The following is a 113226-nucleotide window of genomic DNA, read 5'->3' on the forward strand; positions in this document are numbered from 1 at the left end:
CAGGCGGCCCCGACGTAATCGTCGTCTCCGGAGCCGTCGTATCACCACCACCCCCACCGCCGCCGCCGAGGGTGAGGACGAGTTTGGGTGCGGCCGTGCTGCCGGCGTCCCTGGAGTTCAGGTCCAGGCCGTCATTGCTGCTGGTGTCCATACCCAGGGAAAGCAGCTGGCCCAGCTCACCGTTCACTGCGGCGGCGTTCAGCGACACGCTGTAGTTGGTGTTGGTCGCCGTCGGTCCGACGAGCGTGCCGATGGTGGTGCCGAGCGGCGGTTTGTTGTTGTACGTGATCCCGGTCTCACTCCAGCTGTCATTGCCGACCAGCTTGACGTTCTGCGAACCCGTTGACCCGTTCCCGGCACTGCGCAGCTGCAGCGTCGCACTCTCCAGCGTCCTGCCCGCATACGCCGACAGGTCAAACTTCAGGTACGTGACCTCCGCCGGGCTGTTGTCCACACCCAATATCGCGCTCGTGCCAAAGTTCGTATCCAGCAACCCCGTCCCGTTGGTGACGTAACTGTCAGCGATGGCCGTCAGCGTGACCGTCTCCGACGCGCCCCCGCCGGAGACGACGCTCCAGGAATGCGTCGCTGCTGTCCCGTCGGTGTTGCCGGCTGCATCGGTGGCCCAGACATCGAAAGTATGGGATCCGATCGACAACCCGGCATAGGTCTGCGGCGAGGTGCACGCCACGCGCGGTCCACCATCCAGGCTGCACTGGAACGTCGAATTCGCCTCACTCGAAGTGAAGGCAAAGGAGGCACTGGTCGACGTCGAAGACGCAGGCGGCCCCGACGTAATCGTCGTCTCCGGAGCCGTCGTGTCGCCGGGCGGGGCGGTACCCGGCTCCCTCGATCCGCTGTCTGTCTGCATCCCGCCATGGACAGGGCGGAACTCCCACGAGTAGGAGCCATCAGCTTTAAGGCTCATCCTCAGATGGCCCCACGTGTCGCTGAATTTCTTCTGCACATAGGCCGGGTCGCTGAGGAAGGGCCGCAAATCGATACCGCCGGTGGACACCTGGAACTGCTGCATCCCGTCCGTGACGCACTGGTCCGCGTTGTCCACCGGGCAGGTCCGCTCATAGTTGTGCTGTGAACCTGACAGGAGCAGCTTGACCCGGTTCGCCCAGAACATGTCGATCCAGGGCTTGGCCTGAGTGAAGCGGGTATGGATCGAGGTGTCCGATGTGAAGTACGGGTCGTGGTATACAACAGCCAGATGCTTCCCGGCCGCTTTCGCCGCCTTCATATCAGCGTCCATCTCCGCGGTCATGGCCTGTGCCCTCGTGGGGTTGTACAGCCACGTGGCCGTAGGAGCTGCCACAATGTGCCAGTTGCCCTTGTCAAACGAGTACCATTCAAGGGCGTCCTGGAACCGGCCAAGAGTGGTGTTCGCTGCGCTTTTCGTCGTGGACACACATTCACCATTCATGAACCTGTCCACGTCATCATTCACACCGGGATCCACGTCATGCCCCGGCCCGGCCGTCCAGAACGTCTTCGCTTTCACCCCACCCCATAGGGTGTCCCAAGCAACGAGGGCCGAACAGGTGCCCTGGTTGTACTGGAAGTCACCGATACCGATGAAGTTGTCCAGTGACCCGTCGTTCAGGCTCGCGGTGATGCTGGCAGCGTTCTGGCCCGATGCGGACGAGGTGGACGTGTTCCCTTCCGGGTTCATGTCACCTACAGCGGCGAACTCCCACGAGTCACCGGAGGGTGGAGGCGGGGAAACGACCGTGCCGGCCGCGGCGTATACCCGGACCCAGTCCACCCGCATTTCCCCAGCGCCGTCAGGGGTGGAGTCGGGGAACCAGTCCAGCTGGAGGGTCTGATGCATGGAACCCGGAGGCTGGTGCGACGCGGTGTTGTCCTGGAACCACTGGACTCCATCCACGTACCCAGTGATACCGGCCGGTGACCAGTCAACGGCGTAGTTGTGGAACTGGCTCACGTCGAGTGCCTTCGATGCGAACGTCTGCAAGTTGGAGCAGGAGTAGTGATGGAAGAACTGGATGACGTTCCAGTCACCCGTGGTTTCGGCGTAGTCAATTTCGCCGTCGCAGGGCCAGTTCTCCGAATCGGGCCACAGGATGGAGACCATGTGGTATTCGTTGTCGCCCGAGCCCGCGGCACGGACCTCCCAGCGGCCGTACTTCTGGTTGGCGAACTTGGCGCCCATGCCCGCGGTTGTGCCGTTGGGCGTCCCGTTCATGACCATCTTGGTGCCGTCCACGGTGACCTGGGCGGGTGAACGAAGGCCGTTGCCTGCATGCCCGGCGCTGTTGTAGACGTTCCATTTCAGCGGGTCGGGTGCACCCACATAGTTGAACTCGTCCCCGGCAACGACGGACCCCCAGTTATGGGCTTCTGCCGCGGTAGTCCCGTCAGTTGAGAGTGCGGCAACCGCCCTAGGGTCACCACTGGCCCCGGAACCCAACAAAACAAAGGCGCCAACCGTTACCGCCGCGAGAAGTGACGCCACAAACGTTCGGGATTCAGTGATCACCGGGCACTCCCTGAGCGGCCCCTGATTCGACTCGAGTGGTCCCTGGTTCCCGAGGCGATGGCGGCTTCATTCTTCTCCCTAGTGTTTCGTCAGGCGTCGCGGCAAGCGTCTGACTTTAGGTGGATCGTGCGCCGTGCCCTTCGAACACGGCGCGAAGCCTTCTATCGGGCCGTAAACGGAAACGTTGGTTCGCCGGAATTCCAGAGCTCGGAGGAACCGACGAGGAAGTTTGCGGGGTCAGCAGGCTGCGCCTCGGTCGCCTTCGGGCCGTTCATTCCGCCCGGGGCATGTGCGTTAATCCGGGGCGCGTGGAAGTGAGACTGCCGGCCCATGCGCAGCATGATGATGGCGGGGTTCATTGGGGCGTCTTCCGGATTCCACGCGCGCACCCGGACCCTCGGAGTATGACAATTCGGGAGACTGCGCACAGACATGGCGTCCTACGTTCTGCCAGTCGCGGGCGTCCCCAGCACCGAACCGTGAGATGTACCGATTGTTATCAAGCCAATGAGACTTGGCCAGTGTATGTCCGGAACAAGAAACCATCCAGCGTGCCGAGAGGCTTCCAGGTACTTGTTTTTTCCGCTGGCACTACCCGTCTCTTAGCCCGGACTACTCGCTACCCGGCTGTCTCCCATCCTTGGCCCTCCCTTCCGCAGCCAAGGCGAGCGCGCGAGCGGTCAAGGTTCGGGCAGGCCGCAACTGACAGTTTCACCCGCCCAGGCGGCTTCAAAAGCGGGTATCAAGCGGCGTGCATTCTCAGGGACCGCAACAGGTAGCTGGTTTCGACCAGCGCCTCGTACTCATCGTCAGACATCAGCGCTGCCGGATGAATTGGCCGGGCTCCTGTTCACGACTCTCGTCGTCGTGGCATCTGCGGCTTCGGCCGCTCCCATCGCCTGTCCCGGCGGGCAGACCGTCACCAAGGTCGATGGGGGCTGGCAGTGCATCAATAACGGCGGGAACGGCAGCAATAGGGAGAACCCGAAGAACCCCAACGCGGGTAAGGACAAGTTCTAGGGTTGCGCTCAATCGGGCCGCCTCCAGCGTGGAGGCGGCCCCCTTCATGCACCCGGGCGGCAGCCGGCCGGAAGGGCCGTCCCGTCACCGCGTCACCTCTTCCAGCAGCTCCAGCACGTGCCGGTAATCGGCACCTGTGGCCCGGGTCATGCCCAGTTCGCAGGTCCGGTTGCACGACGCATGGGCCGCGGCGCCCAGCTGCGCAACTTCCTCCCCCTGCTTCCGGGTGGCGGACGCCGTAAGTTCGGGGTGGAGCATGCCCCGGTCCCCCGCGAACGCACAGCAGCCCCAGTTCACCGGAACATCCACCTTGTCCGCCACTGCAGCCGCCACCGCATCCAGGGAACCGTTGATCCCCATGCGCGTGGAGGAGCAGGTGGGGTGCAGGGCCAGCGACTCGAGCTTCGAATGCTCCGGCAGCTTGGGCAGGATGTGCTCGGCGGCGAAGTCCACGGCGTCCACGATCCGCAGCGGCCGCTGGCCCGCCAGCGGGACGTCCGATTCCACGGCCTGGCGCAAGCCCTCGGTGCAGGACGACGCATCGCAGATGATGGCAAGCTCGCCGTCCCGGGTGGCCTCCCGCAGCGCGGCCACCGTCTTCTCCTGCATGGTCGCCTGGCCGGCCACCATGCCCTTGGAGGACCAGGGAGTGCCGCAGCAGAGCCCGTCGATGCCCGCCGGCACCATCAGCGTAATGCCCGCACGTCCGCACAGCTGCTCGAAGCTGTACTGGACGCCGCGGCCTGGAGACGCACCGGCAGGACCGGCCTGGCCGGAACCAGCCTGTCCCGCCGGCCCGAACATCGTCCCCACGCACGCAGGGAAGTAGACGGCGTCCGGCGGCCCGTCCGGCGTCGGACGTTTCCGCACGGAACCTCCGCCCGGCAGCTCCGGCGAGTACAGCGGCACCGTGTCCGTCCCCAGGACCGCCCGGGCAGCCTTGTTGGGTGCGCCCACGGCCGCGGCCGGGAGCTTGTCCACCACGGTGAGGGCCAGCGACGCTCCGCGGGTGACGCCTTCCCAGTGCTTCGCGGCGGCGTTCCAGGCGCCGTTGGCCACGGGCCCGGCATCGGAGCGCCGGATCCGCTTGACCAGCTGGCCGGTGTTGATGTCCACGGGACAGGCCGTCTGGCACATGCCGTCCACGGCGCAGGTCTGCACGGACTCGTAGTCGTAGTCCTTTTCCAGCTGCTTCACCAGCGCCGTGTCTCCGGCCAGGCGCGCGGATTCGATGGCGCGCAGGGTGACGATCCGCTGCCGCGGCGTCAGCGTCAGGTCCTTGCTGGGGCACACCGGCTCGCAGTAGCCGCAGGAGACGCAGCGGTCCACCTCCTCGGCCACCGGCGGCGCCGTCTTGATGTGGCGCAGGTGCGCCTGCGGATCGTCGTCCATGAGGACGCCGGGGTTCAGCATCCCGGCGGGATCGAACAGCTGCTTGATCCTGCGCATCACGCCGTACAGCTCGTCCCCGTACTGCCGCCGCACGTAGGGCGCCATCACCCGGCCGGTGCCGTGCTCGGCCTTGAGCGAGCCGCCCTCGGCCAGGACCAGGTCCACCATGTCCTCCGTGAACGAGCTGTACCTGTCCAGTTCCTCGGCCGTGGTGAACCCGTCCGTGAGCATGAAGTGGACGTTGCCGTCCTTGGCGTGGCCGAAGATCACGCTGTTGCTGTAGCTGTACTTGTCGAACAGCCCGATCAGTTCCCGGCACGTCCGGCCCAGCGCCGGCACGGGCACCACAATGTCCTCCAGCAGGGCCGTGGTTCCCTGCGGGCGGGCGCCGGCCACCGAGGCGTACAAGCCCTTGCGGAGGTGCCATAGCCCGGCCCGCGCCGAGGCATCCCCGGTGAACCGGGCCTCGGCCGAGAGGTTCAGCCCCGGCAGGATGCCCTCGCCGCCCTGCCGCAGGGCGTCCAGCTGGTCCGGCCCTTCGGCCGAATATTCAACCAGCAGCGCGGCATGGTCCCGCACCACAAGATCGCGCACGACGGCGGGAGTCCCCTTCAGCGCCTGGCCCACCTTCAGGGACAGGGCGTCCATGAGTTCCACCGTGGCCGCGCCGGTCCCCACCAGCTCCGGCAGCGCAGCGTTCGCTGCCTGCAGGTCCGGGAAGACCAGCAGCCCCGTGGCGGCATGCTGCAGCCGCGGGATGGTGCGGAACACCGCCTCCGCCACGAAGCCCAGCGTGCCTTCGCTGCCCACGATCAGGTGGGCCATGATGTCCACCGGGGTGCTGTGGTCCAGCAGCGAGTTCAGGCCGTAGCCCATGGTGTTCTTCATGGAAAACTGCTGCCGGATCCGGCGGACGGACTCGCTGTTGCCGCGCACCCGGGCGGCAAGCTGCGCCAGGCCTTCGTACAGTTCCGGTTCCAGCGTCCGCAGCTTGCGGTCCGCATCCGGCGCCCCTGTGTCGATGACCGTGCCCGAGGGCAGCACCACCGTGAGGGATTCCAGCGTCCGGTAGGCGTTGTCCACCGTGCCGCAGTTCATTCCGGACGAGTTGTTGGCCACCACGCCGCCGATGGTGCAGGCCGCCTCGCTGGCCGGATCCGGGCCGAACTTGCGGCCGTACGGTGCCAGCCTCGCATTCAGTGCCCGCACGGTGACACCGGGCTGCACCCGGACCCGTGCGCCGCCGTCGAGCACTTCAACGTCCCTGAAGTTGCGCCGCACGTCCACCAGCACGCCGTCGGTGACCGCCTGGCCACTGAGGCTGGTGCCGCCCGAGCGGAAGGTCAGCGGGACGCCCTGTTCGGCGCTCGCCCGCAGGAGCCCGCCCACGTCCGCCGCGTTTTTGGCCGTCACCACGGCCTGCGGGATGAGCAGGAAGTGCGAGGCGTCGTGGGCATTGGCGTGGAGGTCGATGGCCCGGGTCTTGACCTGGGCGGGATCGCTGACGGCCGCGCGGAGGCCGGCGAGGTCCAGGGACGGCATCAGGGAACCATCCAGCCCAGGACAGGGGTGGACTGCAGGTAGATCAGCACTGTGATGAGGGCCAGGAGGCCCAGGCTCCAGCCGATGAGCTTGCGGAAGAGGGTGCCCTCGGCGCCGTCCAGGCCCACCGCTGCCGAGGCGACCGCCAGGTTCTGCAGCGACAGCATCTTGCCCATCACGCCGGCTGAGGAGTTGGAGGCTGCCATCAGCACCGGCGACAGTCCGGTCTGCTGGGCGGCGGTGGCCTGCATCTGCCCGAACAGCGAGTTGGAGGAGGTGTCCGAGCCGGTCAGGGCAACACCGATCCAGCCGATCAGCGGCGAAAGGAGGGCGAAGAAGCCGCCGGCCGAGGCCAGGGCGAACCCCAGCGTGGTGGTCTGGCCGGACAGGTTCATGACGAAGGACAGTCCCAGGACGGCGGTCACTGTGACGATGGTCCAGCGCAGCTGCACCAGGGTGTCCCGGTAGATGCGCAGGCCCTGCGATGCGGTGATCTTGTAGAGCGCCATGGTGATGATGCCGGAGAGCAGGAGCAGGGTGCCGGTGGCCTTGAAGTGGTCCAGCTTGAACTTTGTTGCCGCCACGGGCTTGCCGGCGGAATCGGTGATGTCCAGACCCGGCCAGGCGAATGTCACGCTGCCAACCTGGCCCAGCCATGCCTTCACGAACGGGATCTGGGCCACCGAGAACACCGCGATGATGATCAGGTAGGGGGCGATCGCCATCCAGATCTGGCGCGGCCCGGGCCGGGAGTTGTCAGTGGGAATGCTGGCGCCGGCTGCGGCGGCGGTTCCAGCGGCTGGCGCAGTAGAATCTGTTCCGTTTGCCGGCCCGGCGGAGCGGGCACCCGCGCGGGCGCCGGCTCCTGCATGCGCGGTTTCCGGCGCAACCTCCACGGCGCCTTCGATGCCAACGTTTTCCGCCGGCTGCCAGACCTTGAGCATCAGCAGGACCGCGGCCACGGTGACGACGGCGGCCACCACGTCCGTCAGTTCGACGGCGAGGTAGTTGGAGGTGACGAACTGGGCGGCCCCGAAGGCGGTGCCGGCCACCAGGGCCACGGGCCAGGTCTGCTTGAGGCCGCGCTTGCCGTCCACGATGAAGACGAGCAGCAGGGGCACGATCAGGGCGATGAAGGGCGTCTGGCGGCCGGCCATCGAGGACAGGTCATGGAGCGGCAGGCCGGTGACCCCGTTGAGGGCGATGATCGGCGCGGCCATGGCGCCGAACGCCACCGGCGCGGTGTTGGCCAGCAGCGAGACCACGGCCGACTTCAGCGGCTTCATGCCGGCCGCCATCAGCATTGCCGCCGAAATGGCCACCGGCGCGCCGAAACCGGCCAGCGACTCCAGCAGCGCGCCGAAACAGAAGGCGATCAGGATCGAGAGGATCCGCAGGTCGTTTGAAATGGACCGGATGGTGCGGCCGAGCACTTCAAACCACGGCGTGGCCACGGTAAGCCGGTAGATCCACAGCGCGTTGACCAGGATCCACAGGATGGGGAACAGTCCGTAGAACATCCCGGCGGCAGTGGCGGCCAGGGCCTGGCCGGCCGGCATCCGCCAGCCGATGACGGCCAAGACGAGGGAAAGCGCAAGGCTGGCCAGGGCCGCTATGGGTGCCTTGACCCTGAAGACGCCCAGAAGGACGAAAAGCAGGATGAGCGGAAGGGCCGCACAGAGGGCGGAAATCAGTAGGGACCCGGCAATGGGATCAAGGATCTGCTGAAACATGTGTCTCCAGATGTGTGTTAGGCGTCACAACTCCGTGGCGCCTTCAAATTGTCTAACAAGTACACATGACGGTCAAGTTCAGATGCTGACTTGTCTGGCAAAATAGGGAACCGGGGACAGTTTTGGGAGGAACGCCAGTGGCCGGACGTGTTGCAGCAGTCTCGATCGTGGATGCGATCGCCGCGGATTTACGGAGCCGCGTCTTCTCCGGTGAACTCGGCTCGGGCGTGGCGCTCACCGAGACGGACGTGGCGTCTTCCTACGAGGTGGCCCGCCCCACCGCCAAGGCCTCGATCGAGAAGCTCGTCGCCGAGGGGCTGCTGGACCGCGGCGCCCACAAGACAGCGCGGGTGGTGGACCTGGGGCCGGAATCCGTCCGCGACATCTACCTGGCCAGGGCGTACCTGGAAAGCGAAGTGCTCCGGCGGCTGGCGTCCGGCCGGACGGTGCCGGCGGGTGCCGTGCAGGCCAACAACGACATTGCCGCCCTGAAGACCGGCGCCCCGCTTGACGTTGTGGAACCGGACATGCGGTTCCACACAAGCCTGATTGACGCGGTGGGCAACCAACGCATCAGCCGGATGTACCTGTCCCTGGTGGGGGAAGTCCGCCTGTGCATGTCCCGCGTGCAGTCACTGCACCTCCTGGACACTGCCCTGATCCAGGCCGAGCACCAGAAGCTGCTGGAACTCATCGAGGCCGGCCGCGGGGACGAAGCCGCCCAGCTGCTGGACATCCACCTCGGCCGCGCCCGCGAACGGCTGGTGGCCGCGATGGGAGGCACGCCGGGGCCGGAAGCCGACCTGCCGCCGTCGGACGCTGCTGCCGGCTAGGCGCCGGGCATGATCAGGGTCGGGCCCTGGCCGTCTGCTCGTGGAGCCAGCCAATGTGGCGGCGGAGCAGGTCCGCGGCAAGGTCCGCGTTCCGTGCTTCCACGGCGTTGAAAATTGCGTGGTGGTGCGCCCTCAGCTCAGCGAGCACCACCGGCCACTGGCCCAGGGCCGCAAGGGCGTCCTTGATGTAGCCGCGGATGGAACCGCTGAGGGAATCCATGATGGTTTCGATTACCGCGTTTCCGGCCAGGGCACTGAGGGCCAGGTGGAACTGCGCGTCCAGGGCGTGGAACGTTTCCGGATCGATGTCCGGGGCATCCATCGCCAGGAGCAGCTCCCTGGCCCGCTGGATGCCCTCCGGATTGTCCCTTTCGGCCGCGGTCCGGGCCGCCCAGGTTTCCAGGAGGATGCGGGCCTCGACGATGTCTTCCACGGGAAGGCGGCTGCTGGCGACGTGCAGGCGGAGCGTGGAAGACAGTCCGGCCGACGGCTCTGAGACGATGACGGCGCCGGACTTGGGGCCGGACTTGTTCGAGCTGCGGAGGATCCCCATGGCGTCGAGGAGGCGCATGGCTTCGCGGACAGAGGCACGCGAGATGCCGTAGGTTTCCGCCAGGATGCGTTCTCCCGGAAGCTGGTCCCCTGCCTTGAAGCGTCCGGACCGCAGGCCCGCTTCGACGTCGTCCAGCAGGACATCGTAAGTCCGCTTCGGTGAGGATTCCGCTGCTGATTCGGCCATGCTTCCATCCTGCCCTACCGGACCATCCATCACTGCGTTCCCGCCGGAGTGCCGACGGCGGAAAGGGGCAACAGAACCGGCGCCGCCACCCCTTTCCACCGCCGCCGCTGCGGCGGCTCGGACTGCTAGATCGCCTTGCCGGGGTTGAGGATTCCCTGGGGGTCGAAGACATTGCGGATGGCGCGCTGGAGTTCGAGCGAGATCCCGCCGAGCTCATCCTCGAGCCAGTCGCGCTTGAGCAGGCCCACGCCGTGCTCGCCCGTAAGCGTGCCGCCCAGGCGTTGTGCCAGGTAGAACATGTCGCCAAGGGCCTTTTTGGCAGGTCCTTCGGTGATGGATTCGCCAGGTTCGACGACGATCATCGGGTGGAGGTTGCCGTCTGCTGCGTGCGCCACGTTGAAAATCCGGACGCCGGTCTTCCGGGAAATGTCCTCCAGGCCGGCGAAAACTGCCGCCAGCCGGTTCCGCGGCACGCCGATGTCGCAGATGGATACCCGGCCAAGCTTCTCAAGTGACGGGATGGCTTCCCGCCGGGTGGCCACGAGCGCATCCGCTGCCGCCGTGTCCTCCGCCTTCTCGATGTGGCTGGCGAACGGCTGGATGGCCTGGAGGAGGACGTCCTGCTCCAGGAATGCGCCGTAGCCGTCGGTCTGCGCCAGCAGGAAGGCGCCGCCCTTGGATCGGTGGCTGGTGCCGTGCGCCGCGTCAACGGCTTCCAGGGTGGGACCGTCCATAAGTTCCAGCACCGAGGGCTGCAGGCGCGCGGCGATGATGGCGGAGGCAGCCAGGGCGGCGGCATCCACATCCGGGAAATACGCGGCAACGGTGGCGGTCTGGACCGGCCGTGGCCGCAGGCGCAGGGTGGCCTCCACCACCACGCCCAGTGTTCCTTCGGAACCGATCATCAGGGCATTCAGGTCGTACCCGGTGACGCCCTTGATGGTGTTCCTTCCCGTGCGCAGTACCCTGCCATCGGGCAGGACAACACGCAGCGCCAGGACGGATTCCCGGGTGACGCCGTATTTTGCGCACCACATGCCGCCGGCGTTGGTGGCGATGTTGCCGCCGATGGAACAGATGGCCGTGCTGGCCGGATCCGGGGCATAGAAGAGTCCGTGCTCCCGGGCGGCGGCGTTCACGTCCGCGTTAAGGACGCCGGGTTCAACCACCGCCAACTGCTCCACCGGGTCGATGTGGAGGATCCGGTTCATGCGGGCCATGTCCAGGACCACTTCGCCCGCCCGGGCCGACGCTCCGGCGGCCAGGCCCGTCCCGGCCCCGCGGGGAACAACCGGCACGTTGTGGGCTGCCGCCAGTTTCATGGTGGCCACCACCTCCTCCGTGCTGGTGGCGTATACGACGCCGTCCGGGAGGCTGGGAGGCACGTAGCCGGAGCGGTCCGTGCTCACCCGGACACGTTCGTCCAGGTCCGTGGAAGCATGTGCGCTTGCAGTAAGAAGCGCCGATGATGCTGTTGCAACTGCCGATGTACTCATGGAAGGGAAACCTCTTTGTTTCTGTGGGCATGGGGGCCGGGGGCGGACGCACTCCCCCGGCCCTGTCTCATTTGTAAGGGCGGCGGGACGTTTAGGGAACCATCCAGCCAAGAACAGGTGTTGACTGCAGCAGGACCAGGACGATCATGATGGCCAGGAGCCCAAGGCTCCAGCCCAGGAGCTTCCTGAAGAGTGTGCCTTCGGATCCCTCCAGGCCCACCGCGGCTGCTGCCACCGCCAGGTTCTGCAGGGAGAGCATCTTGCCCATGACGCCGGCGGAGGAGTTGGCCGCCGCCATAAGGACCGGAGGCAGGCCGGTCTGTTCGGCTGCCGAAACCTGGAGCTGGCCGAAGAGGGAGTTGGAAGAGGTGTCGGAGCCGGTCAGGGCGACGCCCAGCCAGCCGATCACCGGTGAAAGGACAGCGAAGAATCCGCCGGCCGAGGCGAGCGCCAGGCCCAGGGAGGTGGTCTGCCCGGACAGGTTCATGACGAAGGACAGGCCCAGGACGGACATCACGGTCACGATGGTCCACCGCAGCTGCTTGAGGGTTTCCCCGTAGATGCGGAAGCCGGCGGCTGCCGGAATGCGGTACAGGGCCATGGTGATCATGCCCGAGATCAGCAGGAGCGTGCCGGTGGCCTTGAGGTGGTCGAACTTGAACTTCTGCGCCGCCACGTGCTTTCCGTCCGCGTCCACAACGTCCAGGCCCGGCCACGCAAAGCTTACGCTTCCGGCCACGCTGAGCCAGTTCTTTACCGCCGGAATCTGGGCGATGGAGAAGATGGCCATGATGATCAGGTACGGGGCTACGGCCATCCAGATTTCCCGCGGCCCGGGCCGCTGTGCGGTGCTGCCGGCAGGCGCCATGACCCGGGTGGTTGCCGCTGCGGAGACGGCCTCGGTCACGGAGGCAGAGGCCGGAACCCTTCCCGGGGAGGGGCGGCCGCCCGTGACGGGACCTGGGGTGAACCCTTCCTCGTCCTGCTCAGAGCCGCTAGCCTGCCCGGACATCTCGATGATCTCCCGGGGCTGCCACACCCGCAGCATCAGCAGCACGGCGGCTACCGTGGCTACAGCTGCCACCACGTCCGTGAGTTCAACGGCGAAGAAGTTCGACGTAATGAACTGGAAGATTCCAAACACGGCGCCGGCCACCAGGGCCACCGGCCAGGTCTGCTTCAGGCCGCGCTTGCCGTCCACGATGAAGACGAGCAGCAGGGGTACCACCAGGGCGATAAAGGGGGTCTGGCGGCCGGCCATCGAGGAGAGGTCGTGCAAGGGCAGGCCGGTGACGCCGTTGAGCGCGATGATCGGCGCGGCCATGGCGCCGAAGGCCACCGGCGCGGTGTTGGCCAGCAACGACACAACAGCGGACTTGAAGGGCTTCATGCCCGCCGCCATCAGCATTGCCGCGGTGATGGCCACCGGTGCGCCGAACCCTGCCAGGGACTCCAGCAGCGCACCGAAGCAGAAGGCGATCAAGATCGAGAGGATGCGCAGGTCATTGGAGATGGACCTGATGGTCCGGCCCAGGGCATCGAACCATGGCGTGGCGACCGTGAGTTTGTAGACCCACAGGGCGTTGATCAGGATCCAGAGGATGGGAAAGAAGCCATAGAAGGCGCCGGCGGCCGTGGCGCTGAACACCTGGTCCAGCGGCATCTGCCACACGACGGCCGCCAGGATGATGGACAGCAGCAGGCTGGCCAGGGCAGCTTTCGCGGCTTTCACGCGGAAAACGCCCAACAGGACAAACAGGAGGATCAACGGCAACGCCGCACAGAGGGCCGACAGGCCCAGCGAACCCCAGAGAGGGTCCACGACTTGCTGGTAAGTGCTCACAAAAAACTCCTTTGTGTTTGGAGCAGGGAGGTGGAGGAAACGCGGACGGGGATGAAGTTCCAGTAGTAATTCCACGATGTGAGAGAAGAATTTCTTCAAGTGGATCCGAGACTACGTATCGGTCAGACCATTAGTCAATGGTCTGACCGATTTACTTTGAGGCATTGTTTTTTCATCTGACAGAATATATTGTCCATAATGCGAAAACCGTCGAAAGGACCCCCGCAATGCCCCTGACCCGGATCACCAACCCGCCCTTTGAACGCGCCTCCGAGATCCTGACACCGGAAGCCCTGGAGTTCCTCGCTGAACTCCACAGCCGTTTTGCCGCCGAACGCGACGCCCGCCTGGAATCGCGGCATGCCCGCCGCGCAGAAGCCAGCCGGACCGGAACCCTGGACTTCCTCCCCGAGACAGCAGCGGTCCGGCAAGGTGACTGGACAGTGGCTGCCGCCCCGCCGGCCCTGCAGGACCGCCGGGTGGAGATCACCGGCCCTGCCTCTCCCGCCAAGATGGCGATCAATGCCCTGAATTCCGGCGCAAAAGTTTGGCTGGCAGACCTTGAAGATGCCAGCTGCCCCACGTGGTTCAACGTCATCGACGGCCAGCTCTCGCTCTATGACGCCGCCCGCGGAACCCTGGCCTACGCGTCGCCCGAGGGCAAGACCTATGCCCTCCGCACTGACGCGCCCACCGCCGTCGTCATTATGCGTCCCCGCGGGTGGCACATGGAGGAGCGGAACCTGGAGTTCGACGGACGGCCCGCCGTCGGAGCCCTGGTGGACTTTGGCCTGCACTTCTTCCACAACGCCAAGCAGCTCATCGACAACGGCCACGGCCCCTACTACTACCTGCCCAAGATGGAAAGCCACCTCGAAGCCCGGCTGTGGAATGACATCTTCGTTTACGCGCAGGATGCCCTCGGGCTGCCGCAGGGGACCATCCGGGCCACCGTCCTAGTGGAAACCATCCCCGCGGCCTTTGAAATGGATGAAATCCTGTACGAACTGCGCCACCACGCGTCCGGCCTCAACGCCGGCCGCTGGGACTACCTTTTCAGCATCATCAAGTACTTCCGCGATTCCGGCCCGAAGTTCACGCTTCCGGACCGCGCGGCTGTATCGATGACAGTTCCGTTCATGCGGGCGTACACCGAGCTCCTGGTCAAAACCTGCCACCAGCGCGGCGCCTTCGCCATGGGCGGCATGGCGGCCGTCATCCCGAACCGCCGCCAGCCGGAAGTCACCGAGCAGGCCTTCGCGAAGGTGCGCGCGGACAAGACCCGCGAGGCCAACGACGGATTCGACGGCTCCTGGGTGGCGCACCCGGACCTGGTGCCCGTCTGCATGGAAGTGTTCGACGGTGTCCTGGGCGACGCCCCGAACCAGGTGCAGCGGACCAGGCCTGAGGTTAATGTCACCGCCGAGCAGCTGCTCGATATTGAATCGGCGCCCGGAGAAGCCACCGAGGCCGGCCTCCGGGGCAACCTCTACGTGTCCGTTGCCTACACGGCCGTGTGGTTGTCCGGCAACGGGGCGGTGGCCATCCACAACCTGATGGAGGACGCCGCCACCGCGGAAATCTCCCGCTCCCAGGTGTGGCAGCAGATCCGCAACACAGTCGTCCTGGCGGACACGGGCAACACGGTGACGCGGGAACTGGTGGAGCGCCTGCTGGCCGAGGAAACCCGGAAACTCCGCGGTGAAGTGGGTGAAGACCTGTTCAGCCGGTACTACGAGCCCGCATCCCGGATTATTTCCGGGATCTGCCTCTCGGAGGAGTACACGGACTTCCTCACCACTCCGGCATACGACCTGCTCGAATCCGTTGTAGCTGTGCGGTAAAGGCTGCCGGACACCAACGGGACCGGACACCAAAACGCGCGGGCTGCCCTCCATGATGGAGGGCGGCCCGCGCGTCTTGAAACTAGCGCAGATCCCGAAGGCGCTGCTTCCTAGCGGCGGTTGCGGCCGTCGTCGTCGAGCTCTACGTTCTCTTTGCGGACCTCTTCGGTGACGGTGTGCTCATCGGTGACGGTGTCCTTGTCCAGGCGCACGCGCTCCACGGGGACCGTTTCCTTTTCAACCACGGGGCGCTCCTCGTGGAGGATGACCTCGTGCTCTTCCTCGCTGATGGCGGGCCCGGCCATGGCGTTGCCGCGGTTGGCGTCCGTGATGGGCTCGCGCTCCAGGCGGACTTCTTCACGCTGGACCGGGACGGTGGTGGTGACGTTCTCGGTGACCACGTGCTTGCGCAGGCGGGCACGGCCGGTCTCTTCGCGCTCAGTGCCCACGTGCAGCTGCTCTTCCGAGCGGGTCATGGCGTCGTCCGTGGTGGGGCCTGAGGTGTCGTGGCCTACGGTGCCATGGGAGTTCGTGGTCGCGTCGCGGTCCGTGCCGGCGAAGCCTGCGCCGCCAGTGACGCCGTAGTAGGCGTAGAGCCGCTCTTCCTCGGCGGGCTCCAGGTGGCCGTCGGGAGCAACGCGCGGCGCGTCCTTGACCTTGTCCTTGGTGTGGGCAATAACGATGTCGTTGCCCTCCTGGGTTGCGGAATCCAGCGGTGCGAAGGACTCGTGGTTGCCGAAGAGCCCGGTCTTGACCGTGACCCAGGTGGCCTCGGAGGTCTGGTCGTCAACGTAGATCTGGCCGACGGACCCGATCTTGCTGCCGTCGGAGCCGAGGACGTGTCCGCCGGCGGTGGTCAGTGCAGAAAGGTTCTCAGTGCTGATCATGTGTTTCTCCTTCTAATGCTGCCTGGTTGTGAGCTGATGGAGCAGTCAGTGGGTCAGCCTTTGAAGCGGTTCCGCGGCGGCCTGGCCTGCGCCGCGCGGAGCTGCCTGGCCTTGCGGGCCTTTTGCACCCTGCTGATGATGGTGGGCAGGAAGAATAGGAACAGTCTTTTCACAGTTGGCGTCCTCCCCCCGGCATGTCGAGATAGTAAGTATGGTTACTACTTAGATACTAAGCACACTTGCTATCCATCGTGCAAGGCGAAACCGCCAGACTCCCCTCCCAACCAGGCAGGAACGCACGCACAAGCCGGGCAGTCCGTCCCGCCGCCGGCTGCGAACCACAAAGTGGCACCAAGGAAATCCACCGACGGCAAGGAAGACTGATGGCTGACCTCACTGCATTCGCCCTTATCTGCTCCCTGACCCCCTCGCCCGAGCCCTCGAGCAGCGACCTCATTGCCCGCCACGTGCTGGACGAGCTTGCAGCGCACGGGGTCAGCGGGAGTTCGGTGCGGGTGGTGGACCACAATGTGATGCCCGGCGTCCAGGTGGACATGGGCGCCGGCGATGCCTGGCCGGGGATCCGCGAGAACATCCTGGCGGCGGACATCCTGGTCCTGGCGACCCCCATCTGGATGGGCCACCCGAGCAGCATCACCCAGAGGGTGCTCGAACGGCTGGATGCGGACCTCGCCGAGACGGACGACGCCGGAAGGCCTGTCATGTACGGGAAGGTGGCGGTCGTGGCGGTGGTGGGCAACGAGGACGGGGCCCACAAGACCGTAGCGGACACGCAGCAAGGGCTGAACGACGTCGGCTTCACCATTCCTGCCCAGGGCGCCACCTACTGGGTGGGCGAGGCCATGCAGACAGTGGACTACAAGGACCTGGACAGCGTCCCCGGGAAGGTCGCCGCCGCCACGGCGGGGGCCGCACGCAACGCCGCGCACCTGGCGCGGTCCCTCACCGCGGCCCCTTATCCTGCCGGATAAGGCTCCGGGCTCAGGCGGGCTTTGCGAAGATCGCGGCGCTCATGACTTCGTAGCCCACGAATGCCTCGTCACCTTCCACCCAGGCATCATGGCCGGCCGGAATGGTGTATGCGTGGCCGGGGCTGACCGTGGCCCGCGTTCCGTCCTCCAATTCCACCGTGAGCGTTCCTGCGGTGCAGATTCCCACGTGGTTCACCTGGCAGGTATCCGTGTGGACCACGGTTTTTACCGTCTCGGACCACCGCCAGCCCGGCTCGAAGGTGAACCTTCCCAACGTGGTGTCGCCCAGGGTGACCACGTCCACCTGGGTCTTCGGCGGGCGGCGCTTTTCATCGGGTTCGTCAAAGGACTTTGCCTCAAGGGCGTTTACGGTTACTCCGGCCATTTCGATTCTCCAGACAGGGAGTGCTTGGACTGTTCGTCCGGGGCGCCCAGACCGCACCCGGGGGCGTTGGCTGGCCGACGCACGCTGAGTCAACACCGCCAACATTGGCACCCAGCGGTATCAGCGTGCGCCCGCGAAGGCACAGTGTCAATACGCGCAGCAGGAGTCCCCCGCGAAGGAATCTGCCTGGCCGCGACGGAACCCCCGCGCGGACAATCCGGCTACGATTCCGGGATGGGACTCATAATCACACTGCTTGTTGCCTGGCTTGTTCTGTCCATCCTGGGCTTCGTCATCAAAGGCCTGCTGTGGCTGGCCGTCGTCGGCCTGGTGCTGTTCGTCGCCACTGCCGTCTGGGGCTGGCTGAAACGCAACGCCTGACGCCTGATGAGGTGCTTCGCCCGCGAAGGCGGGGGCAGTCGTCGTCAGCTCGCGGGGTCGAACTGGAACTCCCTGACTTCCTGCGCGCAGCGGCAGGCGACGGCGATCTTCGCGGCCCACTCCAGTGCCGCCTCCCGCGAGGGCAGCTCGAGTATGGCGTAGCCGCCGTTGGGTACGGTGTGGCCCGGATAGGTGCCCTCGGTGACGGTGCCGTCCCCGGCGACGAGCACGGGGGCAACGGCCTCGTTGATCCCGCCGCCGAAGACGTACACTCCCGCAGCTTTGGCCTCCTCAATGACGGCGTGGGAGTCTTCCACCACCGCTTCGAACTCCTCCTCGGGGACCACCATTGCCTCACCGGGGAACGAGATCAGGTACTTCGTCATTCGAGGACTCCTTTGATTCGGCGGCATGATGCGGCCCTGCCCAGCGGCCCTACTCCGGCGCCCAGCCGATTATGGCCCCGGAACCCGGCACGCAGTCAAGGAGTCACAGCACGCCGCAACGCACCAGCGACCGTGCCATAGCAGCCGAAGCGAAGTGGCGGGATCCCAGCCTCGGCACGGACATGGCCTGACCCTGCCTCCCGGCACCGAGGCGTCAGCCGTGGGCGGGTTCGCCCGTGATGCGGTGGTCAGCGTGGTTGATGGTTTCGCGGATGAGCCGCACCAGGTGGCCGTCGTGGAGTGAATAGATCACGTGGCGGCCGTCCTTGCGGGTGTCCACCAGCCCGCTCAGCCGGAGTTTGGCCAGGTGCTGGCTCACCACTGTGCGCGGCACCGCCGCCGCTGCCGTGAGCTGGGTGACGGTCTTGGGTCCCTCGGCCAGCTGCCACAGCAGGTGCAGGCGCGTTGGTTCGGCGAGCATCCGCAGCGTGGCGGAGGCCGTCTCCAGCAGTTCCGGGCCGGGGGTGACCGGGTGGACCAGCGAGGGCCGGTCAGGGCCGGGGCGTGGTTCGCCGAAGGGCTGGCTGCTCACCGTGCTGTTCCTCCCCTGCGGCTTCCGTGGCTGGCGTGTCCGCGTGCCGCGGCCAGGACAGGAACGCTCCTGCACTGGCTATTATCGCAACAATTGCCAAGGCCATCGCCGCCCGGTCCAGGCCCGCCGCAGCGCCCGCCCACCCGGCCAGCGGATAGGTGAGGATGTAGCAGGCGTGCGAGAGGGAGAACTGGGCCGTAAAAACGTACGGCCGGGTGTCCTCGGTGGATGCGTCGCGCAGGAGCCTTGGCGACGGCGTGAGGATGGCGGCACAGGCAGCGCCCAGCAGGAGCCACAGGCCCAGCAGCAGCCACCACCCGCTTCCGGCCGGGCCCAGGGAGAGCGCGGCCGCGCCGGCCAGGGCAATGGGGATGACGGCTGCGCCGGCGAGCATCACGGCCCTGTCACCGAACCGGTCAAGGACCCGCGGGGCGGACAGCGCCACGGTCATGGACCCCATGCCGAAGCAGGCCAGCGCCAGGGCCAGGTCAGTATCCGGACGCAGCAGGACCTCCCGTACGTAGACCACCGTGTTGACCAGCACCAGCGCCGTCGGGGCCGCGACCACCAGGTTGAGGGCCAGAAGCGACCGCAGCCGCCGGTTCCGCCAGAAGATCCTGGCGCCCAGGGTGGTGCGGTGCCACAGCGAGGCCTGCGGCACCGCAGCCGGTGCGCGTTTGGGCAGCGCGCTGATGGCCACCATGGCGGCGGAGGACAGGAAGCCGAAAACAGTCCCGAGGAAGAGGTTGCCGTAGTCCAACACGGTCAGCAGCAGCGCGGCTATGGCAGGGCTGGCCAGGGTTTCCAGGTCATAGGCCAGCCGGGACAGGGACAGCGCCCGGGTGTAGTCCCGCTCATCCGGCAGGACGGTGGGGATCAGCGACTGGAAGGCAGGAGTGAAGGTGGCGGAGGCGGACTGGAGCAGGAAGACCGCCACGTAGATCTGCCAGGCGTCCGTGATGAACGGCAGGGACAGCGCCATCGCCGCGCGCACCATGTCGGCACCGATCAGGACCCGCTTCGTCGGCCACCGGGCCGCCAGCGCATTGATCACCGGCGCCAGGCCCACGTAGGCAAACATCTTGACCGTCAGTGCAGTCCCCAGGACGGCCCCGGCGTTGCCGCCCGCACGGTCGTAGGCCAGCAGCCCGAGGGCAACGGTCAGAAGGCCGGTCCCGATCAGGGCAACCACCTGCGCGGCGAACAGCCGGCGATATGTGGTGTTCCCCAGCACCGACAGCAATGGGCCCAACTCCTTGAGTGCATATGTGCATGACTATGCACTCAACGCTAGCGGCAGGGGAAGGAAAAAGGAAAGGTGCGGCTCCGTTGGAGCCGCACCTTCACTTGCCGTAAGGCATTTAATCCCTCTTGAAGGCGTCCTTGACCTTTTCTCCGGCCTGCTTCAGGTCGCCCTTGGCCTGGTCGGCCTGCCCTTCGGCTTTCAGGTTCTCGTCACCGGTTGCTTCGCCGGCGGCCTCTTTACCCTTGCCGCCCAGCTTTTCGGCGGTGTTTTCGATCTTGTCATCCAAACCCATGGTGTTTCTCCCTACGGTTGGTGTCCGCCGGACCCCGCCGGCGGCTAACACTTCCATCGTAACCACACCGTCGATGGATGATGGCCTTGGCCACCGCAGCGCCCAGGGGCGCCCGCCCGCCGTCGTTCGCTGCTCCTGCCCTCGCCGGACCAGGGCGGGATCCTAGGGGATCCACACGGTACAGTCGGCGGCGTCCGCCACCACCTCCTCCAAATCCCCGGTGCGGTGCAGCACTTCCAGCTGGCGGGACGCGCCGGTGCCGGCATAGAGCAGGTCGTCCACCAGTTCCTCCACCCGCGGCAGGTCCCCGATGTCCTCCAGCGCTTCCCGGACATGGTTCAGGAGGGAATTTACGACGGCGAGCGCCGGGGTTGGGCGGGATGTGTGCGGGTCCAGCAGCTCTCCCCGCAGTCCCCAGCGGCTGGCCTTCCAGCAGGCAAGCCGCAGCAACTCGGTGGGAACAGCTGCGGGTGCGACGCCCTCCCGCCACTCGCGTGCGGCAGTCTCCACCAGTCCACGGGCGATGCCCGCCAGCAGCACGGTGTTCTGAGGCCGCAGGCAGACGTCCGCGATCCGGATCTCCACGGTGGGATAGTGCCGGGACAGCCGGGCGTCGAAGTAAATCATTCCCTCATCCAGCGCGACGCCGGTGCTCACCATGTCGTGCACCAGCTGGTGGTAGGCCTCGGGTGAGCCAAGGACCTGAAGGGGACCCGCGGACGGCCACCGGCTCCAGACCTGCGAGCGGTAGCTGGCGTAGCCGGTGTCCTCGCCGTGCCAGAAGGGGGAATTGGCACTCAATGCGATCAGTACGGGCAGCCAGATCCTGATCCGGTCCAGCACCGCCACCCCCTCTTCTGCGGAATCCACCGAGACGTGGATGTGGCAGCCGCAGGTCAGCTGCTCCCTGGCGGTGAGCCCGTACTCGTGGGCCATGGCCGCGAAGCGCCGGAGCTGCACCGGATGGGGATCGCACGGCAGGGGCGAGGTGCCCAGGGCCGCAACCCGCACCCCCACGCGGCTGGCTGCGGCATGCGCCAGGGACCGGCCCGCGATGATGTCCGCCTCCAGCGAGGCCATGGTGGGGTGCGGCGGCGTGACCACCTCGATCATTTCCTGCTGGAATTCGGCCGTGAGGACAGGGCCGGGGGCGGCAGCGGGATCTCCGGACCGGGCCGGTCGGCGCCCCTCCAGGAGCCCGGCGGCCATGGGAACAGGCTCCCCGGTGCCGGGATCCACCAGGAGGAGTTCCTCCTCGATCCCGAATGTCCTGGTGCCCCCGCCGCCGCTGCCGCTGCGATCGATGCCCGGGGTGCCCATCGCCGTCGTCCCTTGAACTTCGGTGCCCCCGCCCCTACAGGGGGGAGGAATCCTGAACGGCCGGTCCGCCCGTCCGGCCCGAGGTGCCCCACCCTTGTGCCAGGCGCTCATAAACCAGGTCCAGCAGTTCCGCGGCCCTCTGGTTCGCCCTGCGTGAGTCATCCAGGCTCCGGTCCAGCCGGGCTATCTCCGCCCGCAGCTGGGCGATGTCCGACGCGGCTATGGCCAGGCGCAGGTGGACCTCTTCGAGCGGGTCACTCAGTGGCTCGTGGTCATGCAAAGCCTCAATCAGGGGATCGTTCATGGCAGTGTCCTCGGTTGTGTCGGCGGGGCTTTGGCACGGCGGGTGACGGGCTTTGCTTACCGCCAAAAGAAGAACATGATAAGCACGCTTACCAGTGCCCGGGAAGGCTTGTCCGGGATCAAGCCCTGCCCAAGTCCCCTCCCGCCGCATCAGGTGTTGCCTCCAGGGGCCGCCACCGGGCGGGGCTCGCCTGTACTTCCCCTTCTGTGACGCGTAATCTCAGGAGTGCGACGGGAATCACTTCCCGTCCCTCCCGGCCCCCTGCACAGGCCCCCGGAGCAGCCGCTGTAGTAAACCGGCGGCACATGATGCAGCAGCCGAATGGGCCAACCATGGCAACATCGCACTTCCAGCAGTTCCTTGATGAAGCCACAGTTTTCGATCCGTCCAGCGACGCCGTCCCGGGCCCCGACGACGACGGCGGCCGCACATTTGCCCTGTTCGCCGGGGCAGCGGCGACTCTTGCGGCGGCGTGCTGATGGAACGCCATGGCATCACCCATGACCAAGCACTGCAACAGATGATCCACGATGCTCGGGCGGCCGGCGCCTCGTTGGTCAAGGTCAGTGAAAGGCTGGTCGCCAAGGTACCGCCTTCCGAAAGTTAGGAGGGGATGTGGGCTTTGATCCACGCGAACCGGAGCAGCGCAGACGCCTTAATAAGGCCCTGGCTGCTGCGGACCTCACCGCGGGCGAGCTTTGGCTCCGATACTTCGGCATGAGCGGGTCTGCCGGCGAGTATGAGGTCCAGGCATACCTTGAGGGCCTTCTTTCCCTCCCGTCCAACGAGCGCGACCTGCTGGCCTTGGCGGCGAATGAGCTGATCCGCGAGACACCGGAGCTGATCATCCGTGACGCCCCTCCGCTGCTGGCACCCCTTGGGGACCAGTTGAACGGCTCCGCGGAGGGCGGGCGGTCCAGGGGCGAGTGACAGTCCCGCCCAACCAGGAATCACGATGATGCCGAGAACGAAAATCCCGGCGATCTTGATGCCATCGGGGCGTTCGAAGACGTGTGCAACCGGCACCTGCCCCGCCTCCCCGAAGGTCACACGAAAATCACTGGATTGAAACAATTCAGCAACCTTGCCACGGCATGCTGGGCATACGGGGACACAACAGCAGGAGGCGCATCATGGAGGCACGGAAAGTTCTCACCGGCCAGCTTCGGATCGGCGACCAGATCGAGGCGTGGCACAACGGCAAGCTATTCCACCGGGGGCGGGTGACCGACGTCGTACCCGCCCTGGAACTGTTCTGGATCCTGGACGCGAGGACGGGCGCGCGGAAGCTGCTGGACCCGGAGGCGCTGGAGATCCGGCATGTCAAGGAGCAGGCCAAGCCGCTGGCTCCGGCCTGATTTAGGCCATGTTGACGGTGCCGTCGGGGGTAAATGGGCGGCACCGGGGCGTGCATAGAATGGACCCATTGCGGCACCGCTGCGGCAGTACGGGCGTCACCCGCCCGCAACCACCACGAAGGAGCACACCGTGATCGGATTCATCGTTGCAGGCCTCATCATCGGCGCACTTGCCCGCCTCATCAAGCCGGGCAAGCAGAACCTGGGCCTGCTGGCCACCCTCCTGCTGGGCCTTGCCGGCTCGGTCATCGGCGGCGTGGTGGCTTCGCTCCTGGGCACCGGTGACATTTTCGAGCTGAACTTCCTGGGCTTCATTGTGGCCGTCATCGCCTCGGTGCTCCTGGTGGGCACGGCCGAAGCGGTGGCCGGCCGCCGGAATTCAATGCGCCGCTAGGTCTGCCTCACGGCCATCCAACGCGGGGTCACTCCGTGTCCTCACCAAGCGGTTAATTGGGCGTGAAGTGACCCCGCGTTGTTGTTAGGCCCTGCCCTGGTACACGTCCGGGATGCCGTCCTTGTCGGCGTCAACCTTCTCCAGCTCTTCGGCCACCCGGTACTGCCGGTTCCGGGCCTTCAGCACGGCCGTGGCCAGCAGGGCGGCCAGCAGGGACGCGGCCAGGATGCCCACCTTGGCGTGGTCGTCCTGCAGGGTGCCCTGCCCAAAACTCAGCTCGGCCACCAGCAGGGACACGGTGAAGCCGATGCCGGCCAGGAGTGCCACGCCGAAGATGTCGATCCACTTGAACGAATTGTCCAACTCCGCCCGGGTGGCCTTGGTCAGGACCCAGGTGGTGCCCAGGATGCCGATCGGTTTGCCCAGCACAAGCGCCGCGATGATGCCCAGGGCCACCGGGTCCGCGAGCGCCGAGGCCAGTCCTTCCAGGCCGCCCACGGCCACGCCGGCGGAAAAGAACGCGAAGACGGGTACCGCGATGCCGGCAGAAATAGGCCTGAACCGGTGCTCGAAGATTTCCGCCAGGCCCGGCCCTGCCTCCGGGCCGCCGCCGGCCTGTGACCGGATCACCGGGATGGCGAAGCCCAGCAGCACCCCGGCCACCGTGGCGTGGATGCCTGAGGCGTGGACCAGCGCCCAGGTGGCCGCGCCGAGCGGCAGCAGGAAGACCCAGGATGCAAAGACCTTGCGGCCGAAGAAATGGCGGAACTTCTGGGCCAGGAACGCATAGATGGCCAGCGGAATGAGGGCCAGGAGCAGCGGCGCGGGCTGCAGGTCGCTTGTGTAGAAGAAGGCAATGATGGTGATGGCGATGAGGTCGTCCACCACGGCCAGCGTCAGCAGGAAGATCCGCAGCGCGCTGGGCAGGTGCGATCCGATGATGGCCAGCACCGCAACGGCGAAGGCGATGTCCGTGGCAGTGGGGATGGCCCAGCCGCGCAGGGTTTCAGGACTGGTGAGGTTGATTGCCACATAGATCAGCGCCGGAACCACTACGCCGCCCGCCGCTGCTGCCACGGGAACTATCGACTTGCTGATCTGGCGCAGGTCCCCGGCCACAAATTCGCGTTTGAGCTCCAGGCCCACCAGGAAGAAGAAGATGGCCAGCAGTCCGTCTGCGGCCCAGGCGCCGAGGCTGAGGTTAAGGTGCCAGGGCTCGTAGCCCACTTTGAAGTCGCGGAGGGCAAAGTAGCTGTCCGACGCCGGCGAGTTGGCCCAGAGGAGGGCGATGAGCGCAGCGGACACCAGCAGGGCCCCGCCCACTGTTTCCTTGCGGAGAATCTCCCCGATCCGGAGCGCCTCCGCGTAGCTGCCGCGGGAAAAGACCGCGGGCTTCCGTCGCGGAGAAGGGGGCGTGGTGGGCGAGGGATGGTTCACAGGGGCTCCCGGCATCTGAGGTCGACAAAGTCATGCCGACCAGACTTCCCGGCGCACCTTTGTCCATCCTAGCGGCAGGCAGGCTCGGGAAGCCCGGCCGCTGCCGCAGTGAGGGTACAGGAGCTGTGCCCTAGCCTGCCGCCCGCTGGCGCACCGGCCTCCGTTGCCCGTCCATCGCAATGGCCTTCACAGCCGTTTCCAGGTAGTTGCGCGATTCCGCGGAGTTGGCCAGCTGCACAAGCTCCGCTGCGACCACCACCAGCTTCACGTTCCGGTGGCTGCTGGTGCTGACCAGCATCTGGAAGGCATCCTCCGATCCCATCTTCAGCTGGCCCATAAGGATGCCGCGTGCCTGGTCGATCACGCTGCGGGTGGAGGTTGCCCCTTCCACCGCATCCCGCGCCGTCTGCTCGGTTTCGCGCTGAAGCGTCGCGGTGAGGTCGATCATCACCCCTTCCAGGGCGGTGACCTTGCCGCCGTCCGTGATTCCGTCGCCGGATGTCAGAACCCGCCTGGTCCGCCCCTGGGCATCGATAATCCGGTGGTACATGCAGAAGTAGCCTCCCGTGCGAGCGACCTGGGCAACAATCTCCTCGCACCGAGGCCTGTCCTCGGGATGCTTGTGGGAGAAAAGCAACTCGAGGGTGGGCACAACCTCTCCCCGCCGGTATCCGTGCAGTTGGAACATGCCTTCGGACCAGTGGATCTTCCCCGACCCAAGATCCACATGGAACGTTCCGGCACCGCAGAGGCTGTCCCCCAGCGCGCTCGAGTAGGTGTAAGGGCCACTCAGATCCGTCACGGGCCACCTCCTTGTAGCAGTCGACACGTCCGCGGGCCGTTGGCACACGCACTGCTCTAAGTATCGCCGCCCGGAGACGCGCCGGATAGTGCCCATAGCCCCTTTGCCGGGGCGGGGAGCAGCCAAAAAGCTTGACCAATATACCCCCTAGGGGTATATTCAAGGTGTTGTCAGTGAAGTGGTATGTCCCGGCCGGTGCCCGCACCGCCATCACAGCCGTTCAACCCCAGCACCCTGCTACTCCAGCAAGGACTCATCCTTCACAAGGAATGGAACTGACATGTTTGACATTGAACACAGGACCGCACTCCCCCTGGCCTCCAGCGCCGGCTGCAGCTGCTGCTCCCCCGCCGGACACGCACGCCAGGCGCCGTCCGCCGTCGTAATTTCCGACGCCGGCACAGGCTCCCGGCGGACGTTCGCCGTTGAGGGCCTCACCTGCGGGCACTGCGTCCAGACCGTCGAGAAGGCCGTCTCCGCCCTTGACGGCGTTGAGTCGGCATCCGTTGACCTGGTAGCGGGCGGCCGTTCCGGCCTCACCGTGGCGGGCACCGCTTCGGACGCGGCGGTCCGGCAGGCCGTCACCTCGGCCGGGTACTCCCTGGCTTCCAACTGACTTTGCCGCCGGGGCTGACGGCCCCTGCTGCGGCGTCCTCCAAGGAGGAACATATGGAACACCCGCAGAACCACCAGCACATGCACCATCACGACGACGGCCGGCCCTCACGCGGGACCCTCACCAAACCCGCGGCTGCCCCGGCCGCCGGCAGGCCGGGAGGGCACGCCCGCAACGACGACGACCACGCCGTCCACACCCACGGGCAGCATGCCGGACACAGCACGGCCATGTTCAAGAACAGGTTCTGGCTCACGTTGGTACTGTCCGTCCCCGTGGTCTACTTCAGCCCCATGGTGGGCCACATCCTGGGTTACATGGCCCCCATGTTTCCGGGCTCAGCCTGGATCCCGCCCGTCCTGGGCACCGTGATCTTCCTCTACGGCGGCCAGCCGTTCCTGAAGGGCGGCCTGCAGGAGCTGAAGGACCGCCGCCCGGGCATGATGCTCCTGATCGCCATGGCCATCACCGTGGCGTTCGCCGCCTCCTGGGTCACCAGCCTGGGCCTGGGCGGATTCGACCTGGATTTCTGGTGGGAGCTCGCACTGCTGGTTGCCATCATGCTGCTGGGCCACTGGATCGAGATGCGCGCCCTCGGGTCGGCGCAGGGAGCCCTGGATGCCCTCGCCGCCCTGCTGCCCGACGAAGCCGAACGCATCACGGAAACCGGCACTGAAACCGTTCCGGTCTCCGAACTCCGGCCCGACGACCTGGTCCTGGTCCGTTCCGGCGCCCGCATGCCGGCCGACGGAACGGTGGTGGACGGGCAGGCAGAGTTCGACGAGTCGATGATCACCGGCGAATCGAAGACCGTGCCGCGCGGACCGGGCGACTCCGTGGTGGCCGGAACCGTGGCCACGGACACCAGTGTCCGCGTCCGGGTCACGGCAGTTGGCGACGACACGGCCCTGGCCGGCATCCAGCGGCTGGTGGCGGAGGCGCAGTCGTCGTCCTCGCGGGCCCAGGCGCTGGCGGACCGCGCCGCAGCCTTCCTGTTCTACTTCGCCGCTGGAGCCGGCCTGGTCACCTTCATCGCATGGACCCTGATGGGCAGCATTCCGGACGCCGTGACCCGCACCGTCACCGTCCTGGTCATCGCCTGCCCGCATGCCCTGGGCCTGGCCATCCCGCTGGTGATCGCCATCTCCACTGAGCAGGCTGCCCGCGCCGGAGTCCTGATCAAGAACCGGATGGCGCTGGAGCGGATGCGGACCATCGACGTGGTCCTCTTCGACAAGACCGGCACGCTCACCACCGGCCAGCCGCAGCTGGTGGACGTTGCGGCCGCTGACGGGGTGGCTGCAGACGAGCTGCTGGCCCTGGCCGCCGCGGTCGAGTCGGACAGCGAGCACCCCGTTGCGCGGGCCATCGTCCGCGCAGCCCGGGAACGCAACCTGGCCCTGCCTGCCGCCGCCGGATTCACCTCGCTGACCGGCCGCGGGGTCCGGGCCACTGTGGACGGGCGCACCGTGCACGTGGGCGGGCCTGCGCTCCTGCGCGAGCTTGGCGCCGTCGAGCCCTCCGCCCTGGCGCAGTCCACCCGCGGGTGGATGGACCGCGGCGCCGCCGTCCTGCACGTCATTGACGACGACGGCAGCGTGCTGGGGGCGGTCAGCCTTGAGGATGCGGTGCGGACGGAGTCGCGGCAGGCTGTGGCTGCCCTGCAGAACCGCGGCGTCAAGGTCGGCATGATCACCGGCGATGCCCGGCAGGTGGCCCGGGCCGTGGCCGCGGACCTGAAGATCGACGAGGTGTTCGCGGAAGTCCTGCCCGCGGACAAGGACAAGAAGGTGGCCGAACTCCAGGCCCGCGGGCTGAAGGTGGCAATGGTGGGCGACGGCGTCAACGACTCGCCGGCGCTGGCACGCGCCGAGGTGGGCATCGCGATCGGCGCCGGCACGGACGTAGCCATGGAGTCGGCCGGAGTGGTGCTGGCCGGAAACGATCCGCGGGCCGTCCTGTCCATGGTGGACCTGTCCCGGGCCAGCTACCGCAAGATGTGGGAGAACCTGGTGTGGGCCACGGGCTATAACATCCTGTCCGTGCCGCTGGCCGCAGGCGTCCTGGCGTTCGCCGGCGTGGTGCTCTCCCCCGCCGCGGGCGCGGTCCTGATGTCCGCATCCACTATTGTGGTGGCGTTGAACGCCCAGTTGCTCCGGCGGGTGAAACTCAACCCGTCCGAGGTACGTTGAACGTGCAGGGCCGGTTTCCCCGTCCCTTTGGTAACGGCCCAGTCCTGCAGAAACCAGTCACGCAGAACCTGTCCCGCAGAAAGGAGGAAGCAGCATGACCGCACGTACCCGCGTCCTGTCGGCCGCACTCCTCCGCGCAGGGCTGCTGGCTGCGGTCCTGGCCATCGTGGCCGGGATCTTCGGAATGCACGTCATGGCCGCCCACTCGTCGCATGCGGGGCACCCCGCCGTCGCGCATTCCCACTCTGGGGATATGGCAGGGCACCCGGCCGGGCACGCCGCCGTCGCAAATTTTTCAGCAGCAGAGTCCTGCAGCTCCGGCTGCCCTGGCGCGCAGGAAGCCGGCGCACCCTGCATCCCGCTGGCCAAGACGGCTTCGCTCGCCGTTGTCCCGCCCCAGGCCGGCACGGCCGGGCCCGCGCCCACAGCCACGGCCCGGGGCGTCGTCGGTTACTCCTACATCCCGTCAAGCCCCACACCCTGCGACCTGTCCATCAGCCGGACGTAAGCGGACTGCGCCGCGCGGCTCCACGCGCACGAATTGGCCCAGTTCAAATTACTTCCCTGAAGGACACCTCAAAAAATGAACACGAACATCAAAACCCTGACCATCGCCGCTGCCCTGGCAGCCTCGCTCGGCCTTGCCGGGTGCGCCGCCGGCTCCGGAAGCTCCGGCGGAAACACCATGCCCATGAACCACGGCAGCTCCCGCCCCATGGCCAGCATGATGCCGGACGCCAGCGCGGACCATAACCAGGCGGACATCATGTTCTCCCAGATGATGATCCCGCACCACGCGCAGGCGGTGGAGATGAGCGACATGATGCTCGCCAAGCCGGACCTGCCGACGGAAGTCACGGCGCTGGCAACCACGATCAAGAACGCCCAGGCGCCCGAGATCGAAACCATGACCGGCTGGCTCAAAAAGTGGAACGTACCCGTCATGATGCCGGACCATTCGGGCCACGGCATGGGCGGCATGGTGGATTCCCAGGGCCTGGAGAAGCTCAAGGCCGCCCAGGGAACGGAAGCCGTCCGGCTTTTCCTGGACCAGATGATCGGACACCACGAGGGCGCGATCGACATGGCGAAGCAGGAGATCGCCGCCGGCAAGCACGCCGGGTCCATCCAGCTCTCGCGGGACATCGTCACGTCCCAGGAGGCTGAGATCGCCCAGATGAAGGAGATGCTGGCCCGGCTCTGACCTCCTCCCCTCCCCGACGCTCTCTCACTTAACGCGCCAAATCGGCGGACGCTCTCTCACTTAACGCGCCAAATCGGCCAACGCTCTCTCACTTAATGCGCCAAATCGGCCAACGCTCTCTCACTTAACGCGCCAAATCGGCCAACGCTCTCTCACTTTTTTTGGGAAAGTGAGAGAGCGTCCGTTGAAAAACCGCGTCAAGTGAGAGAGCGTCCGTTGAAAAACCGCATTAAGTGAGAGAGCGTCGGTTGGGGAGGGATGTGGGGGCCGCCCCCTTCGCGGTCAGGCGCGGGGCGTGACGTGCTCGGGGCGGATTCCGACGCCGACGAACCGGGCAGTCAGCCGGCGCAGCAGGGGTGAGGCAAACCGAAGGATCCCGATGAACCAACGCGGCGCGACACTGTTGCCCGCGGCGGCCCGGGCGATGGCCTTGTGCCCGTTGCGCTGAAGCAACTGCATCACCTTCACCGGTTTTTCCCTGCGCCGCTGCACCGCCGCGAGCTTTCCGACCGGCACGGTCCCGGCGGCAAGGTCCCCGGCGATGGCGTTGAACAGCGCAACGGCGTCCTGGACGGCGAAGTTCACGCCGACGCCGAACATCGGGGACATCGCATGGGCGGCGTCGCCGATCGCGATGAATCCGGGACGGTACCAGCGGTGGAGCCGGTTGATCTGGACCGAAAGGAGCTTGATCTGGTCCCAGTCCGTGAGGGTTGTGGCAACAGGGCGCAGCACAGGCGCAGCATGGATGATCCGGGCCTGGAGGGCCTCCAGCCCTGCAGCCCGAAGCTGGCCGTACCCGCCCTTGCGGATGACCATGCCCGACTGGTAGCTGTCGCCGCGGTCGATGGTCAGGACCATGCCCTGGCGGGATATGTAGCCGAGGGTTGCCGACGGCGGCTCCGGCGGTTTGGGCAGGCTGAACCAGAGAACGTCAATGGGCACGCCAAACTCGTCGGGAATCATCCCGGCCGCGGCGCGAAGTGCCGACGCTCGCCCGTCCGCAGCGACGGTAAGCGTCGCATGGACCTCAAGCTCGCCGACGTCCTCTGTAGCCGCCCGTACGCCGCGGACCTCATCCTGCTCAATGATGAGGCCAGTGGCTTCGGTGAGCATGCGCAGCTCGAAGTTGGGAAACACCGACGCCTCGCCGGCCAGGAAGTTCAGGAAATCCCACTGCGGCGCCATAACCAGGAAGTTATCCGGCTCCGGGAGGGTCCTGAAGTCCACGATGGTGAAGCGCCGGCCGTCCATGACAGCATCCATGGCGGGCAGGCGGGTGAGCGGCAGCTGCAGGAATTTATCGCGCAGCCCGAGCTCGCCGAGCAGCGTGACGGTGGACGGATGCACCGTGTCGCCGCGGAAGTCCCGAAAGAAGTCCGCATGCTTCTCGAGCACTGTGACGCGCAGCCCCTCGCGTGCCAGCAGGTAGCCGAGCACCATCCCGGCCGGTCCGCCGCCGGCAATGACGCAGTCACGCTCGATAACTTTCCCCACGGTCATATCATCGTGCCTCCTGCCCGGAAAGGTGAGAGAGCGTTCCCCAAAAACCCGCATCAAGTGAGAGAGCGTTCCCCAAAAACCCGCATCAAGTGAGAGAGCGTGCGGGTGTTGCGTGTTAAGTTGAAATCCGCGGGCTGGACGGTCCGCGCACCGGCTGGAAAGAGAAATCCCCTTGGACACGTCCGCACCAGTAAAAATCCTGACCGTCTGCACCGGCAACATCTGCCGTTCGCCGGTGGCCGAGCGACTGCTGCAGGCGGGGCTGGACCAGGTGGTGCCGGGCGGTTTCGTTGTGGCCAGCGCGGGCACCCGGGCCATGGTGGGCGACCCCATGCAGCCGCTCTCCGCGGACATCGTGCGCACTTTCGGCGGAAGCCCGGACAACTTCGCCGCCCGCCAGCTGACCCCGAAGATCCTCCGCGGCGTAGACCTGGTGCTCACCATGACCTCCGCTCACCGCGGCGAGGTGCTGCAGCTGGACGCCTCTTTCCTCAAACGGACGTTCACCATCCGCGAGTTCGCCCGCATGCTCGACGTCCTGGACCAGCGCGCAGCAGAGTCCGGGGGCAGCATGCCCGCCGCTGTACCCGCGAGGGAGAACCACGACGACGCCGGCTGGCTGGGCGCCAACACCGCCTTCTGGAAGAGCTTGCCGGCACGGGCTGCGGGGGTGCGGCACCTGTCCCTGCCCGCCGACGCTGCCGAGAACGACATCGTCGACCCCTACCGGCGCGCGCCCGAGGTGTACCGGCGGATGGAGGACGAGCTCGCGCCGGCGATCGTGTCCATCCTCCGGCACGCGCGCCTTAACGCACCGGCTCGCGGGACACGTGCGGAGTCGCTGTAGCGTTCCGGCGTTCCCCACCTCTCCCGCGACCCCGGCGCCACTCCCGGCGGCGACGTTCCCGCCTGCTGCAAGGTGACAGTTTGGACAACTTAGTAGCCAGCGGGGCACCGGCTGGCGGACACTGATCCCACCCATTCACAAAGAGGTGAGGCACAATGAGCACGCCTGACGGTTCCGATCCCTCCGGCCCCAACGCATCCGGGCCCTCCCCCGGTCCCCACAACGGCAGCTGGGTGGCGCACGGCCGCCGGCGCTGGATAGCCGCACTGCTGGCGCTGGTCCTGGCGGCCGCCGCCGTCGTCGCAGTCATCAGCCTCAACCGTTCCGGCAGCGAGGCGCAGCCCGCGGCGACGCAGAGCGAATCGCCGTCCACGCCGGTAACCCCCTCGGAGACTCCTTCCGATACGCCGCCGGCCCCTGCTCCCCCTCCGCCACCGGAGCCCATCCCGGAGCTGCCGCCCGCGCCGATGAATGTGCTCGTCATCGGCAGTGACATGCGCGGCGTTGCCAGAGACGCCGCCGCCCACACCGCAGCCACCGGCGAAGCCATGGACCACCGTTCGGACACCCTCATGGTGGTCCACGTTCCGGCCGATCGCAGAACCCTGTACATCATCTCCATCAACAGGGATACGTGGGTGGACATCCCTGGCTTCGGCGGCGGGAAGATCAATGCCGGGCTGCAGTACGGCGGTATCGACATGACCACCCAGACGGTGCAGCAGTTGCTCGGCATCACCATCGACCACACGCTGATGCTTGATTTCGGGGGCCTCAAAGTCCTGGTGGACGGGCTGGGCGGGATCGACGTCAACGTCCCGGTTCCGTTCCAGTCCACGCACGACACCGGCCACGTCTTCGGACCCGGCGTGAATCACCTGGACGGACAGGCGGCCCTGGAGTTCTCGCGTGAGCGGTACGCATTTTCCGACGGCGACTTCCAGCGGGTGCGCAACCAGCAGGTCCTGCTCAAAGCCATTCTGGCCCGCCTGACCGGTGGAGGCGCCTTGAATGACGTCAATGCCGTCCGCGGACTGGTGAACTTCGCCTCGTGCTGCCTCACGGTGAACAAGGGCTTCGACCCTGTGCAGGCTGCCATCCTTGCCTACAGCCTGCGGAACCTGGACGTGAACGCGATCGGCACCATGACCCTGCCCACGGCGGGCTCAGGATTCATCGCGGGCCAGTCGGTTCTCTTCCCGGACTACGGGGCGATCAACGCCGTTGGGGCAGCGCTGCGGGAGGGGCGGATCGGGGAGTTCGCAGTTCCGTAGCGGCTGCCCCTGGCATTGGCGGACGAGCGCCCCGCCCCGCATGAACGTGCCGGGCAACACCGTTAATGCGGTCGAGGGCCGCTCGTCCGATTAAGGCGCTCCACGCAGCTGTTCAACCGGGGCTCACCCGGGGTTCACCGGGGGGAAAACGTCCGTGCGCCCTGCACGTAAAGGCTGGACGGCATGACTGACATTTCACGCCGCACCATTGTCAAGGGATCCGTCCTCGCTGCCGCACTGGCAGCCGCACCCGCCGCCGCCCACGCCACCCCAGCCCAGTCGCCCGCCGGCGTCGCGCTGGTCCGGAACCGGCTCACCCTGCCCAGCGGCATCGCCACCGGAGACGTCACCTCCGATTCCGCCGTCCTGTGGTCACGGTCTTCAGGTGCCGGGCGGATGACGGCGGTGCTGCGGGCAGTGGACGACGGCGGCGAGGTCCTCCGCGGCCGCGGCGCCTTTGAGCGCGTCCTCCGCGGGCCCCGCGCAACCCAGGCCTCCGACTTCACCGCCAAGATCCACGCCGGGAACCTGCCGTCCAACACGCGCTTTGCGCTGGAGATCAGCTTCGAGGACGACGGCGGCGCGGCCGGCGAGACGGCCAGCGGCAGCTTCCGCACGGCTCCGGACGCGGGGACGTACAACGGCAACGGCCGCACTGGTGACACAAGCGCCGGCGGCGAGGTGCCGGCGTCGTCCGCCCAAAGCTTTGTGTGGACGGGCGACACCGCCGGCCAGGGCTGGGGCATCAACGAGGAAATCGGCGGGATGCGCGGCTACCGCGCCATGCACCAGACCCGTCCGGACTTCTTCATCCACTCCGGCGACACCGTCTACGCCGACGGCCCCATCACGGAGACCGTGGTGGAGAAGGACGGACAGGTGTGGCGGAACCTGGTCACTGAGGAGGTGTCCAAGGTGGCCGAGACGCTGACCGAGTTCCGCGGCCGGCACCGTTACAACCAGATGGACGCCAACATGCGCGCGATGTTCGCCGATGTGCCCCTGATCTCGCAATGGGACGACCACGAAACCACCAACAACTGGTACCCCGGCGAGATCCTGGACGATCCCCGCTACACCGTGCGGGACGTCAACACCCTCGCGGCCCGGGGCCGGCAGGCGTGGCAGGAGAACATGCCCATCGCGGACTCCTCGGCCCTCTGGCGGCCGGGAACGTTTGACGACGCCGGGCAGTACCAGCCGGCGCGCATCTACCGGAAAATTTCCCGCGGACCGCAACTGGACATCTTCTGCCTGGACATGCGGACCTTCAAGTCGCCCAACACCGACGGGAAGGAACCGTACGCCACGGCCATCCTGGGCCAGGAGCAGGTGGATTGGCTGATCCGCGAGGTTTCACGCTCCAAGGCCACGTGGAAGGTCATCGCAGCGGACATGCCCGTGGGCGTCATCGTGGGTGACGGCCCGGTGAACCAGGAAAGCGTTTCAAACCGCGACGACGGCGCTCCCCTGGGCCGTGAGCTCGAGATCGCCGGGGTGCTGAGCGCCTTCAAGCACAACCGGGTTAAGAACGTGGTGTGGCTGACCGCCGACGTGCATTACTGCGCGGCCCACCACTACTCCCCCGAGCGTGCGGCCTTCACTGATTTCGACCCCTTCTGGGAATTCGTGGCCGGGCCGATTGCGGCGGGTTCGTTCGGCCCGAACAAGATGGACGGCACGTTCGGGCCCGAGGTGGTGTTCTCCAAGGCCGGCCGCTTCCCGGGCGAATCGCCCCGTAACGGTGAGAACCAGTTCTTCGGGCATGTCCAGCTGGATTCCGAAGTCTTCACGGTGAGCCTGCGCAACGCCAACGGCGCTACGGTGTTCTCGAAGGTGCTGACCCCGGAGCGGTAGCTTTCGGACTTTCGCTCCGGATTCGGACATGCGCTGCGTGGGCCCGGGCAGCGCATGTCCGAACCCGCAGCGGATTTGGTTACCGGAGGTCCGGGAAAGACGCAGGGTGCTCACGCGGTTGCCCCGAAGGCCGTTTGGCCGCTTTCACCGCTCTCGGCCAGGTGGCTGCTGACCTCCTGCAGCGTGCTGCTGACCATGTCTTCGTTCTGTTTCCGCTGGCGCAGTTCGTAGGCCAGGGCCTTCAGGTATTCCTCTGACGACATTTAGTGAGCCTTCTTTTCGTCTAGCAGGTTCTTGATGAGCGCTGTGAATTGGGTCCAGTCCCTGGCCGACTCGTGCAGCCGCTGCCGCCCTTCCGAGGTGAGGGAGTAGAACTTCTTTCCGGGGCCGTTGTCCCCTTCCCGCCACACCGAACTGACGAATCCGTCCGTATCGAGCCGGTTCAGGGCGGGGTAGAGCGTCCCGCCGCTGAGCCCGTCAAAACCGGAGGACCGGAGAACTTGGATGACGCGGTAACCATAGGCACCTAGCGCCGGTTATTTTGGACTCCCGCTGGGTACGCCGCTGGTAGTGTTCCTGCATTCGGAACGGCACGCAGACGGGGTGATTCTCTTGAACGACGACGGGCTGACAGAGGCTGTACAGGAAGCCGGGGCGGTGGAACTGCTGCTGATCCGGCACGGCGAGAGCGAAGGCAACGTTGCCGCCACCGAAGCCCGGGAGGCGGGGGCGGCGGTCATCGCCGTGCCGGCCCGTGACGCCGACGTGAACCTGTCCGACATTGGGCAGGAGCAGGCCAAGGCCCTGGGTGCGGCTTTGGCCCGGATCGCCGAGGAGTTCCGGCCGGACGCCGTGGTTTCCTCGCCCTATGCCCGTGCCCGGCAAACGGCGGAAATCGCCGTGGAGGTGGCCGGCTGGCCCGTGAAGGTGCGCACCGATGAGCGGCTCCGGGACCGCGAATTGGGCATCCTGGACCGGCTCACCCGGCTGGGCGTGGAGCAGCGTTTCCCGGATGAGGTGGAACGCCGCGAATGGCTGGGCAAGCTGTACTACCGGCCGCCGGGCGGGGAATCCTGGGCGGACGTGGCCCTCCGGCTGCGCTCCGTCCTGGCGGAACTGAACAATCTTGGCACCGGGCACCGGGTAATGCTGGTGTGCCACGACGCCGTGATCATGCTCTTCCGGTACGTGCTTGAAGGGCTGAGTGAAGCAGAACTCCTGGACCTGGCGGCCACCACCTCGGTGCTGAACGCCTCCCTGACCCGCTATGTGCGGCCCTCCGGCGCCGGCCCGTGGACGCTCGAAAGCTTTAATGTGGCGGACCACCTGACCGAGCAGGGCGTTGCCGTGACCGAACATGCCGGGGACGCCAGTGTCCACCCGCGGTGAAGCGTCCGGGGCCGGAGCCAGGCAGCCAGCCCTGGTGACGCCGTCGCTCCTGCGCGATTGGCCGCTGCCCGCCGCCGGCGAGGACAAGTACTCCCGCGGATCGGTTTTGGTGATCGGCGGAGCCCGGGCGACCCCCGGTGCCGCACTGCTCTCCGGCGCCGCCGCCCTTCGGGCCGGCGCCGGGAAACTCACCCTGGCCGTCGCGGAATCGGTGGCTGTCCAGCTGGGCGTCGCGCTGCCGGAGTGCGGGGCGGTGGGGCTGCCGGAAACCCCTGGCGGGTCCGTAACGGCCGAGGGCCTGGACCGCATCGCCCCGTACCTGGACGGGGCAGATGCCGTGCTGGTGGGCCCGGGCCTCGATGACCTGGACTTGGCCGAGGAACTGCTCCGGGCCCTGCTCGGGCGGGAGGCCGCCCCAGGGAAAGGGAACGACGGCGGAGGTCCCGCCGTCGTCCTCGATGCCTACGCTTTGGGTGCTTTGGCCAACGTGGAGGACCAGTCCGGTCCGTGGAAGGGGCGCCTGATCCTGACGCCCAATCCCAAGGAGGCTGGGATCCTGCTTGGCCGTGAGCCGGGGGACCTGCCGGCTGATGTTGCCGAGATTGCCGAACGGTACCGGGCGGTGGTGAGCTGCCAGGGCCTGATCGCGAGGCCGCTAGGTGATGCGCCGGAAGAGGCGGAGCTCTGGAAAATCACCACGGGATACGGCGGGCTGGGGACCTCAGGCAGCGGAGATGTGCTGGCCGGTGCCATCGCCGGCCTTCGCGCCCGGGGAACCAGCGAAGCGCAGGCTGCGTGCTGGGGCACGCATCTCCATGCGGCTGCCGCGGACAGGCTTGCCAGCCGGCTGGGACCCCTGGGCTTCCTGGCGCGCGAACTCGCGGACGAGCTGCCCGCGCTGATGCTGGAACTCAACACCTGACCCCTCCGGGTTGAAGGCAACGCGGGGTCACTTACGGTCCATCCGACGTGGTTTTTTGGGCGGTAAGTGACCCCGCGTTGCCTTCTCCGGGCATGAGACGGCCCCCGGCCGAAGCCGGGGGCCGCCATACCGGGAAGTGCGGGTGTAGGCTGCCGGTGCGCTTTAAGCGCTGTGGCGTGCATACTGTGCAATCCGCCCTAAAGGCAGTCAGTAGATCCCCGACTTTCCGATCCTGTGTTGAAACTAGGCGGCAATCTCTTGCTTGGCCCCCTTCGTCTCGATTTCAATCTTGCGCGGCTTGGCCTTTTCGGCGACAGGAATCCGCAGCGTCAGGACACCGGCGTCGTATGAAGCCTTCACGTTGTCGGTGTCCAGGGTGTCCCCGAGGATCAGCTGGCGGCTGAACACGCCGCGCGGCCGCTCGGAGGCGATCAACTCGGTGTCCTTGCCTGCAGGGTCGGGGCGCTCGGCCCGTACCGTCAGGACATTCCGTTCCACATCCAGATCCACAGAATCCAGTGCGACGCCGGGCAGATCAAAGGCGACGACAAATTCCTGGTCCTCCCGCCACGCGTCCATCGGCATCGCTGCCGGGCGCGCCGCCGTGCCGAGGACCTGCTGGGCCAGCCTGTCCAACTCGCGGAACGGATCAGTTCGCATCAACATGGCTTCCCTCCTCGTAAGAGACGGTCCAACACTTTTCGTATCAGCCGATCTGTATTGACTGATATAGATTTTTTAGCACTGGGAGTTCAGGTCTGCAAGGGGTTCCGAGGGGGATTTTCGAAGTTTTTTGCGCCCTGGCGGGACATGGTTGAGGGGCCCTTCGCTGCACGCGAAATGGCCCCTCACATGCTCGGTTGTCAGCTCCGGGTCGGGTCCGGCCGAAGCGGTGCGGGACCTGGGTCCGGCACCGGCAGCGGGCCCGGGGGTTCCGGTGCAGGGAACGGATTGGGAGCCGGCGGACCGGGATGGGTTGGATCTGGCTGGTCCGGGCCTGGTTCCGGCGGAAACGGCTCGGGCTCGTGCACTGGCGGGATGGTCATGTGACGTTCCCCTCTCACGTTTGATGGACGTGCCTTGGCGTGAACAGGATACGCCCGCCGCCTCAAGCCCACTAGGCCGGCGGCCCGCCGGCCCCTCAGCCCGGGACGGCACCCACCGGTCGAAACCAGGCGCGCAACTGGCGCAGCGCACCAGCGACAGCGCGCCCCGCCGTCGGACGCCCTTACTCCCCCGCGGAGGCGGCGATCCCCCGGTAGCGAACGGCCGGATAATTGTCGGCGGGGATCTATATATTGAAGGAATGACCCAGACTCCGCTGCGGGACTCCGCCACCACTGCCGCTCCCACACCGCCGGTTGCCAAGAAGATCCCGTCCGAACGTGTCCACCACGGGGACGTTTTCGTGGACAACTACGAGTGGCTGCGGGACAAGGAATCCGCCGAAGTGGTGGAGCACCTGAAGGCCGAGAACGCGTACCAGGAGGCGGTCACCGCACACCAGGAACCATTGCGCGAGGCCATCTTCCAGGAGATCAAGGGCCGCACCCAGGAAACCGACCTCTCCGTGCCGCACCGCAAGGACGGGTGGTGGTACTTCAGTCGCTCCGTGGAGGGCAAGGAGTACGGCATCCAGTGCCGGGTCCGGGCCGCGGACACCGGGGACAACGTTGCCGACTGGACGCCGCCCGCGGTGCAGCCCGGCGTCGAAATCCCCGGCGAGGAAGTCCTGCTGGACGGCAACGTGGAGGCGGAGGGCAAGCCGTTCTTCTCGGTGGGCGGCTCGGCCGTGACCGTGGACGGGACCCTCTACGCCTATGCCGTGGACAACTCGGGGGATGAGCGCTTCACCCTCCGCATCAAGGACCTCCGCACCGGCGGGCTGTTGCCGGACGTCATCGAGAACGTCTTCTACGGCGTCGCTTTCTCCCCCGACGGCACCCGGATTTTCTACACCGTGGTGGATGACTCGTGGCGCCCGTACCAGGTGAAGGCGCACGTCCTGGGCACGCCTGTTGCCGATGATGTGGTCATCTACCAGGAGGACGACGCCGCCATGTGGCTGGGCTTCGAGCTCTCAGCTGACCGGCGCCACCTCGTGCTGGGCATCGGCTGCTCGGAGTACAGCGAAACCCGCCTGCTCCGCTTTGACGATCCCGCCCAGGAGCTCACCACCGTGATCTCGCGGAACGACCGCGTGCTCTATGAGGCCGAGCCGTTCCTGCTTGCCGGGCCGGACGGCGAAAAAGAGGAGCGCATCCTCCTGACGCACAACCGCGGTGCGGTCAACTCCATGGTCTCCCTGGCGGACCCGGCCGCGCTCGCCAAGCCGCTGGCAGAGCAGGCCTGGGTCACCGTCGTCGAACATTCCGACGACGTCCGCATCAACGGCGCGGGCGTCACCTCCACGCACCTGGTCGTTTCCATCCGCAAGGACACCATCGAGCGCGTGCAGTTCATCGGGCTGGCAGGGCTGGGCACGCCCGCCCAGGAAGAACCCGTGGAGCCGGCCTTCGATGAGGAGCTCTACACCGCGGGCGTGGGCGGGTCCGACTACGAGGCCCCGGTCATCCGGCTGGGCTACACGTCCTACTTCACGCCGTCACGCGTGTACGACTTCGTGCTGCCCACGCCGGAGCAGCCCGCGGGTGAGCTGCTGCTGCGCAAGGAAAGCCCGGTCCTGGGCGGCTACGACGGCAGCGACTACGTCGCCACCCGGGAATGGGCAGACGCCGCGGACGGCACCAGGATTCCGCTCTCCGTACTGCGGCACAAGGCCGTGAAGCAGGATTCGACGGCGGCTGGCCTGGTGTATGGGTACGGCTCCTATGAGCTGAGCATGGATCCTGGCTTCGGGATCGCGCGGCTGTCGCTGCTGGACCGCGGCGTGGTGTTCGTGATCGCCCACATCCGCGGCGGCGGGGAGCTGGGCCGGCACTGGTACGAGGACGGCAAGAAACTCACCAAGAAGAACACGTTCACCGACTTCATCGACGCCACAGACTGGCTGGCCGGTTCCGGCTGGGTGGATCCTGCCCGGATCGCCGCCCTGGGCGGTTCGGCCGGCGGCCTGCTGATGGGGGCCGTGGCGAACATGGCGCCGGAAAAGTATGCAGTGATCGTGGCGCAGGTGCCGTTCGTGGACCCGCTGACCAGCATCCTCGATCCCGAGCTGCCGCTGTCCGCCCTGGAGTGGGAGGAGTGGGGCAACCCCATCACCGATCCCGCGGCCTACGCCTACATGAAGTCATACTCCCCCTACGAGAACGTCAGGGAGGCGGCGTATCCCAAGATCGCCGCCGTCACGTCCTTCAACGACACCCGCGTCCTGTACGTGGAACCGGCCAAATGGGTGCAGGAACTGCGGAACAAGACCACCGGCGCCGAGCCGATTGTCATGAAGATCGAGATGGACGGCGGGCACGGCGGTGCGTCCGGCCGCTATGTGCAGTGGCGCGAACGGGCCTGGGACTATGCCTTCATCGCCGATTCCCTCGCCGCCACCGAGCTGCTGCCCGGCGCCGGGCTGAAGTAGGACGAAAGCGACGCAGCTCAGGACTGTGGATGCTCCGCCAGCCACTCGGCCAGCGTTTCGAGATTGGCGCGGACCGTCCGCCCCTGGGCCCGTTCCACCAGCGGGTCGGCCAGCTTGCCAAAGATGCCGCCCAGGCCGGACGCGGCTTCGATCCGCTCGGTAACGCGGGTGCCGCCGTCGGCTGGTTCGAGCGTGATGATAATGGTGAAGTCCAGTTTGCCCTCGACGGAACGGGACACCATGCGCCGGGGCGGATCAAACTCGGTGATTTCGGCGGTCCAGTCGAACTGCCGCCCCATGACCTTGCTGGTTCCGCGGCCACGGGAACCCACGCCCAGCGGGCCGTCACCGATCTGCTCGGAGGCGAGGACCGAGGAATCATAGACGGCGATGTTTTCGAATTTCGACAGGAAGTCAAAGACCTCCTGCGGTGGCCGGGGGATGACGACGGTTTCTTCCACAACAGGCATTGGATTCTCCTTGGACAGGGGCCTGATGCCGGCCCGGCTCGGCCGGCAGGTAGGCACAGCGCCAGCTTGGCCCGACGGCGTGGGGCTGTCAAGGCGTAGCGGAAAGCTCCCCTCATGGTCCGTCCGGCGCTCCGATAATGCCCTTTTTGAGCCCCCGGAACGGCGTTTTTGGAGCATTCAATGGGGGTTCCCGGGGAAGCATGCACGCACCCCTTTTATTTCTCCATCCGCTTTTCTTAACGCTCGATTTTAGTAAGGTAAGGCTGTACTAATAAGATCGTCGGATGACCACGCAGCTTGATTTCGCGCGGGTTTCTTTCGCTGCCGATCTTGCGCGCTACGGAAACCGGCCTGCCATCCTCGCCGACGGGCTGACGCTGACCTACCGGGAGCTCGCCGACCGCGTCGACAGTTTTTCCCGGAAGCTGGGCGCCGAACGGCGCCTTATCGCCCTTGCGGCGTCCAACGACGTCGAATCGCTGGTGGCGTACCTCGCCGCCCTCGCGTCCGGTCACCCGCTGATCCTCCTCCCGGAGGACAAGCCGGCGGCCCTCGAATCCCTCGTGGCGGCCTACGACCCCGACGTTGTGGTCCGCTCCGCGAATGGCGAGTGCGTCCTCGACGAACGCCGGCCCGGTACCCGGCACACCCTGCATCCGGACCTTGCCCTCCTCCTCAGCACGTCCGGCTCCACGGGCTCCCCCAAACTGGTCCGCCTGTCCCACGCCAACCTGCAGGCCAACGCCGAGTCCATCGCAACCTATCTTCGGATCACGCCCGGGGACCGGGCCGCCACCACCTTGCCGATGTCCTACTGCTACGGCCTCTCGGTCATCAACAGCCACCTGCTGCGCGGCGCGGGCCTGGTCCTGACCGGACTGTCAGTGGTGGATCCGTGTTTCTGGGAGCTGTTCCGGCGGGAAGCTGCCACGGCGTTCGCCGGCGTTCCCTACACCTTTGAGCTGCTGGAGCGCGTGGGCTTCGCGGACATGGACCTGCCCAGCCTGCGCTACGTCACCCAGGCCGGCGGCCGGCTCGCCCCGGAATCCGTCCGGCACTACGCGGAGCTGGGCCAACGGCAGGGCTGGGAACTCTTCGTCATGTACGGCCAGACCGAGGCCACAGCCCGGATGGCGTACCTGCCGCCGGACCTTGCCGCCGCCCATCCCGGCGCCATCGGCGTGCCAGTTCCCGGCGGCGACTTCCGGATTGAACCCGTGGCCGGCCTCGAGGACGGCGAACTGGTGTACACCGGGCCCAATGTCATGCTGGGGTATGCCGAGACCCCGGAGGACCTGGCACAGGGCCGCACCGTCACCGAGCTCCGTACCGGCGACCTCGCGGTGAAGAACGCCGCGGGCCTCTACGAGGTGCGCGGGCGGCGCAGCCGGTTCGTCAAGATCGTGGGACTGCGTGTGGACCTGGGCCAGGTGGAACGCCTTCTGGCGGACCTCGGCGTGCACGCTGCCAGCGCGGGAACGGACCAGGGGCTCGTCGTCGCCGTCGAGGGAACCCATGACACCCGGCTGCTGACCAAAGTCCTCGCCCAGGGCCTCGGCCTGCCACGCGCCGCCGTCGAAATCCATGCCGTGGCGGAACTTCCCCGCCTGGCCACCGGCAAAGTGGACTACCCGGCCGTGGCGGCGCTCTCGGAAACTGCCCCGGCCCCGGCCGAACGTGCTCCGCAAGGAGAGCGCGGCAACTCGGCCGGGCCGGACACCGTCCGGCGCATCTACGAGGACACGCTGGAGCAGACGGACATCGCGGACACGGACACGTTCGTCTCGCTCGGCGGCGACTCCCTGTCCTTCGTGGCGGCCTCGGTCCGGCTCGAGCAGGCGCTGGGCCACCTGCCCCCGGACTGGCATGTCACACCGGTCCGCGACCTTGAGCCGCGCCGGCCAGGCCGGCCCGCCCGGACCCGGCTCGCACGGCTCTTTGCCCCCACGGACACCAGCCTGGTCCTCCGGGCCGTGGGAATCTTCCTGATCGCCGGCACGCACATCGGCCTGTTCAACTGGCAGGGCATGGCCCACGTGCTGATTGCCGCGGCCGGGTTCAACTTCGCACGCTTCCAGCTCTCCGGCGAAAGGCTTCCCCGCCTGCGCCGGCAGCTCACCAGCGTGGCCCGGATCGCCGTGCCCAGCATGGTGTTCATCGCCTTCGCCTACCTGGTCACAGACCACTACGGCCTCGTCAACATCGTGCTCCTGAACTCCATGCTGGGAGACGAGCAGATCACCACGCAGTGGCATTTCTGGTTCATCGAGGTGATCGTCTACATCCTGCTGGCCATGACGGCCCTGCTCTCCATCCCGTGGCTGCACCGGGCGGAACGCCGGTTCCCGTTCATTTTCCCGCTCATCATGTTCGGCGGCGGGCTGCTGACACGCTATGAAATCGTGGAGCCGGGTGTGCCTTACACCGTTCCGGCCCTCTGGCTCTTCGCGCTCGGATGGGCGGTGGCCAGGTCCCGCAACCTCGCCCAGCGCTGCACTGTCTCCGCCCTGGCCGTCCTCACGGTTCCGGGGTTCTTCGAGGATGCCAACCGCGACGCCACGGTGATTGCCGGCATCCTGCTGCTTGCCTGGCTGCCCGCCCTCCCCATGCCGCGGGCCCTGGGCCGCGTGACGGTCCTGCTGGCCAGCGCCTCCATGCACATCTACCTCGTCCATTGGCTCGTCTACCCGCCGCTGGCCGGCCTGGGCCTTCCGCTCGCACTGGCCGCCTCCCTGGCGGCAGGCGTGGCCTACTGGGCTTTGTGCAACAGGGTTGCCGGGGCCGCCCACCGTTTGCGCGCCCGGAAGTAAGCGGACGACGGCGGCCCTCCTCCGCCGCCGTCCGTCACCTTGTGCCATCCGCACCATGAGCGGCTCTGGACACGGATGTATCCATTGACACTAATCATGCTTACTATTGTCTGGCGCTGGCTGCCCGCTGGGGGCAGGCCAACCAGCGCCGTACGTGGAGGTTTTTGTGAGCATGGAAGAAATGCGTCCCCTGACCGACGACGAATTGACGGCGGAACAGGCAACGGCCTTGCCGGACAAAGAAGTTGCCTCTGTCCTTGACCTGAATGCGGACCTTGATCTTGGCATCGATGCGGCGGCACCCATCGATCTCGCCGTGGCCGCCAACGCCAACGTGGCCGCGCCGATTGACGCCGCGGCCTCCGCCAACATCCTCTCCTTCGGCTCCGAGGCGCAGGCCCTGGCGGACCAGGGCGTCATCATCGAGCAGGGCATCGTAGCCGACGCGAACGCCGCATCCACCCAGGACAGCACCATCGACCAGTCTGACGACACCGTTGGCGATGGCACGGTGGAGGACGGCGCGGCGGGCACCGGGACCGAGCCCGGAACCACCGCGGGAACGGTCGACGGCGGCGGCCTCCTTCCCGACGGCACGCTCCCCGACGGAAGCCTGCCGGACGGAAGCCTGCCGGACGTCGGCGCGCTGCCCGTGGATCCGGCTGCCGCACTCGACGGCGACCTGCTCAACGTCAACGTGGACCTTGCGGCCGACGCGGATATCGCAGCTCCGATCAACGGTGCCGTGGCCGCCAACGCCAACGTGGCTGCCCCTATCGACGCCGCGGTGGCCGCAAACATCGGCTCCATCGACAGCCAGGCATACGCCGTGGCCGAACAGGATGCCATCATCTCCCAACACATCGAGGGCGAAGCCAACGCCACTGCCGACCAGCAGTCCGACCTCCGGCAGTAAGCACCCATGACCCACGCAAGCGGCGGGCCGGCCTCGAAGGCGGGCCCGCCGTCGTCCGCTGCCATCACCGAACACCCGCCGCAGGTGCCCGCCCGGGCTGACGGCGTGCAGCTCATCGGGCCTTCCGAGGGATCCGGTTACCGGGAGCCGCCGTCGCTGGTCCGCCGCGCCGACGGCCAGACCCTCCAACTGACGCCGCTGCTGTTCGCAGTGCTGGAGGCAGTGGACGGGACACGGACCATGGAGGAGGTGGCCCGGCACGCCAGCGAGACGTCCGGAAGGCTGATCAGCGCGGACAACGTCCGGACATTGATGGACTCACAGCTGCTGCCGCTGGGCCTGCTGCGGCTTGCGGACGGATCCCAGCCCGAGGTAAAGAAAGCAGACCCGCTCCTGGGCATGCGTTTCCGCTACACAGTGACCGATCCGGAACGCACCCGCAAAATCACGTCCCCGTTCACGGTTCTGTTCAACCCGCTGATCGTGGTGGCCGTGACGGCAGCGTTCCTGGCGGCCTGCTGGTGGGTGCTGATGGTTAAGGGACTTGGCGCGGCCACCCATGAGGCATTCGAAAAGCCTGTCCTGCTCCTGCTGATCTTTGCCGTCACCATCCTGTCCGCGGGGTTCCACGAATTCGGGCACGCCGCCGCTGCCCGGAGGGGCGGGGCCACGCCCGGCGCCATGGGTGCAGGCCTGTACCTCATCTGGCCGGCGTTCTTCACGGACGTCACGGATTCCTACCGCCTGGGCCGGGGCGGCCGCATCATCACGGACCTTGGCGGCCTCTACTTCAACGCCATCGTTGCGGTGGCGATCATGGGCCTGTGGTGGGCTACAGGCCTGGACGCACTGCTCCTGGTGGTGGTCACGCAGATCCTGCAGATGGTCCGGCAGCTGCTGCCCCTGGTGCGGTTCGACGGCTACCACATCCTGGCCGACACCACCGGCGTCCCGGACCTGTTCCAGCGCATCAAGCCCACTCTGTTGGGGCTTCTTCCGTGGCACTGGGGCCGGCCGGAGAACAAGGTCCTGAAGCCGTGGGCCCGGGCCGTGGTGACGTTGTGGGTCCTGGTGACTGTGCCGTTGCTGCTGTTCAGCCTGGCCATGATGGTGCTCGCCCTGCCCAGGCTGTTGGCCACCGCATGGGACAGCGCCGCGAAGCAACAGGAACTGCTCACCGACAGTCTCGCTGCCGGCGACCCGGCCGGCGCCGCCGTGCGCATCCTGGCGATCGTCGCCGTTGCCCTGCCAATGCTCGGCATGCTCTACATCCTGCTCCGGCTCCTGCGGCAACTGACCGTCGGCGCCTGGCAGAAAACCCGCGGCAGGCTGGTTCAGCGGTCATTGGCGATGGGTGCCGTGGCGGCCCTGCTGGCCGGGCTCGCCTGGGCATGGTGGCCCGACGGCGGGACGTACCGTCCCGTGCAGCCGTACGAACGCGGCATGCTGGCTGATGCTACGACGTCGATCCTGCCGGTTTCGGGCACCGCCCTGCAGGAAGGCGGCAGCGGACGCACCGTCGCCTTATGGCCCGAAGGCGCGGCCAGGCCCACCCGGGAGAACCCGCAGCTGAGCATGGTGCTGGTGCCCGTGGAAGGTGCGCCCGGCACCGTGCCCGCCCCGGCGGGCGGATCGTCCTCCGCCCCGGCCCCGTCCTGGGTGTTCCCGTTCGACCGGCCCGACGCCCCCGAGGAGGACGGCAACCAGGCCCTGGCCGTCAACACCACCGACGGGTCCGTGACCTACAGCGTCGCCTTCGCGCTGGTCTGGGCCGAGGACGGCGAACCCGTTGATACCCGGAACGAGGCCTATGCCTTTGCCAGCTGCAGCGGGTGCGCGGCCGTGGCCGTGGGCTTCCAGGTGGTCCTCATCGTGGGGCAGACGGACGTGATTGTTCCCGAAAACCTGTCCGCGGCAGCCAATTACAACTGCTTCGAGTGCCTTACCTACGCACTGGCCAGCCAGCTCGTCCTTACCCTGGACGGTCCGCTGAGCGAAGCGGGCATGGCCTCCCTGCAGGCTCTGTGGGCCGAGATTGCCGAGTACGGCCGGAATATCCAGAACGTGCCGCTTTCCGAAATCCAGGCCACTCTGTCCGACTACAAGGCACAGATCATGGCCATCGTCCAGGCGGATCCCAGCGCCACACAAAGTTCGGCCCACACAGGCACTTCTGCTCCCCCTTCCTCACCCGGCACGGGCGCCGGTGCAACCGCTCCGGCAGGGACAGCGCCCGCCACCGCCCCGGCGACCCAGCCGGTGCCAGGCGAGGCGCCGCCGTCGTACGCCCCCGTTGAGACACCGCTCCCAACGGCGGATACTGGGGGCACGGTTCCCGCAGCAGAGCCGCTTCCCACCGCAAACCCCACCTAGGAGAACAGATGTCATTGGGCAAGGGAACGTCCGTGGAATGGAACACCCCGCAGGGCAAGACCCACGGCATGATCGTGGAAAAGAAGACCAGTGACTTTGAACTGGACGGGAACACGCACCGTGCCAGCGAGGACGAGCCGCAGTATGTGGTGGAGTCGGCCAAGACCGGAGCCCGGGCCGCGCACAAGGCTACTGCCCTGACCGAAAAGAAGTAGCACGGTGGCCGCACAGCACGAGGTTGTCATCATCGGCGGCGGCAACGCCGGCGTGTCACTGGCCGCCCGACTGGAGCGCTACGGGGTGAAGGACGTGGCCGTCGTCGAGCCCAAGGACCACCACTTCTACCAGCCGCTGTTCTCCCACATCGCCGGCGGCCGGGCCCAGGCCACGGAGGCAGTCCGCTCGCAGGAATCCGTGACACCCCAGGGCGTGACCTGGATCCGCGACGCCGCCGCCGGTGTGGACACGGATGCGAACACCGTCACCCTGGCGTCCGGTTCCACCGTGTCCTACGGACAGCTGGTGGTGTGCCCCGGCCTGCAGTATGACTGGGATGCCGTGCCCGGCCTGGCCGAGGCCGTGCACTCGCCCTCCGGCACCTCGCACTACGAGTTCGAACTGGCGTCCAAGGCCTGGACCCTGTTGAGCGGCCTGGCGTCCGGCACGGCAGTCTTCACCATGCCCGCCGGGCCCGTCAAATGCGGCGGCGCCAGCCAGAAACCCATGTACCTGGCCTGCGACTACTGGCGGGAGCAGGGTGTCCTGGACCGGATCCGCGTGGTGATGGTCCAGCCCTACCCCACGGTGTTCGGCGTGCCGGAGGTGGACCGGGAACTTGACCGCAAGATCGCCGAGTACGGCATCGAGCTGCGGACCAACAGCGAACTCGTCGCCGTGGACGCGGCCGGCCAGACAGCAACCATCCGGGACCTGGCCGCCGGTACCGAAGAGAACCTGCACTACGACGTCCTCAACGCCGTTCCGCCGCAGTCCGCCCCGGACTGGCTCAAGGCGACCGACCTGCCTGCAGCCGGCGACACCGGCGGCTTCGTGGAGGTGGACCGGCAGACGCTCCGGCACATCCGGTTCCAGAACGTCTGGTCGCTGGGGGACGCCGCCGGAACCACCAATTCCAAGTCGGGGGGCGCCCTGCGGAAGCAGACCAAGGTCCTGGCCAAAAACCTGGTGGCCGCGCGGAAAGGCAAGGCCCTGCGGGCAAAGTACAACGGCTACTCGGTGTGCCCCTTCACGGTGTCCCGCAACACCGTGGTGTTCGCCGAGTTCGATGACCGGTACCGGCCCATGCCCACCATCCCGCGGGTGCCCACGTGGAACGAAAGCAGGCTGTCCTGGGTGGTGGACCGGGACATCTTCCCGCAGGTCTACTGGAACCTGATCCTCAAGGGCCGGGCTTAGGTGAGAGAGCGTTCGGGGAAATCCCACATCAAGTGAGAGAGCGTTCGGGGAAATCCCACATCAAGTGAGAGAGCGTCGGTTACCCGGCCGAGGAAGTCACGACGGCGGCAGTCGCCTCCGCGATGGCGCGCTCCTCGTCAGTGGGAACCACCAGGACGGGGATGGCGGATTGTGCCGTGGAAATGACGCGCGCTTCCCTGGACCGCTCGGCGTTCAGGCCGGCGTCGAGTTCTATGCCCAGCGCGCCAAGCCTGTCCGTCACCAAGGCACGGAACTGGTGCGAGTTCTCGCCGATCCCCGCCGTGAACACCAGGGCCTTGGCACCGCCCACGGCCACGTGGTACCCGCCGATGTACTTGGCCAGCCGGTAGGAGGTGATGCCGAGCGCCGTCGCAGCCTTGGCATCGCCGGACTCGGAGGCCTCCACCACCGAGCGCATGTCGTTGTTGCCGGCCAGGCCCTTCAGCCCCGACTCCCGGTTGAGCATGGTGTCCAGGTCCTCGGGTGTCCAGCCTGCCCGGCCCAGGAACACCAGGATGGACGGGTCCAGGTCGCCCGAGCGGGTCCCCATCACCAGTCCTTCCAAGGGCGTGAAGCCCATGGAGGTGTCCACCGACCGGCCGCCGCGGATGGCGGTGGCTGAGGCGCCGTTGCCCAGGTGGGCGATCACGCCGTCGAACTCTTCCATGGGCAGGTCCATAAGCGCGGCGGCGCGGCGCGCCACGTACTCGTGGGAGGTGCCGTGGAAGCCGTAGCGGCGGATGCCGTGGTTGGTGTACAGCTCGTCCGGCACGGCGTAGCGCCAGGCGTGCTCGGGGAGGGTGCGGTGGAAGGCGGTGTCGAACACGGCAACCTGCGGCATGTCCGGCCACTTCCTGGTGATGGCCCGGATTCCCAGCACGTTGGCCGGGTTGTGCAGCGGCGCCAGCGGGTTCAGGCGCTCGATGGCACGGGTGATCTCGTTGTCAATCAGCACGGGCTCGGCGAACCGCTCGCCGCCGTGCACCACCCGGTGGCCCACTGCCGCCAGCTCCAGATCGCCGAGTTCCCGGTGGATGGCGGCGTCCACCTGTTCCAGCGCCTCGGCATGGTCCCGCGGGCCCTCGATCTCGCCGTCCCCGTCGCCGCCGTTGCCCATGCCGATCTTCTCGATCAGCCCCTCGGTCAGGACGCTCCCGGCCGCGACATCGCGGACCTGGTATTTGAGCGACGACGATCCGGAGTTGATGACGAGCACGAGCATGAGGGGCCTCCTGAGCCTTGCTTCTGCGGTTCAAACCCCACTATAGGTGGGCGCGGCGGCTGTTTCCTTGCGGATGGGCGCGGCTGCGCCTAGAGTCGGGGCGGACAGGCTGGACCACGCCCGAGAGGACACTTCCATGACGAACGAACCCGCGTCGATTGACGAGAATGATCCCACCAACACGGGATCCAGCAGTACCGCTCCCCTGAACGCCCAGGCGGACTCGGATGCCCGGCCGGGCTCCGGAAAGAAGGACCCCACGGTGGTGGAGGGCGCCAACCCGGCGCTGGATGATACCGGCAACCTCAAGGCCGCCGAAACCGGAGAAGCCCCCGAGGCCCCGGAGAACGCGGAGGACCTGGACCTCACCCCGCAGGGCCTGTCCGACGAGCCTGCCAAGCAGGAGGACCAGGAGAGCCTGGCCAAGCCGGACAACAGCTGACGGGCCGCTTACAGCAACGCGGGGTCACTCCATGCCCGATGACGCGCCCAAATTGGGCGTGGAGTGACCCCGCGTTGCTGTATGAAACACCTAGGAGGCCTGCGCCTGGATGGCCGTGATGGCCACGGTGTTCACGATGTCCTCCACGGTGCAGCCGCGGGAGAGATCGTTGACCGGCTTCCGCAGGCCCTGCAGGACGGGCCCGACGGCGACCGCCCCTGAGCTCTGCTGCACCGCCTTGTACGTGTTGTTGCCGGTGTTGAGGTCCGGGAAGATGAACACGGTGGCCTGCCCGGCAACCGAGGATCCCGGCATCTTGGACTCGGCGATGGAGGCGTCCACGGCGGCGTCGTACTGGATGGGGCCCTCGACTGCGAGGTCCGGCCGGCGCTCACGGACCAGCTCCGTGGCCTGCCGCACCTCGTCCACTGCCTCGCCGGAGCCCGAGCCGCCCGTTGAGTAGGACAGCATGGCCACCCGGGGCTCCACCCCGAACTGGGCAGCGGTCTCCGCCGAAGCCAGCGCAATGTCCGCCAACTGCTCCACGTTCGGGTCCGGGTTCACCGCGCAGTCGCCGTAGACCAGCACCCGGTCCGGCATGAGCATCAGGAACACCGAGGACACGATTTTCACGCCCTCGCGCGTCTTCACGAACTCCAGGGCCGGACGGATGGTGTGGGCCGTGGTGTGCGCGGCGCCGGACACCATGCCGTCCACGACGCCCAGCTGGACCATCATGGTGCCGAAGTAGCTGACGTCCTGCATGATCTCCAGCGCCTTGGCCAGGTCCACGCCCTTGTGCGCCCTCAGCTCGGCGTACTTCTCGGCAAACTTCTGCCGCAGGTCCGAGGTGGCCGGATCCACGATGCTGATGCCGGTGAGGTCGATGCCGTTCGCTGCGGCCAGTTCGCGGACGTCAGGCTCCGGCCCGAGCACCGTAAGGTCGCAGACGTCGCGCCGGTGCAGGATCTCCGCCGCCCGCAGGATCCTCACATCGGTCCCCTCCGGCAGCACCACGTGCCGCCGCTGCGAGCGGGCACGCTCGATGAGGTCGTGCAGGAAGCGCAGCGGAGTCATCCGCTCGGCACGCGGCAGGTGCAGGCGCTCCACGAGTTCGTTTTCATCCACCCGGCGGGACCACAGCCCCAGGGCAGAAGCAACCTTGCGGCGGTGCCCGGACCAGATCTCGCTGCGGACTTCGGAGACCCGGCGGGCCGTGGTGTAGGTGTCCTCCTTCGTGGCGAACACGGGAAACGGCGCCTGCGCCAGGAGCGGGTAGATATTGGCGTCCGGCGCGAGCCCGCCTGTGAGGATGAGCGCGGACGCCACCGGGAACTCGGGCGAGAAGGACGAGGCCAGGCACGCCACCATCACGTCGGCCCGGTCCCCGGGAACAATCACCAGGGCGCCCTCATCCAGCACGTTCAGGAAGTTGCCCACGTTCATGGCCGCCACCTTGATGTCCTTCACGTCGCGCTCCATGTCCCGCCGGCCGGCGATCTGCCGGACGCCCAGCGCCGTAGCCACTTCACCGGTGGTGGGCCGGGCAATCTCCTCCAGTTCCGGCAGGACGTAGACGGGCCGCTTGGACGCGCCGGGCTTTACCGCCGCCCCGATGGCCTCGACGTCCTCCGGGTCCGCACGGTTCACCAGGATGGCCAGCAGCGCGCACCGTTCGGCGGCAAGTTCCTTCCGGGCGACCTCGACGGCGGCCACGGCCTCCGCAACGGTCCGCCCCTTGGCGCCCACCACCGCCACCACGGGCGTGGCCAGGTTGTTCGCCAGGCGGGCGTTGAGATCGAATTCGACGGCGGCATCCTGGCCCGCCAGGTCGGTTCCCTCGACGATCACCACATCGCAGTGCCGCGAAATGTCGGCGAAAATCTCCACGCAGCGGGCATCGATCTCGGCGCGGTTGCCTTCCGCCAGCAGATCACGGACTTCGGCGTGGGTCAGTCCGCCGCGGCACCGCTCATCCTCCAGCGCGAAGCGGGATTTCATCAGCGCCACCATGGGATCGGCCGTGGCATCCGGGCCGTGGACCACGGGTTTGAAGAAGCCGATCCTGTCCGCGTGCCGGTGCAGGGTATCCGCCAGGCCCAGGGCAACGAGTGACTTGCCCGAGCCGGGGGTGGTTGCGCTGACGTAAATGCCTTTGGCCATGGTCCGCCCTTTGCTGTGCTGGTGCCGGTCACTCAATCCTTGCACCTCCCCGGCGGGATGCGTGCCGCCGTCGTCCATTGCAGCCCAGTTTTCGAACGCCTCCCCGGACTGCCCCCGCAGGCTGCTGGCCTGGACCCTCCAAAACTGGGCTGATCCGGCCGGCCACCCTTGACACAGGACCCCTCCATGGGATTACCTAATGAACATTCGGTAAATAAAGCTGGAGGCAATGACGCATGGCTGAGACCGCCCTTTCCGGGCCCACACACCAGATCCTGGAGAACGACTACGCCTCCGAGTGGATGGGAATCCAGGTCCTCGCCATCAGCGACGGGCACGCCACCATCCGGATGACCCTCCGGCAGGAAATGCTCAACGGCTTCGGTATGGCCCACGGCGGAATGATCTTCGCCTTCGGCGACACCGCGTTCGCCCTCGCCTGCAACCCGGCCGTGCCGGCACCCGGCGAGGAAAACAGCATCACCGTGGCCTCCGGCGTCGACATCAACTTCCTTAAACCGGCCTTCCGCGGCCAGGTGCTCACCGCGGTGGCGGACCGCCGCTCCAGCGCCGGGCGCAGCGGCCTGTACGACATCCAGATTTTCGCCGCCGATGCCCCGCCCGCCGACGCCGGCCAGCCAGGCGAGCTCATTGCCGAGTTCCGCGGACGCAGCCGCACCATCCCCAAGAAGTAGGAAACCATGACCCTGCATGCCCCTGAATCCCCCGCAGCCACCGCAGCGACCGCCGCAGGCACTGACGCCACCCTGGACCGCGAGGAAACCATCTCCCGCGACGAGCTCGAGGCCCTCCAGCTCAGCCGGCTGCAGCACACCGTTGCCTACGCCTACGAGCGCGTGCCCCTGTACAAGCGCAAATTCGACGACGCCGGCATCCACCCCAGCGACCTCCGTGAACTGGAGGACCTGGGCAACTTCCCCTTCACCACCAAGGACGACCTGCGCGAGGAATACCCGTTCGGCATGTTCGCGGTGCCGCAGCACGAAGTAGCCCGCGTCCACGCCAGCTCGGGCACCACGGGCCGGCCCACCGTCGTCGGCTACACCAAGCAGGACCTGGCGGACTGGGCAAAGCTGGTGGCCCGCAGCTTCCGCGCCTCCGGCATCCGCCCGGGCATGAAGGTCCACAACGCCTACGGGTATGGCCTGTTCACCGGCGGCCTGGGCGCCCACGCCGGAGCCGAAGCCCTGGGCTGCACCGTCATCCCCATCTCCGGCGGCCAGACCGAACGCCAGATCCAGCTGATCCAGGACTTCAAGCCCGACGCCATCCTGGCCACGCCCACGTACCTGCTCACCATCGCCGACGCCATGGCCCACATGGGCATCGACCCCGCCTCCACGTCGCTGAAGTATGCGGTGCTGGGCGCAGAGCCGTGGACCGAGGAGATGCGGCACGAGCTTGAGGTCACCATGAACCTCAAGGCCTGCGACATCTATGGGCTGTCCGAGGTGATGGGCCCGGGCGTGGCCGGCGAGGCGGTGGAGACACAGGACGGCAGCCACATCTGGGAGGACCACTTCCGCCCCGAAATCATCGACGCCTTCAACCCGGCGGTGGGCAAGGAAAACGTGCTGGGCGACGGCGAGCACGGCGAACTGGTGTTCACCTCGCTCACCAAGGAAGCCCTGCCCATCATCCGGTACCGCACCAAGGACCTCACCCGCCTGCTCCCCGGCACGGCCCGCCCCGCGCACCGCCGCATGGGGCGCATCACCGGCCGCAGCGACGACATGATCATCCTCCGCGGCGTGAACGTGTTCCCGTCACAGATCGAGGAAATCGCCCTCCGGATCCCCGAGCTCAGCCCGCACTTCCAGCTGGAGCTCACCCGCCCCGAGGGCCAGCGGATGGACCAGATGACGGTCCGCATCGAGCGCCGGGACAACGTCACCACTGAGCAGAGCACGACGGCGGCACGCACCTTGAGGGAACAGATCAAGATCCACGTGGGTTCTTCCTGCGCGGTTGACGTTGTGGAGCCGGGCTCGCTTGAGCGGTCCAACGGCAAGCTGCGCAGGATCTACGACCTGCGCCCCAAGGGGTAACGGTCCGGCCCCACCGCAGGAGGGGCCGGACCGGGCCAGAAGGCGCAGGGTGGAGGCCGGGCTTCAGAAAACGCCACAGGGTCCAAGGACCCGCCGGTCATGGCCTGGTTTACCGAACGTTCATGAGAAAATGGCCGGTATGTCTGCAACTGATGCACCCACCAAGCGCGGCCGCCCGGGATACGACCAGCAGTCGGTGCTGCGCATCGCCGTCGACGTCTTTAACCGGCATGGCTACGATGCGACGTCCATGGGCATCCTTGCCGACAACCTGGGCATATCGAAATCTGCCATTTACCATCACGTCCCCTCCAAGGGCGACCTCCTCAAGCTTGCATTGGACCACGCACTCGGCGGGCTCGAAGCCATCCTGGATGAACCCCAGGCTGCGGCCGGCGCGGCAGACGCCCGCCTTGAGTTTGTGCTCCGGCGAACCGTGGCGGTGCTGGTGGACCGGCTGCCGTTCGTCACGCTGCTCCTGCGCCTGCGCGGCAACACCGAGATAGAGCGGGACGCCCTGGAACGCCGGCGCGCGTTCGACCACAAGGTTGCCGGGCTGATCTCCGCCGCCAGGGACGAAGGCTCCCTGCGCCAGGACATTGATCCGCGAACCGTGACCCGCCTGCTGTTCGGCATGATCAACTCCATCGTGGAATGGTACAAGCCCGGCGGCTCCCTCTCACCCGAGCGCCTGGCCGACGACGTCATCACCATGGCGTTCGACGGCCTGCACTCCACCAAGCCCCAGGAAAAATACTAAGGGTGCTTGGTATCCCTGCCGTTTCCCGGCTACGGTTGAAGGACCAGCCAGGATCTGCAGGGAGGCCGCCCATGAGCATCACCACCAGCCGGGCATTACGGCGTCCGGGCTGCCTGCGGACAGCATTTGGGACCGGCGTCCTCGCGGCCGCACTGGCACTCAGCGGCTGCACCGGTACGCCAAGTCCCCCGGCGCCCACCGACACCTCAACCGCCGGCCCCACCTCCCGCTCCACCTCCGCCGCCACGCCGGGGAGCACCTCCGCGGCTCCCGCCCCGGCCGCGGCGGGCGACATCCCGCAGCTCGTGGAGAACCTCGCACCGTCCGTGGTGACCATCTTCACCGAGGGCGGCCTGGGCAGCGGCGTTGTCTATTCCGAGGACGGCCTCATCCTCACGAACGAACACGTGGTCCGGGGCAACACCACGGTGGAAGTCGCCTTCGCCGACGGCCAGCGCGTGGAGGGAACGGTCAAGGCCACGGACCCCGTCACCGACCTCGCCCTGGTGCAGGCAAACCGCACCGGCCTGCCCAAACCCGTCTACCAGGCCAACCTGCCGCGCGTTGGTGAGGGGGCCGTGGTGCTGGGCTCCCCCTTGGGCTTCGAGAACACCGCCACGGCCGGAATCATCTCCGGGCTGCACCGCTCCATCCCCGGCTCCGCCTCCAACAGCCTGTCCCTCGTGGACCTGATCCAGACCGATGCCCCCATCAGCCCCGGCAACTCCGGCGGCGCCGTCATCAACATGCGCGGCGAAATCATCGGCATCAGCGAGGCCTACATCCCGCCGTCTGCGGGCGCCGTGGCCCTGGGATTCGCTATTCCTGCCGCCACGGCCGTGGAGGTGGCCGAGGAGCTGTTGGCGGACGGCACTGCCGAGCACGCCTACCTGGGCCTCACGCCCGGCGAACTTACGGCCCAGATTGCCGAGCAGCTGGGCATTGACGCCAGTACCGGCGTCGTGGTCCTCGCAGTGGACGACGGCGGTCCGGCGGGACGTGCGGGGATCCGGCCGGGCGACGTGCTGGAGTCGATGGAAGGAGTGGAACTGAATTCACCGGAGAAGCTCCTGGCGGAACTCCGCGGACGCAACCCCGGCGATACCGTAGGCTTCAAGGTCAAGCGGGGAGGTCAGAGCCTTGACGTCAAGGCGGACCTCATCGCCAGGCCCACAAGTAACACCCGATAGGAAGGTAAGAACATGAGCCACCCCAAGGACGAAGCAGACGCCGGATACATCATTCCGGACCCCTCAAAGGTCCGCGAAGACCTCACCGGCGACGCCGGAGACGAAGCCAACGCCATCCGCTTCAGCGAAGAGCAGGCCCTGATCGAGGAACAGTCCCACGGCATCCGCCCGGACACCTACAGCGTCCCCTCCGGCGGCCCCACCATGTCGGAGGCCCGCGGCAACATGGACCTTTCGGATCAAAGCGAGAGCGGGCACGGCACCGGCCGCGAGGATGACAGCAGCGACGACGGCCTGCACGGCGGCGCCGAGTCCTGACGCCAGACCTGCCGGAAACAAAGCAGGGACGCCCCGGAAACCCGGGGCGCCCCTGCTTTTGTATTCGAGGGCATCCGCTGCGCCGTTACAGCTCGTACTCGGCCTGGACGCCCAGTTTCTCGTGGACGCAGAGGATGTTGTGCTCGGTGTCCATGAACCAGGCACACTTTTCCGAGTCGGTGGTGCAGATGTGGTTTTCCGTCTTCAGGTTCGGCAGGTCATAATCCTGGAACCTGACGCCCCTGGCCTCCATGTCCCGGACCGTCCCCTCGATGTCCGTCACCTCAAAGCTCAGGGCGGTGTGCTCGGAGTGCTTGCCGTCCGAAACCGGCAACAACTGCAGCATCGGGCCGCCGCTACTGCCGAGCAATTCGCTTCCATCGTCTGCCTTGCCGCGGAGCGGGAGCCCGAGCTTTTCGGTGTAGAACCTACGGGCGCGGGCGGGATCATCGACTGGCAGGACGGTTGTGGCTGTGTTCATTCTTAGGCTCATAAGGGCCACCTCCTACGGGCAGAATTTTACGCTTCCGCCCGCCAAAAAGACCCGACGCTCTCTCACTTCCCGCAGGGAAAACCCACGCCCTCTCTCACTTAATGCGGTCTAAGCGCCAACGCTCTATCACCTGTCGCCGGCAGGTGATAGAGCGTCCGGGGAAAACCCGCGTTAAGTGAGAGAGCGTCCGGGGAAAACCCGCGTTAAGTGAGAGAGCGTCCGCGGGGGCGGGCTACTTCTCCACGAGGGTGAGGACGTCGTAGGTGGCCACGATCTCGTCGTTCTGGTTCGTGAGCACGGCGTCCCACGCCACCTCGCCGTATTCGTCGGTTTCGCGGGGGGTGATCTTCTTGGCCGTGAGGGTCACCCGGATCGAATCGCCTGCGGCCACCGGAGTGATGAACCGCAGGCTTTCCAGCCCATAGTTGGCCAGGACCGGCCCCGGGGCAGGCTCCACAAAGAGCCCGGCCGCCCAGCTGAGCAGCAGGTACCCGTGGGCCACGATGCCCGGGAAGAACGGGTTGGCTTCCGCGGCCTCCTGGTTGGTGTGGGCGTAGAACGTGTCGCCGGTGGAGTTGGCAAAAGCGGTGATGTCCTCCAGGGTGACCTTCCGCAGCTCCGAGCGGACGGCATCCCCGATCCGCAGCGTCTCCAGCGACTTCCGGAACGGGTGGGTCCCCTCGGTGTCCAAAGTGAAGTTGCGGTCCGCGCCGGTGTGCCACACGCCGGTGACGGCGGTGAGCATGTTCGGCGAGCCCTGGATGGCGGTGCGCTGCATGTGGTGCATCACCGAACGGATGCCGCCCAGTTCCTCGCCGCCGCCGGCGCGGCCCGGTCCGCCGTGGACCAGGTGCGGCACGGGCGAGCCGTGTCCGGTGGACGAACGGGCGTCCTCGCGGTTGAGCATCAGGACACGGCCGTGGTGCGCCGCGATTCCCGTGACAAGTCCGCGGGCCACGGAAGGATCGTTGGTGCAGACCGAGGCCACCAGGGAGCCGCCGCCGCGGGCGGCGAGGCGGACGGCGTCGGGAATGTCCTTGTACCCGATCACGGACGAAACGGGACCGAACGCCTCGAGTGAGTGCACTTCCTCGGCCTCGGGGTCCTGCCAGTTCAAGAGGACGGGCGCCATGAACGCCCCGCCGTCCACCACGCCGGTGGTTCCGTCGGCGGAGGTGACCGACGGCGAATCGAGCGTTCCGTACGCAAGCTCACCGCCGGCGTCGAGCATCGACTGGACGGCGGCGCGGACGTCCTGGAGCTGCTCCACTGAAGCGAGGGCACCCATGGTGACGCCGTCGGCCCGGGGATCGCCCAGGACAACGCGTTCGGAGATCCGCTTGCCGATGGCCGCTGAGACGGCGGCAACCAGCTCCTGCGGCACGATGGCGCGGCGGATGGCGGTGCACTTCTGCCCTGCCTTCGCCGTCATTTCCGTGACCACCGATTTTACGAAGGCATCGAATTCCGGCGTTCCTTCCACCGCGTCCGGGCCGAGGATGGCGGCGTTCAGGGAGTCCGTTTCGGAAGTGAAGCGGACCCCGCCCTGGACCACGTTGGGGTGGGCCTTCAGGGAAAGCGCGGTGGATGCGGAGCCGGTGAAGGCCACCAGGTCGCGGTAGTCCAGGACGTCCAGCAGCCCGCGGACGGAGCCGGAGATCAGCTGCAGGGAGCCCTTGGGCAGGATGTTCGATTCGACGATGGCCTTAACCACTGCGGCCGCCACGTAGCCGGTTGGAGTGGCGGGCTTGACGATGGTGGGGACGCCGGCGAGGAAGGCCGGGGCGAACTTTTCGAGCATGCCCCAGACCGGGAAGTTGAAGGCGTTGATCTGCACGGCGACACCGGGGATGCGGGTGTAGATGTGTTCGCCGGCGAAGGAGCCGTCCTTGGACAGGACCTCCATGGGTCCGTCCACCACCACCTGCGAGTTAGGCAGCTCGCGCCGGCCCTTGGAACCGAACGTGAAGAGCACGCCGATGCCGCCGTCGATATCGATCATGGAGTCCACCTTGGTGGCGCCAGTCTGGGCCGAGAAGGTGTAGAAGTGCTCACGCCGGGCATTGAGGTACTGTGCGAGCTCCTTCAGTTTGAGGGCACGCTGGTGGAACGTGAACCGGCCGAGCTCCTGCTGGCCCCTGGTGCGGCCGTAGTCCACGACCGCGGCCAGGTCCAGCCCTTCGGTGCTCACCTTGGCCAGGATCTCCCCCGTGCTCGCATCCCTGACGGGCGTCGCGGACCCGGCCGATCCGGCGTCGGGAGTCCACCAGGAATCCATGATGAAGCTGGGCACTGTCTCCACGGTGTCGACCGTGGCCTGGGGAGCTGTGGCAGTGGTGGTCATCGTTGACGGGTCCTTCCAACATGGGGGCAGACAGAAGCGGCCAATGATTACTGACCGTCCGTTCGGTAATATATTCACCATACATGAAGTGCCGTGCTGCACACTAGAAGGCCAGGACTGAATTCGGCCACCCAAAGGAGAATGTATGAGCGCCCCGTCACCCATGGATGCTGCCGAGAACCAGCCCCCTGCGCACGAGCAGTGGAAGATCACCCTCGGGGAGCTGGACGAGAAGATGGGCGTGAAGATCGTCGAGGAGTCGGTCCAGCGCGTGGTGGCCACCATGCCGGTGGAGGGCAACCGGCAGTCTTTCGGGCTGCTCCACGGCGGCGCGTCCCTGGCCGTGGGGGAAGCGGTGGGTTCCTGGGCGGCGGTGATACACGCGAGCACCCTGGGCAAGACGGCGGTGGGCGTGGACGTCTCGGCCACCCACCACCGCTCCGCGCGGGAAGGGCAGGTCACCATCACGGCCACGCCCATCCACCTGGGCGGTACGCTCACCACCCACGAGGTGCTCATCACCAACGAGGCCGGCCAGCGGCTCTGCACCCTCCGCATCACCAATCTCCTGATGCGGCGCCACAAGAAGCCCGCTGCCGAAGCCTAGTCCCGGGTGGGCTGCCTCCGGCGCCGGACCAGCAGCATGAGCACCGCGCCGGCCGCGATGGCCGCCGCGGCCGCGCCCGCCGCCGGGAGGGCATTGGTGCCAGTGCGGGCGAGGTCGCCCCTGCCCGCTCCGTCCCGTGCCTTGCCGCCGGTATCCGCCAGGCCGGCAGGAGGGGTGGGCGCCGGACCGGGTACGACGGCGGCGCCATCGCCCGCCGGGGCTGGATCCGTTGCGGAAGAGACGGGTTCCGCCGGGGCAGCAGTGGCAAACTCGAAGCCTGCGGCGCCCGAGGCGCTGAAACCGTTGACCGTCTCCGCGGTGAACCTGAGCGTCTGCCTGCTGTCCGGTGCCGTGAAACTCCAGCTTCCGTCGGCATTCACGGGGACCTCGAACGGTTCCTGCCCCTGGATGGTAATCCGGACCGTGGATCCGGCAGCAATGGCCGAGGCCGGGGCAGCGGGAATGTTTCCGCTGATGACCTGCCCGGACCCGTACGTGCCGCCGGGCGCAGGCGAGGAAACCAGTGGCCTGTTGAGGAAGAGCTCCAGCTGGTAGCCGGGCAGGACCTCCAGCGATTCGTCCAGCGTGGCCGCCACGGCGAAGTTGGCGGGTGCGGGTTCGTTGGGCCGGGGATCGTCGCCGGCGCTGTGCGTTCCTACCGCGTAGTTTCCGCTGATCCACGGACCGCCGGAGTCACCGCCGCTGGATTGCACGTCGTAGGACAGGAAACCGTTGAAGGCGCGGACATCGGTTGGGTCGGCGGGGTAGGCGGGTCCTCCCACCAGGAAGATCCCCACGGCGCTCACGGTTCCGCAGGACCATCCCGTTCTCCATCCCGAACGGCACACCTCCATGCCCACCACAGGGCTGGCAGTGCCGATGATTTTGACGTCCGGGCCCGGCTGCCGCGCGTCACCATGCGTGCTGGCAGCCGGCAACGGATCCTGGCCAGGGCTGAGCGCTCCGACTACCGCAACGTCGGTTCCCACGTTGCCGGGGTCCGTAAGTGCCGCGCCGTCCTGGTCCGTGGGAATGTTGGGGTCCAGCACCCTAGAGTTGCCGGGCCCGCCCAGCTGGCTGAACTGGAAGGTACCCAAGGGCCCGGCGGGCACGCCCTGAAGCAACAGTTCCGCCGTGCTGGCCACGCCGTCATCCGTACAGTGCCCCGCGGTGAGGACTGCGGGCAAGCCCGAGGGATCAAACGCGGAAAACCCTGTGGAGCAGATGGCGCGGTTGTCGGTTTGATAACCCACCCCGCCCGGGACGTCCGCCTCAGGCTTAAGGGGCGCGCCGCCGTCGAGCACTACGTTGGCGTACCTCGCGACGAATTCCGACGGCGAGATCTTGCCGGGGGCGGCAGTAGTCTCCAGCTCTCCCGGCGGGGTGGACGGCGTTCCGCCCGTGTCCCGCGTTGATTCGGCCGCGGCGATGCTGCCCGTCCGGATGACGAATTTGCCGCCGGAATAGACCACTGCCTGAAGGCCGGTGGTTCCGACCTCGCGCAGGTAGGCCTGGAAAAGCTGTTCGGTGCTCAGCGCAAGTTGGGACCCGGGAGCGGCCGTCAGCGAAGGAGCCGGAGCAGATGCGGGCTGCGGCCCTGCAGTGCCAGGCGCTTCAAGGGAGAGCCCGGCCACGACGCCGGACAATCGGTCGACGGCCAGCTGCAGCTCGGCCCCCGCGCCACTCACGATGATTTTGTTGTCCTGCAGCCTGATGCCTGAATAGCCGGGGACGCCGCGCAGCTGGCCGGCAGCAGCTGCTGCCCGGCTTCCCAGCTCCCCCGCCGCATTGAACTGCTCCAGGGTGAGGCCCAAGTCCCGCAGGACGGCACCGGCGAGGCCCGCTTCCGTAAGCCCGGTGCTCCCCGGCTCCGGGGCCGGCGTGGCGGCAGCAGGGCCGGACGTTGCAGCCGGGGCCGGCGGTGTTGCGTCCTCCGCCTCCGCCATGGCCCAGCCGGGAGCGTAACCCAGGGCGGACGCGGCGAGGACGCCGGCGGCGGCGCCCAGAGCAACACCGCGCTTTCCTCGGCGGAATGCTGTGCCGGTTCTCATTGTGGTTCCTATACGCAGGCTGCTTCGCAGAGGGCCAGCACGGAATCCAGCTCGGCAACACGCGTTGACCGCACCATCCCAGTCCATGGGTCCGCCGGGTTTCCTCATTGGGAAAGTTAATCACACTGGCCACAGGAGTCGCACGCCACACAGGTGGTTATACCTCTTGACGCGCTGGTCCGGACGTTGTCCAGCCCCCGGCCCCGCCGGGCCAGCCTGTACTCCAGGCCGGCCCGGACCATGGGCCATTCATGCTCCAGGATGGAGAATACCGCCGTGTCGCGCAGCAGCCCGTCGCGGGTCCGGGAGTGGCTGCGGAGCACGCCGTCCTGCTTGGCACCAAGCCGGGCGATGGCCTCCCGCGACTGGTGGTTCAGCCAGTGCGTCCGGAACTCCACGGCAGGGCAGCCAAGTACCTCAAACGCGTGCCGCAGGAGCAGCAGCTTGGACTCGGGGTTCGTGCCGGTGCCATGGACGGACGCCGCGTTCCACGTGGAGCCGATCTCCAGCCGGGGAGTACCGGCGTCGATATTCATATAGGTGGTCATGCCGATGATCCGCCCGGGGCCTCCGGTGGATGGATCGGTCAGCCTGGTGGTGAACGGCAGCATGGAGCCCAATTCCTGCAGGGCGAGCCGCCGCTCGATCTCCTCGGCCATCCCTTCGGGCGAAGGCACCGAGGTGTACCAGAGCCGCCACAGCTCACCGTCCAGGGCCGCGTCCACCAGGCCGTCGTGGTGGTCCCCGGACAAGGGTTCCAAGGTTACATATGTGCCAGTCAGGCTAAGGGGTTCCAGGAAAGTCACTGCACCAGCCTAGGTGCAACCACCAGTGCCGGTTACGCTGGGGACAGCATCAGGACGGCGAGCGAGGGAGTTTACGTGTCAGGTACCAATCCGGACCCGGAGGACGACAAGATCACAGGCCTGGAGCCCGGCGGCGGAGTGCCGCCGGGCGAAACGCCTCCCGGTGAAGGGTCGGTGGCAGGCACCCAGGAACCCCGGCAGAAGGGGTCCGGGAAGGGGCAGCAGGTCTTTTGGCTAGGAGCCATCGGGGCCGGCGTGCTGCTGTTCCTCCTGTACTTCATCGGCTACATCGTCGGGCTTTTCGACTAGCCCGCAGTTGCCTGGCCGGGCCAGTCGAAGAAGCCCTTGCCGGACTTCCGTCCCAGTTCCCCCCGGGCCACCTTGTCCTTGAGGATCCGGGGCGGAGCGAAGCGCTCCCCCAGCGTTGAGTGCAGGTACTCGGCGATGCCCAGCCGGACATCCAGGCCCACAATGTCCGTGGTCCGCAGCGGCCCGGTGGGGTGCTTGTAGCCCAGGACCATGGCGGCGTCGATATCCTCAGCGGACGCTACGCCCTCCTCCACCATGCGCATCGCCTCGAGGGCGATGGCCACGCCGAGCCGCGAGGAAGCGAATCCCGGGGCATCGTTGACGACGACGGCGGTCTTGCCGAGTGCCTCAACCCACCCTTTCGCGGCGGCGGCAAGTTCGGGGGACGTGCGCTCGCCCAGCACCACTTCGATGAGCGTGGACGCCGGGACCGGATTGAAGAAGTGAAGGCCCAGGAAGTTGGCTGGCCGCTTCAGTTCGCCGGCCAGCCCGTTCACGGAGAGCGATGACGTGTTGGAGGCGAGATAGGCGTCGTCGGCCAGCCGCTCCTCGATTCCGCGCAGCGAGGCGACTTTCAGGTCCCAGTCCTCCGGGACGGCTTCCACCACCAGCTGCCGGTCCGCGAAAGCGTCGTAGTCCACGCCGACAGTGAGCCGGGACGCCATCTCATCCAGGTTCGCGTCCGCCATGCCCCGCTCGATGCTCTTGGCAGCGGCCGATTCCACCCGCTCCCGGGCAGCCTCCGCGGACCGGTCGTCGCGCTCCACCACCAGCACGTCGGCACCTTTGACCAGGAAGGCATGGGCAATGCCGGCGCCCATGCGGCCGCCGCCCAGGACACCGACGAAGACGGGAAGGCCAGACGGCAGGCCGGGGGCAGGTTGCGGTGTGTTCATCAGTTCTTTTCTCCGGTCTCGGCGTCGGCGTTCTTGGCTGCGTTCTCGGCGTTCTTGGCTGCGTTCTTGTTCAGGAACGCCTGCATCCTGTCGAACTTGGCCTCGGATTCGAAGAGGATGCCTTGGGCCAGCTGGTCGATCAGGGGGTGTGCTTCCGCAGGGGCGTGGAACACGGACTTGGTGATGCGAACGGCCAGGGGATCCTGCCGGCCGATCCTGTCCGCCAGGTTGTGCGCGGCGTCCAGGAGGCCCGCCGGCTCGTGGACCTCGGTGATGAGGTTCACGGCCAGGGCTTCGTCGGCCCCAAGGATCTTGCCGGCCAGCAGGATCTGCTTGGCCACCGGTTCCCCCACCAGTTCCTTCAGCCGCCAGCTGGCACCCGCAGCGGCGAGGATTCCCAGCCCGGTTTCGGGGTTGCCGATGCGGACACCGGGGGTTCCGATCCTAAAGTCGGCGGCGTACGCGAGTTCCGCCCCGCCGCCCAGGCAGTAGCCGTCGAGTGCCGCGATGACCGGCATGGGCAGCTTGGCGATCCGGACGAAGATGGTTGAATTGATGCCCTGCAGGGCGTCGTCCCGGCGCCGCCCACGCAGCTGGCCGATGTCCGCGCCGGAGGCAAACACTCCGTCCACGCCGGCGATAATCAGCACCTTGGGGTTCTGTTCCAGCGCCGTGCAGACCACGTGCAGCTCGTCCACCATCTGCTGGTCGATCGCGTTGCGCACCTCGGGCCGGTTGAGCAGCACCACCACCCGGTCGCCGCGTTCCTCCACCAGGAGGGCGTGGAACTTCTCCGCGGCCAGGTCCACGGCCCCGGGCATCAGACCTTCTCCAGCAGCATCGCAGTGCCCTGGCCCACGCCGATGCACATGGTGGCCAGGCCGATCCGGGCGTCCTCGCGCTCCATGCGTCCCAGCAGGGTGATGGCGATCCGTGCCCCGCTGGAACCCAGCGGGTGCCCCAGGGCGATCGCGCCGCCGTCGTTGTTCACTATGTCCTGTTCCAGGCCAAGGCGCCGGATGCAGGCAAGGGACTGCGTGGCAAAGGCTTCGTTAAGTTCGACGGCGGCAAGGTCGCCTACGCTGAGGCCGCTGCGCTTGAGGACCTTCTGCGTGGCAGGCACCGGGCCGATGCCCATGATCTCCGGTTCACAGCCTGCCGAGGCGCCGTCGATGATCCGCGCGCGGGGTGTTAGTCCCAGCCGTTCGATGGCCGCTTCCGAGGCAACGATGATCGCGGAGGCGCCGTCGTTGAGGGAGGAGGAGTTGCCTGCAGTGACCACTGACCCGCCGTGGGTTACCGGCTTCAGTCCGGCGAGGACGTCCAGGGTGGTGCCTTCACGGGGGCCTTCATCAGTGTCCACGACATTCTCGGCCTTGCGGGTCCTGACGGTGACGGGAACGATTTCGTCCTTGAACCGCCCCGCCGCGATGGCGTCCAGGGCCCGCTGGTGGGATCGGACGGCGAAGGCGTCGGCGTCCTCACGGGAAATGTTGTCCACACGGGCCACTTCTTCGGCGGTCTCCGGCATGGAGTAGGTCATCTTGCCGTCCCGGGACAGCCCGCCCTTGTGGAACAGCGGGTTGGTGAAGCGCCAGCCGATGGAGGTGTCGAAAATCTGCCCGGGCTTCGCAAAGGCGGCGGTCGGCTTTTCCTGGACCCACGGCGCCCGGCTCATCGATTCCACGCCGCCGGCGATGACGATGTCCGCAGCTCCGGCCTTGATCATGTGGCTGGCCTGGATGATGGCGCTGAGGCCGGAGGCGCAGAGCCGGTTCACCGTGATCCCGGGGATATGGAGGGGAAGCCCGGCCAGCAGGGTTGCCATCCGGGCCACGTTGCGGTTCTCTTCGCCGGCTCCGTTGGCATTGCCCAGGATGACCTCGTCAATGCTGTCCGGGTCCAGTCCGGCCCGGTTCACCGCCTCCCGGAGCACCAGGGCTGCCAGGTCATCGGGGCGGACCGACGAGAGCGCCCCGCCGTATCTGCCCACCGGCGTTCGGACTCCGCCAACAAGGAAAGCCTGCGGACCTGCGGTTGCAGCCATGGAAACACCCTTCACGCGATAAACGGCACTGTCATCTGCGGTCCGTAGCGCCATCCCAACCAGGTAGCGCTAAGTGTCGTTTTGAGCGTCCAAAACGACACTTAGCGCTACCCAGTTGGGTCCACTTACCGACCGTTCGTTCTGTAAATAGTACACGGAGGGGTGATCCGTGGATACCGGGCGACGCACACCAGGGCCGCCCGCCCGCGGGATGCGCCCGGCCGCTACAGCGTTTCCGCCTTCGCCGCTATCTCCGTGAGGTCCTTGGCCAGGGCTTTGCGGGTGGCTGCCATGCCCATCCTGCCGAACAGCAGCATCATGATCCTGCTGGCCAGGGTGGGCTTAATGACCTCGGCGCCGAAGGTGAGGGTGAGGTCCGTTCCGCCGTCGCGCGGAGCCAGGCTGAAGCGCGTGGTGTAGTCCGCGCCGCCCTGGACGGCCTTGACGGTGGTGCTGCGGTTCCGCTCAGCTTCCGCCACCCACATCTCCACCGTTTCCGCTTTGCCCAGCATCTTCCGCGTCTCCTTCCAGCGGGTTCCCTCACCATAGGGGCCGTCCGTGAGGAGCTGGACCGAGTCCACGCCGGAGAGGGTGGCCGCGGAGCCCGGGATGTCCGTGATGACGGACCAGACTTTCTCGGGTGACGCCTGGATGTGCTGGGTGAGACTGAGGCTGTGGTCCATGGTTTCGAGCCTAGCGGCGGCTACGGAGAATCAACAGGAGCCGCCCGCGGCGGTGTCAAGGGACTTGAATTAGTAAGCATGCTTCGTGTTACTGTGAAAATGCATTGTTTGATCAACGGAAACGAAAGGAGGCCACCACCATGGGCCTCGGAGACAAGATCAGTAACGCAGCGGAAGACATGGGCGGCAAGGCCAAGGAAGCGGCCGGCAACGCCACCGATAATGACCGCCTGAAGGCCGAAGGCCAGGCGGACCAGGTCAAGGCTGACGCCAAGAAGGTCGGCGAAAGCGTCAAGGACGAGTTCAAGCGCGACTAGCTCCCGTTTGCCGCAGCCCCGGAGGACCGGGCGGCTGCAGCAGAGCGAAACGGCGGTGGATCCCACGGGATCCGCCGCCGTTCTGTTTGCCCGGCGCTTGCGGGACCAGGGGCCCGTCACCAGCCGCTGCGGGTTGGGGTGTGCCCCTGCCGGGAGTCGTCCGGCATCGTCATTTCGGCCCGCAGCCCGAGGAGCCTGACGGGGCGGCCCGGCTCGATCTTCGCCACCAGGTCCAGGACCCGGGCGAGCACTTCCGCCGGGTCCGAGGTCTCGGGGATTTTCCGGGCGTACGTCTTGGTGATGAACGGCGCGTAGCGGACCTTGAGCGTCAGCCCGACCACCGGCCGGCCCTCTGCCGCGACATCCTCCAGCACGTGCGCTGCCAGCTCCCTGACGGCGTCGTCAATCTGCCCCGGCCCGGTCAGGTCGCGCTGGAAGGTGGTTTCCCGGCTGTGCCCGCGCGCCACCCAAGGCGTGTCATCAACGGTCCGTCCGCCGTCTCCTCGTCCCAGCTGCGCATACCAGGGACCCATCTTGGGGCCGAACTCGGGGACAAGATCGTCAGGGTTGGACGCTGCCAGCTCGGCAACCGTCCGGATGCCAAGCTTGGCGAGGCGCTGGGACACTTTCGTTCCCACGCCCCACAGCTCGATGGTGGGGCGGCCTCCCATAACGTCCAGCCAATTGCCTTCCGTGAGCCGGAAGACGCCGGCCGGCTTGCCGAACGTCGTCGCCACCTTGGCGCGGACCAGGGTGTCGCCGATGCCCACGCTGCAGTGCAGGCGTGTCTCCTCGAGGACGGCCCGCTGCAGTTGCCGGGCGTAGGCCTCGGGATCCGCCGTCCGCACCCCGACAAACGCTTCGTCCCAGCCGAGCACCTGGACGGTAGCGCCCGGCTGCGAGCGCAGCACCGCCATGACCTGCTCGGACGCCTCAAGGTAGGCCTCATGGTCGACGGGCAGGATGACGGCGTCGGGCACTTTCCGCGCCGCGACGCGCAGCGGCATCCCCGAGCCGACACCGTACGCCCGGGCTTCGTAGGACGCCGTGGACACCACCGCCCGTTCGGCGGGATCGCCGCGGCCGCCAACGATCACCGCCTTGCCCGCAAGCTCGGGCCGGCGGAGCACTTCCACCGCCGCGATGAACTGGTCAAGGTCCACGTGCAGCACCCAGGGTTCGCCCACAGGCCCCAGTCTGCCCCGGCGGCGCGCTCCGCACCACCGCTCCCCACCATCCATTGCTCCGCACCTGCCGTTCTGGGACGTTATAACGGCAGGTGCGGAGCAATGGATGGGGAAACGCCGACGGCGGGACTCCCCTCCCAAGGGGCGTCCCGCCGTCGTACGTACTGCTTGGGTGAACCGTTAGCTGTACAGCTCGCTCTTCGGTTCGTTGTTCTTGACCTTCTGCCAGCCCAGCCACAGGAGCAGAGCGAAGAGCGGGATGCTGCCCAGGGTCCAGAGGCCCAGGTAGAACACTTCGCCGGTGGCCTTGTTGGTCATGGTGTCGAAACCGATCAGGACAGTGATGGCCAGCAGGCCCACCAAGCCGGCCCAGCTGGTCCACGGCGAACCGGGCATCGGCAGGCCGGACGTGACACCCTTGCGGCGGCGCAGCACGATCTGGCTGGCGAAGATGGAGCCCCAGCAGAAGATCACGCCGATGGAGGCTGTGTTCAGGACGAGGTCGAACGCGTGGGAGCCGCCCAGCCAGATGTTGAGCAGGATGCCCACCAGGTAGAACGCAGCGACGGCGAGGATGGCTGCGAACGGCACGTGGCGCTTGGACATCAGGGTGAGCCACTGCGGGGCGTGCCCGTTGTTGGCCATGGTGCGGAACACGCGGCCAATCGAGTAGAGGCCGGAGTTGCAGGAGGACAGCGCGGCGGTGATGACGATCATGTTCATGACGTCACCCACCCAGCCAAGGCCCATCTGGCCGAAAACGGTGACGAACGGGGAGGTACCGGCCTTGTACTGGTCCGACGGCAGCAGCATGGCAAGGAGCAGGACGGAACCGACGTAGAACACCACAATGCGGAGGACGACGGCGCGGATCGCCTTGGGCACTTCGCGTTCCGGATCCTTCATTTCACCGGCGGTGATGCCCACCAGTTCAATGCCGTTGTAAGCGAAGATGACGGCGTTGAGGACGAGGACCATCACCAGGGCGCCCTTGGGGAACATGCCGCCTTCCGCGGCGAACAGGTTCGCTACGGAGGCGTTGCCGTCGCCCACCTGGGCGTTGGTGAGGACCATGAACGTGCCCACGGCCAGGAAGATCAGGATGGCGCCCACCTTGAGGCAGGAAGCCCAGAATTCGAATTCACCGAATGCCTTGACGCTCAGCAGGTTCACTGCCACCAGCAGCAACAGTGCGGCGATGGCGGAGGCCTCGACCGGAACGTTGGGGAAGAAGAACTGGAAGTACAGGCCGATGGCGATCAGTTCGGCGATGCCGGTCATGCCCCAGTTGATGAAGTACATCCAGCCGGACAGGAACGCACCCTTCTTGCCGAACATTTCACCGGCGTAGCTCACGAAAGAGCCGGAGGTCTGGCGGTACATGATGAGTTCGCCCAGGGCCCGCATGAGCAGGTAGGCGATGACGCCTGCGATGGCGTAGGAGAAGATCAGGGCCGGGCCGGTGGAGGCGAGGCGGCCGCCGGCACCCATGAATAGGCCGACGCCGATTGCGCCGCCCATGGCGATCATGGTGACGTGGCGCCGGCCCAGGGTCTTGCTATAGCCCTCGGCGCTGAGAGTGGGGTCGACGGCGACGGATGGGGCCGTGCGGTTCTGAAGATCTGTCGGGGTAATTTGAGGCACAACGATTCCTTGTGGGTTGGGGGTTGGCCGCATCCGGACTACAGCATGATCCAGCTCACAAAATTCGGGCTTAAGCCGTTGGGGCGACCGTTTGTGAGCGCAATCCTCCGTAAAGCCGAAGCTTCGCGCGGCTCGTCCATCCTACAAGACGATGAGGTGTGCTACGTGACGCGCGCTACACCGCGGCCGTCCGGAGCACCAGGTTCTGCTCCCCGTCCAGGGATATCCGGTAGGTCCGCAGGGGTCCCGCGCCGGTAGTGGAGCACCCGGAGGTGAGGTCAAAAGCGTGCTGGTGCAGCGGACAGATGACCACCTGCCGGTCCACGGTGCCGTCCGCAACCGGCCCGCCCCGGTGGGGACAGACGCCGGAGACCGCCCGCAGTGAACCGTCCCGCAGCCGGAAGACGGCCACCTGCTCGCCGCCCACCCCGAAGGCCCGCCCCTCGCCCAGCGGAATCTGGTCCACCGGGCCCAGGACATGGGCGTTGGTTCCGGCGCTGCTCATCGGACCGGCACCTGCGGGAGGGCGGTCAGGGGCAGCGAAGTCCTGAACTGCCCCGGCGTTTGCGGGTCATCACGTTCCAGCCAAGGATCAACGTAGCTGTCCACCGAGGCCTGCATCGCTTCATCAAGCCGGCCGGCGATCCCTTCTGCGTCCTGCACGATGACGGCACGCAGGTGTTCGATACCCACCCGCGGGACGAAGGCGTAGGTCCGTTCCAGCCAGTTGGCCTCTTCCCGGTAGTACTGCATGAACCGGCCGGTGAGGACCTTCACCTCGTCCGGGCTGTCCACGGTGGCCAGCAGGTCTCCCTTGCGGATATGGGCACCGGCGGCTCCGCCCACGTAGATCTCCCAGCGGCCGCCCTCCACCGCCACCACGCCCACGTCCTTCACCAGCGACTCGGCGCAGTTCCGCGGACAGCCTGAGACGGCGAGCTTCAGCTTGGCCGGTGACTCGAGGCCCTGGAAGCGGGATTCGATCTCGATCCCCAGCTTGGTGGAGTCACCGGTGCCGTAGCGGCAAAAGTCCTTCCCCACGCACGTTTTCACCGTCCGGAAACTCTTGCCGTAGGCATAGCCGGAGGGCATGTCCAGGTCCGCCCAGACCTGCGGCAGGTCCTCCTTGCGGATCCCCAGCAGGTCGATGCGCTGCCCGCCGGTGAGCTTGATCAGCGGGACGTTGTGCTTCTCCGCCACGTCCGCGATCCGGCGCAGCTGCTGGACCGACGTCACGCCGCCCTTCATCTGGGGCACCACGGAGAAGGTGCCGTCCCGCTGGATGTTGGCGTGGACCCGGTCGTTGATGAAGCGGGCGTCGCGTTCGTCGATGTACCGGTCCGCCAGCATCATCTTGAGCAGCGAGGCGAGCCCCATCTTGGACTTTGCGTCCTCCGCGCCGCCGGGCGCCAGCGCCTGGAACACCGCCGAAACTGACCGCAGGCCGCGGGCCCGGACCTCTGCCATCAGCGCCTGCTTGTCCAGGGGGATGCCGGGGACGTAGTAAGCGGCAGCCGGGCCCTCCTCCACGGCCCCGTCCGCCGCCCATTCCACCACCTGCCTGACCAGGAGCTTGCAGGAGCCGCAGCCCTTGCCGGCACGGGTGGCGTCCATGGCCCCGGATACCGAGCTGCAGCCGCCCTTCACCGCGCCCACCAGGTCCTTCTTGCTGACGCCGTTGCAGTTGCAGACCTGCGCGTCATCGTCGAGTTCCGCAATCCCGGTCTCCTCCCCGGGCGTGCCAAGATCGAACATCAGCCCGATCCGCTCCTCGGGCAGCGGCAGCCCGCGGTCATACGCCTGGGTCAGGTAGGCCACCTTGCGGCTGTCCCCCAGGAGGGTGGCGCCCACCATCTTGTTGTCCCGGACCACGATGGACTTGAAGACCCCGCGGCTGGGCTCCGAGAAGACGATGTGTTCGTCCGTCTCAAGTTCCGGCCCGTGCAGGCCCATGGAAGCCACTTCGACGCCTGCCACCTTCAGTTTGGTGGCGGTGCGCGAGCCCAGGTACGCGGCGCCCGTGTCCGTCCCCGTCACGTGGTTGGCCAGCACCACCGCCTGCTCCCACAGCGGGGCCACCAGCCCGTACACCTCGCCGCGGTGCTGGACGCACTCCCCCACCGCGTAGATGTCGTCCTCGTCCTGGACCCGCAGGCTGTCGTCCACCACAATGGCCCGCTCCACCGGGAGCCCGCTGAGGACAGCGAGGTCAACGTTGGGACGGATCCCGGCCGCCACCACCACCATGTCGCACTCAATGTCCGGCCTGTCGCGGAGGCTAACGCCGGTCACCCTGTCCGTGCCAAGCACGGCCGTGGTCCGGCAGCCGGTCAGTACCCCAATGCCCAGCGCCTCAACGCTGCGCCGGAGGACGGCCCCGCCGTCGGGCCCCATCTGTGCGCTCATCAGGTGGCCGCCCGAGTGGACCACGTCCACGCCCAGCCCGAAGCTGCGCAGCCCGGCGGCGGCCTCCAGCCCCAGCAGGCCGCCGCCAATCACCACGGCGTGCCGGTGCTGCTCCTGCTGCGCGTGCGCAGCCATTTTGCGGGTGTCGTCGATGGTGCGGAAGCCGAAGACTCCCTGTTTCACGGACCCGCCGGGCGTGTAGAGGCCGTCCATCGGGGGCATGTGCGAGCGGCTGCCGGTGGCGATGACCAGGACGTCGTAGGGCGTCACCCGGCCGTCGCTGGAAAACACCTGCTTGGCGAACCGGTCGATCCTGTCCGCCCGGACCCCGGCGTGCAGCGTGATGCCGTTGTCCTGGTACCAGGACAACGGGTTGAGGAAAATGTCCTGGTCGCTTTCCGCCCCGGAAAGGACGTGGCTGAGCATGATCCGGTTGTAGTTTCCGTAAGGCTCGTCCCCGAACACGGTGATGCTGAACTGCTCCGCACCGCCCCGGGCCAGGATCTCCTCCACGGCCCGGGCCCCCGCCATCCCGTTGCCGATGACCACGAGGCGCCGACGGCTGTCGCGGCCACCGGACCGGGACCGTGGCCTGGCGAGCGGCGGGGTGTGCACCCGTGCTTGCGCCGGTGCCTGCACCCGCTCCGCCACGCTGCCCATCAGTGCTCCACCATGCCCAGGTCGATCACCACGGATCCGTGGACGCCCTCCGGAGCCGCCAGGTACAGCTCGATCACCGAGCCGCCGTCGATGTCCTCCACCACGCGCAGCGGAACGTGGACCTCGCTTTTTGCGCCGATGGGGAAGTAGCGCATGGGAACGCCGTTGCGCATGAGCACCACGGCGATCAGCTCACTGCTCGAGTTGCCGCCGCGGAAGTACAGCGCCTGGTTGATCACGCCGTCCGGGACATAGTGCGCGAGCTCGCTGTGCAGGGGGACGGGCTTCTCCATGCCCACGCCCTGGAAGTGGTAAATGCCTTGCAGGAAAAGGTTCTTGGTGATCACGGACAGATCCTTTCGGCCGGCGGAAAGACGGGCATGGGCCCCATTTTCCGCCGCCGATGTTTCCGGCCGCCGGTCCCCCGGTAAAGACTGCTTTACGCCAAACTCACCGTTCACCAGGCCTGGCCGCTGCCCCAAATGCGTGACTTATGTCCTGCCAGGCGGGAGGAGACCCTGCCATCCCGGGGCAACTGCCCCACCGGGCGGCCAAAAGTGACGCATTCCGGTCGGGATTTCCCGTTGGTTGCCCGGGCCTGCCCCTAAGCCGGCGCGAGCACGCCCTTGTCCATGGAGTACCGGAGCCAACGCCCGGCACCGGCGCTGCCGCCCGGGGTCCCTGCTGGGCCGGCGGCCGCCCCACGGCTGCGCCGCGCGCCTGCAGCGAACCATTCCCGCAGCGCCCTGTCATGGCTAACCATCACCAGGGTCCCGGCGAAGTCCGCCAGTGCCGCCTCCAGCTGTTCCACGAGCACGGGCGCCAAGTGGTTGGTCGGCTCGTCCACCAGCAGGGTGCCGTAGCCGCCCAACAGCAGCCGCGCCAGTGCGAGCCTGCGCTGCTGGCCGGCGGAGAGGCTGCCCACGGGGACGTGGAACTCGCTGGTGCGGAAAAGGCCAAGTCGGAGCAGGGCCTCGGCGTGCTCGTCGATGGTGCCGCCGAGGCCCGCCGCGAAGGCCGGCAGCAGCCGCAGGGTGGGCCGTGGCGGCAGCTCCAGCTCCTGCTGCAGGTAGCCGATCCGGTCTGGCCGCGTGACGGAGCCGGCTGCCGGTTCCAGGGTTCCCGCGAGCACGGAGAGCAGCGTGGACTTGCCCGCGCCGTTGGGCCCGGTAATGAGGATCTTCTCGCCGGCGCCTGCCTGGAAGTCTGTGGTGCCCAGCCGGCCGGGCACGCTCACGCCGCGCGCAGCCAGCACGGGGCCGCCATTCTGCGTTGCCCCGGACGGCACCGGGCCGGCAGCGGGGAGATCCAGGTCGACATTCAGCCGCAAGGGTACGGGCGGGCGGTCCACCGGGCTCGCTTCGAGCCGGCGCAGCCGCTCCTGGGCGTTCCGGACCTGGCTGGTGGCGGCCTTCTGCCAAGTGCCCGCCTTGAAGTCGAAGCCCATCTTGTCGCCATCGCGTTTGCGGCCGTAGCCCATGGTCCCTGCCACAGTGTCTGCCTGCCGTTTTTCGGACTCCATCGCGTCAAGCCAGGTGTGGTACCGCTGGACCCATCGTGCGCGTTCGGCTGCCTTCTCCCGAAGGTAGCCGTCGTACCCGTTGCCGTAGCGGGTGACCGCACGGCGCTCGGCATCCACTTCGATGATGGTGGACGCCACCTTGCGGAGGAGCACGCGGTCGTGGGACACCACCACCACCGTGCCACGGTGGGCCGCCAGCCGGTCCTCCAGCCAGGCGGTTCCGCGGGCGTCCAGATGGTTGGTGGGTTCGTCCAGGAGCAGGATGTCCGCCGGATCGGCCAGGACACAGGCCAGGGCCACGCGTTCCTGTTCCCCGCCGGACAGGGATCCCAGCACGCGGTTCCGGTCCAGGCCGCCCAGGCCCAGCCGGTCCAGGGCGGCCTCCACCCGGGGTTCCGCGGCGTAGCCTTCGCGCAGCTGATACTCCGTCTGCAGCCGGCCGTAAGTGGCCAGTTCGTCTTCCCCGGCGTCGGCGAGGTTGGTCTCCAGCCGGTCAAGCTCCGCTTCGAGGGCACGCAGCGAGGCAAGGGAAGCGTCGACGGCGGCGCCCACCGTGAAGGACTCGGGCAGGCCATGGGTTTGGGCCAGGTAGCCCACCCTGCCTTGGATCACCACGGCGCCTTCGTCGGGCGCTTCGAGGCCGGCCAGGATCCGGAGCAGGGTGGATTTGCCTGCACCGTTTTCGCCCACCACGGCAACGTGCTCGCCAGCCGAAATCACCAGGCTGATGCGGTCCAGCAGCCGACGGTCGCCATAGCCATGGGAGACGTCCGAAAGGTTAAGGTGTTCAGTCAAGGGAAGTCCTCGCAAAGTTCCGCAGTGTGGCCGCCGGAGCTGAACGGGAGTTTTCATCCAGCGCTCGACGGCGGCCTTGGTTTGGGAGAACAGCCCGGCGTAGGGCCGGGGCTGCTGGTTAGGACTTCATCGCTCCAGACTGCCCCGATTGAAGCCACCGAGTCAAGCTGCAGCGAGGGCGGCGGCCTTCCTGCGCCGGGCTTTCGCCAGGCGGGTGCCGATCAGCCCCTGCCGCGGGCTGAAGAGGTAGACGACGGCGAACACCACTCCCTGCGTCAGCACCACCATAGCGCCGGAGGCCGTGTCCAGGTAGTAACTGATGTAGATGCCGGTGATCGAACAGAGCGCCGAGACCACCGGGGCGATCACCAGCATCCGGGAGAACCGGTCGGTGAGCAGGTAGGCCGTGGCGCCGGGGATGATGAGCATGGCCACCACCAGGACAACGCCCACGGTCTGCAGCGCAACCACCGAGGTCAGGGCCAGGAGGCCCAGCAGCAGCGCCCCGAGCCTCCGGGGGGATAGCCCGATGGCGTGCGCATGCGTCGGATCGAAGGCGTAGAGCGTAAGGTCGCGGCGCTTGAGGATCAGGATGGCGAAGGCCACCACGCCCAGCACCAGCACCTGGATGAGGTCCGGAATGCTGACGCCGAGCAGGTTGCCGAAGATGATGTGGTTCAGGTCCGTCTGGCTGGGCGTCACGGAAATCAGCACCAGGCCCAGGGCGAACAGCGAGGAGAACACGATGCCGATCGCGGCGTCCTCCTTCACCCGGCTGGTATTTCGGACCACCCCGATCAGGGTCACGGCGATCAGGGCGAACACCAGCGCGCCGAGCGCGAAGGGGGCGCCCACAATGTAGGCCAGGACGACGCCGGGCAGCACCGCGTGGGAGACGGCGTCGCCCATGAGCGACCAGCCGATCAGCACCAGCCAGCAGCTGAGGACAGCGCAGACGACGGCCGCGAGCGCGGTGGTGACGATGGCCCGGACCATGAAGTCGTAGCTGAGGGGTTCGAGGAGCAGTTCCATGGGCTAGCTCCGCCCTTCCCGGTTGAGCACGTCCAGGCCGAACGCCATGGCAAGGTTTTCGGGCTGCAGCACCACGTGCGGCGGGCCGTGCATGAGGACCCGGTGCATCAGCAGCACGGCTTCGTCGCAGAGCTGCGGGAGTGCGTGCAGGTCGTGGGTGGAAACCAGGATGGTGCAGCCGTCCGCGGCGAGCTCGCGCAGGAGCCGGGTGATGGTGGCTTCGGACCTCTTGTCCACGCCGGCGAAGGGTTCGTCCAGCAGCATGGTGGTGGCACCCTGGGCAATCCCGCGGGCCACGAAGGCACGCTTCTTCTGCCCGCCGGAGAGTTGGCCGATCTGCCGCCCGGCATAGTCCCCCAGTTCCACCCGGTCCAGCGCCTCGTCCACGGCAGCCCGGTCCGCCTTCGATGCCCGGCGGGTGAAACCCTGGTGGCCGTAGCGGCCCATCATCACCACGTCGCGCACGGACAGCGGGAACTGCCAGTCCACTTCCTCGCTCTGCGGCACATAGCCGATGCCCCCTTCCCTGCGCGCCCTGGAAGGCGGCTGGCCTCCGATCCGCACCGTGCCGGCGTCGGGCTTGATCATGCCCATGATCACCTTGAAGAGCGTGGATTTCCCGGAGCCGTTCATGCCCACCAGGCCGCAGATCCGCGCCGGGTCAAGCGAGAGGGAGGCGGAGTCCAGTGCCAGGACTTCGCCGTAGTGGACGGTGACGTTGTCCACCTGGATGGCCGGGAAGGTCATGGCCCCACCCCCGCGGTGAGCGCTTTGGTGATGGTGTCGGCGTCGTGCCTGATCAGGTCCAGGTATGTAGGCACGGGCCCGTCCGCTTCGGACAGGGAGTCCACGTACAGGGTGCCGCCGAACCGGGCGCCGGTGGCTTCCACCACCTGCTGCATGGGGGCGTTGGAAACCGTGGACTCACAGAAGACCGCAGGGACTTTGTTGGCCTTCACGTACTCGATGGCGCGGGTGATCTGCTGGGGCGTGGCCTGCTGCTCGGCGTTCACGGCCCAGATGTAGACCTCCTTCAGCCCGGTGTCACGTGCCAGGTATGAGAAGGCGCCTTCGCAGGTCACCAGCGCGCGCTGGGCTTCCGGCACCGCCGCAAGGCTGGTGGTCATCTGGTCCTGCACAGCCTGGAGTTTGGCTTTGTAGGCGTCCCCGTTGGCTTTGAAGGCAGCGGCGTTGCCGGGGTCCAGGTCGCTGAAGGCCCGCACCATGTTGTCCACATAGGCCTGGACGTTCAGCGGCGACATCCAGGCGTGCGGGTTGGGTTTGCCTTGGTAGGAGTCCTCGCTGATCGGCATCGGCTCCACACCCTCGCTCACCACGGCGTGGGGCACGTCCAGCCCGTCCACGAACTGCGCGAACCAGGCTTCCAGGTTCAGGCCGTTATCCAGGATGAGGTCGGCCTTGGAGGCTTTCCGGATGTCGCCGGGAGTGGGTTCGTAGCCGTGGATCTCCGCCCCGGCTTTGGTGATGGACTCCACGGTGAGCTTGTCCCCCGCGACGTTCCGGGCGATATCCGCCAGCACCGTGAACGTTGTCAGCACTACCGGCTTGCTGTCGCCGTTCCCTGACGCCCCGCCGCCGCAGGCGGTCAGCAGAAGGGAAAGCACGACGCCGGCAGCGGCCGCCGTCCTGAAGCGCACCGTCCTGCGGGCGCGGATTGGGGCGGCTACTTTGGCGCACCGAAACATAAATTTAGGCATACCGAATATTCTAGGCGAAGCACGTTTCCTCCAGCAACGCGCCCGGCCCGCCTCCCCCCTTCCCGCCCAACTAGGTAGCGCTAAGTGTCGTTTTGGAGCCTCAGAACGACACTTAGCGCTACCTAGTTGGGGGATAGGCTGAAACCATGGCGACCGCCCACCGAATACCCCCTGCTCCGCAGCCACAGCTGTACCGCTTCTCGCCGCTGGATGGGGCCACCCTGATCGTGTACGTGGCCATTGCCGGGTTCTTCGCTGTGGCCGGGGAACTCCTGGCGCCGATCCTGCGGCAGGTTGCTCCTTCCCCGGCGGCGGCTTCCTACGCGGCGAACCTGTTTTTTTACGCCACAGTGGGCATCCTGGCGCTGCTGGCGGCCCGGAAGGTGGTGGGCCGCGACCTGAAGGTCCTCGCCACGCGCCCGTGGTTCACGCTCATGATGGTGCCCGCCGCGGTGATTGCCATGCTGATCCTTACGGCCATCGTGGTGGCGGCCAGCGGCGGGGCACAGACGTCAGAGAACCAGGCGGGGCTGCAGGCGCTGATGCAGCAGGTGCCGGCCTGGCTCATGGTTCCGCTGCTTGTGGTGGTGGGGCCGTTCGTGGAGGAGTACATCTTCCGCCACCTCCTTATAGGCAAGCTGAGCCGGCGGGTGAACATCTGGATCTGCTGCGCCGTGTCGGTGGTCCTGTTCGCCGCCATGCACATCGCGGGCCGGGAAGCCATCACCCTTGCCGCCCTGCTCCCCTACCTGGCCATGGGGGCCACTCTGGTCTTCGTGTACGTCTGGACCGGGAAGAACCTGATGTTTTCCTACTTCGTCCATGCGGCGAAGAACCTGCTGGCCGTGGTGTTCATCTACGCCATCCCGCCGGAGGTTTTCGAACAGCTCCAACGGGTGCAGCCGTAGTCCACCAGCGCGGGGTCAGATAACGCCCGCAAGTGGGGCTTTTTCGGGTCAGGAGTGACCTCGCGTTGCCGTGGGCACCTACCGCAGCACCACCGGCCACCGTACCTTGGTGGGATGGGACTGAACATCCAGATCGTCGTCGACTGCAGCCAACCGCACGAACTCGCGGACTGGTGGGCTGAGACCCTGCAGTGGTCCGTGGAGCCCCAGGACGCCACCTTCATCCGTTCCATGATCGAGCAGGGCTTCGCCACGGAGGACCACGCCATGACCCACCGGGGCAACCTGGTCTGGCGTGAGGGCTGCGCCATCCGGCCGCCGGAGGAACTGGAGTCAAGGGAGCCCGCAAGGCGTGTCCTCTTCCAGACGGCGCCCGAGGGGAAAACCGTGAAGAACCGCGTGCACTGGGACGTGAACCTGGCCGGCCGGGACAAGGACGAGGTCCGCCGCGAGCTTGAGGCCAGGGGTGCCACTTTCCTCTGGACCGCCAGCCAGGGTGCGCACTCCTGGCACACCATGGCAGATCCGGAAGGCAACGAGTTCTGCATCAGCTGAGGCCGATTACTAGACTTGGACAGTGAGCAAACAGATTCCCGCCCAAGTGTCCGACGTCTTTGACCCCATCCGCTGGCGGACCGTGGCCGGTTTCGAGGACTTCCAGGACATGACCTACCACCGGCAGGTGGAAAGGGATTCCGACGGCGGGTGGGTGCGCGACCTGCCCGCGGTGCGGATCGCGTTCAACCGGCCGGAAGTGCGGAACGCGTTCCGCCCCGGCACCGTGGATGAGCTGTACCGGGCCCTGGACCACGCACGCATGTCCCCGGACGTCGCCACCGTGCTGCTCACCGGCAACGGTCCCTCCCCCAAGGACGGCGGTCACTCGTTCTGCTCCGGTGGAGACCAGCGGATCCGGGGCAGGGACGGCTACAAATATGCCGACGGCGAGTCGCAGGAAACAATCGACCCCGCCCGTGCCGGCAGGCTGCACATCCTCGAAGTCCAGCGGCTGATGCGGACCATGCCGAAGGTGGTCATCGCCGTCGTCAACGGCTGGGCGGCCGGCGGCGGGCACTCGCTGCACGTGGTGGCGGACCTGACCATCGCCTCCCGCCAGTACGGCAAGTTCAAGCAGACGGACGCCACCGTGGGCAGCTTCGACGCCGGCTACGGCTCCGCCCTTCTCGCACGGCAGATCGGGCAGAAGGCGGCGCGCGAGATCTTCTTCCTGGCCCGCGAATATTCCGCCGAGGACATGGTGCGGATGGGCGCCGTGAACGAGGCCGTGGACCACGAACGCCTCGAAGAAGTTGCCCTGGAGTACGCCGCCGATATCGCCCGGCAGTCGCCGCAGGCCATCCGCATGCTCAAGTTCGCCTTCAACCTTGCCGACGACGGCCTGGCTGGCCAGCAGGTATTCGCCGGCGAGGCCACGCGGCTGGCATACATGACGGACGAGGCGGTGGAGGGCAAGGAAGCCTTCCTGCAAAAACGCGAACCCGACTGGTCCTCCTTCCCGCACTACTTCTAGCCAGGAGCGGCATATGAACAGCGGCCCACTCAATGTAGAGCCCGCCCTCAAGGCATTAGCGGCAGCCCTCCACGGCGAGGGCCCCGCCGTCGAACTCTCCGTCGGGAGCGACGGCGCACTGGTGGTGGGGCATGTGGAAACGCCTGGCTGCGATGACGCGGTGGCGGTGGTGCGCACTTCCGGCTCCACCGGCGCCCCCAAAGCGACGGTGTTGACGGTCGAGTCCCTTGCTGCCTCCTCCATGGCTACGGCGCTGGCGCTCAAGGGCGAAGGCCAGTGGCTCCTGGCCCTTCCGGTGGAGTACGTGGCGGGCATCCAGGTGCTGGTGCGTTCCCTGTTCGCCGGCACCCGCCCGTGGGTCATGGATATGTCCCGGGGCTTCACGCCCGAAGCATTCACCGAGGCTGCCATGGAACTGACGGACAGGATCAGGTTCACGTCCCTGGTTCCCACCCAGCTCCAGCGCCTCCTCGACGAACCGTCTCCGGAAACCCTGGCCGTGCTCCGCCGCTTCAACGCCGTCCTGCTGGGCGGCGCCCCCGCGCCGGCATCCCTGCTGGCGGCCGCCCGCGACGCCGGAGTGCGGGTCATCACCACCTACGGTTCCGCCGAATCCTGCGGCGGGTGTGTCTACGACGGCTTCCCACTGGAGGGAGTGTCCGTCCGGGTTGAGGGGGACGGCCGGATCCTGCTCGGCGGTGACACCATCGCCGCGGGGTACCTCGAGACCCCGGAAAGCACCGAAACGTTCTTCGAGGAGGACGGCGTGCGCTGGTACCGCACCAGCGACCTCGGCAGCATTGACGACGACGGCCGGCTGACCGTGCTGGGCAGGGCCGACGACGTGATCATCACCGGAGGCGTTAAGGTTTCCGCGGCGCACGTCCAGGAAGAGCTGGAAAAGTCCGACGGCGTCGCGGCGGCTTTTGTGGCGGGCGTGCCCTCCGCGGAATGGGGCCAGGCCGTGGCCGCCTATGTGGCGCTGGCGGAGTCCGCACGCGGCGCCGAAGCCGACGATGCCCTGCGCAGCCGGGACCACGCCGTCGTGCTTCAGCAGGATTGGCGCCGGACGCTGGGGATCCTGGCTCCCAAGACCGTCCTGGCCGCGTCCTCGCTGCTGATGCTGCCCAACGGCAAGCCGGACCGGCTGGCCATGACCGCCGAACTGAATACCCTCCACGAGGGAAAGTAAAGTAGACCTGCACCACCCGGCAGGGCTCCCCTCCTGCCGCCCTCCCCAACCACACGCGAGGTACTGACCGTGGCTACAGCCGCACAATGGATCCAAGGCGCCCGACTCCGGACGTTGCCCGCCGCGATTGCGCCGGTGCTGATCGGCTCCGCCGCCGCCTACGAGATGGATTCGTTCCTCCTGTTCAACGCCATCCTCGCGGCGCTCGTGGCACTCCTGCTGCAGGTGGGCGTGAACTTCGCCAACGACTACTCGGACGGCATCCGCGGCACCGACGATGACCGGGTGGGCCCGCTGCGGCTTGTGGGGTCGGGGGCGGCAAGTCCGGAGCACGTCAAGCGGGCCGCCTTTGGCGCGTTCGCCGCAGCCATGGTCTTCGGGCTGGTCCTGGTGGTGATCACCCAGAGCTGGTGGCTCATCCTGGTGGGCCTGGGCTGCGTCATGGCCGCCTGGGGCTACACCGGCGGAAAGAACCCGTACGGCTACATGGGCCTGGGCGACGTTTTCGTGTTTGTGTTCTTCGGACTGGTGGCAACCCTGGGCACCACCTACACCCAGGCCGGGCAGATCAACCTGCCCTCCATCATCGGCGCGATCGGCACCGGCCTTATCGCCACCGCCCTGCTCATGGCCAACAACGTCCGGGACATCCCCACGGACATGCAGGCCGGCAAGAAGACCCTGGCGGTCCGGCTGGGCGACAAGCACGCCCGGGAAAGCTACGTGCTGATGCTCGCAGTGGCCATCCTGCTGGTGGTGATCCTGGCTCCCGGCCGGCCCTGGATGCTGATTGTGCTGCTGCTGATTCCGGCCTGCCTGATGCCGGCGTGGCTGATGATCAACGGCCGCAAGCGCAAGAGCCTGATCCCGGTCCTGAAGCAGACCGGCCTGATCAACCTCGGCTACAGCCTGCTGTTCTCACTGGGCCTGGTCCTCAGCCACGGGTTCTAGGCTTAACCCTGTTTGCGGTCCTTGGCGTCGTTGCTGATGGCCACGTCCGGGTTGGCGTCCAGGAGGGCGTCCTCGGCGTGGGCGTCCTGGACCTCGCCGGCTGAACGCAGCGGCTTGGCCTTGCCTGAGAACCGGTGCTGCAGGGCTGCCGCTGCCGCATCGCGCTGCTTCTGGAAGAAGAGGTAGCTCACGGCGAAGGCAATCAGGGCTGCGCAGATGACGGACATCAGGGCGCCCAGGCCCAGGAGGGTGAAAAGCACGAACAGGGGCGCAAAGAGCGCCAGGCGGATCAGGGAATATTTCAAAAAGGCCACTATTCAAGTTTAGCCGCCTCCCGCCCACGGCCCCTGCGCCTCCTGACGATAGACTTAATGACATGCTCCTCCGTGTGGTTTTGGCCGTCGCAGTCCTCGCCATCTTCGTCTATGGCCTCGTCGACGTGATCCGCACCGATGCTCGCCTCACCCGCGGGATTTCCAAACCTGCCTGGATCGTGGTCATGATCGTCCTGCCGGTCATCGGCGCAATCCTCTGGCTCCTGATCGGCCGGCCCCGCGGCACTGCGGCGCAGGGCCAGAACTACCGCCACTCCACCGCTCCGGACGACGATCCGGACTTCCTCCGCAACTTGGAGGTGCGCCGCCGGCAGGAAGCCGAGGCTGCTCGCCTGAAGCGGCTGAAGGAGGAGTCGGATGCCAAGGCAAAGAACGACGACGGCGGGAAAGACAAGCACGAGTCCGACGAACACGACACCGACGGACTGAAGTAGGGGACCTGTTCCATGGCTCACGAAACTGACGGAGAAGATCGGCTGCGGACCCCTGCCGGGGCAGCTTCACCGCCAGATGGGCCACCCACTGCACAGCCCGCGCCGCCTCCGCGGCCCGGGCTGTCCTATTCTTCCCCTGCACCGATCGTGGTGGTCCCGCCGGTTCCGGGCAGCGCCAGGCTCGCCAGGAACCTCTGGCTGTTCAGCTTCGCGGCGGGGTTGGCGGTCCTGGCGGGCTCCTTCCTTACCCGGGACTCCCATCTGGAACGGCTGCGAACCGTGGTGCAGGAAATGGCTCCCGGGGGCGATGACGCTGCGGTTACCACGGCCACGGACATTGTCTTTTGGGGAAGCATTGGGGCGATGCTGCTGGTGATGCTCCTTGAGGCGGCAATGCTCGGCGTGGTGGTGGGCCGGCAGGGCTGGGCCCGGCTGGCCCTGGTCCCGCTGCTGGCGGCGCATGTGCTGGTGATGATGGTGGCGGCCACGTTCCTGGTGCCCCCGGGCGACGCCGGCAGCTACGTGGTCATCCTCTGGGGAATCGAGATCCTGCTGGCGTTCATCGGGCTGGTGCTGTTCTTCTTCCCGTCGGTTGCCGCGTGGCTCAGGTCAGGCCGATAACGGTTTGGCCTGACGCGCCGAGTGCTGGGCGAGCTGACGCTGGAACTCCCGGGCTGAGCATTCCGCCACGATGCCTTCGCAGCTCCGGATCACAACCCTGCAGGCGTCCAGGGCAGTCCGGTCCGTCAGCGGGTTCTCCGCCAGCGCACGCCAGCGGGACAGCAGACAGCGGGCGTCGTCAGCCAATTGTTCGGGGGTGGCGTCCGGGCCCAGCCCGAGCCGTACATGCGATGCCGCACCCAGGCCCCCGGTCAATGCCTCGGCTTCGGCTGCAAGCTCGGGGGTCAGGCCAACGCCGGTGGTCCGCAGTGCCGCCAGCAGCCGCAGTTCACGGAACTCGTGGGCGTTGACCTGCAGCTTCTCCAGTGCCGCGGCCAGGTGCCCGGTCCCCTCGCGTGGAGAAACCCGGAGCAGGGCTTCCACCCCCACCAGTGCCGTCCGGGCCTTCAACGCCTCTGCCCGGGCCTGGAATTGCCGGCCCACCGTCTCCAGCAGCGGGTCCAGGCCGCTGCGCCGGGCAAGCTCATGGGCCAGGGGTGTGGGCTGGTCGAATCCATTACGGAGCAGGACCACCGCCAGGCGGATGCCAAAAAGGCCATACCTCTCCAGCAGCGAGGCCCGGGCCTCCGCCGTCATGCCTTTCGGATCGGTTGCGCGGAGGAACCGGTCCGCCGAGAGCATCATCTTTTCCCTGGCCTCGCGATTCATGCCGGCCAGCAGCTCAAGCGCGTGGAAATCCGGCTGGCGCATGGTCCGGGCACTTTGGGCCAGGAGGCCTGCGACGGGTACCACGCCCAGCGCGAGCTTCCTCAGGTTGTGGTCGCGGCGGTACCTTTCGGCGATGTCGCCGGCGGACAGGAGGGAATCGATCCGTCCTGCGCCCACCTCGTCGGCCCGGGACAGGACGGCAATGGCGTTTACGGTGCCTGAGCGGCCCGCGGCGGTGTCGGCAAATGATTCCAGGAACCTTAGGTCCGAGGCGTGCATGTGCCGCATCAGGTAGATGATGGCATCAGCCTCCGACGGAGTATCCAAGGGAGTCAGGAAGCTGGTGGACCGTGCAGATACGTCCCCCGAGAGCGAGGCTATGCCGGGGGTATCGATCAGCGTCATTTCCTTCAGGCCCGGTGCGGGCCACTGGACGTCCAGGCGTTCCACGTCCTCCGCCCGCATGTCTCCCAGGACGAACACCAGCCGCCCGTCCACGCGTTTGAGCGGCAGGTTCCTGGGTTCGCCCTTCACGGGGTATAGCGTGATGCGGGGCGTGTGCCCGTGCCGGTACCATGTGATGATCCGGGTGCATTCGCCCGTGTCCGTGGGGGCTATCTCTTCCCCGATAATCGCGTTCAGCAGCGTGGATTTTCCGGCTTTCACCATTCCGGCGATGGCGATCCGCAAGGGCTCGGACAACCTGCGCCCATAGCCCCTGAGCGCGGCAGAGGCGGCAGGATCATCCCGGTACACTTCCAGGGCCGCGGCAACCAACTCCTTGGCACCGGCCATCGTAGGGTTCTTCATCCCACGGCCGCCACTGGTGGAGCCCCCGCCGGCCGGCCGGTTGAAAGCCGGGCCGTGCCCTGGCCCCCGCCCGCTTGGCGGGGCGTTGCCGCGGATACCTCTGCGGCAACGGCTGCGGCGGCGCGGGACACCGCGTCAACCTTCTTAAGCTCCGCCTTGATCTCCCGGATGCGGACGTCCTTTTCGAGGGCGTACGTGGTGGCTGCCTTTTGCGCTGCCGATACCGAGTCCGTCAGCGAACGGTGGTGCTCGTCCGCGATCTCCGTGAAGTGGTCCCGGGTGGCGCGCTGAACCAGCCGCAGCCGGTCCTTCAGCTGTTTGCCTACCTGGAACGTGACATCGTCCAGCTGGCGGCGTACCAACGCCTTGGCTTCGCCCTGACGGCGCTTGAGCCGCGCTTCCTGGTCTTCCCGGAACGCTTTGCGCCCCAGCAACAGTCCGGCCCCTACGGAGAGGGGATTAATCAGAGCCATCCCGAAGATCCCCGTCAGGAGACCGAACATCAGGACACCGCCGTAGGACCCGCGCATGCCGATCAGGACCTTCTGCACCGGGTTGATGCGTCCGTCGTCGAGCGTTGGCATCTCGTCCACGGGGTCCAGGGCGTCCCCGGTGTCGGAGACGCGGAACACCGGCAGGGTGACTTCATCCGCAGCGAAGTGTTCTGCCACCTGCGCCGCCAGCCACTGGGCCCGCTCACTGGTCCACACGAAGGTGTCCGAGATGGCGGCCGCCGCGCATTCCTCGAGCCATTTGGAGAACTGCGGCCAGGTGGGTCCCGGATCGCCTTGGTCAATGGCTGCTTCGGCTTCCCGCTGGATCCGCCGCAGCCTGTCCCGGAGGTCATACTCCATGTCCGCAATCAGGTCGCTGATGCCGTCGTTGAGGGTGATCTGCCACCGCGCGGAGCGTTTCCGCAGATCGTCCGCCTCAGCTTTGGCCAACTCCAGCCCCGCGATCATCCGGGGCGTACCCTGCGGGTTCTCGAGGGCTTCAAGCTCGGACTGCAGCGAGAGCCGCAAGTTTTCCGTAACTGAAAGCAGGTCCTGGCTCGCCGAACGCCGCTGGAGGCGCTGTGCCTTTCCCACAATCTCGTTCCGCAGGTACGTAATCAGCACCGGGAAGCCCGATTCGGCGTTGAGCTCGGCATCCTGCAGCCGGGAAGCCTCAAGCCGCAGGTCGGAGGACACGGGGTAAAGCGGGATGTCCGGTGCAACCTGGGCCAGGTGGCCCCTGTCCAGCTCCTCCACGCGACGCCATTCCGGGTAAAGGTCCGTCTTGGACAGGACTCCCACCACACTGGGAGTGATCCGCATGGCCTGCCGGAGGAAGCGCAGTTCCGGTTCGGTGTATTCCTGCGAGGCGTCGCTGACCAGCAGCATGGCATCCGCCATGGGCAGTGCGGTGAGGGTGGTCAGGGTGTGCGAGGATCCCATGCCGCCAACGCCCGGGGAGTCGATAACGGTGAGCCCGCCGGTCAGTAGCCTGCGAGGAAGGCATACCTCGGCGGCCACCAGTTTCTTGCTGTTGCCTGGGTTGCCGCGTTCTGAAACGAAGGCGGCGAGTTCGGCGATGTTGACGGGCTGCCGCTCCACGTTTCTTTCGTCGGGGGCATCCGTACCGTCTTTTGGCACCAGGATGCTCGCCGAGGCGGGATCGCCGTAGCGGACCATTGTGGGGACGGAGGTGGCGATGTCGTCATCCACCGGGCACACAGGGGCATTGACCAGGGCATTGATGAGTTTGCTCTTGCCCTGCTTGAATTCGCCGACGACGATCACCCGGATACTCGGGTCCTTCAACCTTGCCATGGTTTGGTCGAGGCGTTTGCGGAGATCCGCCCTGTCCCCCGCGCCCACCAGCTGAAGGCCTTGCTCCACCAGCTTGATGAGCTGCCCCGCGTTTGCCGGCGTTGGCTGCCCTGCCGATCCTTCTTCTGCCACAGTGTGTCCTTTGCCTCAAGTCTGGGAATTGGGACGTGGGGTGAGCCCCGAAATGCCCGGCAGGAGGGAGAAACCTCCTGCCGGGCACTCCGCCGCGCCCGGGGATGCCTAGCCGGCGACTGAATCGTCGATGGCCGTGTTGACCTCGCTGTCTTCCACGTACACGTCTGCGTTGGTGGAGTTGTCCTCGGTGTGGGTCAACTCGGTCTCGGAGTTGTCCTGGAACGAGTCTTCGATCGCAACCTCGGTGGTGTTGGTCTCCGCGGTGGAGTTGTCCTGGAACGAGTCCTCGATCGCAACCTCGGTGGTGTTGGTCTCCGCGGTGGAGTTGTCCTGGAACGAGTCCTCGATCGCAACCTCGGTGGTGTTGGTCTCCGTGATTGAGTTGTCCGTGTTGTCCACACTGTTGTCGGAGTTGTCGTTGAAGGAATCCTCGACGGCGACATCCAGCTCGGTGGAGGTCTCCGAGTTGTCGTTGTAGGAGTCGTTGACGGAGTTATCCGAGTTGTCGTTGAACGAATCAGCCACATCGACATCGAGGTCGGTGTTGAAGGAGTCGTCGATGTCCGTCTTCTCGTTGCCGATGTTGACGTCGCCGCCGGCGTGGACCGAGTTGTCCGTGGAGTTGTCGGTGGAATTGTCCGTGTTGTAGGAATCGCTGATGTTATTGGAGTCCCGGACGTATGCGTCGTCGCCCGCTGCGACGGAACGGTCCCCGGAGGCGATGACGGAGTCGTTGTCGAACCACTGCTCAACGTCGCCCTCGGCCCAGATGTTCTGGTTGACGGACTGGTCAACGATGTTGTCCCGGTCATCCACCGTTGAGGTGTAGGAGTAGTTGTTCACCACATGGTGGAGCTGCTGGACCGCGTGGGCGTGATCATCGTGGTCGTGGTGTCCGCCCCCGCCGCCACCCGCAGGAGGAGTATATCCGGCGCCGCCACCGCCGATGTGGCCGGTCCAGGACGTGTTGCCGCCGGTGTTGTACTCGCGGTCGAACCGGGAGGTGTTGGTGGTGACTGGCGCGTAGTCCAGGACTACAGGCATTGCGGCATCCACATCTGCGGAGCAGACTTCACCGAGGCCGTGGTCTTCCAGAACCTTCTCGGGATCGTCCAGGAAGTCCTGTGCGGCTTGGCGGTCGCCGAAGAGGTGCATCAGGAACTGGACGAGATCGTTTGCGAGTGTCATTTGATTGTCCTCAATCTTCTCTGAGTTGCGGAGCGCTCGGCGTCCTTTAACCGGGCTTGCATCAAACGTATGGTTCGGGCCAAGGACCGGGCATCGGGCCGCTTCCCCCTACTGGATGGCTTTCCGCCGGGGAATCGCGTCCCGTGCCGTTAGGGCATTAGGGGTTATTCCGGCGCAGCGTCTTCGGGACCCAAGGCAAGGCGGAGCCTGGTCAGCAGGTCGGAGCGGTTTTCCGCGCCCAGGCGGCGGCGCATCCTGGCGATGTGGTGTTCAGCGGTCCGCGGGGAAATGTAGATGGCCTCGCCGATCTCGCGGTACGTCTTGCCCTCGAGCACCAGGCGGGCCACTTCCTTTTCCCTTTCGCTCAGCCCGGAACCGTCCGGCTGCAGGCTGCCGGCCGCTTCAGCGGCGGGGGCAGGGGTGCTGCGGGCCGCGGGGCCGGATGAGCCGTTGACTGCCGGACTGACCTGGGGATGAAGGTCCCTGGCACAGGACAGCAGCCGCACCATGTCCTTGCGCTCCTCTGCCTTCGCCGCTGCATGCCCGGCCAGCCTGGCGCCTTCCCAGGGCATCCCCACCCTGCCGAGCCCCCGGGCAGCGACCTCCACATCAGCGGGGGTCAGCCTCCCGGCCAAGACCGACACCCAGGCCTTGCCTGCGGCGGCAAGCACCGCGGCAAGGTGGCTGTCACGGGCCGCCCGTGCCAGGGCTGCCGCATGGGGAGCGAGTCCCGCAGGGTCTTCGCTCAGCAACGCTGCCTGGACCGCCGCCCAATGGAAGGGCACGGCCCACAGCGGCGGATCGCCCAGCCGGTCAAGAAGCTGCCACGCTTCGGTGAGGTAGTGCGCCACCCGCCGGGTCTCCCTGAGCCGGGCCGCCGTGATCATCAGTTCGCCCCACGGCAGGAGGCTGTAAAGGTCCACCGACGTGTGGAGCATTGCTTCACGGGCCCGCTCCCACGCCATGATGAGTTCCGGCACGTCTCCGCTCCGCCGGGCCAGCCCGACTTCCAAGGCTGCGCGCAGGAACTCGTCCCTGGGCACGAGCGGCCAGTGGTTCGCTTTGGAGGCCTCATTGATTGCGAGCCGGGCATCCTCGAGCTTGTCCTGCTGCATGGCAGACCAGGCCTGAAGCAGGAAAAGCCTGGGCTTCGCGGCATTGCCGCCCTGGCCGGCAGCAGTGGCAGACCGGCACACGGTTTCCGCCAGCCGCGGTTCCCCGCCGTGCAGTGCCAGGAGGGCAGCGATTGCGGCCGGCGTCTCCGGAAGCGGAAGCGCCGCGTTTGCCGCGTTGAACATGTCCGAGGCATGGATCAGGACAGGCAGTGCCTGGTGCGGGTCCGCGCTGACTGACTCGTAGATCCCCTTCCCTGTTTCTGCCAACGTGGCAGCCAGGAGGGTGGGAGAAGCGGGTGGAGCGCCTGGCTGGAAAAGTGCTTCCGCGCCGGCCCGGTTGCCGCACCCGATCAGGGCCACCGCCGCGAGCGGGGCTGATGGTCCAATCCGGGTGGCCCCCAGCCAGCTGTACACGTCCGCCGCCCGCGCCAGCATACCGCGCTGGGCCCAGACTGCTGCGGCCACGTCCACTCCCCGGCGCACGTCGGGCGGATCGTCAGCCACCAGCAGCGAGTCGATGATTCGGGTGGCTGCGTCCAGGTCGCCGTTCGCTGCTGCGGCCTGGGCACGGCGGGCGGCGGTCGCTGCTTCGTCGGCCCCTGCCAGCAGGGCTTCACCATAGAGCTGGGACGCCAGCGCAGGATCATGCTCGAGCGCCTTGTCGGCCGCATGCTCGAGTTCAGCTGCCACGCGGGGATCTGCCAGGCCACCGCGTGCCAGTTCGCGGGCGAAATCGCCAAGGGGCACGCCGTCCCTGGCGTACGCCGTGACGAGCTCACGCTGGAGCGCATGGACCTTGGCGGTGGGGGCGACGGCAAGCAGGGCTTGCTGCGCCGGCCCCACCACGGTCCCGTCCGCCGTCAGGAGTCCTGCAGCTTCTGCCCGTTCCACGAGGACGGCAAGGCTTTGCACGTCACCGCTGTCGAGCCTGCGCTGGAGGTCCGCTGGCAGTGGTCCAGGCAAAACGAAACCGACGGAAAGGGCCAGCAGCAATTCGCGTACGGCAACGTTCTCGCCTTTGAGCTGCCGGGCCATCTGCTCGGCGGCGCCGGGCTCCTGCCCGTGGTGGTTCAGCTCCGGCAACAGGGACACCGGCCGGATCTCATTCCCGGTCATGGTCAAACCGCCGGTTCAGCGGCCGTGGCCGGATCGGTGGCTGGCGCGGACTCCGTGGCCATGGACGCCGTGGGCTCCGGTGCCGGAGGCGACGGCTCCTCCGTTACGGGCGGAGGGGGTTCCTCCGCCACAGGCGGCGGTGGCTCCTCCGTCACCAGGGGAGATGGCTCCTCCGTCGCAGGCGGGGGCTCCTCGGTCACCGGGGGAGGCGGTTCCTCCGTCACAGGCGGCGGTGGCTCCTCGGTCGCAGGCGGGTCCACCGGGACAGGGCTCGCCGTCCCCGTTTCACCTGGCACTGGCTCGCTTGTTCCCGGAACAGGATCAGTACTACCGGCAGGGGCGGCGGGAGCGGCCAGGGGCTCCGTCACTCCACCTGCACCAGCTCCCGGGGCGGCAGTCGTACCGGGAGCGGTGTCAAGGGCGCCCGTGACGCCGGAGCCCGCAGCCGCCAGCTCCCCGTCGGCGCTGGACGCCGGCCTGCTGGTGGGCGAGGCTGCCACTTCCAGGCCCACGGTGCCCGGGGCGGAGTCCTTCGTGCTGGCACTGGCTTCGATGCCCCTGGCAGGTTCCTGCGCCTCCGCGCCGGCACCGGCCGCTGCCGCGCCTCCGGTTCCGCCGCCACCGGAACCGGCTGAGGAAGAATCCTTCTCGGGGGCGGCGTCCGCTTTGGGGGTAAAGATGGATGTCAGGCTGCTCAGGCCCTCGGGGCTCTGGGCCGCGGTGGCCGAGAGGACAGTGAACGCGGCAGCAGCGGCCGCGATGGCGGTCAGCCGCACCGTAGGCTTCGGCGCGTGAGCACCGCCCCGGTGTCCGTGCTGGCCGTGCGCGGCACCCTGCCCTGCGGCTCCAGCCATGGCGCCTGCCGCCGTCGTGCTCTTCCGGGACCAGCTCGCCGGCCGCCCGGGTACGTGGCCCGGTGCGGCGCCTTCAGGTGCCGCGGCGGGGCCCGCTTCCGCCGCCGCCTGCGCCGCAATCTCGGCGGCGGCCGCCTCCCGCGCCAGGACAGCCGCGGCGGCAGCACCGAGGCAGATGGAGGACTTGGGATCAGCGTCGACGGCGATGGGGCGGTCCAGCTGTTCGGAGACTATCTGCGCAACGAGGGGGATCCTCGAGGACCCGCCAATGAGGAGCACGGCGGAAAGATCCGCCGGTGCCAGCTTCAAGTCGGCCAGGGACTGTTCCAGCGCGTCCACCGTGTCCCGGATGGGCTCGTCGATCAGTGCCTCGAACTCGGACCTGACCAGGCGCACCTGCTGCTGGAATCCCGGCAGCAGGACGGAGATGCTGGCTTCACTGTCCGCGGAGAGCGCTTCCTTGGCTTCCACGCATTCGCGCTGCAGCCTGGCCAGCGCCGCACGGGCCCCGGGATCGGACGTGTCGAGGCTGGAGAGGGCGCCGCCGGTATTCCCTGCAACGTAGCGCAGGACCGCCGCATCAAAGTCGGCTCCCCCGAGGTTTTCGATGCCCTCAGGGCGGCCCAGCAGGTCAAAACGGTTGCTGCCGGCCTTCCGCAGGACCGCTGTGTCAAAGGTTCCGCCGCCAAGGTCGTAGACCGCGATGGTACTTCCCTCTTCCACCCGCACCTGGGAGGCGTAATGCAGGGCTGCAGCTTCCGGCTCCGTCACCAGGGCAACGTCCTGCAGGTTCCTGGCGGCCAGGGCTTCCTTCAGGAGCGAGGTGCGGTGGCTGCCCCAGGCGGCCGGGTGGGTCAGGATGATTTCCGACGGCGGCGCCCCCTCGCGTTCCTCCGCGCGGTCCGCCACCCAGCGGGCCATGGTGGCGAAGACGTCCTCGGCCGGCAGGGAGAGCGTGCCCACGGAGATCGGCACGGCGTCGCCCACCCGGCGCTTGAATTCCCGCACCACCCGGGCCGGGAAATCAAGGCCGCGGCGTTCCGCAGCTTCCCCCACCAGGATGGGGCCTTCCTCCGGGTAAAACAGCACGGAGGGTACCGAGGTTCCACGGATTCCCAGTGGCAGGCACTCGGGAGACGAAGAAGTTCCTTGATCAAAGCGTGCAACGGCAGCAGCAGTGAAGCTGGTCCCGACGTCAATGGCCAGAACGTAGCTCATGGGGTACCTCAGGAATACTGTCGTTTCGCCTGCAAGCTTCATCACTAGCGAACGTCACCAAGGTAGCACCACGGCCGGACCGCGAACACCCCTATTGCTACAACGAATTGTTATTTCCGCGGCTTACGCCGTGCGATCGGAAGAAACCCCTGTTCAGAGCCCCGAATAGGAGTGAAGGCCGTTGAAGAACTGGTTCACGATGGTGAAATTAAAAATCACGCAGAGGTAGCCCACGATCGACAGCCACGCCGCGCGCGTGCCCGTCCACCCGCGCGTGGCACGCGCGTGCAGGTAGCCCGCGTACACCACCCAGATGACGAAGGTCCACACTTCCTTGGTGTCCCAGCCCCAAAACCGCCCCCACGCCTTCTCGGCCCAGATGGCGCCGAACATGAGGGTGAAGGTCCAGCCGATGAAGGCGATGGCGTTGATGCGGTAGGACAGGTTCTCCAGGCTCAGCGCGGACGGCACCAGGCGCATGAAGCCGAGCTTGTCAGCCCCGCCGGCAGCCACCGTCTTCTGCCGGTGCGACTGGACCAGCTGGAGCGCGGACATGGCAAATGTCAGGGTGAACAGCGCAGAGGACAGCACGGCGATGGACACGTGGATGATCAGCCAGTAGCTCTGCAGGGCGGGAACCAGGTGGCCCACCGGCGTCCAGTAAGCCACGGACGCGGCCACCAGCATGATGATGGCCAGGCCCACAACGAAGGTACCCAGGAAGCGGAGGTCACGGCGGACCAGGACCAGCAGGAATACCGCAACCGCCACGAAGGCGCCGGTAGTGAGGAATTCGTACATGTTGCCCCAGGGCACGCGCCCCGCACCCAAGGCGCGGGTCACGACGCCGGCACCATGGATCAGTGCGCCGAGAATTGTCAGGGCCACGGCCACCCGCGCGGGGGCACGGCGTTCAGCGGCGTACCGCATGTCGGCGTCGGCGGTGGCCACGCCTCCGGCCCCTGCCCCTGCAGTCCTGGCAGTGGACGACGACGGCCGCTCGGCCCTGCCGGCAGGCCCGGCAAGGTGAGTGTCAGCCCGCTCCCCCACCCCGGCTGCAACCGGGACGCTGGCCGCCTCCTGGGCCTTGCCGTCGAGGCCGGCCTGCGCGGCCTTCAGGTCGATGGCGCGCAGGGCCTTGCTGCTCTTGGCCAGGTCCCAGGCGAAAGCGATGAAGGCCACCGTGTATGTGCCGGCCGCCAGGAGCATGAACAGCTCGCTGTACTGGCCCATGGTTTCGTTGATTCCAAACGGCATTACTGGTCCTTTTCGGGCCCCGAGGGGCCGGCTGGGGTGGTGGCTGGGCCTGTGGTTGCGGCAGCGCCGGCGCTATTCTCGTGCACGCTGCTGGGTGTTTGCCGGGAATCCCCGGGCCGGGCAGTGTCCGGTTCGTGGTCCAGCCGCCATTCCCCGCTGAGCAGCTGCCGGAGGGCAGCGGCTTCGGCGGCAAGGCGATGGTCCTCGCCGCGGGCCAGGAGCCCGTACTCAACCATGGTGCGGCCGTCATCGTGGGTGCCCGTGCGGACCCACACCCGGCGGCGGTTGACGTAGAGCGAGAGGATCAGTCCGGCCACGGCCAGGAGCGCAAACACCAGCGCGTAGGCCTGCCCGGGGTTGTGGTGGATGTCCACTCCGATGTAGCGCTTGACCCCGTCGAAGCTGATGGTGCCCTTGCCGTCCGGCAGCGTGTAGCCGGTCCCGGGGGACAGGGTGATGCCGCCGGCGTCCAGGTTCCGTGCGTTCAGCGGAGTGAGCTCCTTGACGTCCAGTTCGAAGACGTTCTGCGGAGCGCCGTCATCCAGGCCAAGGTCCCCGTAATAGGAGTTGAGCGTCAGCTGCGGGTTGAACAGCTCCGGGTCCCCGCTGAAGGAGACCCCTTCGTTGGTGACGAAGGCGGTGGGCAGGAAGAAACCCGCGAACCCCAGCTGGTCGGGCTTGGCGTCGGGAACCTTGATCACCACGGAAGAGTAGTAGTTGTCCCCCTGCAGCTTCGCCACCACGGGCCCCTGCATGGCCACGTTGCCGGCGCCGTCCCGGATGGTCACCACGGGAGCGTAGCCGTTGCCGGTGAGGTAGATGCTGGTGCCGCCCAGGGTGATGGGATCGTTGACCTTCAGGGTTTCCTGGCGCGCGGGCGCGTCCGGGTTTTCCTTGGTAGTGACTGACGCCGAGAAATCGATGGGCTGGCCGAACTTGCCCTGGGACTCGCGGTCGAAGGTGATGTCGAACTTGTCCAGCTGGATGGAGTAGGGCTGCAGCTGGCCGGACTGGAAATTGGTGCCGGGGTTGAACTGGTCATAGCCCACCAGGGTGTTCACGAAAGTGTCGCCCTCCACCAGGATGCGCTGGCCGCTGTAGCCGAACAGGCCGCCGACGGCCACGGACACCAGCACGCCAATGAGGGAAGTGTGGAACACGAGGTTTCCCACTTCCTTCATGAACCCGCGCTCGGCTCCCAAAGACGGCCGCGCGCCGTCGTCGTCCCTTACCTCGACGCGGTAGCCGCGCTTCTTGAGCAGCCCGGCGGCACTGTGGATGGCCGCGGGCGCCGGGATCCCGGCGTCGGCCGGTATGACCAGTGTGCCGTACTCGGGCAGGCGGGAGAGGCGTTTGGGGGTTCGCGGCGGCTGGGACCGCATGGCCTTGTAGTGGGCAATGGCGCGGGGCACCACGCAGCCGATCAGCGAGATGAACAGCAGCAGGTATATGGCCGAGAACCAGGCCGAGGAGTAGACGTCGTACAGCTGCAGGGTGTCCAGCAGCTTTCCGTAGTCCGGGTTGTCCTTGATGTACTGGGTGACGATGGACGGATTGGCCGGGCGCTGCGGGAAGAGCGAGCCCGGCACGGCCGCGACGGCCAGGAGCAGGAGCAGGAAAAGCGCCGTGCGCATGCTGGTCAGCTGGGTCCACGCCCAGCGCAGCATCTCCTTGGGGCCCAGGGCCGGCAGCGCGGCGTCCGCCTTGGGCCCTGGCACACCGGCGCCAGTTTCCGGGGCGGAAGATTTCTTGTCTACGTTCACGCGCTCGCTCATCAGATCGGCAACTTCACATCGGTTTGGAACCAGTACTGGAGCTCGGTCACCCAGGTCCCCCAGACGCCGCTGGCCATCAGCAGGCCCAGCACCACCAGGATGCCCCCGCCGATGCGCTGGATGGCCAGGCGGTGCTTGCGGAAGAACACCATCACACCCATTCCCCGGCGGAGCGCCAGGGCGATCAGCAGGAAGGGAATGCCCAGGCCCAGGCTGTAGACAAAGGCCAGGAAGGCGCCCTTGGCGGCGGAGGAGCCGCCGGAGAGACTCAGCAGCTGGACGGCGGAGTAGGTGGGGCCGATGCACGGCGCCCAGCCCAGCCCGAAGGTCAGGCCCAGCAACGGCGCGCCCCACAGCCCGGCCGGCGGCTTGGCGTGGATCTTGGCGTCGCGCTGCAGCCAGCTGAAGCCGCCCATGAACACCACGCCCATGACGATGACCAGGACGCCCAGGAGCTGGGTGATCCAGGCGTTCTGCGTGCCCGTGATGAGGGTTCCCAACTGGCCGAAGGCTCCGCCCAACAGGACGAAGATCACGGAGAAGCCGAGCACGAACAGTCCAATGCCGAGCAGCATCCGGCCGCGCTTCTGCTTTTCCAGGTCCACGCCGCTCAGCCCGGTGACATAGCCCAGGTACCCGGGAACCAGGGGCAGGACGCAGGGTGAGAGGAAGGAGACCAGTCCGGCCAGCAGTGCCACCGGGATGGCAAGGAGGAGCGAGCCGTTCAGGATGGCTTCGGCGAAGGGGCTGTTCACGGTCCGGCCGCCGCTACTCTGCCACGGCGGCGGCGACGAGGGCTTTGAGGGTGCCCTTCTGGACTTCTCCGAGGACGCGGGAGGCCACGCGGCCCTGCTTGTCCAGGACCAGGGTGGTGGGAACAGCGCCGGGCGGAACCAGGCCGGAGACGGCCAGGAGGACGCCGCCGTCCTTGTCGTCAAAGCTCGGGTAGGTCAGGTTGAAGTTCTTCTCAAAAGCCTCTGCCGTGGCCTTCTCGTCCCGGAGGTTGACGCCGAAGAATTGCACGCCCTGGTCCTTGAACTCCTGGTGGAGCTCTTCCAGGATGGGGGCTTCCACCCGGCAGGGGGCGCAGGCGGCAAACCAGAAGTTCAGGACTGTCACCTTGCCCTGGAAGTCGGCGGGCGCAACCGCGGTGCCGTTGAACAGGGTGCCGTTGACCTGGATGGCGGACTTGCGGTCTCCGGCGGCGAACTCCGTGACGGACCCGTCCCCGGCCACATAGTTCTTGTTGTCCCCCGCTTTGGCCTGCTGCGCCAAGGCATCCTCCTGCGCACAGCCGGACATTCCCAGGGTCAGGGCGGTCAGGGCGAGCCCGCCGGCAGCGAGCAGGCTGCGGCGGGAGGTGACGGGCGCAGGGAGCTGCCCGTTCCTTTTATTACTGTCGGTCACTACTAGGCTCCAGGGGTGCTTGCCGCACCCGGAAGAAGGGAAGCCGCCGGTTCGCTGTACTGCACGCGCAGGAGCGCGCCGTCGTCGTCGAACACCAGCGACGTGATGGATGTCAGCGTGCACTCACGCTTCCGGGGATCGTGCCACAGGGGCCTGCCCTCGGCGCTCAGCCGGGTGGCCCAGATGGGGAGCTGATGGCTGACCATGATCGCTTCAGGCCCGTCCGTTCCGAAGTCCCCGGCTGCCAGTTCGATGGCGCGCAGGCGTGCATCCTGCACCGCTTCCATCACCCGGGCGGCCTGGTTCTTATAGGGTTCGCCCCACGAGGGCCGCAGCGGGTTGACCAGCCGCGGCCAGTGCTTGGGCCGGCGCAGCTCCGCCTTGGTAACCCTCATGCCCTCGAAATAGTTCTCCGCCTCGATGATCCGCTCGTCCGTGTGGATTTCCAGGTGGAGGGCGTCCGACGTCGGCCGTGCAGTTTCCTGCGCACGGTCCAGCGGCGATGCCGCCAGGTAGGTGATGCGGGCACCGCCTGCAGCGCGGCGGCGGAAGTGCTCGGCGAGCATGCTCGCCATCTCCTGCCCCAGCTCGGAGAGGTGGAATTCGGGCAGCCTTCCGTACAGGACGCCGTCAGGGTTGTGGACCTCGCCGTGGCGGAGCAGATGGACAGTGGCTTGGGGCATGTTTACCAGTTTCTCAAAGATGGCGTGCGATCCGAAATCTCCTGCACGGCTTTCTACAAACAGTAGAACTGAAGTTTTTGAAGAAATGTTCCGAAGGCGGGAATGAAACATGCAAATGCATGTTTATACTGGATGCAGCAGTTAGTTGAGACTTCAACAGATGAAGCTTCAATGGCAGACCCCGACAGCACGCACACACAAGGAGCAACATCATGGCACTTCCCGCAGACGTCACCACCGGCACCTGGATCCTGGACAACTCCCACAGCGAGATCGGCTTCACCGTCCGCCACGCGGGCATCCACAAGGTCCGCGGCCAGTTCAAGGAAGCCGCAGCCACCCTGGACCTTCCCGAGGACGTGTCCGGCGCAAAGATCAACGCCACCATCAACACGGCCAGCTTCGATTCCGGTGATGCCAACCGCGACGGCCACGTCAAGGGCGAGGACTTCTTCGACGTGGAGAAGTTCCCCGAGATCTCCTTCGTCTCCAACGGCCTGGTGGCCAAGGGCAACAGCTACGAGCTGACCGGCGACCTGACCATCAAGGGCGTCACCCGCCCCGTCACCCTGGACACCGAGTTCAACGGCGTGGCCGTGGACCCGTTCGGCAACACCCGCGCCGGAGTTTCGGCTGAGACCACCATCAGCCGCAAGGACTTCGGCCTGACCTGGAACGCTGTTTTGGAGACCGGCGGCGTCCTGGTGAGCGACAAGGTCGCCATCAACCTGGAACTGGCGTTCATCGCTCCCGCAGCGTAAATCGCCTTTCCTGCCGGTACCCCGGCACTGGACTTCCGCAGTCCGGTGCCGGGGTGCCTCCTTTTAAGTTCCCCGTTAGGTTCCCCGCTCCCCTCCCCCTCGCCGGAGGGGTTTACAGTGAGGGCCATGAGCAACTCTCCCAGCGCGCCCCGGACCGGTTTCACCCGGATGTTCGCGGTGGCGGGCCTTCCCACCGGACTCAAGGTCTCGTTCTGGATTTGGTTCATGGGCGGCATGCTGGGCTTGCTGGGAGGAATCCTCGGCATGCTCGCGTCCCTGGTGCTCTTTGTTGCTGCGCCGGGAGCCGCGACCCTGGTGCTGCTGCTCATGGTGCTGGCGGCCGGCGTGGGGGCAGCCCAGATCGTGTTCGCCCTCGCCATGAAAGAGGGGAAGCGCCGGGCACGGCTGGGCCTGACGGCCCTCACCGGCATTACCCTGGTCCTGGCCGTTGCCAACGGGGCCATGGGCGTGGGCCAGGCGGGCAACTGGGCTGCCTCCCTCATCAGCCTGGCCGCTACGGTCCTTCTCTGGCTGCCCCGTTCCCAGGCCTTCTTTGCCGCAGCAGGACGGCGCGGGAATACCTCTTCCGAATGACCCACAAGCCGTCCGCCCGGGGGTACGGTGGACTTAAGCCATGCTGGGGGTAGGGCACAGGTCTATTCCCTGCAGCCTCCCTGGAACCCGACATGCAAAAGGAACGCTCATGAGTACTCCCCCTGTCCCGCCTCCCGTTCCGAACGATCCCGAGTCCGGGCCTGGCACGCAGGGTCCGCGCTACGGCCAGAACGCCCCGCAGTCCGGCGCACCCCAGTACGGACAGAACGCACCCCAGTCCGGCGCACCCCAGTACGGACAGAACGCACCCCAGTACGGCCAGCAGTCCGGCGTACCCCAGTACGGGCAGAACCCGCCGCAGTACGGACAGAACCCGCCGGGGGCTCCGGGCTACGGGCAGCAGCCGTTTGGGCAGTCGCCCTACGCGCAGTACCCGTCGGAGCAGCCGCAGCCGTCCGGAAGCACGGGCGTTCCCCAGCTGGTCAACATTTCGTTCTGGCTGCTGATCGCCTCGGCCGCCATTTTCGTTGTCTCGGCGCTTGCCGGCCTCGCCACGCTGGATGATCCCCGGTTCCGCGATGTCTTCGACAGCCAGGTCCAGGGCACCGGCGCGGGGGTCACGTACGAGGATATGAAGGGCGTCATCGCCGGCACCCTGGTGGTTTTCACCATCATCGGCCTGGCACTGTACCTGCTGGTGGCATTCTTTGTCCGCAAGGGCAAGAACTGGGCACGCGTCCTGGGCACCGTCTTTGCGGCACTTTCCGTCCTCGGCCTCTTCGGCCCTCCCAGTTTCGCAACCATCGGCACGCTGTTGGGAATCGCGGCCATTGTGCTGCTCTACCTTCCGGCGGCAGCTCCGTATTTCCGGAAGCAGCAGCCGTTTGCCAATCCGTACGGCGGCAACATGGGCAACCCCTACGGCCGGTAGTCCGGGCACAAACCACCCTGCGGGCGTGGGTCCCCGAAGCAGCCAGAACCGCGAAGGAAGCTAGGCGGTCTGCCCCGGGGCCTGCGCCCGCTGTGCGTGGTAGGCCAGGATCTGCAGCTCCGTTGCCATGTCTACTTTGCGGAGGTTGACCCCCTCCGGCACCTGGAGCATCACGGGCGCGAAACTCAGGATACTGCGGACGCCGGCCGCCACCACCCGGTCGCAAACGTCCTGGGCCACGGCGGCCGGCAGGGCCAGCACCACCATGTTGGCCCCGGTCCGGTGCAACACGGTTTCCAGGTCCGCCACATCGCTGACCCGCAGCCAGCCCACTTCGTTGCCCACCACCATCTGGTCCGCGTCAAAAATGGCAACTACGTCGAAGCCGCGGGATTCAAAGCCGCCGTACCGGGCCAGGGCCTTGCCCAGGTTGCCGGCACCCACGATCGCCACTTTCCAGTCGTGCGTAAGTCCCAGGGCGGCGGCGATGTGCCGGCTAAGGTACTGCACCTCGTAGCCCACACCGCGGGTTCCATACGAACCAACGTGGGAGAGGTCCTTGCGCAGGGTTGCGGAGCTGACGCCGGAAGCCTCGGCGAGGGATTCTGAGGAGACCCGCTCCACCCCCTCGGCGAGCAGGGTGTTGAGGGCGCGCAGGTAGAGGGTCAGCCGCGCCACCGCAGCCGGCGGAATCTGCTTGGCTGCCGTGCCCGTGGCTCCCGGCAGGTCCGGAACAGCCTGGGGAGTTGAATCCAGCGAAGCCACCAGCTCCTCCCTCGCATTGCGTTGTGACTCCACTCTAGAGCCCCATCAGCATTGCCAACAAAGCAGGTGACGCCGGTGCCCGCGCCATCACAGGAGCTGCTCCCCTACTGCGCCATTGCCTGCCGGAGCACGCGTTCAAGGCGGGCTTCGTCAATCTTCCAGAAATCGCGCTGCACGCCATCCACCAGCACCACGGGGATTTCCTCCGCGTAGCGCTCACGTAGTTCCGGCTGGTGGTCCACCAACTCCTCGTTCCACTCAAGTCCCAGGGAGGCCGTAACCCGCCCGACGGCGTCGCGCGCGTCTTCGCAAAGGTGGCAGTCTTCTTTGGTGATGAGGAGGACGCGGGGTGTGGCCATGCCTTAACGGTATCCCCGTTGCCCGGGCGCGGCGACGTCCAGCGCTGGAGCGCAGTGGAATCAACAGTGGATTGACTAGACTCGAGTCCATGCCCGAGGAGAAGTACGTCGCCGTAGTCACCAAGCCGGTTGCTGCGCCGCAGCCTGGCGAGGCGGCGTTCTTCGATGTGGACAACACCCTGATGCGCGGCGCCAGCCTTTTCCACGTTGCACGGAAGATGCACCAGCGCGGCGCCTTCACCATGACCCAGGCAGCCGGCTTTGCCTGGAAGCAGTTCAAGTTCGTGGCCCGCGGCGAGAACATCGACGATGTCCATGCGGTGCGCGACTCCGCGTTGACCCTGGCCGCGGGGATCACGGTCGACGACGTGAAAGCCTTGGGCGAAGAGGTCTACGACGAGATGATCGCCTCGAGGATCTGGCCCGGCGCCAAAGCCTTGGCGGAGCAGCACCTGCGGGTTGGCCGCCGGGTGTGGCTGGTGACCGCCACGCCCATCGAAGTGGCCACCGTGATTTCCACCCGGCTGGGACTGACTGGAGCCTTGGGAACGGTGGGCGAAATACATGACGGCATGTATACGGGCCGGCTGGTGGGGGACATCCTGCACGGCTCCGCCAAGGCCGTTGCCGTCCGGGCCATGGCCGACGCCGAAGAGCTGGACCTGATGCGCTGCTGGGCCTACAGCGACTCCTACAACGACATCCCCCTGCTGACCCTGGTGGGGCACCCCGTGGCCATCAACCCGGATGCCCGCCTGCGCCGGCACGCCCGGGACAACAACTGGCCCGTCTACGACTTCCGTGCAGGCCGCCGGGCAGCCACGCTCGGGCTCAAGGCAGCAACGGCCTGCGGTGCCGTCTACGGACTCTGGAAGGGGTTCGCCCGCATCCGGGGCCCCCGCATCTAGGTAGCAGCAAGTGTCGTTTTGAGCCCCCATACCGACACCTAGCGCTACCTAGTTTGGGCAGGCAGCAACAGAAAAGCCCGCCACCTCGGAAGGCGGCGGGCTTTTCCACGCAGTTCGAAGTATTGCTACTTCTTGTTGCGGCGCTGGTGACGGGTCTTGCGAAGCAGCTTGCGGTGCTTCTTCTTGGCCATACGCTTGCGACGCTTCTTAATAACTGAACCCACGAAAGTTCCTCACAAACTAGATGCAGTACCTGTCTGATGGAAAAGGTTCGTGGACAGAGCTACGAACTGAACAACTGACAGATTCTTACAATGACGTAAAACGTTCCTTAACAGGGTACCGCTTCCGGGAGGCGGCTAAGGACAAACTGGTCAGGCGGTCTCGGTGTGGCCGTCCACCACAGCACCTTTGAGGTACTGCTCCACCGCCTGTTCCGGGACGCGGTAGGAGCGTCCAAAGCGCACTGCGGGCATTTCGCCGGAGTGGACCAGCCGGTACACGGTCATCTTGGACACCCGCATAACCTGGGCGACTTCAGCCACGGTGAGGAACTTCGCGTTTGAGAAGTTCTGTTCTGGCGACATTTCCCATATTCCTTTGCTGACGGATGGACAACAGTGACCCCATGTTCATGCCAATGCGGTGTTCCGATGCTGAGCCATCCACCAACCACCTACCAGATACTCTAGATGTTCCTGTGGCAGAAGTGAAAGTAGTACGGTCCCCTATTTCGTCCCCTATTTAGTGGGAGCCGACTTCCTCCGCTTGCGGGCGGAGGCGGCCAGCTGGTCCAGGACAGAGACCGAAACATCCCACTCCATGCAGGCGTCCGTGACGCTCTGCCCGTACACCAGCTCCGGGCGTCCCGCGGCGTGGTCTGCAACATCAAGGTTCTGCGCGCCGCCCACCAGGAAGCTTTCCAGCATGACGCCGGCAATAGCCTGGGCCGCAGTGCCGCCGTCTTCCAGCTGGGCACCGATCTCCAGGGCCACTTCGGCCTGGCGGTGGTGGCTCTTGCCGCTGTTGGCGTGGCTGGCGTCGACGATGAGGCGGGGGTTCAGCTGCTTGCCTGCCAGCTTTGCCGAGGCTGCCTCGACGTCGGCGGCAGAGTAGTTCGGTCCCTTGCGTCCGCCGCGGAGGATGACATGGGCGTCAGGGTTTCCGGCCGTGGACACCAGCGCGGCCCGGCCTTCGCCGTCAATGCCGAGGAAAGCCTGGGCCGCCGCCGCAGCACCGCAGGCGTCAATGGCTACCTGGAGGTCGCCGTCGGTCCCGTTCTTGAAGCCGATGGGCATGGACAGGCCCGAGGCAAGCTGCCGATGGATCTGGCTTTCGGTGGTGCGGGCTCCGATGGCGCCCCAGGAAATCAAATCCGCCATGTACTGCGGGCTGATCGGCTCCAGGAATTCCGTGGCCGTGGGCAGCCCCAGCGCGGTGACCTGCTGCAGGAAGCGCCGCGCGGTCCGCAGGCCGGTGACCATGTCGTGGCTGCCGTCCAGCCGGGGATCGTTGATCAGGCCCTTCCAGCCCACCGTGGTGCGGGGCTTCTCGAAGTAGGTCCGCATGACGATGAGCAGGTCTTCCCGGTGCTTCTCGGCCTGGCTGACCAGCCGCCGCGCGTACTCCAGTCCCGCCTTCGGATCATGGATGGAGCAGGGTCCCACGATCACCAGCAGGCGGTCGTCCACGCCGTCCATGATGGCGCGGACTTCGTCGCGTCCGCGTTCGACGACGTCCGCCGCCCGGGCGTCCAGCGGCAGTTCCGCGATGACTTCCTGGGGCGTCGGCAGCGCGGTGAATTCGCTGACACGCAGGTTGGACGTCGATTTTGCGGCTTCGGCGCCGGCGGCGGCCTGGGCTGTGGCGGATGCTTCTGCTGTTGCGGTGCTCATGTTCGGGTCCTGTTCCAGATGGGAAGCGGGCCCGGATCAGAACCCGCCGGAGAAACGGCGAAGGGCAGAGAATAATCTCTGCCCTGTTGGCTCTGAAGGAAAGTTGGATGCGTGTCAGTTAGACGCGGGCCCCTCCAGAGCCAACGAAAAATACGCATACCAACGGTTAGTCATGCCATGAACCATAGCCGCGCTTCGGGACGCACACCAAATCCCGGCCATCTGGGTAGCGCTATGTGTCGTTTTGAGCATTCAGAACGACACTTGGCGCGACCTGGTTGGGCCGGGGTCAGCCCAGGAGCTTGCGGAGGAACTGCAACTGCCTTATCCAGTGGTGTTCCTGGCCGCCCTCGTGGTTGTTGAACCTGTACACCTCAATCTCTTTCGGAGCACCGGTGTTCGGCCCGCCGGGCGTCCCGGACCCGTACGCATTGAAACTGGCAAAGACGGTGGACGGCGGGCAAATGTCATCCATCTGCGCCGCCGAGTACAGCGCCGGCGCGGTTGCCCAGCGTGCCAGGTTGACGCCGTCGAAATAGCGGAGCACAGCGAGGGCGGCGTCGTACCGGTCCCGGTGCCGGGCCAGGAACTGCGCTATTTCGGGATAGGGCCCGCGCGGGGTGATGTCGATGGCCCGGGGGAAGTCCTGCAGGAAGGGGACGTCCGGCAGGACGGCGATGACGCCGTCGAGCCTTCCGGCCACCAGGCCGGCGACGGCCACAACGATGCCGCCGCCCTGGCTGACGCCCGCCAGCACCACGCGGGACGGGTCGACGGCGGGGTGGGACCGGGCAGCTTCCACGGCCCGGAAGGCGTCCGCGTAGACCCGGCGGTAGTAATAGCCCTCCCGGTTGGCGATGCCGCGGGTCATAAGGCCGGCATGGGCCACGTCCCCGGCGGAGGGGTGCGGGTCCGGCGTCTCCCCGAGGGTGCCGCCGTAGCCCTGCCCCCGGGTGTCCATGATGAAGTGCGCATACCCGGCCTGCGCCCACCGGGTGTCCTGGTTGACCAGCCCGCGCCCGCCGGAATATCCCACGTACTGGACCACCACCGGCAGCACCGCATCAGGCTCCCGGTGCGCTGGGAGGTGCAGCCACCCCTTGACCGGAGCGCCGCCGTAGCCGGCGAAGGTCACGTCGAAGGTGTCGATGACGGAAAGGTAGTTCTCCACGGGTTCAAAGCTGGCGTCCAGTGGGAACGCCCGGGCTTCCGCGATGGTTGCGTCCCAGAATTCGCGCAGGTCCTCCGGCGGCGTCACGTCCGAGGTGTAGGTACGGAGCTGGGCGAGCGGGAGATCGAAGAGCGGCATGGTTATCGAATCCTGTCTTGTATTGACGTGTCGCAGAGCGGTCAGGCTACAGCCGCGAGAGTTCCGGCGCGAACACCTGCAGGTCATGGCCCTGCACCACCAGGGCACGGAGCTCAGCCAGCCCGCCGCAGACGGCACCGGCCGCCCGTGCCTGCACCAGGACGTTGCCCAGTGCGGTGGCTTCCACGGGTCCTGCCACTACTTTCCTGCCCGTGGCGTCTGCCGTGAGCTGGCACAGCAGCCTGTTCTGGGAGCCGCCGCCCACTACGTGCACCACGTCGACGGCCCTGTCCGCGAGGCGTTCGGCGTCGTGGATGGTGCGGGCATAGCCGGCGGCGAGGCTGTCCATGATGCACCGCGTGATGGCCGCGGGATCGTTGGGCAGCGCGTCTCCGGTGCGGCGAACGGCGGCCCGGATGCGTTCGGGCATGTTGTCCGGGGCGATGAAGTAGGGGTCGTCCGGGTTGATCTGCGGCCCGCCGGCCGGCAGAGCGGCAGCCGAGGCCAGGAGTACGGGAAGTTCGGGCTGGTAGCCCTCCTGTTCCCAGGTCCGCTGGCATTCGCTGAGCAGCCAGAGCCCGCCCATGTTCCGGAGGTACCGGATGGTGCCGTCCACGCCGCGTTCGTTGGTGAAGTTTGCCGCGCGGCCGGCTTCGGTGAGGACGGGGTGTTTCAGTTCCAGCCCCACCAGGGACCAGGTTCCCGAGGAGATGTACGCGAAGTTCTCCTCGCCGTCATCCGCTTGCGCGGGGACGGCGGCGACGGCGGACGCGGTGTCGTGCGAGCCGACCGCCACCACGCGGGTGTCCTGCGGCAGTCCCACCCGGGCGGCGATCTCCGGCAGCAGGGTGCCTATCGTTTCACCGGGCTGGATCAGCGGCGGGAACAGGTCCTTCCGCAGTCCCAGGGCGGTGAAGAACTCGGTGGCCCACTCCCCCGCCACGGCGTCGAACAGGCCGGTGGTGGAGGCGTTGGTCGCCTCGGTCCGCCGCTGCCCGGTGAGCAGGAACGCGATGAGGTCCGGGATCAGGAGTGCCTGCAGACCGTCCAGGTTCTTTTCGCTGGCCAGCTGGTAGATCGTGTTGAACTGCAGGAACTGCAGCCCCGTGGTGGAGTAGAGGCGGGCGGGGTCCAGTTTCCGGTGCACGGGTTCGACGGCGGCGCGGCTGCGGTCATCGCGGTAGCTGAACGGCGGGGCCGTCAGCTCGCCCGCGGCGTTGACCAGTCCGTAGTCCACGGCCCAGGTGTCGATGCCGATGCCGGCGATCCGCTCACCCTGCACGGCAGCGACGGTGCCCGCCGCCGTCAGGCCCTTCAGCACCTCCGCGAAGAGGGCGTCGAAGTCCCAGCGGAGGCCGCCGTCGATCTCCACCACCCCGTTGGGGAAGCGGTGGACCACCTCCAGCTCCACGCCGCGTCCTGCGACCCTGCCCAGGATGACCCGGCCGGAGGAAGCGCCAATATCGACGGCGGCGAAGACACTGGAGGTTGTACCGGCGGAATCCGCCCCGGCCGGAGCCGGAGCGGATCCGCTGTGGGGTGCAGTGTTCATCGGAGGAAGGCTGCGGCTACTCCGGCGTCCACGGGGATGTGGAGTCCGGTGGTGTGGGACAGTTCGCTGCTGGTCAGGACCGCGGCGGCGTTGGCCACGTGTTCGGGCAGGACTTCGCGTTTGAGCAGGGTGCGCTGGGCGTAGTACTTGCCCAGTTCCTGCTCGTCCACGCCGTAGACCGCGGCGCGTTTGGCACCCCAGCCGCCGGCGAAGATCCCGGAGCCGCGGACCACGCCGTCGGGGTTGATGCCGTTGACGCGGATGCCGTGCTCGCCCAGTTCGGCCGCGAGGAGCCGGACCTGGTGGGCCTGGTCCGCCTTGGTGGCGGAGTAGGCGATGTTGTTCGGGCCGGCGAACACGGAGTTTTTGGAGGAGATGTAGATGATGTCCCCGCCCAGGCCCTGGGCGATCATGACCTTTGCGGCGGCCTTGGCCACCAGGAAGGAGCCCTTGGCCATCACGTTGTGCTGCAGGTCCCAGTCCTTCTCGGTGGTTTCCAGCAGCGGCTTGGAGATCGACAGGCCGGCGTTGTTGACCACCAGGTCCACCCCGCCGAACGCCAGCACCGCGGCGTCAATGGCTGCGGCGACCTGCGCCTCGTCCGTGACGTCGGCCTGGACACCGATGGCGACGTCGGGCCCGCCGAGCTCCTCGGCGACGGCCTGGGCGTTCTCGAGGTTCAGGTCCGCGATGACCACGCAGGCGCCTTCCGCGGCGAGGCGGGTGGCGATCGCCTTGCCGATCCCCGAGGCCGCGCCGGTGACCAGGGCGATGCGCGTGGCGTGGGACTTGGGCTTGGGCATCCGGGCGAGCTTGGCTTCCTCCAGCGCCCAGTACTCGATCCGGAACTTCTCGGATTCCTCGATCGGGGCGTAGGTGGAGACCGCCTCGGCGCCGCGCATCACGTTGATCGCGTTGAGATAGAACTCGCCGGCGACGCGGGCGGTCTGCTTGTCCGCCCCGTAGGAGAACATGCCCACGCCCGGGACCAGGACGATGGCCGGGTCCGCGCCGCGCAGCGCGGGGGACTCCGGGGTCGCGTGACGGTCGTAGTAGGCCTGGTAATCCGTCCGGTATTCCGCGTGGAGTTCCTTGAGCCGGGCAATGGAGTCCTCGATGGACGCCTCGGCGGGCAGGTCCAGGACCAGCGGCTTGACCTTCGTGCGCAGGAAGTGGTCCGGGCAGGACGTGCCCAACGCACCCAGGCGCGGGTGCTCTGCAGCTGCCAGGAAGTCCAGGACGACGGCGTCATCACTGAAGTGCCCCAGGACCGGCTTGTCCGTGGAGGCCAGGCCACGGATCACCGGCGCCAGCGCGGCGGCCCTCGCGCGCCGCTCCGCCTCCGGCAGCGCGCCATAGCCGGGCAGTTTGGGCCCGAACGGTTCGGCCTTGCCGTTGTCCCGGATGTACTTCTCGGCCTGTTCGATGATCCAGAGCGAGTTGGTCTCGGCTTCTTCGGAGGTGGCGCCCCAGGCGGTGATGCCGTGCCCGCCCAGGATCGTTCCGATGGCCTGCGGGTTGGCGTCCTTGATCGCCGCGATGTCCAGGCCCAGCTGGAACCCGGGCCGGCGCCAGGGCACCCACACCACTTTGTTGCCGAAGATCTTGGTGGTCAGGGCCTCGCCGTCCACCGCGGTTGCAATGGCGATCCCGGAATCCGGGTGCAGGTGGTCCACATGCGCCGCGTCCACCAGGCCGTGCATCGCGGTGTCGATCGAGGGAGCGGCGCCGCCCTTGCCATGCAGGCAGTAATCGAACGCGGCCACCATCTCGTCTTCGCGCTCAACACCCGGGTAGACGTTCTTCAACGCGTTCAGCCGGTCCAGCCGCAGCACCGAAAGGTTCTCCGCCTTCAACGTCCCCAGGTCCCCGCCCGAACCCTTCACCCACAACAACCGGACATCCTCGCCCGTCACCGGGTCCTTCTCCGTGCCCTTCGCGGACGTGTTACCCCCGGCAAAATTCGTGTTCCGCTTATCCGCGCCCAGGCGGTTCGAACGGGAAATCAGCTCTTCAACAGTCTTGTTCGTCATAACTAATCAGGCGCCCCATCCGGCTTGCTGGCCGCCCACGCGGTCCTCGTTGATCTTCTTCTGGTAACCGCTGGCCTTGAACGCGGCCAGCGGGTCCGCGGGCAGGCCGCGGGATTCACGCCATTCGGCCAGGACGGGCCGGACGTCGGTGTAGAAGGCATCGTTGAAGATGCCGTTGGCCGCGAGCACGTCACCGGCGCGCTGTGCCTCGGCCAGCGCCGCCGTATCCACGAGCAGGGCACGGGCGGTCATTTCCTGCACATTCAGGACCGAGCGGATCTGGCCCGGGATCTTCTCCTCCAGGTTGTGGCACTGGTCCAGCATCAACGCGACGCCGGACTCTTTTCCTGACGATTTGCCGAACCCGCCGCCGCGGATCACCTCATGCATGATCCGGAACAGCTGGAACGGATCCGCCGCGCCCACAATCAGGTCATCATCCGCGTAGAAGCGGGAGTTGAAATCGAACGAGCCAAGCTTGCCCAGCCGCAGCAGCTGCATCACGATGAACTCGATATTGGTGCCCGGGGCGTGGTGGCCGGTGTCCAGGCAGACGAACGCTTTCTCGCCCAGCGCCAGGGTCTGGGCGTAGGAGGTGCCCCAGTCCGGAACATCGGTGTGATAGAAAGCCGGCTCGAAGAACTTGTACTCCAGCACCAGCCGCTGCCCGTCCCCCAGGGCCGCGTAGATCTCCTGCAGCGACTCGGCCAGGCGGTCCTGGCGGCCGCGCATGTCATCCTGGCCCGGGTAGTTGGTGCCGTCCGCCAGCCAGACCTTCAGGTCCTTGGAACCCGTGGCGTGCATGATCTCAATGCAGTCCAGGTGATGGTCAATGGCCCGGCGGCGCACGGACTCATTGGACGAGGTCAGCGAACCGAACTTGTACTCGTCATCCTGGAACGTGTTGGAGTTGATGGTGCCCAGGCCAACGCCCAGGCCGGCCGCGTACTCCTTCAACGCCGAGTAGTCATCCACCCTGTCCCACGGGATGTGCAGCGCCACCGTGGGCGCCAGGCCGGTCAGTTCATGGACCTTCGCGGCGTCCGCCAGCTTCTCCTGCACAGTGCGCGGGGTGCCAGGCGTGCCGAACACCCTGAATCGCGTACCCGAATTTCCATAAGCCCACGAAGGGACCTCAATGGCAAGCTCCCCGAGCCTGCCCAGCGCCGTTGCTACGTCATTCATGATGGTTCTTTCCGGTGTCTTGTGATGCTGTTGGTCTGCTGGATGCTGCCCCGCTGCTGGAGCCTGTTGTTTGCCGGCCCGCCGGCTTTAGGAGGTGGAGGCCTGTGCCGCCGCAAGCTGGCTGTCAAGGTTGAAGACTTCCTCCAGGACCTGGAACCCTTCGTCGGGAGCCTGGCCTGGGTTTTCAAAAAGCGTGCCCATTTCCGCCTGCCACCGGGCGTTGACCTCGGTGAGTGCCATGCGGGCGCGGACGGCATCGAAATCGTCGCATTCCACGTAGCCAACCAGGAGCCCGTCCTCGGCCAGGAACAGGGAGTAGTTGTTCCAGCCGGCGTCCTTGAGTGCCCGCAGCATCTCCGGCCACACGGCGGCATGCCGCCGGCGGTATTCGCCAATCAGCGCTGGCTGGACCGATGAGCGGAAACACACCCTCATGCCGGACTCTCCTAAACTCGCGGAAACTTTGAATCGTTTCATTGTTACGATTCAAAGTACTCTTGAACAGGAGTAGGTGTCAAGCATTCCGGCAAGCGGTCCGTACAGCGGCCCGAACGCGTGGCACATCACACAGCAGCACGGAGAATCATGAACCGCTCAGCCAGTATCAAGGACGTCGCCAACCATGCCAGCGTGGCGGTGGGCACGGTCTCAAATGTGCTGAATTATCCTGACAGGGTCTCGCAGCGGACCAGGGACCGGGTGCTCAAGGCGATCGATGAGCTGGGTTTCGTCCGTAACGACGCCGCCCGCCAATTGCGCGCCGGCCACAGCCGCACCATCGGCCTGATCGTCCTGGACGTGGGCAACCCGTTCTTCACCTCCGTGGTGCGCGCGGCCGAGGACGCCGCTGCCCTCCACGGCAGTGCGGTGCTCCTTGGGGACAGCGGCCACGACGCCGGCCGGGAAGCCAACTACATCGATCTGTTCCAGGAACAGCGCGTCCAGGGGCTGCTGATCTCCCCGGTGGGTGATGTGACGGAGCGCCTTGACGTCCTCCGCGAGCGCGGCGTACCCACTGTGCTGGTGGACCGGCTGGCTGACGAGGGTAAGTTCAGCTCCGTAGCAGTGGACGACGACGCCGGCGGGTACCTGGCTGCGCGGCACCTGCTGGACACCGGCCGCCGTCGGCTGGCCTTTGTGGGTGGCCCCACCTCCATCCGGCAGGTCGCGGACCGCCTGCAGGGCGCGCAGCGTGCCATCATCGAAGAACCCGGTGCCACGCTGGAGGTCCTGGCATCGGACGCGATGACGGTCCTGGCCGGGCGAAGCGTGGGAAACGCGCTGGTGGAGCGGGGCCGGGAAGAACTCCCGGACGGCATCTTCTGCGCCAACGACCTCTTGGCGCTGGGGGTCATGCAGTCCCTGACCATGACCCACACGTTCCGCATCCCCGAGGACGTTGCGCTGATTGGCTATGACGACATTGACTTCGCCGTCTCGGCCGTGGTTCCGCTGTCCTCCATCCGGCAGCCCACGGAGGCGCTGGGGCGCACCGCGATCGAACTCCTCGCCGAAGAGGTGGAGTCCCAGAACCCCACGCACCGTTCAGTGGTCTTCACGCCTGAGCTGGTGGTCCGGCAGAGCACGGGGACTTCCGCAGGCGGCTGATGCGGCACTGTCCGGTTAAGTGGGCAGTGTCCGGTTAAGTAGGCAGCCTCCGGTTAGCTGCCTTCCTGCAGCCAGCTCATGGACTCTGTCCGGGAGGTGAAAAACCGGGTGGGGCAGGGCGGGATGTGGACGCCCAGGAAGAAGTTTGCGATGATCCGGTCTACTGGGCTTGCTCCCAGGAGCGCAATCCGGTTGGCAGCACAGGGGATGGAGAAGACCGCTCGGGCCGCCCTGGTGACGTCCTCGGTGGTGGCCATGTCCACCAGCATCGGGTAAGTGCTGTCGCCCGCTATCCGGTTAACGGCGGCCATGGCCGCCCGGGCGTCCTGCAGTTCTATCCGGACCTTTGGTTCCCAGATCAGGTGGATGATGCCGTCGGAGCGGAGCTCCACCGTCCCCTTGCCGCCCTCGACAATTACAGGCTCCATAACCTGCCTCCCTCCCTAGGCGCGCTCCTGTTTCCTCCCTATCTTGCCGTATGCCTCCGAAGCCATCCCCGCTTCTTGCAACAATGGCCTGATGGACTTCAACCGGCTGCTGCAGATCCGCCGCATCTACGC

The 113226-nt window shown here is 66.9% G+C and carries 109 protein-coding genes and 1 pseudogene (2 of these 110 cut by a window edge); 47 read left to right on the top strand and 63 right to left on the bottom strand.

What is annotated here, in order from left to right:
- Together C3B78_RS20155 and C3B78_RS15715 are read right to left on the bottom strand one after the other, a co-directional pair.
- Positions 1-2509, bottom strand: partial view of a CBM96 family carbohydrate-binding protein gene (locus tag C3B78_RS20155; protein WP_234005431.1) — the 5' portion only. The gene continues 1493 nt to the left of window position 1, outside the view; only the first 2509 of its 4002 coding nucleotides appear in the window; the start codon lies at positions 2507-2509; its stop codon lies off the left edge, out of view.
- 161 nt (positions 2510-2670) lie between these two features.
- On the bottom strand, positions 2671-2868 hold the full coding sequence (locus C3B78_RS15715; RefSeq protein WP_104998880.1) for a hypothetical protein: 198 nt from the start codon (positions 2866-2868) through the stop codon (positions 2671-2673).
- 508 nt (positions 2869-3376) lie between these two features.
- On the opposite strand from C3B78_RS15715, the gene C3B78_RS15720 reads away from it, so the two are divergent.
- Positions 3377-3529: a hypothetical protein gene (locus tag C3B78_RS15720; RefSeq protein WP_158677276.1), complete on the top strand. Its 153-nt coding sequence runs from the start codon at positions 3377-3379 to the stop codon at positions 3527-3529.
- Between the two features lie 84 nt (positions 3530-3613).
- On the opposite strand, the gene C3B78_RS15725 is transcribed toward C3B78_RS15720, so the two are convergent.
- Both C3B78_RS15725 and C3B78_RS15730 read right to left on the bottom strand, forming a co-directional pair.
- Positions 3614-6463, bottom strand: a complete 2850-nt coding sequence (locus C3B78_RS15725) for an FAD-binding and (Fe-S)-binding domain-containing protein (protein ID WP_104998882.1) — start codon at positions 6461-6463, stop codon at positions 3614-3616.
- On the bottom strand, positions 6463-8196 hold the full coding sequence (locus tag C3B78_RS15730; RefSeq protein WP_104998883.1) for an L-lactate permease: 1734 nt from the start codon (positions 8194-8196) through the stop codon (positions 6463-6465). The genes C3B78_RS15725 and C3B78_RS15730 overlap by 1 nt, the downstream gene beginning before the upstream one ends.
- A gap of 137 nt (positions 8197-8333) precedes the next feature.
- On the opposite strand from C3B78_RS15730, the gene C3B78_RS15735 reads away from it, so the two are divergent.
- Positions 8334-9029: a GntR family transcriptional regulator gene (locus tag C3B78_RS15735; RefSeq protein ID WP_104998884.1), complete on the top strand. Its 696-nt coding sequence runs from the start codon at positions 8334-8336 to the stop codon at positions 9027-9029.
- Between the two features lie 13 nt (positions 9030-9042).
- Here the strand turns inward: C3B78_RS15735 and C3B78_RS15740 are convergent, their stop codons facing one another.
- The 3 genes from C3B78_RS15740 to C3B78_RS15750 all read right to left on the bottom strand — a co-directional run bounded on the left by C3B78_RS15740 (position 9043) and on the right by C3B78_RS15750 (position 13107).
- The gene (locus tag C3B78_RS15740) at positions 9043-9768 is read right to left on the bottom strand and encodes a FadR/GntR family transcriptional regulator (protein WP_104998885.1); all 726 of its coding nucleotides are present in this window, start codon (positions 9766-9768) and stop codon (positions 9043-9045) included.
- Between the two features lie 125 nt (positions 9769-9893).
- On the bottom strand, positions 9894-11264 hold the full coding sequence (locus tag C3B78_RS15745; protein ID WP_104998886.1) for an FAD-binding oxidoreductase: 1371 nt from the start codon (positions 11262-11264) through the stop codon (positions 9894-9896).
- A gap of 91 nt (positions 11265-11355) precedes the next feature.
- Positions 11356-13107 (bottom strand): L-lactate permease, encoded by a 1752-nt coding sequence (locus C3B78_RS15750; RefSeq protein WP_104998887.1) that lies wholly within the window; start codon positions 13105-13107, stop codon positions 11356-11358.
- Positions 13108-13334: 227 nt separating this feature from the next.
- Here C3B78_RS15750 and aceB point away from each other — a divergent pair, with 227 nt between their 5' ends.
- Positions 13335-14951 carry a malate synthase A gene (aceB, locus tag C3B78_RS15755; RefSeq protein ID WP_104998888.1) on the top strand — a complete coding sequence of 539 codons (1617 nt, stop codon included), beginning with the start codon at positions 13335-13337 and terminating at the stop codon, positions 14949-14951.
- A gap of 110 nt (positions 14952-15061) precedes the next feature.
- Here aceB and C3B78_RS15760 read toward each other — a convergent pair whose 3' ends face one another.
- The gene (locus C3B78_RS15760) at positions 15062-15838 is read right to left on the bottom strand and encodes a YsnF/AvaK domain-containing protein (RefSeq protein ID WP_104998889.1); all 777 of its coding nucleotides are present in this window, start codon (positions 15836-15838) and stop codon (positions 15062-15064) included.
- 383 nt (positions 15839-16221) lie between these two features.
- Between C3B78_RS15760 and C3B78_RS15765 the strand changes: the two genes are divergently transcribed.
- Positions 16222-16830: a flavodoxin family protein gene (locus tag C3B78_RS15765; protein ID WP_104998890.1), complete on the top strand. Its 609-nt coding sequence runs from the start codon at positions 16222-16224 to the stop codon at positions 16828-16830.
- A gap of 10 nt (positions 16831-16840) precedes the next feature.
- On the opposite strand, the gene C3B78_RS15770 is transcribed toward C3B78_RS15765, so the two are convergent.
- A complete protein-coding gene (locus C3B78_RS15770) occupies positions 16841-17215 on the bottom strand; it encodes a cupin domain-containing protein (protein WP_104998891.1) in 375 nt (124 codons plus the stop codon).
- 234 nt (positions 17216-17449) lie between these two features.
- Here C3B78_RS15770 and C3B78_RS19895 point away from each other — a divergent pair, with 234 nt between their 5' ends.
- The gene (locus tag C3B78_RS19895; protein ID WP_199775269.1) at positions 17450-17596 is read left to right on the top strand and encodes a hypothetical protein; all 147 of its coding nucleotides are present in this window, start codon (positions 17450-17452) and stop codon (positions 17594-17596) included.
- Between the two features lie 44 nt (positions 17597-17640).
- On the opposite strand, the gene C3B78_RS15775 is transcribed toward C3B78_RS19895, so the two are convergent.
- The 6 genes from C3B78_RS15775 to C3B78_RS15800 form a co-directional block, all read right to left on the bottom strand.
- The gene (locus tag C3B78_RS15775; RefSeq protein ID WP_104998892.1) at positions 17641-17982 is read right to left on the bottom strand and encodes a YciI family protein; all 342 of its coding nucleotides are present in this window, start codon (positions 17980-17982) and stop codon (positions 17641-17643) included.
- A gap of 214 nt (positions 17983-18196) precedes the next feature.
- Positions 18197-18574, bottom strand: coding sequence for an ArsR/SmtB family transcription factor (locus tag C3B78_RS15780; RefSeq protein WP_104998893.1), 378 nt, complete (start codon positions 18572-18574; stop codon positions 18197-18199).
- Entirely contained in the window at positions 18534-19817 is a 1284-nt protein-coding gene (locus C3B78_RS15785) for an MFS transporter (RefSeq protein ID WP_104998894.1), read from the bottom strand. Before C3B78_RS15785 ends, C3B78_RS15780 begins: the two co-directional genes overlap by 41 nt.
- A 118-nt stretch (positions 19818-19935) precedes the next feature.
- A complete protein-coding gene (locus C3B78_RS15790) occupies positions 19936-20112 on the bottom strand; it encodes a CsbD family protein (RefSeq protein ID WP_104998895.1) in 177 nt (58 codons plus the stop codon).
- A gap of 162 nt (positions 20113-20274) precedes the next feature.
- A complete protein-coding gene (locus C3B78_RS15795; protein WP_104998896.1) occupies positions 20275-21432 on the bottom strand; it encodes a carboxylate-amine ligase in 1158 nt (385 codons plus the stop codon).
- A 34-nt stretch (positions 21433-21466) separates the two neighbouring features.
- Positions 21467-21736, bottom strand: coding sequence for a hypothetical protein (locus tag C3B78_RS15800; RefSeq protein WP_104998897.1), 270 nt, complete (start codon positions 21734-21736; stop codon positions 21467-21469).
- A gap of 332 nt (positions 21737-22068) precedes the next feature.
- Here C3B78_RS15800 and C3B78_RS19760 point away from each other — a divergent pair, with 332 nt between their 5' ends.
- From C3B78_RS19760 to C3B78_RS15815, 5 genes are all read left to right on the top strand, one after another.
- Positions 22069-22215, top strand: coding sequence for a hypothetical protein (locus C3B78_RS19760; RefSeq protein ID WP_158677277.1), 147 nt, complete (start codon positions 22069-22071; stop codon positions 22213-22215).
- Positions 22216-22256: 41 nt separating this feature from the next.
- Positions 22257-22343: a hypothetical protein gene (locus C3B78_RS20415; RefSeq protein ID WP_396136680.1), complete on the top strand. Its 87-nt coding sequence runs from the start codon at positions 22257-22259 to the stop codon at positions 22341-22343.
- A gap of 8 nt (positions 22344-22351) precedes the next feature.
- Positions 22352-22666 carry a hypothetical protein gene (locus C3B78_RS15805; protein WP_104998898.1) on the top strand — a complete coding sequence of 105 codons (315 nt, stop codon included), beginning with the start codon at positions 22352-22354 and terminating at the stop codon, positions 22664-22666.
- Between the two features lie 203 nt (positions 22667-22869).
- A complete protein-coding gene (locus C3B78_RS15810; protein ID WP_104998899.1) occupies positions 22870-23094 on the top strand; it encodes a hypothetical protein in 225 nt (74 codons plus the stop codon).
- A gap of 130 nt (positions 23095-23224) precedes the next feature.
- A complete protein-coding gene (locus tag C3B78_RS15815; RefSeq protein ID WP_104998900.1) occupies positions 23225-23488 on the top strand; it encodes a GlsB/YeaQ/YmgE family stress response membrane protein in 264 nt (87 codons plus the stop codon).
- A gap of 84 nt (positions 23489-23572) precedes the next feature.
- Here C3B78_RS15815 and nhaA read toward each other — a convergent pair whose 3' ends face one another.
- Together nhaA and C3B78_RS15825 are read right to left on the bottom strand one after the other, a co-directional pair.
- Complete coding sequence (nhaA, locus tag C3B78_RS15820; protein ID WP_104999836.1) at positions 23573-24925, bottom strand: Na+/H+ antiporter NhaA; 1353 nt, start codon at positions 24923-24925, stop codon at positions 23573-23575.
- A gap of 130 nt (positions 24926-25055) precedes the next feature.
- Positions 25056-25727 (bottom strand): PAS and ANTAR domain-containing protein, encoded by a 672-nt coding sequence (locus C3B78_RS15825; protein ID WP_104998901.1) that lies wholly within the window; start codon positions 25725-25727, stop codon positions 25056-25058.
- A 280-nt stretch (positions 25728-26007) separates the two neighbouring features.
- Here C3B78_RS15825 and C3B78_RS15830 point away from each other — a divergent pair, with 280 nt between their 5' ends.
- The 4 genes from C3B78_RS15830 to C3B78_RS15845 all read left to right on the top strand — a co-directional run bounded on the left by C3B78_RS15830 (position 26008) and on the right by C3B78_RS15845 (position 29739).
- Entirely contained in the window at positions 26008-26343 is a 336-nt protein-coding gene (locus tag C3B78_RS15830) for a heavy-metal-associated domain-containing protein (RefSeq protein WP_104998902.1), read from the top strand.
- A 53-nt stretch (positions 26344-26396) separates the two neighbouring features.
- The gene (locus C3B78_RS15835; protein ID WP_234005432.1) at positions 26397-28535 is read left to right on the top strand and encodes a heavy metal translocating P-type ATPase; all 2139 of its coding nucleotides are present in this window, start codon (positions 26397-26399) and stop codon (positions 28533-28535) included.
- A gap of 94 nt (positions 28536-28629) precedes the next feature.
- A complete protein-coding gene (locus C3B78_RS15840) occupies positions 28630-29043 on the top strand; it encodes a DUF6153 family protein (RefSeq protein WP_234005433.1) in 414 nt (137 codons plus the stop codon).
- A 75-nt stretch (positions 29044-29118) separates the two neighbouring features.
- The gene (locus tag C3B78_RS15845; protein WP_104998903.1) at positions 29119-29739 is read left to right on the top strand and encodes a DUF305 domain-containing protein; all 621 of its coding nucleotides are present in this window, start codon (positions 29119-29121) and stop codon (positions 29737-29739) included.
- Positions 29740-30021: 282 nt separating this feature from the next.
- Here the strand turns inward: C3B78_RS15845 and C3B78_RS15850 are convergent, their stop codons facing one another.
- Positions 30022-31242, bottom strand: coding sequence for an FAD-dependent oxidoreductase (locus C3B78_RS15850; RefSeq protein ID WP_104998904.1), 1221 nt, complete (start codon positions 31240-31242; stop codon positions 30022-30024).
- A 172-nt stretch (positions 31243-31414) separates the two neighbouring features.
- Between C3B78_RS15850 and C3B78_RS15855 the strand changes: the two genes are divergently transcribed.
- The 3 genes from C3B78_RS15855 to C3B78_RS15865 all read left to right on the top strand — a co-directional run bounded on the left by C3B78_RS15855 (position 31415) and on the right by C3B78_RS15865 (position 35220).
- Positions 31415-32089, top strand: a complete 675-nt coding sequence (locus tag C3B78_RS15855; protein ID WP_104998905.1) for an arsenate reductase/protein-tyrosine-phosphatase family protein — start codon at positions 31415-31417, stop codon at positions 32087-32089.
- Between the two features lie 155 nt (positions 32090-32244).
- Entirely contained in the window at positions 32245-33363 is a 1119-nt protein-coding gene (locus C3B78_RS15860; RefSeq protein ID WP_104998906.1) for an LCP family protein, read from the top strand.
- 183 nt (positions 33364-33546) lie between these two features.
- Entirely contained in the window at positions 33547-35220 is a 1674-nt protein-coding gene (locus tag C3B78_RS15865) for an alkaline phosphatase D family protein (protein ID WP_104998907.1), read from the top strand.
- Between the two features lie 110 nt (positions 35221-35330).
- On the opposite strand, the gene C3B78_RS19765 is transcribed toward C3B78_RS15865, so the two are convergent.
- Together C3B78_RS19765 and C3B78_RS15870 are read right to left on the bottom strand one after the other, a co-directional pair.
- Entirely contained in the window at positions 35331-35483 is a 153-nt protein-coding gene (locus C3B78_RS19765) for a hypothetical protein (RefSeq protein ID WP_158677278.1), read from the bottom strand.
- Positions 35484-35732 (bottom strand): annotated as a pseudogene (locus tag C3B78_RS15870) (PadR family transcriptional regulator); the annotation flags it as partial.
- Positions 35733-35823: 91 nt separating this feature from the next.
- Between C3B78_RS15870 and C3B78_RS15875 the strand changes: the two are divergent.
- Both C3B78_RS15875 and C3B78_RS15880 read left to right on the top strand, forming a co-directional pair.
- Complete coding sequence (locus C3B78_RS15875; RefSeq protein ID WP_104999840.1) at positions 35824-36609, top strand: histidine phosphatase family protein; 786 nt, start codon at positions 35824-35826, stop codon at positions 36607-36609.
- On the top strand, positions 36593-37531 hold the full coding sequence (locus C3B78_RS15880; RefSeq protein WP_234005434.1) for an NAD(P)H-hydrate dehydratase: 939 nt from the start codon (positions 36593-36595) through the stop codon (positions 37529-37531). The genes C3B78_RS15875 and C3B78_RS15880 overlap by 17 nt, the downstream gene beginning before the upstream one ends.
- 243 nt (positions 37532-37774) lie before the next feature.
- On the opposite strand, the gene C3B78_RS15885 is transcribed toward C3B78_RS15880, so the two are convergent.
- Positions 37775-38197, bottom strand: a complete 423-nt coding sequence (locus C3B78_RS15885) for an Hsp20/alpha crystallin family protein (RefSeq protein ID WP_104998909.1) — start codon at positions 38195-38197, stop codon at positions 37775-37777.
- A 640-nt stretch (positions 38198-38837) separates the two neighbouring features.
- On the opposite strand from C3B78_RS15885, the gene C3B78_RS15895 reads away from it, so the two are divergent.
- Positions 38838-41069, top strand: a complete 2232-nt coding sequence (locus tag C3B78_RS15895) for a S9 family peptidase (RefSeq protein WP_104998911.1) — start codon at positions 38838-38840, stop codon at positions 41067-41069.
- A gap of 17 nt (positions 41070-41086) precedes the next feature.
- Here C3B78_RS15895 and C3B78_RS15900 read toward each other — a convergent pair whose 3' ends face one another.
- Positions 41087-41539: an SRPBCC family protein gene (locus C3B78_RS15900; protein ID WP_104998912.1), complete on the bottom strand. Its 453-nt coding sequence runs from the start codon at positions 41537-41539 to the stop codon at positions 41087-41089.
- Positions 41540-41823: 284 nt separating this feature from the next.
- Here C3B78_RS15900 and C3B78_RS15905 point away from each other — a divergent pair, with 284 nt between their 5' ends.
- From C3B78_RS15905 to C3B78_RS15925, 5 genes are all read left to right on the top strand, one after another.
- A complete protein-coding gene (locus tag C3B78_RS15905; RefSeq protein WP_104998913.1) occupies positions 41824-44349 on the top strand; it encodes an AMP-binding protein in 2526 nt (841 codons plus the stop codon).
- Between the two features lie 172 nt (positions 44350-44521).
- Entirely contained in the window at positions 44522-45265 is a 744-nt protein-coding gene (locus C3B78_RS15910) for a peptidoglycan-binding protein (RefSeq protein ID WP_234005614.1), read from the top strand.
- Between the two features lie 6 nt (positions 45266-45271).
- Positions 45272-47638: a hypothetical protein gene (locus C3B78_RS15915; protein ID WP_104998914.1), complete on the top strand. Its 2367-nt coding sequence runs from the start codon at positions 45272-45274 to the stop codon at positions 47636-47638.
- Positions 47639-47646: 8 nt separating this feature from the next.
- Entirely contained in the window at positions 47647-47853 is a 207-nt protein-coding gene (locus tag C3B78_RS15920) for a DUF2945 domain-containing protein (RefSeq protein WP_104998915.1), read from the top strand.
- 4 nt (positions 47854-47857) lie between these two features.
- A complete protein-coding gene (locus tag C3B78_RS15925) occupies positions 47858-49054 on the top strand; it encodes an NAD(P)/FAD-dependent oxidoreductase (protein ID WP_104998916.1) in 1197 nt (398 codons plus the stop codon).
- Between the two features lie 79 nt (positions 49055-49133).
- Here C3B78_RS15925 and C3B78_RS15930 read toward each other — a convergent pair whose 3' ends face one another.
- Positions 49134-50297, bottom strand: coding sequence for an acetate kinase (locus tag C3B78_RS15930; protein WP_104998917.1), 1164 nt, complete (start codon positions 50295-50297; stop codon positions 49134-49136).
- A 136-nt stretch (positions 50298-50433) separates the two neighbouring features.
- Here C3B78_RS15930 and C3B78_RS15935 point away from each other — a divergent pair, with 136 nt between their 5' ends.
- Positions 50434-50739 carry a hypothetical protein gene (locus tag C3B78_RS15935; protein ID WP_104998918.1) on the top strand — a complete coding sequence of 102 codons (306 nt, stop codon included), beginning with the start codon at positions 50434-50436 and terminating at the stop codon, positions 50737-50739.
- 90 nt (positions 50740-50829) lie between these two features.
- On the opposite strand, the gene pta is transcribed toward C3B78_RS15935, so the two are convergent.
- Positions 50830-52902: a phosphate acetyltransferase gene (pta, locus tag C3B78_RS15940; RefSeq protein WP_104999842.1), complete on the bottom strand. Its 2073-nt coding sequence runs from the start codon at positions 52900-52902 to the stop codon at positions 50830-50832.
- Between the two features lie 236 nt (positions 52903-53138).
- Between pta and C3B78_RS15945 the strand changes: the two genes are divergently transcribed.
- The 5 genes from C3B78_RS15945 to C3B78_RS15965 all read left to right on the top strand — a co-directional run bounded on the left by C3B78_RS15945 (position 53139) and on the right by C3B78_RS15965 (position 57239).
- Positions 53139-53597: a hotdog fold thioesterase gene (locus C3B78_RS15945; protein ID WP_104998919.1), complete on the top strand. Its 459-nt coding sequence runs from the start codon at positions 53139-53141 to the stop codon at positions 53595-53597.
- 6 nt (positions 53598-53603) lie between these two features.
- Positions 53604-54971 (top strand): phenylacetate--CoA ligase PaaK, encoded by a 1368-nt coding sequence (gene paaK, locus C3B78_RS15950; RefSeq protein ID WP_104998920.1) that lies wholly within the window; start codon positions 53604-53606, stop codon positions 54969-54971.
- Positions 54972-55110: 139 nt separating this feature from the next.
- Positions 55111-55731 carry a TetR/AcrR family transcriptional regulator gene (locus C3B78_RS15955; RefSeq protein ID WP_104998921.1) on the top strand — a complete coding sequence of 207 codons (621 nt, stop codon included), beginning with the start codon at positions 55111-55113 and terminating at the stop codon, positions 55729-55731.
- Between the two features lie 71 nt (positions 55732-55802).
- Entirely contained in the window at positions 55803-56921 is a 1119-nt protein-coding gene (locus tag C3B78_RS15960; protein ID WP_104998922.1) for a S1C family serine protease, read from the top strand.
- Between the two features lie 12 nt (positions 56922-56933).
- Entirely contained in the window at positions 56934-57239 is a 306-nt protein-coding gene (locus C3B78_RS15965; RefSeq protein WP_104998923.1) for a hypothetical protein, read from the top strand.
- 85 nt (positions 57240-57324) lie between these two features.
- On the opposite strand, the gene C3B78_RS15970 is transcribed toward C3B78_RS15965, so the two are convergent.
- Together C3B78_RS15970 and paaZ are read right to left on the bottom strand one after the other, a co-directional pair.
- Positions 57325-57720: a VOC family protein gene (locus C3B78_RS15970; RefSeq protein ID WP_104998924.1), complete on the bottom strand. Its 396-nt coding sequence runs from the start codon at positions 57718-57720 to the stop codon at positions 57325-57327.
- 244 nt (positions 57721-57964) lie between these two features.
- Positions 57965-60076, bottom strand: coding sequence for a phenylacetic acid degradation bifunctional protein PaaZ (gene paaZ / locus C3B78_RS15975; protein ID WP_104998925.1), 2112 nt, complete (start codon positions 60074-60076; stop codon positions 57965-57967).
- Positions 60077-60221: 145 nt separating this feature from the next.
- Between paaZ and C3B78_RS15980 the strand changes: the two genes are divergently transcribed.
- Positions 60222-60683, top strand: coding sequence for a PaaI family thioesterase (locus C3B78_RS15980; protein ID WP_104998926.1), 462 nt, complete (start codon positions 60222-60224; stop codon positions 60681-60683).
- Here C3B78_RS15980 and C3B78_RS15985 read toward each other — a convergent pair.
- Both C3B78_RS15985 and C3B78_RS15990 read right to left on the bottom strand, forming a co-directional pair.
- On the bottom strand, positions 60680-62734 hold the full coding sequence (locus tag C3B78_RS15985; protein ID WP_104998927.1) for a S1 family peptidase: 2055 nt from the start codon (positions 62732-62734) through the stop codon (positions 60680-60682). The genes C3B78_RS15980 and C3B78_RS15985 overlap by 4 nt on opposite strands.
- 116 nt (positions 62735-62850) lie before the next feature.
- Complete coding sequence (locus C3B78_RS15990; protein ID WP_104998928.1) at positions 62851-63540, bottom strand: GNAT family N-acetyltransferase; 690 nt, start codon at positions 63538-63540, stop codon at positions 62851-62853.
- A 75-nt stretch (positions 63541-63615) separates the two neighbouring features.
- Here C3B78_RS15990 and C3B78_RS15995 point away from each other — a divergent pair, with 75 nt between their 5' ends.
- Entirely contained in the window at positions 63616-63849 is a 234-nt protein-coding gene (locus C3B78_RS15995) for a DUF6480 family protein (protein ID WP_104998929.1), read from the top strand.
- Here the strand turns inward: C3B78_RS15995 and C3B78_RS16000 are convergent.
- The 4 genes from C3B78_RS16000 to C3B78_RS16015 all read right to left on the bottom strand — a co-directional run bounded on the left by C3B78_RS16000 (position 63846) and on the right by C3B78_RS16015 (position 67475).
- The gene (locus C3B78_RS16000; protein ID WP_104998930.1) at positions 63846-64745 is read right to left on the bottom strand and encodes a 3-hydroxyacyl-CoA dehydrogenase family protein; all 900 of its coding nucleotides are present in this window, start codon (positions 64743-64745) and stop codon (positions 63846-63848) included. The two genes, C3B78_RS15995 and C3B78_RS16000, sit on opposite strands and share 4 nt — an antisense overlap.
- Positions 64745-65566 carry an enoyl-CoA hydratase/isomerase family protein gene (locus tag C3B78_RS16005; RefSeq protein WP_104998931.1) on the bottom strand — a complete coding sequence of 274 codons (822 nt, stop codon included), beginning with the start codon at positions 65564-65566 and terminating at the stop codon, positions 64745-64747. Before C3B78_RS16005 ends, C3B78_RS16000 begins: the two co-directional genes overlap by 1 nt.
- A complete protein-coding gene (locus C3B78_RS16010; protein WP_104998932.1) occupies positions 65566-66792 on the bottom strand; it encodes a thiolase family protein in 1227 nt (408 codons plus the stop codon). The genes C3B78_RS16005 and C3B78_RS16010 overlap by 1 nt, the downstream gene beginning before the upstream one ends.
- Before the next feature lie 224 nt (positions 66793-67016).
- Positions 67017-67475 carry an SRPBCC family protein gene (locus C3B78_RS16015; RefSeq protein ID WP_104998933.1) on the bottom strand — a complete coding sequence of 153 codons (459 nt, stop codon included), beginning with the start codon at positions 67473-67475 and terminating at the stop codon, positions 67017-67019.
- Positions 67476-67615: 140 nt separating this feature from the next.
- Between C3B78_RS16015 and C3B78_RS16020 the strand changes: the two genes are divergently transcribed.
- Positions 67616-67792, top strand: a complete 177-nt coding sequence (locus tag C3B78_RS16020; protein WP_104998934.1) for a CsbD family protein — start codon at positions 67616-67618, stop codon at positions 67790-67792.
- A gap of 116 nt (positions 67793-67908) precedes the next feature.
- Here the strand turns inward: C3B78_RS16020 and C3B78_RS16025 are convergent, their stop codons facing one another.
- The 9 genes from C3B78_RS16025 to C3B78_RS16065 all read right to left on the bottom strand — a co-directional run bounded on the left by C3B78_RS16025 (position 67909) and on the right by C3B78_RS16065 (position 78756).
- Positions 67909-68979 (bottom strand): DNA polymerase IV, encoded by a 1071-nt coding sequence (locus C3B78_RS16025; RefSeq protein WP_442778247.1) that lies wholly within the window; start codon positions 68977-68979, stop codon positions 67909-67911.
- A 180-nt stretch (positions 68980-69159) separates the two neighbouring features.
- On the bottom strand, positions 69160-70623 hold the full coding sequence (locus C3B78_RS16030) for an amino acid permease (protein WP_104998935.1): 1464 nt from the start codon (positions 70621-70623) through the stop codon (positions 69160-69162).
- Between the two features lie 175 nt (positions 70624-70798).
- Positions 70799-71128, bottom strand: a complete 330-nt coding sequence (locus C3B78_RS16035; protein WP_104998936.1) for a Rieske (2Fe-2S) protein — start codon at positions 71126-71128, stop codon at positions 70799-70801.
- Entirely contained in the window at positions 71125-73689 is a 2565-nt protein-coding gene (gene nirB / locus C3B78_RS16040; RefSeq protein WP_267895217.1) for a nitrite reductase large subunit NirB, read from the bottom strand. The genes C3B78_RS16035 and nirB overlap by 4 nt, the downstream gene beginning before the upstream one ends.
- Positions 73689-74036, bottom strand: coding sequence for a molybdopterin oxidoreductase (locus tag C3B78_RS16045; protein ID WP_104998937.1), 348 nt, complete (start codon positions 74034-74036; stop codon positions 73689-73691). The genes nirB and C3B78_RS16045 overlap by 1 nt, the downstream gene beginning before the upstream one ends.
- 257 nt (positions 74037-74293) lie before the next feature.
- Positions 74294-76006, bottom strand: coding sequence for an ABC-F family ATP-binding cassette domain-containing protein (locus C3B78_RS16050; protein ID WP_104998938.1), 1713 nt, complete (start codon positions 76004-76006; stop codon positions 74294-74296).
- A gap of 162 nt (positions 76007-76168) precedes the next feature.
- Positions 76169-77038, bottom strand: a complete 870-nt coding sequence (locus tag C3B78_RS16055) for a metal ABC transporter permease (RefSeq protein WP_104998939.1) — start codon at positions 77036-77038, stop codon at positions 76169-76171.
- Positions 77039-77041: 3 nt separating this feature from the next.
- Positions 77042-77785, bottom strand: a complete 744-nt coding sequence (locus C3B78_RS16060; RefSeq protein WP_104998940.1) for a metal ABC transporter ATP-binding protein — start codon at positions 77783-77785, stop codon at positions 77042-77044.
- Complete coding sequence (locus tag C3B78_RS16065; protein ID WP_199775274.1) at positions 77782-78756, bottom strand: metal ABC transporter substrate-binding protein; 975 nt, start codon at positions 78754-78756, stop codon at positions 77782-77784. Before C3B78_RS16065 ends, C3B78_RS16060 begins: the two co-directional genes overlap by 4 nt.
- A gap of 146 nt (positions 78757-78902) precedes the next feature.
- On the opposite strand from C3B78_RS16065, the gene C3B78_RS16070 reads away from it, so the two are divergent.
- From C3B78_RS16070 to C3B78_RS16090, 5 genes are all read left to right on the top strand, one after another.
- Positions 78903-79664, top strand: coding sequence for a CPBP family intramembrane glutamic endopeptidase (locus tag C3B78_RS16070; protein ID WP_104998942.1), 762 nt, complete (start codon positions 78903-78905; stop codon positions 79662-79664).
- Between the two features lie 114 nt (positions 79665-79778).
- Positions 79779-80219, top strand: a complete 441-nt coding sequence (locus C3B78_RS16075; RefSeq protein ID WP_104998943.1) for a VOC family protein — start codon at positions 79779-79781, stop codon at positions 80217-80219.
- 22 nt (positions 80220-80241) lie between these two features.
- The gene (locus C3B78_RS16080; protein ID WP_104998944.1) at positions 80242-81195 is read left to right on the top strand and encodes a 1,4-dihydroxy-2-naphthoyl-CoA synthase; all 954 of its coding nucleotides are present in this window, start codon (positions 80242-80244) and stop codon (positions 81193-81195) included.
- Positions 81196-81208: 13 nt separating this feature from the next.
- On the top strand, positions 81209-82387 hold the full coding sequence (locus tag C3B78_RS16085; RefSeq protein WP_104998945.1) for an AMP-binding protein: 1179 nt from the start codon (positions 81209-81211) through the stop codon (positions 82385-82387).
- A gap of 69 nt (positions 82388-82456) precedes the next feature.
- The gene (locus C3B78_RS16090) at positions 82457-83338 is read left to right on the top strand and encodes a 1,4-dihydroxy-2-naphthoate polyprenyltransferase (protein WP_104998946.1); all 882 of its coding nucleotides are present in this window, start codon (positions 82457-82459) and stop codon (positions 83336-83338) included.
- Positions 83339-83340: 2 nt separating this feature from the next.
- On the opposite strand, the gene C3B78_RS16095 is transcribed toward C3B78_RS16090, so the two are convergent.
- On the bottom strand, positions 83341-83652 hold the full coding sequence (locus C3B78_RS16095; RefSeq protein WP_199775275.1) for a DUF4229 domain-containing protein: 312 nt from the start codon (positions 83650-83652) through the stop codon (positions 83341-83343).
- A 62-nt stretch (positions 83653-83714) separates the two neighbouring features.
- On the opposite strand from C3B78_RS16095, the gene C3B78_RS16100 reads away from it, so the two are divergent.
- Entirely contained in the window at positions 83715-84107 is a 393-nt protein-coding gene (locus tag C3B78_RS16100) for a PLDc N-terminal domain-containing protein (RefSeq protein WP_104998948.1), read from the top strand.
- Positions 84108-84119: 12 nt separating this feature from the next.
- Positions 84120-84728, top strand: coding sequence for a hypothetical protein (locus C3B78_RS16105; protein ID WP_234005435.1), 609 nt, complete (start codon positions 84120-84122; stop codon positions 84726-84728).
- Here C3B78_RS16105 and C3B78_RS16110 read toward each other — a convergent pair.
- The 10 genes from C3B78_RS16110 to C3B78_RS16155 form a co-directional block, all read right to left on the bottom strand.
- Positions 84717-86246 carry a dynamin family protein gene (locus C3B78_RS16110; protein ID WP_104998950.1) on the bottom strand — a complete coding sequence of 510 codons (1530 nt, stop codon included), beginning with the start codon at positions 86244-86246 and terminating at the stop codon, positions 84717-84719. The genes C3B78_RS16105 and C3B78_RS16110 overlap by 12 nt on opposite strands.
- Positions 86243-88189: a dynamin family protein gene (locus C3B78_RS16115; protein ID WP_104998951.1), complete on the bottom strand. Its 1947-nt coding sequence runs from the start codon at positions 88187-88189 to the stop codon at positions 86243-86245. The genes C3B78_RS16110 and C3B78_RS16115 overlap by 4 nt, the downstream gene beginning before the upstream one ends.
- Positions 88190-88297: 108 nt before the next feature.
- A complete protein-coding gene (locus C3B78_RS16120; RefSeq protein ID WP_104998952.1) occupies positions 88298-89380 on the bottom strand; it encodes an IniB N-terminal domain-containing protein in 1083 nt (360 codons plus the stop codon).
- 164 nt (positions 89381-89544) lie between these two features.
- Positions 89545-91611, bottom strand: coding sequence for a LuxR C-terminal-related transcriptional regulator (locus C3B78_RS16125; protein ID WP_104998953.1), 2067 nt, complete (start codon positions 91609-91611; stop codon positions 89545-89547).
- 2 nt (positions 91612-91613) lie between these two features.
- Positions 91614-93683, bottom strand: coding sequence for an Hsp70 family protein (locus C3B78_RS16130; RefSeq protein ID WP_104999845.1), 2070 nt, complete (start codon positions 93681-93683; stop codon positions 91614-91616).
- A 153-nt stretch (positions 93684-93836) separates the two neighbouring features.
- Positions 93837-94940 carry a c-type cytochrome biogenesis protein CcsB gene (ccsB, locus tag C3B78_RS16135; RefSeq protein WP_104998954.1) on the bottom strand — a complete coding sequence of 368 codons (1104 nt, stop codon included), beginning with the start codon at positions 94938-94940 and terminating at the stop codon, positions 93837-93839.
- Entirely contained in the window at positions 94940-96715 is a 1776-nt protein-coding gene (resB, locus tag C3B78_RS16140) for a cytochrome c biogenesis protein ResB (RefSeq protein WP_104998955.1), read from the bottom strand. The genes ccsB and resB overlap by 1 nt, the downstream gene beginning before the upstream one ends.
- Positions 96715-97470 carry a cytochrome c biogenesis CcdA family protein gene (locus C3B78_RS16145; RefSeq protein ID WP_104998956.1) on the bottom strand — a complete coding sequence of 252 codons (756 nt, stop codon included), beginning with the start codon at positions 97468-97470 and terminating at the stop codon, positions 96715-96717. The genes resB and C3B78_RS16145 overlap by 1 nt, the downstream gene beginning before the upstream one ends.
- A gap of 13 nt (positions 97471-97483) precedes the next feature.
- Complete coding sequence (locus tag C3B78_RS16150) at positions 97484-98017, bottom strand: TlpA family protein disulfide reductase (RefSeq protein ID WP_234005617.1); 534 nt, start codon at positions 98015-98017, stop codon at positions 97484-97486.
- 107 nt (positions 98018-98124) lie between these two features.
- Positions 98125-98805, bottom strand: coding sequence for a histidine phosphatase family protein (locus tag C3B78_RS16155; protein WP_104998957.1), 681 nt, complete (start codon positions 98803-98805; stop codon positions 98125-98127).
- A 212-nt stretch (positions 98806-99017) separates the two neighbouring features.
- On the opposite strand from C3B78_RS16155, the gene C3B78_RS16160 reads away from it, so the two are divergent.
- The 3 genes from C3B78_RS16160 (at position 99018) to C3B78_RS16170 (ending at position 101052) form a co-directional block, all read left to right on the top strand.
- On the top strand, positions 99018-99566 hold the full coding sequence (locus C3B78_RS16160) for a YceI family protein (protein WP_104998958.1): 549 nt from the start codon (positions 99018-99020) through the stop codon (positions 99564-99566).
- Between the two features lie 126 nt (positions 99567-99692).
- On the top strand, positions 99693-100160 hold the full coding sequence (locus tag C3B78_RS16165) for a hypothetical protein (protein ID WP_104998959.1): 468 nt from the start codon (positions 99693-99695) through the stop codon (positions 100158-100160).
- A gap of 109 nt (positions 100161-100269) precedes the next feature.
- Positions 100270-101052 carry a hypothetical protein gene (locus C3B78_RS16170; protein WP_104998960.1) on the top strand — a complete coding sequence of 261 codons (783 nt, stop codon included), beginning with the start codon at positions 100270-100272 and terminating at the stop codon, positions 101050-101052.
- Between the two features lie 60 nt (positions 101053-101112).
- Here the strand turns inward: C3B78_RS16170 and C3B78_RS16175 are convergent, their stop codons facing one another.
- Together C3B78_RS16175 and C3B78_RS16180 are read right to left on the bottom strand one after the other, a co-directional pair.
- Positions 101113-101817, bottom strand: a complete 705-nt coding sequence (locus C3B78_RS16175; protein WP_104998961.1) for a redox-sensing transcriptional repressor Rex — start codon at positions 101815-101817, stop codon at positions 101113-101115.
- Positions 101818-101921: 104 nt separating this feature from the next.
- Positions 101922-102176 (bottom strand): glutaredoxin family protein, encoded by a 255-nt coding sequence (locus tag C3B78_RS16180; protein WP_104998962.1) that lies wholly within the window; start codon positions 102174-102176, stop codon positions 101922-101924.
- Positions 102177-102265: 89 nt separating this feature from the next.
- On the opposite strand from C3B78_RS16180, the gene C3B78_RS16185 reads away from it, so the two are divergent.
- Complete coding sequence (locus tag C3B78_RS16185; protein WP_104998963.1) at positions 102266-103084, top strand: HAD family hydrolase; 819 nt, start codon at positions 102266-102268, stop codon at positions 103082-103084.
- Positions 103085-103209: 125 nt separating this feature from the next.
- Here C3B78_RS16185 and C3B78_RS16190 read toward each other — a convergent pair whose 3' ends face one another.
- The 8 genes from C3B78_RS16190 to C3B78_RS16225 all read right to left on the bottom strand — a co-directional run bounded on the left by C3B78_RS16190 (position 103210) and on the right by C3B78_RS16225 (position 111493).
- Positions 103210-103308: a 30S ribosomal protein bS22 gene (locus C3B78_RS16190; protein ID WP_003792170.1), complete on the bottom strand. Its 99-nt coding sequence runs from the start codon at positions 103306-103308 to the stop codon at positions 103210-103212.
- 150 nt (positions 103309-103458) lie between these two features.
- Positions 103459-103671 carry a helix-turn-helix domain-containing protein gene (locus C3B78_RS16195; protein ID WP_104998964.1) on the bottom strand — a complete coding sequence of 71 codons (213 nt, stop codon included), beginning with the start codon at positions 103669-103671 and terminating at the stop codon, positions 103459-103461.
- 153 nt (positions 103672-103824) lie between these two features.
- Positions 103825-104979 (bottom strand): 3-deoxy-7-phosphoheptulonate synthase, encoded by a 1155-nt coding sequence (locus tag C3B78_RS16200; protein ID WP_104998965.1) that lies wholly within the window; start codon positions 104977-104979, stop codon positions 103825-103827.
- A gap of 289 nt (positions 104980-105268) precedes the next feature.
- Positions 105269-106288: an acetylxylan esterase gene (locus C3B78_RS16205; RefSeq protein WP_104998966.1), complete on the bottom strand. Its 1020-nt coding sequence runs from the start codon at positions 106286-106288 to the stop codon at positions 105269-105271.
- Between the two features lie 46 nt (positions 106289-106334).
- The gene (locus C3B78_RS16210; RefSeq protein WP_104998967.1) at positions 106335-107840 is read right to left on the bottom strand and encodes a rhamnulokinase; all 1506 of its coding nucleotides are present in this window, start codon (positions 107838-107840) and stop codon (positions 106335-106337) included.
- Complete coding sequence (locus tag C3B78_RS16215) at positions 107837-109873, bottom strand: bifunctional aldolase/short-chain dehydrogenase (protein ID WP_104998968.1); 2037 nt, start codon at positions 109871-109873, stop codon at positions 107837-107839. Before C3B78_RS16215 ends, C3B78_RS16210 begins: the two co-directional genes overlap by 4 nt.
- A 6-nt stretch (positions 109874-109879) precedes the next feature.
- Positions 109880-111058: an L-rhamnose isomerase gene (gene rhaI / locus C3B78_RS16220; RefSeq protein ID WP_104998969.1), complete on the bottom strand. Its 1179-nt coding sequence runs from the start codon at positions 111056-111058 to the stop codon at positions 109880-109882.
- Between the two features lie 87 nt (positions 111059-111145).
- Positions 111146-111493, bottom strand: a complete 348-nt coding sequence (locus C3B78_RS16225; protein ID WP_104998970.1) for an L-rhamnose mutarotase — start codon at positions 111491-111493, stop codon at positions 111146-111148.
- Positions 111494-111643: 150 nt separating this feature from the next.
- On the opposite strand from C3B78_RS16225, the gene C3B78_RS16230 reads away from it, so the two are divergent.
- Complete coding sequence (locus tag C3B78_RS16230; RefSeq protein WP_104998971.1) at positions 111644-112666, top strand: LacI family DNA-binding transcriptional regulator; 1023 nt, start codon at positions 111644-111646, stop codon at positions 112664-112666.
- A 53-nt stretch (positions 112667-112719) separates the two neighbouring features.
- On the opposite strand, the gene C3B78_RS16235 is transcribed toward C3B78_RS16230, so the two are convergent.
- Positions 112720-113094 (bottom strand): DUF7793 family protein, encoded by a 375-nt coding sequence (locus C3B78_RS16235; RefSeq protein WP_104998972.1) that lies wholly within the window; start codon positions 113092-113094, stop codon positions 112720-112722.
- A gap of 91 nt (positions 113095-113185) precedes the next feature.
- Here C3B78_RS16235 and C3B78_RS16240 point away from each other — a divergent pair, with 91 nt between their 5' ends.
- Positions 113186-113226, top strand: partial view of a spore photoproduct lyase family protein gene (locus C3B78_RS16240; RefSeq protein ID WP_104998973.1) — the 5' end (the start) only. The gene runs 1024 nt beyond the window's last position; the window shows 41 of its 1065 coding nt (coding positions 1-41); its start codon is at positions 113186-113188; the stop codon falls past the right edge of the window.

It is taken from the genome of Arthrobacter sp. PGP41 (assembly GCF_002953935.1).
Taxonomy (GTDB): Bacteria; Actinomycetota; Actinomycetes; order Actinomycetales; family Micrococcaceae; genus Arthrobacter.

Bases quoted from the DNA above. Each gene is read 5' to 3' on its own strand.
- ccsB (WP_104998954.1), bottom strand. From the start codon at position 94,940: ATGCCGTTTGGAATCAACGAAACCATGGGCCAGTACAGCGAGCTGTTC.
- C3B78_RS15795 (WP_104998896.1), bottom strand. From the start codon at position 21,432: ATGGGCACCCCGGGCATCGATCGCAGCGGCAGCGGCGGCGGGGGCACC.
- aceB (WP_104998888.1), top strand. From the start codon at position 13,335: ATGCCCCTGACCCGGATCACCAACCCGCCCTTTGAACGCGCCTCCGAG.
- C3B78_RS16130 (WP_104999845.1), bottom strand. From the start codon at position 93,683: ATGAGCTACGTTCTGGCCATTGACGTCGGGACCAGCTTCACTGCTGCT.
- C3B78_RS15760 (WP_104998889.1), bottom strand. From the start codon at position 15,838: ATGATCAGCACTGAGAACCTTTCTGCACTGACCACCGCCGGCGGACAC.
- C3B78_RS16060 (WP_104998940.1), bottom strand. From the start codon at position 77,785: ATGACCTTCCCGGCCATCCAGGTGGACAACGTCACCGTCCACTACGGC.
- C3B78_RS15715 (WP_104998880.1), bottom strand. From the start codon at position 2,868: ATGAACCCCGCCATCATCATGCTGCGCATGGGCCGGCAGTCTCACTTC.
- C3B78_RS16225 (WP_104998970.1), bottom strand. From the start codon at position 111,493: ATGAGGGTGTGTTTCCGCTCATCGGTCCAGCCAGCGCTGATTGGCGAA.
- C3B78_RS15960 (WP_104998922.1), top strand. From the start codon at position 55,803: ATGAGCATCACCACCAGCCGGGCATTACGGCGTCCGGGCTGCCTGCGG.
- C3B78_RS15900 (WP_104998912.1), bottom strand. From the start codon at position 41,539: ATGCCTGTTGTGGAAGAAACCGTCGTCATCCCCCGGCCACCGCAGGAG.
- C3B78_RS16150 (WP_234005617.1), bottom strand. From the start codon at position 98,017: ATGTCCGGCTGTGCGCAGGAGGATGCCTTGGCGCAGCAGGCCAAAGCG.
- C3B78_RS15965 (WP_104998923.1), top strand. From the start codon at position 56,934: ATGAGCCACCCCAAGGACGAAGCAGACGCCGGATACATCATTCCGGAC.
- C3B78_RS15845 (WP_104998903.1), top strand. From the start codon at position 29,119: ATGAACACGAACATCAAAACCCTGACCATCGCCGCTGCCCTGGCAGCC.
- C3B78_RS16170 (WP_104998960.1), top strand. From the start codon at position 100,270: ATGAGTACTCCCCCTGTCCCGCCTCCCGTTCCGAACGATCCCGAGTCC.
- C3B78_RS16100 (WP_104998948.1), top strand. From the start codon at position 83,715: ATGCTCCTCCGTGTGGTTTTGGCCGTCGCAGTCCTCGCCATCTTCGTC.
- C3B78_RS16230 (WP_104998971.1), top strand. From the start codon at position 111,644: ATGAACCGCTCAGCCAGTATCAAGGACGTCGCCAACCATGCCAGCGTG.
- C3B78_RS16200 (WP_104998965.1), bottom strand. From the start codon at position 104,979: ATGAGCACCGCAACAGCAGAAGCATCCGCCACAGCCCAGGCCGCCGCC.
- C3B78_RS19765 (WP_158677278.1), bottom strand. From the start codon at position 35,483: ATGTCGTCAGAGGAATACCTGAAGGCCCTGGCCTACGAACTGCGCCAG.
- C3B78_RS16110 (WP_104998950.1), bottom strand. From the start codon at position 86,246: ATGAAGAACCCTACGATGGCCGGTGCCAAGGAGTTGGTTGCCGCGGCC.
- C3B78_RS15930 (WP_104998917.1), bottom strand. From the start codon at position 50,297: ATGCTCGTGCTCGTCATCAACTCCGGATCGTCGTCGCTCAAATACCAG.
- C3B78_RS16210 (WP_104998967.1), bottom strand. From the start codon at position 107,840: ATGAACACTGCACCCCACAGCGGATCCGCTCCGGCTCCGGCCGGGGCG.
- C3B78_RS15730 (WP_104998883.1), bottom strand. From the start codon at position 8,196: ATGTTTCAGCAGATCCTTGATCCCATTGCCGGGTCCCTACTGATTTCC.
- C3B78_RS15885 (WP_104998909.1), bottom strand. From the start codon at position 38,197: ATGTTGATGCGAACTGATCCGTTCCGCGAGTTGGACAGGCTGGCCCAG.
- C3B78_RS16005 (WP_104998931.1), bottom strand. From the start codon at position 65,566: ATGCCCGGGGCCGTGGACCTGGCCGCGGAGAAGTTCCACGCCCTCCTG.
- C3B78_RS15775 (WP_104998892.1), bottom strand. From the start codon at position 17,982: ATGACGAAGTACCTGATCTCGTTCCCCGGTGAGGCAATGGTGGTCCCC.
- paaK (WP_104998920.1), top strand. From the start codon at position 53,604: ATGACCCTGCATGCCCCTGAATCCCCCGCAGCCACCGCAGCGACCGCC.
- C3B78_RS15920 (WP_104998915.1), top strand. From the start codon at position 47,647: ATGTCATTGGGCAAGGGAACGTCCGTGGAATGGAACACCCCGCAGGGC.
- C3B78_RS16020 (WP_104998934.1), top strand. From the start codon at position 67,616: ATGGGCCTCGGAGACAAGATCAGTAACGCAGCGGAAGACATGGGCGGC.
- C3B78_RS15850 (WP_104998904.1), bottom strand. From the start codon at position 31,242: ATGACCGTGGGGAAAGTTATCGAGCGTGACTGCGTCATTGCCGGCGGC.
- C3B78_RS16120 (WP_104998952.1), bottom strand. From the start codon at position 89,380: ATGACACTCGCAAACGATCTCGTCCAGTTCCTGATGCACCTCTTCGGC.
- C3B78_RS16215 (WP_104998968.1), bottom strand. From the start codon at position 109,873: ATGACGAACAAGACTGTTGAAGAGCTGATTTCCCGTTCGAACCGCCTG.
- C3B78_RS16180 (WP_104998962.1), bottom strand. From the start codon at position 102,176: ATGGCCACACCCCGCGTCCTCCTCATCACCAAAGAAGACTGCCACCTT.
- C3B78_RS15790 (WP_104998895.1), bottom strand. From the start codon at position 20,112: ATGGGTTTGGATGACAAGATCGAAAACACCGCCGAAAAGCTGGGCGGC.
- C3B78_RS15770 (WP_104998891.1), bottom strand. From the start codon at position 17,215: ATGGCCGGAGTAACCGTAAACGCCCTTGAGGCAAAGTCCTTTGACGAA.
- C3B78_RS15935 (WP_104998918.1), top strand. From the start codon at position 50,434: ATGACGAACGAACCCGCGTCGATTGACGAGAATGATCCCACCAACACG.
- C3B78_RS16075 (WP_104998943.1), top strand. From the start codon at position 79,779: ATGGGACTGAACATCCAGATCGTCGTCGACTGCAGCCAACCGCACGAA.
- C3B78_RS16055 (WP_104998939.1), bottom strand. From the start codon at position 77,038: ATGGAACTGCTCCTCGAACCCCTCAGCTACGACTTCATGGTCCGGGCC.
- C3B78_RS16015 (WP_104998933.1), bottom strand. From the start codon at position 67,475: ATGGACCACAGCCTCAGTCTCACCCAGCACATCCAGGCGTCACCCGAG.
- C3B78_RS15830 (WP_104998902.1), top strand. From the start codon at position 26,008: ATGTTTGACATTGAACACAGGACCGCACTCCCCCTGGCCTCCAGCGCC.
- C3B78_RS15860 (WP_104998906.1), top strand. From the start codon at position 32,245: ATGAGCACGCCTGACGGTTCCGATCCCTCCGGCCCCAACGCATCCGGG.
- C3B78_RS15985 (WP_104998927.1), bottom strand. From the start codon at position 62,734: ATGAGAACCGGCACAGCATTCCGCCGAGGAAAGCGCGGTGTTGCTCTG.
- C3B78_RS16070 (WP_104998942.1), top strand. From the start codon at position 78,903: ATGGCGACCGCCCACCGAATACCCCCTGCTCCGCAGCCACAGCTGTAC.
- C3B78_RS15970 (WP_104998924.1), bottom strand. From the start codon at position 57,720: ATGAACACAGCCACAACCGTCCTGCCAGTCGATGATCCCGCCCGCGCC.
- C3B78_RS16085 (WP_104998945.1), top strand. From the start codon at position 81,209: ATGAACAGCGGCCCACTCAATGTAGAGCCCGCCCTCAAGGCATTAGCG.
- C3B78_RS16010 (WP_104998932.1), bottom strand. From the start codon at position 66,792: ATGGCTGCAACCGCAGGTCCGCAGGCTTTCCTTGTTGGCGGAGTCCGA.
- pta (WP_104999842.1), bottom strand. From the start codon at position 52,902: ATGGCCAAAGGCATTTACGTCAGCGCAACCACCCCCGGCTCGGGCAAG.
- C3B78_RS15740 (WP_104998885.1), bottom strand. From the start codon at position 9,768: ATGGCCGAATCAGCAGCGGAATCCTCACCGAAGCGGACTTACGATGTC.
- C3B78_RS15865 (WP_104998907.1), top strand. From the start codon at position 33,547: ATGACTGACATTTCACGCCGCACCATTGTCAAGGGATCCGTCCTCGCT.
- C3B78_RS16000 (WP_104998930.1), bottom strand. From the start codon at position 64,745: ATGAACACACCGCAACCTGCCCCCGGCCTGCCGTCTGGCCTTCCCGTC.
- C3B78_RS16195 (WP_104998964.1), bottom strand. From the start codon at position 103,671: ATGTCGCCAGAACAGAACTTCTCAAACGCGAAGTTCCTCACCGTGGCT.
- C3B78_RS16125 (WP_104998953.1), bottom strand. From the start codon at position 91,611: ATGACCGGGAATGAGATCCGGCCGGTGTCCCTGTTGCCGGAGCTGAAC.
- C3B78_RS15835 (WP_234005432.1), top strand. From the start codon at position 26,397: ATGGAACACCCGCAGAACCACCAGCACATGCACCATCACGACGACGGC.
- C3B78_RS15800 (WP_104998897.1), bottom strand. From the start codon at position 21,736: ATGAACGATCCCCTGATTGAGGCTTTGCATGACCACGAGCCACTGAGT.
- C3B78_RS16160 (WP_104998958.1), top strand. From the start codon at position 99,018: ATGGCACTTCCCGCAGACGTCACCACCGGCACCTGGATCCTGGACAAC.
- C3B78_RS15905 (WP_104998913.1), top strand. From the start codon at position 41,824: ATGACCACGCAGCTTGATTTCGCGCGGGTTTCTTTCGCTGCCGATCTT.
- C3B78_RS16035 (WP_104998936.1), bottom strand. From the start codon at position 71,128: ATGAGCAGCGCCGGAACCAACGCCCATGTCCTGGGCCCGGTGGACCAG.
- C3B78_RS16235 (WP_104998972.1), bottom strand. From the start codon at position 113,094: ATGGAGCCTGTAATTGTCGAGGGCGGCAAGGGGACGGTGGAGCTCCGC.
- C3B78_RS16185 (WP_104998963.1), top strand. From the start codon at position 102,266: ATGCCCGAGGAGAAGTACGTCGCCGTAGTCACCAAGCCGGTTGCTGCG.
- C3B78_RS19895 (WP_199775269.1), top strand. From the start codon at position 17,450: ATGGGACTCATAATCACACTGCTTGTTGCCTGGCTTGTTCTGTCCATC.
- C3B78_RS15745 (WP_104998886.1), bottom strand. From the start codon at position 11,264: ATGAGTACATCGGCAGTTGCAACAGCATCATCGGCGCTTCTTACTGCA.
- C3B78_RS16165 (WP_104998959.1), top strand. From the start codon at position 99,693: ATGAGCAACTCTCCCAGCGCGCCCCGGACCGGTTTCACCCGGATGTTC.
- C3B78_RS16205 (WP_104998966.1), bottom strand. From the start codon at position 106,288: ATGCCGCTCTTCGATCTCCCGCTCGCCCAGCTCCGTACCTACACCTCG.
- paaZ (WP_104998925.1), bottom strand. From the start codon at position 60,076: ATGACCACCACTGCCACAGCTCCCCAGGCCACGGTCGACACCGTGGAG.
- C3B78_RS15910 (WP_234005614.1), top strand. From the start codon at position 44,522: ATGGAAGAAATGCGTCCCCTGACCGACGACGAATTGACGGCGGAACAG.
- C3B78_RS16065 (WP_199775274.1), bottom strand. From the start codon at position 78,756: ATGCCTAAATTTATGTTTCGGTGCGCCAAAGTAGCCGCCCCAATCCGC.
- C3B78_RS19760 (WP_158677277.1), top strand. From the start codon at position 22,069: ATGGCAACATCGCACTTCCAGCAGTTCCTTGATGAAGCCACAGTTTTC.
- C3B78_RS20415 (WP_396136680.1), top strand. From the start codon at position 22,257: ATGATCCACGATGCTCGGGCGGCCGGCGCCTCGTTGGTCAAGGTCAGT.
- C3B78_RS16155 (WP_104998957.1), bottom strand. From the start codon at position 98,805: ATGCCCCAAGCCACTGTCCATCTGCTCCGCCACGGCGAGGTCCACAAC.
- C3B78_RS15915 (WP_104998914.1), top strand. From the start codon at position 45,272: ATGACCCACGCAAGCGGCGGGCCGGCCTCGAAGGCGGGCCCGCCGTCG.
- C3B78_RS15725 (WP_104998882.1), bottom strand. From the start codon at position 6,463: ATGCCGTCCCTGGACCTCGCCGGCCTCCGCGCGGCCGTCAGCGATCCC.
- nirB (WP_267895217.1), bottom strand. From the start codon at position 73,689: ATGGGCAGCGTGGCGGAGCGGGTGCAGGCACCGGCGCAAGCACGGGTG.
- C3B78_RS15955 (WP_104998921.1), top strand. From the start codon at position 55,111: ATGTCTGCAACTGATGCACCCACCAAGCGCGGCCGCCCGGGATACGAC.
- C3B78_RS15810 (WP_104998899.1), top strand. From the start codon at position 22,870: ATGGAGGCACGGAAAGTTCTCACCGGCCAGCTTCGGATCGGCGACCAG.
- C3B78_RS15765 (WP_104998890.1), top strand. From the start codon at position 16,222: ATGGCTGACCTCACTGCATTCGCCCTTATCTGCTCCCTGACCCCCTCG.
- C3B78_RS15895 (WP_104998911.1), top strand. From the start codon at position 38,838: ATGACCCAGACTCCGCTGCGGGACTCCGCCACCACTGCCGCTCCCACA.
- C3B78_RS15840 (WP_234005433.1), top strand. From the start codon at position 28,630: ATGACCGCACGTACCCGCGTCCTGTCGGCCGCACTCCTCCGCGCAGGG.
- C3B78_RS16105 (WP_234005435.1), top strand. From the start codon at position 84,120: ATGGCTCACGAAACTGACGGAGAAGATCGGCTGCGGACCCCTGCCGGG.
- C3B78_RS15980 (WP_104998926.1), top strand. From the start codon at position 60,222: ATGAGCGCCCCGTCACCCATGGATGCTGCCGAGAACCAGCCCCCTGCG.
- C3B78_RS15945 (WP_104998919.1), top strand. From the start codon at position 53,139: ATGGCTGAGACCGCCCTTTCCGGGCCCACACACCAGATCCTGGAGAAC.
- resB (WP_104998955.1), bottom strand. From the start codon at position 96,715: ATGAGCGAGCGCGTGAACGTAGACAAGAAATCTTCCGCCCCGGAAACT.
- rhaI (WP_104998969.1), bottom strand. From the start codon at position 111,058: ATGAATGACGTAGCAACGGCGCTGGGCAGGCTCGGGGAGCTTGCCATT.